Source organism: Variovorax sp. M-6 (genome assembly GCF_052114385.1).
Taxonomy (GTDB): Bacteria; Pseudomonadota; Gammaproteobacteria; order Burkholderiales; family Burkholderiaceae_C; genus Variovorax.
Genome location: NZ_JBFREQ010000022.1, coordinates 1 through 110,365, shown reverse-complemented (window position 1 = coordinate 110,365; position 110,365 = coordinate 1). Strand labels below are relative to the sequence as shown.

108 protein-coding genes and 1 tRNA gene (1 of these 109 cut by a window edge) are annotated in these 110,365 nt (G+C 68.2%); 49 read left to right on the top strand and 60 right to left on the bottom strand.

Features of this window, described 5'->3' with window-relative positions:
• The 14 genes from AB4Z46_RS22915 to AB4Z46_RS22850 form a co-directional block, all read right to left on the bottom strand.
• Positions 1-492 carry the start of a lipocalin family protein gene (locus AB4Z46_RS22915; RefSeq protein ID WP_442285842.1) on the bottom strand. Its footprint begins 690 nt before the window's first position, so 492 of the gene's 1,182 nt are visible here — the first part of the coding sequence; it begins with the start codon at positions 490-492; the stop codon falls past the left edge of the window.
• 136 nt (positions 493-628) lie between these two features.
• Entirely contained in the window at positions 629-2,866 is a 2,238-nt protein-coding gene (locus tag AB4Z46_RS22910) for an NADP-dependent isocitrate dehydrogenase (RefSeq protein ID WP_442285841.1), read from the bottom strand.
• A gap of 168 nt (positions 2,867-3,034) precedes the next feature.
• Positions 3,035-3,754: a type 1 glutamine amidotransferase gene (locus AB4Z46_RS22905; RefSeq protein WP_442285840.1), complete on the bottom strand. Its 720-nt coding sequence runs from the start codon at positions 3,752-3,754 to the stop codon at positions 3,035-3,037.
• Positions 3,751-5,115: an amidase gene (locus AB4Z46_RS22900; protein ID WP_442285863.1), complete on the bottom strand. Its 1,365-nt coding sequence runs from the start codon at positions 5,113-5,115 to the stop codon at positions 3,751-3,753. The genes AB4Z46_RS22905 and AB4Z46_RS22900 overlap by 4 nt, the downstream gene beginning before the upstream one ends.
• Positions 5,115-6,287 (bottom strand): ABC transporter substrate-binding protein, encoded by a 1,173-nt coding sequence (locus AB4Z46_RS22895; protein ID WP_442285839.1) that lies wholly within the window; start codon positions 6,285-6,287, stop codon positions 5,115-5,117. The genes AB4Z46_RS22900 and AB4Z46_RS22895 overlap by 1 nt, the downstream gene beginning before the upstream one ends.
• 55 nt (positions 6,288-6,342) lie before the next feature.
• Entirely contained in the window at positions 6,343-7,062 is a 720-nt protein-coding gene (locus tag AB4Z46_RS22890) for an ABC transporter ATP-binding protein (RefSeq protein WP_442285838.1), read from the bottom strand.
• The gene (locus AB4Z46_RS22885; protein WP_442285837.1) at positions 7,055-7,816 is read right to left on the bottom strand and encodes an ABC transporter ATP-binding protein; all 762 of its coding nucleotides are present in this window, start codon (positions 7,814-7,816) and stop codon (positions 7,055-7,057) included. The genes AB4Z46_RS22890 and AB4Z46_RS22885 overlap by 8 nt, the downstream gene beginning before the upstream one ends.
• The gene (locus AB4Z46_RS22880) at positions 7,813-8,775 is read right to left on the bottom strand and encodes a branched-chain amino acid ABC transporter permease (RefSeq protein WP_442285836.1); all 963 of its coding nucleotides are present in this window, start codon (positions 8,773-8,775) and stop codon (positions 7,813-7,815) included. The genes AB4Z46_RS22885 and AB4Z46_RS22880 overlap by 4 nt, the downstream gene beginning before the upstream one ends.
• Positions 8,772-9,632 (bottom strand): branched-chain amino acid ABC transporter permease, encoded by an 861-nt coding sequence (locus AB4Z46_RS22875; RefSeq protein ID WP_442285835.1) that lies wholly within the window; start codon positions 9,630-9,632, stop codon positions 8,772-8,774. The genes AB4Z46_RS22880 and AB4Z46_RS22875 overlap by 4 nt, the downstream gene beginning before the upstream one ends.
• Positions 9,633-9,669: 37 nt before the next feature.
• Positions 9,670-10,863, bottom strand: a complete 1,194-nt coding sequence (locus AB4Z46_RS22870; RefSeq protein ID WP_442285834.1) for an ABC transporter substrate-binding protein — start codon at positions 10,861-10,863, stop codon at positions 9,670-9,672.
• Positions 10,864-10,947: 84 nt separating this feature from the next.
• The gene (locus AB4Z46_RS22865; RefSeq protein ID WP_442285833.1) at positions 10,948-12,207 is read right to left on the bottom strand and encodes an NAD(P)/FAD-dependent oxidoreductase; all 1,260 of its coding nucleotides are present in this window, start codon (positions 12,205-12,207) and stop codon (positions 10,948-10,950) included.
• Positions 12,207-12,530: a 2Fe-2S iron-sulfur cluster-binding protein gene (locus AB4Z46_RS22860; RefSeq protein ID WP_442285832.1), complete on the bottom strand. Its 324-nt coding sequence runs from the start codon at positions 12,528-12,530 to the stop codon at positions 12,207-12,209. The genes AB4Z46_RS22865 and AB4Z46_RS22860 overlap by 1 nt, the downstream gene beginning before the upstream one ends.
• Positions 12,531-12,537: 7 nt before the next feature.
• A complete protein-coding gene (locus AB4Z46_RS22855; RefSeq protein ID WP_442285831.1) occupies positions 12,538-13,977 on the bottom strand; it encodes a glutamine synthetase family protein in 1,440 nt (479 codons plus the stop codon).
• Positions 13,978-13,990: 13 nt separating this feature from the next.
• The gene (locus AB4Z46_RS22850) at positions 13,991-15,316 is read right to left on the bottom strand and encodes an aromatic ring-hydroxylating dioxygenase subunit alpha (protein ID WP_442285830.1); all 1,326 of its coding nucleotides are present in this window, start codon (positions 15,314-15,316) and stop codon (positions 13,991-13,993) included.
• Between the two features lie 288 nt (positions 15,317-15,604).
• Here AB4Z46_RS22850 and AB4Z46_RS22845 point away from each other — a divergent pair, with 288 nt between their 5' ends.
• Positions 15,605-16,339 carry a GntR family transcriptional regulator gene (locus AB4Z46_RS22845; protein WP_442285829.1) on the top strand — a complete coding sequence of 245 codons (735 nt, stop codon included), beginning with the start codon at positions 15,605-15,607 and terminating at the stop codon, positions 16,337-16,339.
• An 18-nt stretch (positions 16,340-16,357) separates the two neighbouring features.
• Here AB4Z46_RS22845 and AB4Z46_RS22840 read toward each other — a convergent pair whose 3' ends face one another.
• The gene (locus AB4Z46_RS22840; protein WP_442285828.1) at positions 16,358-16,594 is read right to left on the bottom strand and encodes a hypothetical protein; all 237 of its coding nucleotides are present in this window, start codon (positions 16,592-16,594) and stop codon (positions 16,358-16,360) included.
• Positions 16,595-16,768: 174 nt separating this feature from the next.
• On the opposite strand from AB4Z46_RS22840, the gene AB4Z46_RS22835 reads away from it, so the two are divergent.
• Positions 16,769-17,077 (top strand): DUF4124 domain-containing protein, encoded by a 309-nt coding sequence (locus tag AB4Z46_RS22835; RefSeq protein ID WP_442285827.1) that lies wholly within the window; start codon positions 16,769-16,771, stop codon positions 17,075-17,077.
• Between the two features lie 43 nt (positions 17,078-17,120).
• On the opposite strand, the gene AB4Z46_RS22830 is transcribed toward AB4Z46_RS22835, so the two are convergent.
• The 5 genes from AB4Z46_RS22830 to AB4Z46_RS22810 form a co-directional block, all read right to left on the bottom strand.
• The gene (locus tag AB4Z46_RS22830) at positions 17,121-17,726 is read right to left on the bottom strand and encodes a PqiC family protein (RefSeq protein ID WP_442285826.1); all 606 of its coding nucleotides are present in this window, start codon (positions 17,724-17,726) and stop codon (positions 17,121-17,123) included.
• Complete coding sequence (locus tag AB4Z46_RS22825) at positions 17,723-18,709, bottom strand: MlaD family protein (protein ID WP_442285825.1); 987 nt, start codon at positions 18,707-18,709, stop codon at positions 17,723-17,725. The genes AB4Z46_RS22830 and AB4Z46_RS22825 overlap by 4 nt, the downstream gene beginning before the upstream one ends.
• The gene (locus AB4Z46_RS22820; RefSeq protein ID WP_442285824.1) at positions 18,706-19,488 is read right to left on the bottom strand and encodes an ABC transporter ATP-binding protein; all 783 of its coding nucleotides are present in this window, start codon (positions 19,486-19,488) and stop codon (positions 18,706-18,708) included. Before AB4Z46_RS22820 ends, AB4Z46_RS22825 begins: the two co-directional genes overlap by 4 nt.
• 34 nt (positions 19,489-19,522) lie before the next feature.
• The gene (locus tag AB4Z46_RS22815; protein ID WP_442285823.1) at positions 19,523-20,329 is read right to left on the bottom strand and encodes an MlaE family ABC transporter permease; all 807 of its coding nucleotides are present in this window, start codon (positions 20,327-20,329) and stop codon (positions 19,523-19,525) included.
• 179 nt (positions 20,330-20,508) lie between these two features.
• Positions 20,509-20,700, bottom strand: coding sequence for a hypothetical protein (locus AB4Z46_RS22810; RefSeq protein WP_442285822.1), 192 nt, complete (start codon positions 20,698-20,700; stop codon positions 20,509-20,511).
• 171 nt (positions 20,701-20,871) lie between these two features.
• On the opposite strand from AB4Z46_RS22810, the gene AB4Z46_RS22805 reads away from it, so the two are divergent.
• Entirely contained in the window at positions 20,872-21,405 is a 534-nt protein-coding gene (locus tag AB4Z46_RS22805) for a nucleoside deaminase (RefSeq protein ID WP_442285862.1), read from the top strand.
• Between the two features lie 25 nt (positions 21,406-21,430).
• Here the strand turns inward: AB4Z46_RS22805 and AB4Z46_RS22800 are convergent, their stop codons facing one another.
• The 3 genes from AB4Z46_RS22800 to AB4Z46_RS22790 form a co-directional block, all read right to left on the bottom strand.
• On the bottom strand, positions 21,431-22,171 hold the full coding sequence (locus tag AB4Z46_RS22800) for an SDR family oxidoreductase (protein ID WP_442285821.1): 741 nt from the start codon (positions 22,169-22,171) through the stop codon (positions 21,431-21,433).
• 62 nt (positions 22,172-22,233) lie between these two features.
• The gene (locus AB4Z46_RS22795) at positions 22,234-23,145 is read right to left on the bottom strand and encodes an SPFH domain-containing protein (protein ID WP_442285820.1); all 912 of its coding nucleotides are present in this window, start codon (positions 23,143-23,145) and stop codon (positions 22,234-22,236) included.
• Between the two features lie 44 nt (positions 23,146-23,189).
• Positions 23,190-23,606 (bottom strand): NfeD family protein, encoded by a 417-nt coding sequence (locus tag AB4Z46_RS22790; RefSeq protein ID WP_442285819.1) that lies wholly within the window; start codon positions 23,604-23,606, stop codon positions 23,190-23,192.
• Between the two features lie 158 nt (positions 23,607-23,764).
• Here AB4Z46_RS22790 and AB4Z46_RS22785 point away from each other — a divergent pair, with 158 nt between their 5' ends.
• A complete protein-coding gene (locus AB4Z46_RS22785; protein WP_442285861.1) occupies positions 23,765-24,196 on the top strand; it encodes an HU family DNA-binding protein in 432 nt (143 codons plus the stop codon).
• 79 nt (positions 24,197-24,275) lie between these two features.
• On the opposite strand, the gene serB is transcribed toward AB4Z46_RS22785, so the two are convergent.
• Positions 24,276-24,959, bottom strand: coding sequence for a phosphoserine phosphatase SerB (gene serB, locus AB4Z46_RS22780; RefSeq protein WP_442285818.1), 684 nt, complete (start codon positions 24,957-24,959; stop codon positions 24,276-24,278).
• 8 nt (positions 24,960-24,967) lie between these two features.
• Positions 24,968-25,849, bottom strand: a complete 882-nt coding sequence (locus AB4Z46_RS22775) for a LysR substrate-binding domain-containing protein (protein WP_442285817.1) — start codon at positions 25,847-25,849, stop codon at positions 24,968-24,970.
• A gap of 221 nt (positions 25,850-26,070) precedes the next feature.
• Here AB4Z46_RS22775 and AB4Z46_RS22770 point away from each other — a divergent pair, with 221 nt between their 5' ends.
• The 4 genes from AB4Z46_RS22770 to AB4Z46_RS22755 are packed head-to-tail and all read left to right on the top strand — an operon-like array spanning position 26,071 to position 31,225.
• Positions 26,071-27,141 carry an ABC transporter ATP-binding protein gene (locus AB4Z46_RS22770; protein ID WP_442285816.1) on the top strand — a complete coding sequence of 357 codons (1,071 nt, stop codon included), beginning with the start codon at positions 26,071-26,073 and terminating at the stop codon, positions 27,139-27,141.
• A gap of 13 nt (positions 27,142-27,154) precedes the next feature.
• Positions 27,155-28,801, top strand: a complete 1,647-nt coding sequence (locus AB4Z46_RS22765; RefSeq protein ID WP_442285815.1) for an ABC transporter permease — start codon at positions 27,155-27,157, stop codon at positions 28,799-28,801.
• A gap of 28 nt (positions 28,802-28,829) precedes the next feature.
• Positions 28,830-29,810: an ABC transporter substrate-binding protein gene (locus AB4Z46_RS22760; RefSeq protein ID WP_442285814.1), complete on the top strand. Its 981-nt coding sequence runs from the start codon at positions 28,830-28,832 to the stop codon at positions 29,808-29,810.
• Complete coding sequence (locus AB4Z46_RS22755; protein ID WP_442285813.1) at positions 29,783-31,225, top strand: L-serine ammonia-lyase; 1,443 nt, start codon at positions 29,783-29,785, stop codon at positions 31,223-31,225. Before AB4Z46_RS22760 ends, AB4Z46_RS22755 begins: the two co-directional genes overlap by 28 nt.
• Before the next feature lie 97 nt (positions 31,226-31,322).
• On the opposite strand, the gene AB4Z46_RS22750 is transcribed toward AB4Z46_RS22755, so the two are convergent.
• The 5 genes from AB4Z46_RS22750 to ureE all read right to left on the bottom strand — a co-directional run bounded on the left by AB4Z46_RS22750 (position 31,323) and on the right by ureE (position 36,035).
• On the bottom strand, positions 31,323-33,572 hold the full coding sequence (locus AB4Z46_RS22750) for a heavy metal translocating P-type ATPase (RefSeq protein WP_442285812.1): 2,250 nt from the start codon (positions 33,570-33,572) through the stop codon (positions 31,323-31,325).
• A gap of 79 nt (positions 33,573-33,651) precedes the next feature.
• On the bottom strand, positions 33,652-33,966 hold the full coding sequence (locus AB4Z46_RS22745) for a hypothetical protein (RefSeq protein ID WP_442285811.1): 315 nt from the start codon (positions 33,964-33,966) through the stop codon (positions 33,652-33,654).
• Positions 33,967-34,105: 139 nt separating this feature from the next.
• Positions 34,106-34,756 (bottom strand): urease accessory protein UreG, encoded by a 651-nt coding sequence (ureG, locus tag AB4Z46_RS22740; protein ID WP_442285810.1) that lies wholly within the window; start codon positions 34,754-34,756, stop codon positions 34,106-34,108.
• Between the two features lie 8 nt (positions 34,757-34,764).
• On the bottom strand, positions 34,765-35,454 hold the full coding sequence (locus AB4Z46_RS22735; RefSeq protein WP_442285809.1) for an urease accessory protein UreF: 690 nt from the start codon (positions 35,452-35,454) through the stop codon (positions 34,765-34,767).
• On the bottom strand, positions 35,451-36,035 hold the full coding sequence (gene ureE, locus AB4Z46_RS22730; RefSeq protein ID WP_442285808.1) for an urease accessory protein UreE: 585 nt from the start codon (positions 36,033-36,035) through the stop codon (positions 35,451-35,453). The genes AB4Z46_RS22735 and ureE overlap by 4 nt, the downstream gene beginning before the upstream one ends.
• A 72-nt stretch (positions 36,036-36,107) precedes the next feature.
• On the opposite strand from ureE, the gene AB4Z46_RS22725 reads away from it, so the two are divergent.
• Positions 36,108-36,335 (top strand): AbrB/MazE/SpoVT family DNA-binding domain-containing protein, encoded by a 228-nt coding sequence (locus AB4Z46_RS22725; RefSeq protein ID WP_442285807.1) that lies wholly within the window; start codon positions 36,108-36,110, stop codon positions 36,333-36,335.
• Positions 36,332-36,736 (top strand): type II toxin-antitoxin system death-on-curing family toxin, encoded by a 405-nt coding sequence (locus tag AB4Z46_RS22720; protein ID WP_442285806.1) that lies wholly within the window; start codon positions 36,332-36,334, stop codon positions 36,734-36,736. Before AB4Z46_RS22725 ends, AB4Z46_RS22720 begins: the two co-directional genes overlap by 4 nt.
• Positions 36,737-36,739: 3 nt before the next feature.
• Here AB4Z46_RS22720 and ureC read toward each other — a convergent pair whose 3' ends face one another.
• Genes ureC through AB4Z46_RS22700 form a run of 4 tightly spaced genes read right to left on the bottom strand, consistent with a single transcriptional unit; the run spans position 36,740 to position 39,714 of the window.
• Positions 36,740-38,458 carry an urease subunit alpha gene (gene ureC / locus AB4Z46_RS22715; protein ID WP_442285805.1) on the bottom strand — a complete coding sequence of 573 codons (1,719 nt, stop codon included), beginning with the start codon at positions 38,456-38,458 and terminating at the stop codon, positions 36,740-36,742.
• On the bottom strand, positions 38,459-38,764 hold the full coding sequence (locus tag AB4Z46_RS22710; RefSeq protein WP_442285804.1) for an urease subunit beta: 306 nt from the start codon (positions 38,762-38,764) through the stop codon (positions 38,459-38,461).
• Between the two features lie 10 nt (positions 38,765-38,774).
• On the bottom strand, positions 38,775-39,380 hold the full coding sequence (locus tag AB4Z46_RS22705; protein WP_442285803.1) for a HupE/UreJ family protein: 606 nt from the start codon (positions 39,378-39,380) through the stop codon (positions 38,775-38,777).
• Positions 39,381-39,411: 31 nt separating this feature from the next.
• On the bottom strand, positions 39,412-39,714 hold the full coding sequence (locus AB4Z46_RS22700; RefSeq protein WP_286369833.1) for an urease subunit gamma: 303 nt from the start codon (positions 39,712-39,714) through the stop codon (positions 39,412-39,414).
• A gap of 222 nt (positions 39,715-39,936) precedes the next feature.
• On the opposite strand from AB4Z46_RS22700, the gene AB4Z46_RS22695 reads away from it, so the two are divergent.
• The 3 genes from AB4Z46_RS22695 to AB4Z46_RS22685 are packed head-to-tail and all read left to right on the top strand — an operon-like array spanning position 39,937 to position 45,310.
• Entirely contained in the window at positions 39,937-43,602 is a 3,666-nt protein-coding gene (locus tag AB4Z46_RS22695; protein ID WP_442285860.1) for a hybrid sensor histidine kinase/response regulator, read from the top strand.
• Positions 43,599-44,615, top strand: coding sequence for a response regulator (locus AB4Z46_RS22690; protein WP_442285802.1), 1,017 nt, complete (start codon positions 43,599-43,601; stop codon positions 44,613-44,615). The genes AB4Z46_RS22695 and AB4Z46_RS22690 overlap by 4 nt, the downstream gene beginning before the upstream one ends.
• Positions 44,616-44,644: 29 nt before the next feature.
• Positions 44,645-45,310, top strand: coding sequence for a hypothetical protein (locus AB4Z46_RS22685; protein WP_442285801.1), 666 nt, complete (start codon positions 44,645-44,647; stop codon positions 45,308-45,310).
• Between the two features lie 11 nt (positions 45,311-45,321).
• Here AB4Z46_RS22685 and AB4Z46_RS22680 read toward each other — a convergent pair whose 3' ends face one another.
• The 3 genes from AB4Z46_RS22680 to AB4Z46_RS22670 all read right to left on the bottom strand — a co-directional run bounded on the left by AB4Z46_RS22680 (position 45,322) and on the right by AB4Z46_RS22670 (position 48,482).
• Entirely contained in the window at positions 45,322-45,672 is a 351-nt protein-coding gene (locus tag AB4Z46_RS22680) for an alpha/beta hydrolase (protein WP_442285800.1), read from the bottom strand.
• Positions 45,673-45,801: 129 nt separating this feature from the next.
• Positions 45,802-47,511 carry a single-stranded-DNA-specific exonuclease RecJ gene (recJ, locus tag AB4Z46_RS22675; protein ID WP_442285799.1) on the bottom strand — a complete coding sequence of 570 codons (1,710 nt, stop codon included), beginning with the start codon at positions 47,509-47,511 and terminating at the stop codon, positions 45,802-45,804.
• Between the two features lie 2 nt (positions 47,512-47,513).
• On the bottom strand, positions 47,514-48,482 hold the full coding sequence (locus AB4Z46_RS22670) for a hypothetical protein (protein WP_442285798.1): 969 nt from the start codon (positions 48,480-48,482) through the stop codon (positions 47,514-47,516).
• Positions 48,483-48,516: 34 nt separating this feature from the next.
• Here AB4Z46_RS22670 and AB4Z46_RS22665 point away from each other — a divergent pair, with 34 nt between their 5' ends.
• A complete protein-coding gene (locus tag AB4Z46_RS22665; RefSeq protein WP_442285797.1) occupies positions 48,517-49,773 on the top strand; it encodes a lipoprotein-releasing ABC transporter permease subunit in 1,257 nt (418 codons plus the stop codon).
• Entirely contained in the window at positions 49,766-50,455 is a 690-nt protein-coding gene (gene lolD / locus AB4Z46_RS22660) for a lipoprotein-releasing ABC transporter ATP-binding protein LolD (RefSeq protein WP_442285796.1), read from the top strand. Before AB4Z46_RS22665 ends, lolD begins: the two co-directional genes overlap by 8 nt.
• Before the next feature lie 110 nt (positions 50,456-50,565).
• Here the strand turns inward: lolD and AB4Z46_RS22655 are convergent, their stop codons facing one another.
• The 6 genes from AB4Z46_RS22655 to AB4Z46_RS22630 all read right to left on the bottom strand — a co-directional run bounded on the left by AB4Z46_RS22655 (position 50,566) and on the right by AB4Z46_RS22630 (position 56,146).
• Positions 50,566-51,201, bottom strand: a complete 636-nt coding sequence (locus tag AB4Z46_RS22655; protein ID WP_442285795.1) for a dioxygenase family protein — start codon at positions 51,199-51,201, stop codon at positions 50,566-50,568.
• A 73-nt stretch (positions 51,202-51,274) separates the two neighbouring features.
• A complete protein-coding gene (locus AB4Z46_RS22650) occupies positions 51,275-52,033 on the bottom strand; it encodes an SDR family NAD(P)-dependent oxidoreductase (RefSeq protein ID WP_442285794.1) in 759 nt (252 codons plus the stop codon).
• Positions 52,034-52,141: 108 nt separating this feature from the next.
• Positions 52,142-53,182, bottom strand: a complete 1,041-nt coding sequence (locus tag AB4Z46_RS22645; RefSeq protein ID WP_442285793.1) for a VWA domain-containing protein — start codon at positions 53,180-53,182, stop codon at positions 52,142-52,144.
• Entirely contained in the window at positions 53,179-54,165 is a 987-nt protein-coding gene (locus AB4Z46_RS22640) for a DUF58 domain-containing protein (protein ID WP_442285792.1), read from the bottom strand. Before AB4Z46_RS22640 ends, AB4Z46_RS22645 begins: the two co-directional genes overlap by 4 nt.
• Complete coding sequence (locus AB4Z46_RS22635; RefSeq protein ID WP_442285791.1) at positions 54,146-55,156, bottom strand: AAA family ATPase; 1,011 nt, start codon at positions 55,154-55,156, stop codon at positions 54,146-54,148. The genes AB4Z46_RS22640 and AB4Z46_RS22635 overlap by 20 nt, the downstream gene beginning before the upstream one ends.
• A gap of 21 nt (positions 55,157-55,177) precedes the next feature.
• Positions 55,178-56,146: a S1C family serine protease gene (locus tag AB4Z46_RS22630; protein ID WP_442285790.1), complete on the bottom strand. Its 969-nt coding sequence runs from the start codon at positions 56,144-56,146 to the stop codon at positions 55,178-55,180.
• A gap of 91 nt (positions 56,147-56,237) precedes the next feature.
• Between AB4Z46_RS22630 and AB4Z46_RS22625 the strand changes: the two genes are divergently transcribed.
• Together AB4Z46_RS22625 and AB4Z46_RS22620 are read left to right on the top strand one after the other, a co-directional pair.
• Positions 56,238-57,098 carry a TatD family hydrolase gene (locus AB4Z46_RS22625; RefSeq protein WP_442285789.1) on the top strand — a complete coding sequence of 287 codons (861 nt, stop codon included), beginning with the start codon at positions 56,238-56,240 and terminating at the stop codon, positions 57,096-57,098.
• A gap of 124 nt (positions 57,099-57,222) precedes the next feature.
• Complete coding sequence (locus AB4Z46_RS22620) at positions 57,223-57,570, top strand: hypothetical protein (RefSeq protein ID WP_442285788.1); 348 nt, start codon at positions 57,223-57,225, stop codon at positions 57,568-57,570.
• Positions 57,571-57,695: 125 nt separating this feature from the next.
• On the opposite strand, the gene AB4Z46_RS22615 is transcribed toward AB4Z46_RS22620, so the two are convergent.
• Positions 57,696-58,526 carry a mechanosensitive ion channel family protein gene (locus AB4Z46_RS22615; protein ID WP_442285787.1) on the bottom strand — a complete coding sequence of 277 codons (831 nt, stop codon included), beginning with the start codon at positions 58,524-58,526 and terminating at the stop codon, positions 57,696-57,698.
• Between the two features lie 53 nt (positions 58,527-58,579).
• Here AB4Z46_RS22615 and AB4Z46_RS22610 point away from each other — a divergent pair, with 53 nt between their 5' ends.
• From AB4Z46_RS22610 to AB4Z46_RS22590, 5 genes are all read left to right on the top strand, one after another.
• Positions 58,580-59,113 (top strand): DNA-deoxyinosine glycosylase, encoded by a 534-nt coding sequence (locus tag AB4Z46_RS22610; protein ID WP_442285786.1) that lies wholly within the window; start codon positions 58,580-58,582, stop codon positions 59,111-59,113.
• Positions 59,110-59,853, top strand: a complete 744-nt coding sequence (locus AB4Z46_RS22605; protein ID WP_442285785.1) for a spermidine synthase — start codon at positions 59,110-59,112, stop codon at positions 59,851-59,853. The genes AB4Z46_RS22610 and AB4Z46_RS22605 overlap by 4 nt, the downstream gene beginning before the upstream one ends.
• A gap of 7 nt (positions 59,854-59,860) precedes the next feature.
• Positions 59,861-61,648 (top strand): GspE/PulE family protein, encoded by a 1,788-nt coding sequence (locus AB4Z46_RS22600; RefSeq protein WP_442285784.1) that lies wholly within the window; start codon positions 59,861-59,863, stop codon positions 61,646-61,648.
• Positions 61,649-61,752: 104 nt separating this feature from the next.
• The gene (locus tag AB4Z46_RS22595; RefSeq protein ID WP_442285783.1) at positions 61,753-62,241 is read left to right on the top strand and encodes a tripartite tricarboxylate transporter TctB family protein; all 489 of its coding nucleotides are present in this window, start codon (positions 61,753-61,755) and stop codon (positions 62,239-62,241) included.
• A gap of 10 nt (positions 62,242-62,251) precedes the next feature.
• Positions 62,252-63,763 (top strand): tripartite tricarboxylate transporter permease, encoded by a 1,512-nt coding sequence (locus AB4Z46_RS22590; protein WP_442285782.1) that lies wholly within the window; start codon positions 62,252-62,254, stop codon positions 63,761-63,763.
• 55 nt (positions 63,764-63,818) lie between these two features.
• Here AB4Z46_RS22590 and AB4Z46_RS22585 read toward each other — a convergent pair whose 3' ends face one another.
• Positions 63,819-64,748, bottom strand: coding sequence for a LysR family transcriptional regulator (locus tag AB4Z46_RS22585; protein ID WP_442285781.1), 930 nt, complete (start codon positions 64,746-64,748; stop codon positions 63,819-63,821).
• A gap of 98 nt (positions 64,749-64,846) precedes the next feature.
• Between AB4Z46_RS22585 and AB4Z46_RS22580 the strand changes: the two genes are divergently transcribed.
• Genes AB4Z46_RS22580 through AB4Z46_RS22560 form a run of 5 tightly spaced genes read left to right on the top strand, consistent with a single transcriptional unit; the run spans position 64,847 to position 70,171 of the window.
• The gene (locus AB4Z46_RS22580; RefSeq protein WP_442285780.1) at positions 64,847-65,818 is read left to right on the top strand and encodes a tripartite tricarboxylate transporter substrate binding protein; all 972 of its coding nucleotides are present in this window, start codon (positions 64,847-64,849) and stop codon (positions 65,816-65,818) included.
• Between the two features lies 1 nt (position 65,819).
• Positions 65,820-67,433 carry a gamma-glutamyltransferase family protein gene (locus tag AB4Z46_RS22575; protein WP_442285779.1) on the top strand — a complete coding sequence of 538 codons (1,614 nt, stop codon included), beginning with the start codon at positions 65,820-65,822 and terminating at the stop codon, positions 67,431-67,433.
• A gap of 6 nt (positions 67,434-67,439) precedes the next feature.
• Complete coding sequence (locus AB4Z46_RS22570; protein ID WP_442285778.1) at positions 67,440-68,360, top strand: DMT family transporter; 921 nt, start codon at positions 67,440-67,442, stop codon at positions 68,358-68,360.
• A 16-nt stretch (positions 68,361-68,376) separates the two neighbouring features.
• Entirely contained in the window at positions 68,377-69,174 is a 798-nt protein-coding gene (locus AB4Z46_RS22565; protein WP_442285777.1) for an SDR family oxidoreductase, read from the top strand.
• Between the two features lie 13 nt (positions 69,175-69,187).
• On the top strand, positions 69,188-70,171 hold the full coding sequence (locus AB4Z46_RS22560) for a quinone oxidoreductase family protein (protein ID WP_442285776.1): 984 nt from the start codon (positions 69,188-69,190) through the stop codon (positions 70,169-70,171).
• 12 nt (positions 70,172-70,183) lie between these two features.
• Here AB4Z46_RS22560 and AB4Z46_RS22555 read toward each other — a convergent pair whose 3' ends face one another.
• From AB4Z46_RS22555 to AB4Z46_RS22540, 4 genes are all read right to left on the bottom strand, one after another.
• Positions 70,184-71,839, bottom strand: coding sequence for a Na/Pi cotransporter family protein (locus AB4Z46_RS22555; RefSeq protein WP_442285775.1), 1,656 nt, complete (start codon positions 71,837-71,839; stop codon positions 70,184-70,186).
• A gap of 59 nt (positions 71,840-71,898) precedes the next feature.
• Positions 71,899-72,396 carry a signal peptidase II gene (gene lspA, locus AB4Z46_RS22550; RefSeq protein ID WP_442285774.1) on the bottom strand — a complete coding sequence of 166 codons (498 nt, stop codon included), beginning with the start codon at positions 72,394-72,396 and terminating at the stop codon, positions 71,899-71,901.
• A complete protein-coding gene (gene ileS / locus AB4Z46_RS22545; RefSeq protein ID WP_442285773.1) occupies positions 72,396-75,239 on the bottom strand; it encodes an isoleucine--tRNA ligase in 2,844 nt (947 codons plus the stop codon). Before ileS ends, lspA begins: the two co-directional genes overlap by 1 nt.
• 108 nt (positions 75,240-75,347) lie before the next feature.
• Entirely contained in the window at positions 75,348-76,385 is a 1,038-nt protein-coding gene (locus AB4Z46_RS22540; RefSeq protein ID WP_442285772.1) for a bifunctional riboflavin kinase/FAD synthetase, read from the bottom strand.
• Positions 76,386-76,548: 163 nt separating this feature from the next.
• On the opposite strand from AB4Z46_RS22540, the gene AB4Z46_RS22535 reads away from it, so the two are divergent.
• Positions 76,549-77,106 (top strand): HNH endonuclease, encoded by a 558-nt coding sequence (locus tag AB4Z46_RS22535; protein ID WP_442285771.1) that lies wholly within the window; start codon positions 76,549-76,551, stop codon positions 77,104-77,106.
• A gap of 152 nt (positions 77,107-77,258) precedes the next feature.
• Here AB4Z46_RS22535 and AB4Z46_RS22530 read toward each other — a convergent pair whose 3' ends face one another.
• Together AB4Z46_RS22530 and AB4Z46_RS22525 are read right to left on the bottom strand one after the other, a co-directional pair.
• Positions 77,259-78,374 carry an acyl-CoA dehydrogenase family protein gene (locus AB4Z46_RS22530; RefSeq protein WP_442285770.1) on the bottom strand — a complete coding sequence of 372 codons (1,116 nt, stop codon included), beginning with the start codon at positions 78,372-78,374 and terminating at the stop codon, positions 77,259-77,261.
• Positions 78,375-78,398: 24 nt separating this feature from the next.
• Positions 78,399-79,580 (bottom strand): acyl-CoA dehydrogenase family protein, encoded by a 1,182-nt coding sequence (locus tag AB4Z46_RS22525; protein ID WP_442285769.1) that lies wholly within the window; start codon positions 79,578-79,580, stop codon positions 78,399-78,401.
• Between the two features lie 143 nt (positions 79,581-79,723).
• Between AB4Z46_RS22525 and purN the strand changes: the two genes are divergently transcribed.
• Entirely contained in the window at positions 79,724-80,308 is a 585-nt protein-coding gene (gene purN, locus AB4Z46_RS22520) for a phosphoribosylglycinamide formyltransferase (RefSeq protein ID WP_442285768.1), read from the top strand.
• Positions 80,309-80,324: 16 nt separating this feature from the next.
• Here purN and AB4Z46_RS22515 read toward each other — a convergent pair whose 3' ends face one another.
• Positions 80,325-80,570, bottom strand: a complete 246-nt coding sequence (locus AB4Z46_RS22515) for a DUF1653 domain-containing protein (RefSeq protein ID WP_442285767.1) — start codon at positions 80,568-80,570, stop codon at positions 80,325-80,327.
• A gap of 35 nt (positions 80,571-80,605) precedes the next feature.
• On the opposite strand from AB4Z46_RS22515, the gene AB4Z46_RS22510 reads away from it, so the two are divergent.
• From AB4Z46_RS22510 to AB4Z46_RS22500, 3 genes are all read left to right on the top strand, one after another.
• Positions 80,606-82,486, top strand: coding sequence for a M48 family metalloprotease (locus AB4Z46_RS22510; RefSeq protein ID WP_442285766.1), 1,881 nt, complete (start codon positions 80,606-80,608; stop codon positions 82,484-82,486).
• A 12-nt stretch (positions 82,487-82,498) separates the two neighbouring features.
• The gene (locus tag AB4Z46_RS22505) at positions 82,499-83,770 is read left to right on the top strand and encodes an RsmB/NOP family class I SAM-dependent RNA methyltransferase (RefSeq protein WP_442285765.1); all 1,272 of its coding nucleotides are present in this window, start codon (positions 82,499-82,501) and stop codon (positions 83,768-83,770) included.
• Positions 83,771-83,901: 131 nt separating this feature from the next.
• Complete coding sequence (locus AB4Z46_RS22500; RefSeq protein ID WP_442285764.1) at positions 83,902-85,116, top strand: DesA family fatty acid desaturase; 1,215 nt, start codon at positions 83,902-83,904, stop codon at positions 85,114-85,116.
• A gap of 119 nt (positions 85,117-85,235) precedes the next feature.
• Here AB4Z46_RS22500 and rpmG read toward each other — a convergent pair whose 3' ends face one another.
• From rpmG to trxB, 3 genes are all read right to left on the bottom strand, one after another.
• Positions 85,236-85,409: a 50S ribosomal protein L33 gene (rpmG, locus tag AB4Z46_RS22495; protein WP_007830291.1), complete on the bottom strand. Its 174-nt coding sequence runs from the start codon at positions 85,407-85,409 to the stop codon at positions 85,236-85,238.
• Between the two features lie 11 nt (positions 85,410-85,420).
• The gene (gene rpmB, locus AB4Z46_RS22490; protein WP_028251282.1) at positions 85,421-85,654 is read right to left on the bottom strand and encodes a 50S ribosomal protein L28; all 234 of its coding nucleotides are present in this window, start codon (positions 85,652-85,654) and stop codon (positions 85,421-85,423) included.
• A gap of 291 nt (positions 85,655-85,945) precedes the next feature.
• Positions 85,946-86,893: a thioredoxin-disulfide reductase gene (gene trxB / locus AB4Z46_RS22485; RefSeq protein ID WP_442285763.1), complete on the bottom strand. Its 948-nt coding sequence runs from the start codon at positions 86,891-86,893 to the stop codon at positions 85,946-85,948.
• A gap of 166 nt (positions 86,894-87,059) precedes the next feature.
• On the opposite strand from trxB, the gene AB4Z46_RS22480 reads away from it, so the two are divergent.
• The 8 genes from AB4Z46_RS22480 to AB4Z46_RS22445 all read left to right on the top strand — a co-directional run bounded on the left by AB4Z46_RS22480 (position 87,060) and on the right by AB4Z46_RS22445 (position 96,192).
• Positions 87,060-87,734, top strand: coding sequence for a Crp/Fnr family transcriptional regulator (locus tag AB4Z46_RS22480; RefSeq protein ID WP_442285762.1), 675 nt, complete (start codon positions 87,060-87,062; stop codon positions 87,732-87,734).
• Positions 87,735-87,861: 127 nt separating this feature from the next.
• The gene (locus AB4Z46_RS22475; RefSeq protein WP_442285761.1) at positions 87,862-90,249 is read left to right on the top strand and encodes a DNA translocase FtsK; all 2,388 of its coding nucleotides are present in this window, start codon (positions 87,862-87,864) and stop codon (positions 90,247-90,249) included.
• Positions 90,250-90,387: 138 nt separating this feature from the next.
• Positions 90,388-91,020 (top strand): outer membrane lipoprotein chaperone LolA, encoded by a 633-nt coding sequence (gene lolA, locus AB4Z46_RS22470; protein ID WP_442285760.1) that lies wholly within the window; start codon positions 90,388-90,390, stop codon positions 91,018-91,020.
• 12 nt (positions 91,021-91,032) lie between these two features.
• Positions 91,033-92,325, top strand: coding sequence for a replication-associated recombination protein A (locus AB4Z46_RS22465; protein ID WP_442285759.1), 1,293 nt, complete (start codon positions 91,033-91,035; stop codon positions 92,323-92,325).
• A gap of 240 nt (positions 92,326-92,565) precedes the next feature.
• Positions 92,566-93,495 carry a branched-chain amino acid ABC transporter permease gene (locus AB4Z46_RS22460; RefSeq protein WP_442285758.1) on the top strand — a complete coding sequence of 310 codons (930 nt, stop codon included), beginning with the start codon at positions 92,566-92,568 and terminating at the stop codon, positions 93,493-93,495.
• Positions 93,496-93,505: 10 nt separating this feature from the next.
• Complete coding sequence (locus AB4Z46_RS22455) at positions 93,506-94,690, top strand: branched-chain amino acid ABC transporter permease (protein ID WP_442285757.1); 1,185 nt, start codon at positions 93,506-93,508, stop codon at positions 94,688-94,690.
• Between the two features lie 14 nt (positions 94,691-94,704).
• Complete coding sequence (locus AB4Z46_RS22450) at positions 94,705-95,475, top strand: ABC transporter ATP-binding protein (RefSeq protein WP_442285756.1); 771 nt, start codon at positions 94,705-94,707, stop codon at positions 95,473-95,475.
• Positions 95,476-96,192: an ABC transporter ATP-binding protein gene (locus AB4Z46_RS22445; RefSeq protein ID WP_442285755.1), complete on the top strand. Its 717-nt coding sequence runs from the start codon at positions 95,476-95,478 to the stop codon at positions 96,190-96,192.
• A gap of 100 nt (positions 96,193-96,292) precedes the next feature.
• On the opposite strand, the gene AB4Z46_RS22440 is transcribed toward AB4Z46_RS22445, so the two are convergent.
• Both AB4Z46_RS22440 and AB4Z46_RS22435 read right to left on the bottom strand, forming a co-directional pair.
• Positions 96,293-97,264: a Bug family tripartite tricarboxylate transporter substrate binding protein gene (locus AB4Z46_RS22440; RefSeq protein ID WP_442285754.1), complete on the bottom strand. Its 972-nt coding sequence runs from the start codon at positions 97,262-97,264 to the stop codon at positions 96,293-96,295.
• Between the two features lie 19 nt (positions 97,265-97,283).
• Entirely contained in the window at positions 97,284-98,348 is a 1,065-nt protein-coding gene (locus AB4Z46_RS22435; RefSeq protein WP_442285753.1) for a CDP-6-deoxy-delta-3,4-glucoseen reductase, read from the bottom strand.
• Between the two features lie 38 nt (positions 98,349-98,386).
• Here AB4Z46_RS22435 and AB4Z46_RS22430 point away from each other — a divergent pair, with 38 nt between their 5' ends.
• Positions 98,387-99,334: an NAD-dependent epimerase/dehydratase family protein gene (locus AB4Z46_RS22430; protein WP_442285752.1), complete on the top strand. Its 948-nt coding sequence runs from the start codon at positions 98,387-98,389 to the stop codon at positions 99,332-99,334.
• 156 nt (positions 99,335-99,490) lie between these two features.
• Here AB4Z46_RS22430 and AB4Z46_RS22425 read toward each other — a convergent pair.
• A tRNA-Leu gene (locus tag AB4Z46_RS22425) sits at positions 99,491-99,575 on the bottom strand.
• Between the two features lie 40 nt (positions 99,576-99,615).
• On the opposite strand from AB4Z46_RS22425, the gene cysM reads away from it, so the two are divergent.
• The 4 genes from cysM to AB4Z46_RS22405 all read left to right on the top strand — a co-directional run bounded on the left by cysM (position 99,616) and on the right by AB4Z46_RS22405 (position 102,467).
• Positions 99,616-100,518 carry a cysteine synthase CysM gene (gene cysM, locus AB4Z46_RS22420; protein WP_442285751.1) on the top strand — a complete coding sequence of 301 codons (903 nt, stop codon included), beginning with the start codon at positions 99,616-99,618 and terminating at the stop codon, positions 100,516-100,518.
• A 44-nt stretch (positions 100,519-100,562) separates the two neighbouring features.
• The gene (locus AB4Z46_RS22415) at positions 100,563-101,093 is read left to right on the top strand and encodes an NUDIX domain-containing protein (RefSeq protein ID WP_442285750.1); all 531 of its coding nucleotides are present in this window, start codon (positions 100,563-100,565) and stop codon (positions 101,091-101,093) included.
• Positions 101,094-101,119: 26 nt separating this feature from the next.
• A complete protein-coding gene (locus AB4Z46_RS22410) occupies positions 101,120-101,347 on the top strand; it encodes a sulfurtransferase TusA family protein (RefSeq protein ID WP_442285749.1) in 228 nt (75 codons plus the stop codon).
• A gap of 97 nt (positions 101,348-101,444) precedes the next feature.
• A complete protein-coding gene (locus AB4Z46_RS22405; protein WP_442285748.1) occupies positions 101,445-102,467 on the top strand; it encodes an SGNH/GDSL hydrolase family protein in 1,023 nt (340 codons plus the stop codon).
• Here AB4Z46_RS22405 and galU read toward each other — a convergent pair.
• Both galU and AB4Z46_RS22395 read right to left on the bottom strand, forming a co-directional pair.
• The gene (galU, locus tag AB4Z46_RS22400; protein ID WP_442285747.1) at positions 102,448-103,338 is read right to left on the bottom strand and encodes a UTP--glucose-1-phosphate uridylyltransferase GalU; all 891 of its coding nucleotides are present in this window, start codon (positions 103,336-103,338) and stop codon (positions 102,448-102,450) included. The two genes, AB4Z46_RS22405 and galU, sit on opposite strands and share 20 nt — an antisense overlap.
• A gap of 93 nt (positions 103,339-103,431) precedes the next feature.
• Entirely contained in the window at positions 103,432-106,302 is a 2,871-nt protein-coding gene (locus AB4Z46_RS22395; RefSeq protein WP_442285746.1) for a valine--tRNA ligase, read from the bottom strand.
• A gap of 142 nt (positions 106,303-106,444) precedes the next feature.
• Here AB4Z46_RS22395 and yaaA point away from each other — a divergent pair, with 142 nt between their 5' ends.
• The 4 genes from yaaA to queF are packed head-to-tail and all read left to right on the top strand — an operon-like array spanning position 106,445 to position 109,854.
• Positions 106,445-107,254 carry a peroxide stress protein YaaA gene (gene yaaA / locus AB4Z46_RS22390; protein ID WP_442285745.1) on the top strand — a complete coding sequence of 270 codons (810 nt, stop codon included), beginning with the start codon at positions 106,445-106,447 and terminating at the stop codon, positions 107,252-107,254.
• Positions 107,251-108,096, top strand: coding sequence for a 2OG-Fe(II) oxygenase (locus AB4Z46_RS22385; protein ID WP_442285744.1), 846 nt, complete (start codon positions 107,251-107,253; stop codon positions 108,094-108,096). The genes yaaA and AB4Z46_RS22385 overlap by 4 nt, the downstream gene beginning before the upstream one ends.
• A 10-nt stretch (positions 108,097-108,106) precedes the next feature.
• A complete protein-coding gene (locus tag AB4Z46_RS22380; RefSeq protein WP_442285743.1) occupies positions 108,107-109,000 on the top strand; it encodes an alpha/beta fold hydrolase in 894 nt (297 codons plus the stop codon).
• On the top strand, positions 108,997-109,854 hold the full coding sequence (queF, locus tag AB4Z46_RS22375) for an NADPH-dependent 7-cyano-7-deazaguanine reductase QueF (protein WP_442285742.1): 858 nt from the start codon (positions 108,997-108,999) through the stop codon (positions 109,852-109,854). Before AB4Z46_RS22380 ends, queF begins: the two co-directional genes overlap by 4 nt.
• Positions 109,855-110,365: the final 511 nt, after the last annotated feature.

The following is a 110,365-nucleotide window of genomic DNA, read 5'->3' as shown; positions in this document are numbered from 1 at the left end:
CCTGAAGTCGAAGCCTTTGGCGACGCCCTTCGCGGGAATCCCGCCGGTGCGGGTCTGGCTGGAATAGCGCTTGCCGGTCTGAAGGTCGGTCAGCGCCACGTGCATGACCGTGTGCTTGATCAGGCCGTTGGCGACGAACACGGCGACGTGGAACGCATAGCGGTTGCCCGTCTTCGCGTCCAGGATCCCGTTGTAGTACCACCACTCCATGCCGGACCCATGAGGGGCATCGTCGGCCGGCAGGTTCAGGGGCGCCAGGGCGGCGGTCCGCTCGACCGGCTTCCTGCCCGTGTCGACCGACCCGGCCGAGGCCGCTGTGGCCGGCTCCGGCTCGGACGCCGACAGGTAGAACAGGCCCCAGCCGACGACCGCGATGACGACGACCAAGGCAGCCGCGAAAATCTTCAAGCCCCTGCGCCGTGCCCGCCGCTTTCGGGAGGAGCGCGACCCGCTGTGGCTGTAGTCCTGGCTGGCGTAGTCGTCGGCTGTCATCTGTGGATTCCAGGGTGAGCGATGGGACGAAGCCTACACCGCGCAACCCTGGACCGCGTCCGGGCATCCCCGGAGAGGCGCCCGCTCAGGCCGGCGCCGGGTCGCCCCACACGAAGTGGGGGAGCGTGGGGGCCCTTCAGGCTGCGGCCGCTGCCAGCGCCGCGTTGAAGGTCGCGCTCGGCCGCATCACGGCCGCGGTCTTCTTCGCATCCGGCAGGAAGTAGCCGCCGATGTCGGCCGGCTTTCCTTGCACGGCCTTCAGCTCGTCCACGATCTTCTGCTCGTTGGCGGCCAGCGACTTGGCCAGCGGCGCGAAGTGCGCCTGCAGTTCCTTGTCGTCCGTCTGGGCGGCCAGCGCCTGGGCCCAGTACAGCGCCAGGTAGAAGTGGCTGCCGCGGTTGTCGAGCTCGCCGGTGCGGGTCGACGGGCCCTTGTTGTTGTCGAGCAGCATGCCGGTGGCGGTGTCGAGCGTCTCGGCCAGGATCTTGGCCTTCTTGTTGTCGGTCTTCTGGCCCAGGTCTTCCAGCGACACGGCCAGTGCCAGGAATTCGCCCAGCGAGTCCCAGCGCAGGTGGTTTTCTTCCACCAGCTGCTTGACGTGCTTGGGGGCCGAGCCGCCGGCGCCGGTCTCGAACATCGCGCCGCCGGCCATCAGCGGCACGATCGACAGCATCTTGGCGCTGGTGCCGAGTTCCATGATCGGGAACAGGTCGGTCAGGTAGTCGCGCAGGATGTTGCCGGTGACCGAGATGGTGTCCTTGCCGCGGATCACGCGCTCCAGCGTGTAGCGCATGGCGCGCACCTGCGACATGATCTGGATGTCCAGGCCCTTGGTGTCGTGGTCCTTCAGGTAGGTGTGGACCTTCTTGATCAGCTCGGCCTCGTGCGGACGGTACTCGTCGAGCCAGAACACGGCCGGCATGCCCGACAGGCGCGCGCGGTTCACGGCCAGCTTGACCCAGTCGCGGATGGCGGCGTCCTTGACCTGGCACATGCGCCAGATGTCGCCGGTCTCGACGTTCTGCTCGAGCAGCACTTCGCCGCTCGCGATGTCGACGATGCGGGCTATGCCGTCCTCGGGGACCTCGAAGGTCTTGTCGTGCGAGCCGTATTCCTCGGCCTTCTGCGCCATCAGGCCGACGTTGGGCACGGTGCCCATGGTCACCGGGTTGAAGGCGCCGTTGGTCTTGCAGAAGTTGATCATCTCCTGGTAGATGCGGGCGAAGGTGCTCTCGGGCATCACGGCCTTGGTGTCCTTCGGACGGCCGTCGGCGCCCCACATCTTGCCGCCCAGGCGGATCATGGCGGGCATCGAGGCGTCGACGATCACGTCGTTCGGCGCATGCAGGTTGCTGATGCCCTTGGCCGAGTCGACCATCGCGAGTTCGGGGCGGTGCTCGTGGCAGGCGTGCAGGTCCTTGATGATCTGGTCGCGCTGCGACGAGGGCAGGCTCTCGATCTTGTCGTAGACGCTGCTGAGGCCGTTGTTGACGTTGACGCCCAGCTCCTCGAACAGCTTGCCGTGCTTGGCGAAGGCGTCCTTGTAGAAGACCTTGACGGCATGGCCGAAGACGATCGGGTGCGAGACCTTCATCATCGTCGCCTTGACGTGCAGCGAGAACATCACGCCGGTCTCGCGCGCGTCCTCCATCTCGTCCTCATAGAACTTGAGCAGCGCCTTCTTGCTCATGAACATGCTGTCGATGATCTCGCCCTCGAGCAGCGCCACCTTCTTCTTCAGCACGATCGTCTGGCCGCTCTTGGTGACCAGGTCCATCTGGACGTCGCGGGCCTTGGTGAGCGTCATGCTCTTCTCGCCGGCGTAGAAGTCGCCGCCGTGCATGTGCGAGACGTGGGTGCGCGAAGCCGGGCTCCACTTGCTCATCGAGTGCGGGTTCTTGCGCGCATTGCGCTTGACGGCGGCCGGTGCGCGGCGGTCCGAATTGCCTTCGCGCAGCACGGGGTTGACCGCGCTGCCGAGTGCCTTGGAATAGCGCGCGAGCGTTTCCTTGTCTTCGTCGGTCTTCGGGTCTTCCGGAAAGTCGGGGAGCTTGTAGCCGCGGGCCTGCAGCTCACGGATGGCCGCCTGCAGCTGGGGCACCGAGGCGCTGATGTTGGGCAGCTTGATGATGTTGGTGTYGGGGAACTGGGTCAGGCGCCCGAGTTCGCCCAGGTTGTCCGGAACGCGCTGCGCGTCGGTCAGGCGGTCGGGGAATTCCGCCAGGATGCGGGCCGCGACGGAGACGTCGCTGGTGACGACGTCGATGCCCGCGGGGGCGGCAAAGGCCTGGATGACGGGCAGCAGGGAGGCCGTTGCCAGCAGCGGCGCTTCGTCGGTGAGGGTGTAGATGATCTTTGATTTTCCGGCAGTCATTTGGGACCTCTTGTGCATTGAACAGGATGTGTGAGTCGCTCACGATGGATCGGCGCGGTCGCGCGCGGACGGATCCGAAAACCCGGAGAGTCTACGACTCGACGCTTGGGGCGTGCAGGCCGGGGGTCATCGGGCACGGGCGCACCGTCTTGGGGCAGCCCTCGGCCCTCACCCGCAGCCGGCCGTCCAGCGCGCGTAGAGGCGATGCAGGAGCRCATGCATTTGCCGGGTGCGCCGGGGCAGATCCCGCAGGACGTCGTCGAAATCGCTGGTGGCCGGGTTGCCCAGCGCGTTCTGCCGTGCCAGCTGGTGCCCGTTGCGCGCCATCGACAGTTCGACCAGCGCCGGGGTCATCTCGAGATGGGATTGCACCAGCAGGTGCAGCCCGCGCACGACGAAGGCCTGGTTGCTGCAGTGGGCGCCGCGCGCCAGCGGCAGCGCGGCCGCCGGCGGTTCGAAGGTGTCGCCGTGCCACTGGAAGGTCTGCAGCACCTGCCCCGCGTGCTCGCCCCACCAGTCGCGGGCCGTGCCGGACGCCTCGGCGGTGATCTCGCACCAGCCGATCTCGGGCCGGTCGTGCGGGCGGACCTCGCCGCCCAGCGCCAGCGCGGCCAGCTGGCTGCCCAGGCAATGGCCCGCGACGGGAATGCCGCGCGCATCGGCATCGCGGATCAGCGCGAGCTCCTCGGCGATCCACGGCAGCGGGTCGTGCACGCTCATGTAGCCGCCCATGAACACCAGGCCGCCGAAGGCGGACGCCTCGGCCGGCACGGCGTCGCCGTCGACGATGCGCACCAGCACCACCTCTCGGCCCAGCGCCTCGAGGATCGGCACCACCGCGCCCGGCGCCCCGACCTCGGTGTGCTGGAAGACCGCGATCGGCTTCATGCGGCGGGGCCGCGCAGGAGCGATTCGACTTCCTTGCCGAAGGCGAGCACTCGCGCGTCGTCGTACTTGCGGCCGACGATCTGCAGCCCGAAGGGCAACCGGTCGGCGTCTCGCCCCAGCGGCAGGCTCAGCGCCGGCTGCTGCGTCAGGTTGAACGGGTACGAGAAGCCGTTGCCCGCGAACCAGTTGACGAGCGCGCCCGCGGTGTCCGCGATCGGCGGCGCCACGGTCGGCGTGGCCGGCGTCAGCAGCAGATCGATGCGGCTGAACTGCTGTGCCAGGCGCGTGGTGAAGTCCCGCAGGCGGATCCGGCTGCGGGACAGCCGCCCGACGTCCAGCGCCGCGCCTTCCTGGTAGAGCTGTTGAAGGGGCGGGTCCAGCAGCGCGCGCTGCTCGGGCGTCCAGGCGAGGAAGGATTCGTGCACGCGCGACGCCCACACGGTCCACATGTCGGGCGCCATGTCCGTGCCCTCGGCGGGCAGAGGGACGAGGGTGTGGCCCGCCTGTCCGAGCCGCTCGACCAGCGCGTGGAAGGCTTCGGCGATGGTGGGCTCGACCTGCATGTCGGCGCCCAGTTGCAGGGTCCAGCCGATGGAGAGCGGCCCGCCGGCCCCGGCGCCGCTGCGCGCGAACAGCGAACTCGGGTCGCGCGCATCGGCCTGCGACAGCACCCGCATGGCGAGTTCGCAATCCTCGACGCTGCGCGTCAAGGGGCCCATGTGGGCGAATTCGGCGAAGGCGCTCTGCGGCGCGAGCGGAATGGCGCCGAAGCTCGGCTTGAAGCCCACCAGCCCGCAGTACGACGCCGGGATGCGCACCGAGCCACCCGCATCGCTGCCGAGCGCGAGCGGGCCCCAGCCCGCGGCGGCCTGCGCGGCGGCGCCGCTGCTCGAGCCGCCCGCCGAACGCAGCGGGTCGACGGGATTGCGCGTGAGGCCGGCATGCGGATTCCGGGAGCCGATGTTCCAGCCGAATTCGGTCGTGGTGGTCTTGCCGAAGAGCACGCAGCCCGCGGCGCGCAGCAGCGCCACGGCCGGCGAATCCGCTGCCGCCGGCGGTTCTCCGGCCGAGGCCAGCGAGCCGCGGCGGGTGGGCCAGCCGGCCACGTTCATCAGGTCCTTGATCGACACCGGGACGCCGTCCAGCGCTCCGATGGCGCGTCCGGCGCGCCAGCGCAGGCCGGACGCCCGCGCGGCAGCCCGGGCGCTTTCGCGGTCCAGCAGGCAGAAGGCGTTGATCTGCCGGGTGTCGGCCTCGATGGCTGCGAACAGCGCGTCCAGCACGCCTTCGGGCGTGTGCTCGCCGCTGGCGTAGGCCTTCGCCAGTTCGGCGATGTCCAGGGTCAGCGCATCGCGGGCCATCAACGCGCGGCCTTGAAGGTCTCGAACTCGACGTTGGCGATCGTGCCGTCGACCTTGCCGACGCGGCGGATGTACTCGTCCTGCACGATGTCGCGGGTCTTCGCGTCGATGCCGATCGGGCCGCGCGGGCTTTCGAACTGCAGGCCCTGGAAGGCCTGGATCAGCGCCGGGCCGTCGGCGTTGCCGTTGGTCTTCTTCAGCGCGGCATAGATCGCGGCCATGCCGTCGTAGGCCGCCACGCTCATGATGGTCGGGCGCGCCTTGGCATCGCGCTGCGCCTTGAAGTCGCGCACGTAGCGTGCGTTGAGCTCCGACTTGTGGTGCATCGAGTAGGGGTAGACGGTCGTGATGTCGAGCGCGCGGTCGCCGATCACCTCGATGATGGCTTCGTCGACGATGTCGCCGGTGCCGATCAGCTTGACCCCGGCCTCGGGCAGGCCCTTCTCGCGGAACTCCTTGATGAAGGCCGGCGCCACGTCGCCGCCGTTGACGAAGGCGAACAGGACGTCCGGCTTCGCGTCCTTCACGCGCTGCATGTAGGGCGAGAAGTCGAGCGTCATCATCGGCGTGCGCACGCTGCCGACGATCTCGCCGCCGGCCTTCTTGTAGGCGGCCAGGAAGGCGGCTTCGGCGTCATGCCCCGGCGCATAGTCGGCGACGATCACGTAGGCCTTCTTCGAACCGTTCTTGATCGCCCATTGCGCGATCGGCGGCACCACGTCGGGGTAGCTGAAGGAGGTGCGCACCATGTAGGGCGACTTGGCCGTCAGGTCGGCGGCCCCCGCGTTCATGACGATCATCGGCACCTTGGCCTGCGTCGCGATGGGCGCCACCGACAGCGCGTTGGGCGTGAAGCCGAAGCCCGCCAGCAGCTGCACCTTGTCGCGCACCACGAGCTCCTGGGCCAGCCGTTTGGCGAGTTCCGGATTCGGGCCGGCCACGTCCTTCACGATGACCTCGACCCGCTTGCCCGCGACGCTGTCGCCGAACTGCTTCTGGTAGATCCGGATGCCGGCCTCCATCTGCTTGCCGAACTCGGCGAAGGGGCCCGACATCTCGGCGATGAGGCCGACGCGGACGGTGTCCTGCGCGAAGGCGGCCGGCGCGGCCAGCGTGAAGGCGCAGGCCGCGAGGAGGCCGCGGCGGGACAGCCGGGAGACGGAAACTGACATGGTGTGGTCCTGACAGGAAAAGAGGGAAAGGAACGAAGACGGCGGCGGGCCCGTCTCAGGCCGGCACTTCGGCGATGCCCACGCCGAGCAGGCCTTCGAGCAGGGCCGCATCGGCGGCCAGCGCCGCGCTCGGACCGGCATGCACCACGGTGCCGCGCTCCAGCACGATCGCCTGGTGGGTCATCTCGAGGGCCAGCACCGGGTGCTGCTCGACCACGATCGACGCCAGGCCCTCGCTCTCGCAAAGATGGCGGATCGAGCGGGCCAGCTCCTCGACGATGATCGGCGCCAGGCCTTCCATCGGCTCGTCGAGCAGCAGCAGTTTCGGGTTGGTCATCAGCGCGCGGCCGATGGCCAGCATCTGCTGCTCGCCGCCCGACAGCTGGTTGCCGTAGTTGCCGCGCCGCTCGCGCAGCCGCGGAAAGAACTCGTAGACCCGCTGCAGGTTCCACTTGCCCGGCCGCGCGATCACGGTCAGGTTCTCCTCGACGGTGAGCGAGGGGAACACCTCGCGCTCCTGCGGCACCCAGCCCAGGCCGGCGCGCACGCGGCGATGGGCCGGCCAGCGCGTGATGTCCTCGCCGCACCAGCGCAGCGCACCGCGCATCACGCGGGTGTTGCCCATGAGCGTTTCGAGCAGCGTGGTCTTGCCCACGCCGTTGCGTCCCAGGATGGCGAGGCTCTGGCCCTGCGCCAGCGAAAAGCCCAGACGGTCGAGCACCACGGCGTTGCCGTAGCCGGCCACCACCTGGTCGAAGTTGAGCATCTCAGACATGGTTGGCTCCTGCGTGGCCCAGATAGACCTCGCGCACGCGCGGGTCGGTGCCGATTTCGGCGGGGGTTCCCTCGGTGAGGATCTGGCCGGCGACCAGCACCGAGATGCGGCGCGAAAAGCGGAAGACGAGGTTCATGTCGTGTTCGATGAACAGCACGCTGATGTCCTGCGGCAGCTCGGCGATGACTTCGAAGAGTTCGCCGCTCTCGTCCTCGGGCACGCCGGCGGCGGGCTCGTCGAGCAGCAGGATGCGGGGCCTGGCGGCCATGGCGAGCGCGATCTCCAGCAGCCGCTGCTTGCCGTAGGCCAGCTCGGCCACCGGCACGTCGGCCAGCGCGTCGAGCTTGAGGCGCCCGAGCAGCGCATGGGCCTCGTCGAACGCGGCCTTGTTGCGCTTGAGCGGACGCCACCAGACCGCGCCCAGGCCTTCGCGCTCGCTGATCGCGAGCACCACCGACAGCAGCGGCGTGAGGCTCGGGAACAGCGTGTTGATCTGGAAGGTGCGCGCCAGCCCGAGCCGGGCGCGCTTGTCGGCGGACAGCGAGGTCAGCTCGCGCTCGCCCATGTGGATCGTTCCCTGGGTCGGCCTGAAGACGCCCGTCAGCAGATTGATCAGCGTGGTCTTGCCGGCGCCGTTCGGGCCGATCAGGGCCTGCCGCGCGCCGGGTTCGAGCGTCAGGTTGACGTCGTCGACCGCGCGGAAGGCGCCGAAGGAGATCCCGAGGCCGCGGGTGCGCAGTGCTGCGGCGCTCATGACGGCCTCCCGGTCTTCACCAGGCGCGACAGCGCGCCCATGATTCCGCCGCGGCCCAGCATGACGGCGGCGATCAGGAAGATGCCGAGCCAGAACATCCAGTATTGCGGGTTGAGGTCGGCGAACCAGTCGTGCACCAGCATGTAGACGATCGCGCCGATGAGGCCGCCGTACAGCCGGCCGGTGCCGCCGAGCACGAGGATGATCAGCACTTCGGCCGAGCGGTTGAAGCCGATCGACTCGATGCCGACGAACTGCGTGGTCTGGGCCAGCAGCGCACCGGCGATGCCGGCCACGCCGGCCGACAGTGCATAGGCCATGCGCAGCCGCGCCTCCACCGGCGAGCCGATCGCGAGCATGCGCTTGCGGCTGTCGTGGATGCCGCGCAGCGTGAGCCCGAAGGGCGAGCGCAGCACCAGCCGCACGCCGAGGAACACCACCAGCACCACGCCGTAGGCGTAGACGAAGGCGGTCTTGCCGAACAGGTCGAAATCGAACAGCCCGAGCACCGGGGAAATCACCACGCCCTGCAGGCCGTCGGTGCCGCCGGTGATCGACGACAGCCGGTTGGCCAGCTCGGCCAGCAGCATGCAGACGCCGATGGTGATCATGAGCCGCGTGAGGTCGGCGCCGCGCACCACCAGGTAGCTCAGCACATAGCCCAGCGCGGCGCACACCATGAGCGCGAACAGCAGGCCGCTGAAGGGCTCGCTCCAGCCATGCTTGGCCAGCAGGCCGGCCGCATAGGCCCCGGCGCCGAAGAAGGCCGCATGGCCCACCGTGAGGATGCCCGCGTAGCCGAGCGCCATGTCCAGCGAGACCGCGAACAGCCCGAAGATCATGATCTGGCTCATCAGCGTGAGCTTGTCCGGCAGCAGGAAGAAGCTGGCGCCCAGCGCGAGCCAGAAGGCCACCTCGGCCGCGCGCAGGCGGCCTGGCGATACGGTGATCGGTCTCATGCGAGCCCCTTGCGCGGAATGATGCCGTTGGGCCGCAGCAGCAACATGATGATCATGACGACATAGATGAGAAACGCGCCGGCTTCCGGCAGGTAGTACTTGCCCGCGACATCGACGATGCCGACCAGCAGCGCGGCCACGAAGGGGCCGGTGATGGTGCCGGCGCCGCCGACGCACACCACGATCAGGAAGTACACGAGGTACTTGAGCGGGAACGAGGGCTCCAGCCCCAGCATGCCGAGGCTCAGGGCGCCGCCCAGGCCCGCCAGGCCGCAGCCCAGCGAGAAGGTCAGGAAGAACAGGCGCTGCACGTGGATGCCGGTGCCGCCGGCGACGCGCTGGTTGTCCACCGCGGCCCGCACCATCGCGCCGTAGCGCGTCTTGCCGAGCACCAGCAGCAGGCCCGCGAGCACGAGCACGCCGCACAGGATCAGGAACAGCCGATAGCGGCCCACCTCGAGCCCCCCCAGCGACACCCGGCCGTCGAGCACCGGCGGCAGCTGGAAAGGCTGCATCGTCGGGCCGAAGAACCAGGTGAAGACGGCGACCGAGACGAACACGATGCCGATCGACAGCAGCACCTGGTCGAGCGGATGCGCGCGATAGAGCCGCCGGTAGAAGAAGAACTCCAGCACCGCGCCCACCAGCGCCGCCACGACGAAGGCCACGGCCAGCGACGGGAAGAAGCCCACGCCGAAGTGGTTCATCAGAACGCTTGCGGCGTAGCCGCCCACCATCGCGAACGTGCCGTGCGCGAGGTTGACGAAGTTCATGAGGCCCATCGTGATGGACAGGCCCACCCCGATGAGGAACAGGAGCATGCCGTAGGCCACTCCGTCGAAGATCACGATTCCCATGGATATCCCGTTGCTGCTGTCGCGGCGGCCGCTCGGCTTACTTGCTTTCCTTGGCCGGGTCCTTGACGCGCTCGAACTTGTCGAACTCGACGTTCACGAGCTCGCCCTTGGCGCGTTCGGTCTTGCGGATGTAGACCGTCTGCACGATGTCGCGCGTCGCGGGGTCGATCTGGACCGGGCCGCGCGGGCTCTCGAAGCTCAGGCCCTTGAGGGCTTCCATGACCTTGTCGCCCGAGACGTCGCCCTTGGTCTTGGCGAGCGCGAGGTCGATCGCGGCCATCGTGTCGTAGGCGGTCACGGCGAAGTAGCTCGGGCGCAGCTTGCCGCCGAACTCGGCCGCGAAGTCCTTGACGAACTTCTGGTTCTTCGGCGACGGATGCGCGTAGGAATAGTGGTGGCTCGTGAGCAGGCCCAGCGCCACGTCGCCGGTGGCGTCGAGGTAGCTGTCGTCGGTCGCCTCGCCGGTGGCGTAGAGCTTGATGCCCGCTTCTTCCATGCCGCGCTCCTTCCAGACCTTGAGGAAGGCCGGCGGCATCACGCCCGAGGGAAAGAAGAAGAACACCGCCTGCGGCTTGGCATCCTTGATGCGCTGCACGTAGGCCGAGAAGTCGGGGTTGTTCATGGGCGTGCGGACTTCGCCGACCACCTTGCCGCCCTCGGCCGTGAAGGCCTTCTTGAACGCGGTCTCGGCGTCGACGCCCGAGGCGTAGTCGGCGACCACCGTGTAGGCTTCCTTCACGCCCTGCTTGACCATCCAGCGCGCCATCGGGTCGGTGACCTGCTGCACGGTGAAGGACAGCCGCGCCACGTAGGGAGAGCTGCTGGTGATGGCGGAGGACGCCGCGTTCATCACGATGGTCGGGATCTTGGCCTGCGTGGCGATGGCCGCCACGGCGTAGGCGTTGGGGCTGAAGTCCAGGCCGGTGAGGATGCCCACCTTGTCGCGCACCACCAGTTCCTGTGCGATGCGCTTGGCGGCGTCGGGCGCCGGGCCCGCCGTGTCCTTCTTGATGATCTCGACCGGCCGGCCGGCGATCTTGCCGCCGTGTTCCTTGAGGTACAGCGCCACGCCGGCGTCGAACTGGCGGCCGTAGTCGGCATAGGGGCCCGAGTAGGTCGCGATCAGGCCGATGCGAAGCGGCTCGTCGGCTGCGTGGGCCGCGCCCATGGCGCCGAAGGCACCGAGGCAGGCCAGCGTCAGGGTGGCGAGCGCGTTTCTCTTGTTCATCATCGTGGAAGCTCCGTTCAGTGAAGCCGGTGGGCCGGCGGGCAGGGTGGTTGGGAAAACGGGTGGGGCCGGGATGCGCCCCGGAACTCAGGAGGTCGCGGCCTCCAGTGCGGTCGTCGGGGCCGACTTGAGGTCGAAGGATTCGTCGGCGAGCTGCCCGGCCGTGAAGCGGGCGCGGGCGCCGATGAGCTTGCGGCTCAGCATGTGCTCGGCGGGCCTGTTCACCGAGTGCGCGGCCACCAGCGTGCCGCCGCGCAGGTAGAACACGCTGAAGCGGTCGCTTGCCATGTCGCCGCGCAGCACGACCTCGTCGCCTTGCGCGGGCAGGCCGGTCATCTGGAACTTGAGGTCGAACTGGTCGCTCCAGAACCAGGGCACGGCCGTGCAGGGCCGTTCGTGCCCGACGATCAGCGAGGCCAGCGCCCTGGCGCCGTCGTTGGCGGCCTGGATCGACTCGAGCCGCACGCGCGCCGGTGCGCCGGGTGCCGGCGGCAACGCCATGTTGGCGACGTCGCCCGCGGCCAGCACGCGCGGCGCGGAGGTGCGGCCCAGCATGTCGACCACGATGCCGTTGTCGACGGCGAGGCCGGCCTGCTGTGCCAGCTCGGCATTGGGCAGCACGCCGATGCCGAGCACGACCAGGTCGCAGTCGATGCGCCGGCCGTCGTCGAGCTCGACCGCGGCCACGCGGCCCTGGTCGCCATGCAGCGCGCGCACGCCGCGGCCGGTCAGGAGCTCGACGCCGCGGCGGCGGTGCACATTCTCGACAAAGGCCGACATCGCGGGCGGGAAGGCGCGCGCGAGCAGATGCGGCTGTGCTTCGATCACCGTCACCGCGACGCCGCGCGCGCGCAGCGCCGAAGCGACTTCGAGGCCGATGAAGCCGCCGCCGATCACGCAGGCGCGTTGCGTGCGCTCGGCGGCCTGGGCGACGCGCAGCGCATCGTCGAGCGTGCGCAGGTCGAGCACGCCGTCGAGATTCGAGCCCGGCAGCGTGAACGGCCTGCAGCGCGCGCCGGTGGCCAGCGCGAGCCAGCCGTAGTCGAGTACGGCGCCGTCGTCCAGCGTCACCGAACGCGCACCGGCATCCAGCGCTTCGGCCCGGCGGCCGAGCAGCAGCTCGATGCGGTTCTGTTCGAAGAAGTCGGGGCCGCGCAAGGGCAACTGGTCGAGGGTGGTCTTGCCGGTCAGCAGTCCCTTGGACAAGGGCGGGCGCTGGTAGGGCGCGTGCACCTCGTCGCCGACGATGAGGATGCGCTCCTCGAAGCCGAGCTCGCGCGCGCTGGCGGCGAGCTGGACGCCGGCATAGGACGCGCCGACGATCACCAGGGGGTGGGCGGCGGGCATCAGCTCTGGGTCTCGGGGACGCGAACTGTGAGGCCGTCGAGCTCGGCGGTCATCGCGAGCTGGCAGCTCAGGCGGCTGCCGGGCTGCCGCTCGGAGGCCACGCCGTCGAGCAGCTCGCCCTCCACCTCGTCCGGCGGCGGCAGGCGGTCGATGAAGGCGTCGTCGACGTAGACATGGCAGGTCGCGCAGGAGCAGGAGCCGCCGCATTCGGCGTCGATGCCTCGTATGTTGCCGCGGATGGCGTTCTCCATCACGCTGGAGCCGGCCTTGGCGTCGACGCTGCGGCGGCTGCCGTCCTTGAGGATGTAGTGGATCGTGGGCATGGCGGGGTCAGAACATGTCGAAGTACTCGCGGTGTTCCCACTCGCTGACTTCGAGGTTGAAGCGGGCGATCTCCGCTTCCTTGATGTGGCACAGGTAGTCGACGAAGGTCTTGCCCATCTGTTCGTTCAGCATCGCGTCCTGGCGCAGGCAGGCGAGCGCGTCGCCGAGCGAGCGTGGCAGGTGTTCGGCGGGCGTTTCGTAAGGGGCGTCGGCCGACGGGCCGGGGTTGGTCTTGTTGCGGATGCCGTCGAGCCCCGAGAAGAGCTGCGACGCGAGGTAGAGGTAGGGATTGGCGGTCGGCTCGCCCACGCGGTTCTCGATGCGCGTCGCATTCTGCCCGACGCCGCCCAGCACGCGCAGCATGGCTCCGCGGTTGTCGCGGGCCCAGATGGCGCGGTCCGGCGCCAGCGAGAAGGGGCGGTAGCGGCGGTAGCCGTTGATCGTCGGGCTGGCCAGTGCTGCCGAGCCGCAGGCGTGCTCCTTCAGGCCGCCGAGGTAGTGCAGGCCGAGGTCGCTCAAGTCCTGGCCGGGCTCCGAGGGCATGAAGGCGTTCACGCCGTCGCTCTTGCGGCGCAGCGACTGGTGCAGGTGCCAGCCGCTGGACATCACGTTCGGGATCCGCGGACGGCACATGAAGGTGGCGTGGTAGCCCGCGCGCTGGCAGATCTGCTTGATGGCGCTGCGCAGCAGCACCATGGTGTCGGCCGGCAGCACGCCGGCCGTGGGGCCGAAGGTCAGCTCGAACTGGCTCGGGCCGAACTCGATCTCGAGCGAGCGCAGCGGCAGGCCGAGCCCGATCAGCTGCGAGCGCAGCAGCTCCATCACGGCATCGACGCGGTCGTAGCGCAGCTCGGTCAGGTATTGGTGGCCGTGCGACAGCAGCGACACGCGCGGCGGCTCGCCGGGCTGGCCCGAATCGGCCAGGCCCATGCGCGCGTCGTCGAGCTTGAAGACGTGGAACTCGACTTCGAGGCCGGCGATGAAGTCCAGCCCCATCTCGCCGAGCTGGTGCACCGCGCGCTGCAGGATCTGGCGCGTGGCATAGGGGCAGGGCTTGCCGTCGGCCATATAGGCATCGCACAGGATCCAGCCCGTGCGCGGCGTCCACGGCAGCACCTTGAAGGTCGAGGGGTCGGCCACGATCGTGAAATCGGCGCCGCCCTGGAAGCCTTCGATGGCGAAGCCGCCGCCGGCCGCGAACACCGGGAACACGGTCTTGTGCGAGGTGTCCTTGGCGAGCAGCGTGGAGGTCAGGTTGACGCCGTCCCACAGCGCGGCGCGGGCCTCGCTGGCGACCAGGGTCTTGCCGCGCAGCAGGCCGTGCTGGTCGGGCCAGGCGAAACGCACCACATCGATTTCACCGGCATCGATGCGGCGCACCAGTTCGTGGGCCTGCTTCAGCTGGTCGTCGGACCAGAGGCCGTGGCGGTCTACAAAGGAGCTCATGGCGTGCGCGGGCTCAGGCAGCGGCCAGGCGGGCCGAGGCCCAGTCCGACTTGAGGCGGCGTTCGCGGTCGGCGCTCTGCCAGTAGCCGTCGGTGTTGCCGGACTCGCCGATGCCGTCGATCGACGGCGGTCCGGTGAGCGCGCCGGCCTGCGCGGCGTCGATGAGCATGGGGGCGCCTTCGCCGGCCTGCGTGCTTTCGATGGCCTTCACCAGCATTCGGCGGTAGGCGATGATGCCCTTGTCGGTGCTGCCCAGGTGCTCGCGCGTGCGATCCTGGATCGGGCCCTGCGACTCGACGGCCCACTGGTCGTGCACGTTGATGTCGTCGCCCATGCCGGTGTAGGTCTCGGTCAGTTGCTCGTCGATGCTGTAGCCGTAGTTGTTGCGCTTGTTCTTGCGCGAGGTGTAGTCGGGCAGCTCGTAGAGCTTGAGCCGCTGGTCGCGCATCTGCTGCTTGTCGACCGGGCCGGTGAAGCTGGTGAAGATCGCATACCAGTAGCAGTGCGTGTCGTCGACCGGCACATGCCATTGCGAGATGGTCATCTCGGCGCTCATCGGGATCACGAAGGCCTGCGGGAACACCACGTTGGTCACGCGCACGTGGGTCTGGGTTTCCGAGAGCTTGCGCAGCGCGGTCAGGCGCATGCCGTAGTCGGTCGGGTCGACGCTGATCTCCGGGCGGTCGTACTCGCGCAGCACCTTGGTGATCGGCATGTCGGAGTCGGCCGAGGCGCCGCGGAACTGCTTGCCGTAGCTTTCCGACGTGTCCGCGTCCTCGAAGAAGCGGTGCAGGTACGAGGCGTGCGCGGGGTCGATGCCGACCTCCAGCGCCTGCAGCCAGTTGCACTCGAACAGGCCCTTGAAGGCGAAGGTGTGCGAGTCGGGCGCCACGAAGCAGTCGAACTCGGGGAACGCGGGCGGCTCGCCTTCGCCGATGTAGGCGAACACGGTGCCGGCGCGCTCGACCACCGGATAGGCGGCCTGCTTGATGCGGCTGCAGAGCTTGCTGCCGGCAGGCTCGGCCGGGGTCTCCAGGCAGTTGCCCTTGGCGTCGAACAGCCAGCCGTGGAAGGGGCAGCGCAGGCCGCCGTCCTCGAGGCGGCCGAAGGCCAGGTCGGCGCCGCGGTGCGGGCAGTCGCGGTCGAGCATGCCCAGCTGGCCCTTCTCGTCGCGGAACAGGACGAAGTGCTGCCCCATCAATTGCACCGGCTTGACCGGGCGCGGTCCGGCGAGTTCGTCGGCGAGCGCCACCGGTTGCCAGTAGCGGCGCAGCAGCGCGCCCGCCGGAGTGCCGGGGCCGACCCGGGTGATGAAATCGTTTTGTTCAGCGCTGATCATGGGTGCTCCATCGAGGGGGTGACAGTTGGAAACATGCACTGCATGCAATTGCATACATTGTCTAAGCTGTCTTTGTCCAAGGTCAATTGTTTTCGGTGAGGATTGCATGGTAGCGGCCTGAATCAAAGGGTTAACACCTACTTCATGGCGCGCCAGTTCGGTGCATTCGACTCAAGTGAATGCATCATTCTTTCGATGCATGCAACAACCGGACCAGCTGGCGACGCTTGTGTGCAATGGCCAGCGTTCTCCTTAGAATCGAGCCATCCCTTCGCTTTGCCGACCCAGATGGACTCCCAACAATCCCGTGTGCTGGTTCAACTCCGCGACCTGATACTCAAGGGTGAATTCGTGCCCGGAGAACGGCTGGCGGAGATCCCGCTGGCGGAAAAACTCGGTGCCTCGCGCACGCCCGTGCGGCTGGCGCTGACCAGCCTGGAGCACGAGGGCCTGATCGAGCAGTCGCCCAGCGGCGGCTACCAGATGCGCCGCTTCACCTCGCAGGAGATCGCCGATGCGATCCGCGTGCGCGGCGTGATCGAGGGCTTTGCCGCCCGCCTGCTGGCCGAGGACGGCGCTTCGCGCCAGTTGCTGCGCGACCTGCACGAGTGCCTCGACGATGGCGACAAGGCGGTCAACAAGGCCGACATGGGCTTGGACGACTACGCGGCCTATGTCGAGATGAACGACCGCTTCCACAAGCTCATCATGCAAGGCTGCGGCAACGTCGCGCTGCAGCGCGTGATGGACATGCTCGACGGCCAGCCCTTCGCGTCGCCGAGCGCGATGCTGCCGATGCAGTCGTCGATGGAAGAAGGGCACCAGTGGATGAAGCAGGCCCATCGCACGCACCACGCGATGGTGCAGGCCATCGAGCGCGGCCAGGGTTCGCGCGCGCAGGCGCTGGGCGAGGAGCACGTGGAGATCGCGCGCATGAATCTCGAGTACGCGCTCGAGCGGCCCGAACTCGCCGCCGAGCTGATGCCGGGGATGCGGCTGGTGGCGGGCAAGGCCCGGACCTAGTCGCGGGTTCTGGCTAGGCTAGTTCTGGCAACTGTTGCGTCCGGCGCTGCAGTTCCTGAGTGCCTTGTCGAGCCGCGGGCGGCAGTTCTTCTCCGAGGCGGTCTTGCAGAACTGGTAGTCGGCCTTGGCCGTCTGCTTGCACGTGCTGTATTGGAGTTCGCACCGGGTCTGGCTGCCGCCATCGCCCTGGGCAGATGCGAAGCTCGCCACGGCAGCGAGGATCCATGCGACGGAGGTGAGCGCGATCTTTTTCATGGAGATGCTTTCCTCGGGAGCGGGACTGCATCTTAGATCCGGCGGTCGAGCGCGCACTTGCCGGTTTTCCCCCTGCGTTCGAGACCTTTTTCACGAATGGCGCGATCACTTTGATACAACTTGTTTCAAGCAGACCCTGCGCCCCTAGGATCGCCGAAACACCGAAAGCGACCCATGCCCTTCCTGGTTCAGCACGTGGCCCGAACGATCGTCGTGTTCAGCATCTGTGCGGCAAGCGCGGTGGCATCCGCCGAGATCCATCGCTGCAAGGATGAACGCGGCCAGACGGTCCTGTCCGACCGGCCGTGCGGCTCGGCGTTCTCCGGCCAGCCGCTGCAGTCGGGCGCGCACGGCAGCGGTGCCGATCGACTTGCGGTGCCGGACATGCACACCGTGCGGGTGCGGGGCGGGGGCGGGCAGTACGACTTCATACCGGCCCATCGTTCGATCGAGCGCCGCTCGGAGAAGCAGGCGCTGAGGTAGCGCGGCCAGCGTCGGATCGCGTTCGGCTGCCGCGCTTCCCGGCTCAGGGCACGGCGGCGACCGAAGTCGCGGCCTGCGCGGCCACCCGGCGTAGCAGTTCCGTCAACGCCCGCGCCTGCGATGGCGCGCTGTCGGCATCGCCCGGGATGTCGTAGCTGAACTCGCCGCCGTGCAGCAGCCGCGGCGCGCGGTCCGTGCTCCACAGCGAGATGCGCGCCGTCGCCTTGAGGCGCTGTTCGCTGCGCACGTAGTCCATGCGGCTCAGCACCACCTGCAGCGAAAGTGCGGGCGACTGCTCGCTGCAACTGGCCTCGCACAGGCGCCAGCCGGGCAGGCGCTCGCCCAACGCGGCGCTGAACTCGCGCGCGACCCCGATCTCGATGCGCTCGGCCCAGAAGGTGTCGGGCCACTCGCCCAGCGTGCTGGCCTCGGCCCGGTAGCGCACGCGGCGCGCGACCAGGTATTCCGGAATTTCGGGCCGGCCCACGGCCAGCACGCGGACGGTGGCCGGCGCGGAAGCAGCGACCGGTGCCGACACGGCCGGCGGCAGCGTCAGCAGCACCGGCGCCGGCGTCGAGGCGCAAGCCACCAGCGTCGCCGCCAGCGCGGCGCCCAGCGGCCAGGCCGCCCATCGGATCGGTGCATTCATTGGCGTGGGTTCCCGAAGATGATGGCGTTGGGCCTTTCCTCGAGCTGCTCGCTCAAGGAGCGCAGGCTGCGCGCCGCTTGTGAAAGATCCTTGATCGCGGATTCGAAATCGCCGCGCAGCGGCGCGCCGGGCGCCGCGACGTCCGCCAGCCGTTCCATCGCGAGCTTGGCGGTTTCCGAGGCCTGCCGGGCGCCGACCAGGGTGCGCTGCAATTCCGGCTGGGCCGCGAGCACCGTCTGGCGCGAGCTGTCGGCCAGCTGCGTGATCGATCGCAGCGTGGTCTCCGAGCTGCCCTGCAGCTGGCGGATGGCCTCGGTCGCGGCCGCCAGCGTCTTGCGCGAATCGGCACCGGTCAGCTGCAGTTCCTTCGCGGCGCCTGCCAGTACGCCCTGGGCGCCGTCGAGCGCGCGCTGCACCGACACCAGCGTCGTGCTCAGCTCCTGCACCGCCTGGCGCATGTCCGCCACCGTGTCGTGCAGCGGCAGGTTGGCGACCTGGTCGATCAGGGCCCCGAACCGGTCAGCCACCGCCGGGATCTCGGGCGCGCCGGGGCCGCCCACCAGGACGGCCGGCGTGTTGGGCAGGAAGTCGAGCTCGATCGCCTTCTGGCCGGTCACGATGCTCTGCGAAGCCAGCCGGGCGCGCAGCCCGCGCTGCACCAGGTCCGGCAGGTCGAGGGCCTTGCCCTCGGTGACATGGGTCAGGCGCAGCGCCGAGGGCTGCAGCCGGAGCGAGACCGGGACCGTGGTCTTCAGCGAAGCGGCGTCCATCTGGATGCCGATGTCCGTCACCTGCCCGATTGCGACGCCGCGGAAGGTCACGGGCGCGCCGACCGACAGTCCGCTCACATTGCCCTGGTAGTACACGCGGGCCTTCTGCTGGCGGGTGAACAGGTCGTTGCCGCCGAGCCAGAGGATGGCGGCGATGGCGATGGCGAAGGCGGCGACGACGAAGCCGCCGATCAGCAGGGCGTTGCGTTTCATGGGGTTGCCTTGGCGGTGGAGGCAGGTGCGGCCGCGGGCGGCACCTCCCGATGGAGAAAGGCATGCACCGTCGGATGCACATCCTGACGGGCCAGTTCGCGCGGGCAGCCGTGCGCGATCGGCTGCTTGCTGTCGGCATCGAGGAAGATGCCGTCGTCGGCGATCGCGAACAGGCTCGGCAGCTCGTGGCTCACGAAGACCACGGCCGCGCCGGTGCGGTGCCGGATGTCGAGGATCAGGTCGTCGAGCCGGCGCGAGCTGATCGGGTCCAGGCCGGCCGAGGGCTCGTCGAGGAACAGCAGCGGGGGCTCGGCGGCAATGGCGCGCGCGAGGCCGGCGCGCTTCTTCATGCCGCCGCTCAGCGACGACGGATAGAAGCCCGCGAACTCGCCCAGCTCGACCCATTCGAGCACCTCGCGCGCCTTGGCTTCGCGCTGCTTCGCATCGAGCCGGGTCTGTCGCGTGAGCGGCAGGCAGACGTTTTCGAGCACCGTCATCGACGACCACAGCGCGGCACTCTGGAACAGCATGCCGAAGCGCGAGCGCAGCGCGCTGCGCTGCGCATCGTCGCTGGCCCAGAAGTCGACGCCGTCGTAGGTCACGGTGCCGGCCGCCGGCGGCAGCAGGCCCACCAGGTGCTTGAGCAGCGTGCTCTTGCCGCAGCCGCTGCCGCCCATGACGGCGAAGATGCAGCCCTTCTCGACCGTGAGCGACACGTCTTTCTGGATCAGCCGGTCGCCGAACTGCATGACGAGGTGGTCCACCGCGAGCAGGCTCATGTCGATGGGGCGCCGCAGGCGCTTCGGGGGTGCTTCATATGTCCAGCGCATTGGCGCACAGGGCGAAGATGGCGTCGAGCACGATGATGCCGACGATGCTGGTCACCACCGCGCCGGTGGTCGCCACCCCGACGCCGGCCGCGTTGCGCTTGGCGCGCAGGCCGTAGTAGCAGCCGACCATGCCGACCAGGGCGCCGAAGGTCAGCGACTTGCCCATGCCCAGGCCCAGGTGGGTCCAGGTCAGCGCCTCGGCCGTGCGCTGCATGTAGGCGGTGCCCGACACGTCGAGCATGGCGACCGACACGATCATGCCGCCCAGCAGCCCCGCCAGGCAGGCGAACACGTAGAGCAGGGGCATCATCAGCAGCAGCGAGGCGACGCGCGGCAGCACCAGGAAGTCGACCGCGGTCAGGCCCAGCACCTCGAGCGCATCGACCTCCTCGTTGGCCTGCATGGTCGCGATCTCGGCGGCGAATGCGGCGCCGGTGCGCCCGGCGATGACCACGGCCGTGATGATGGCCGCCATCTCGCGCGCGACCGCGATGCCCACCAGGTCGGCGACGAAGATGCCGGCGCCGAACTTGGCGAGCTGCACCGCGCCCACGAACGCGAGGATCGCGCCCACCAGCAGGTTCACGACCAGGACGATCGGCACCGCCCTGGCGCTGCAGTCGGCCAGGACGCGCCCGAGGTCCTCGGGGCGGAAGGTCCAGCCGCCGCGCAGCGCGGCACCGGCGGACAGCAGCACCTCGCCGAGGAAGTGCACGGGCCGCTCGAGCGGGGCGGCGGCCGACCGCAGCAGCGCGCCGATGCCTGGCGCCGTGCCCCTGGCGTCGCTCAAGCGAACCCCAGGCCGGCGACGCGCGCGGGCATCCCGTGGTTCTTTCGCGCTGGCTGCGCAACGGGAGTCTGGCGATCGAAAGGGGTGTGCGGGATCATTCGGCAGGCAGGGATGATCCGCCGATGGTAGCGAATGGATCGCCGGGCCGCGAGAGGCGGCGGCCGCGCGGCCGGTTCAGGCTACCACTCGCCGACTTCGCGCAGGCGCTGATCGGGCTCCAGCCGCTCGAGGCGCTGGCGGGCCAGCTGTTCGCGGCGCCGATCGGTCCCGACCAGCGTGCCCAGCTTGCGCGAGAGCGCCTCGGCAATGGAACGCCGCGCCGTGGGCTTCGGCGTGCGGCCGGCGCGGATCGAGCGGATGCGGCTGTTCATGGCGAATTCCTTGGGGTGGGCCTCGATCTTCCCCAACAATGGCGTCAGGCGCGTGACGGCCGGCGGACGAAGGCACGGGATCGTGCATATCGCACACCGGACGTTGCGCTCGGATGACAACGCACCACCGCGGCCTGCGCCTCGGAACCCGGATTGACCCTGCACGCCATCATGACCCAGCCCTTTCCAGAGCCCACACCGCCATCGACGCCCGCCACGCTCTCCGCGCGCGACCTCGAACTGCTGCGCCTCGCGATCAGCCTCTCGGCCGAATCCCGCGCCCGGGGCCGCCACCCTTTCGCCGCGCTCGTGGCCGACGCCGACGGCCAGGTCGTGACGACGGCCGGCAACAACTCGATGCCCCCCGAAGGCGACCCGACCCAGCACGCCGAGCTGGTGGCCGCGGCCCAGGCGGCGCGCAAGCTCACGCCCGGGCAGCTCGCCGGCTGTACGCTGTACACCAGCGCCGAGCCCTGCTGCATGTGCGCCGGCGCGGTGTACTGGACCGGCATCGGCCGCGTGGTCTATGCGCTGTCGGAGCACGCGCTGCTCGGGCTCACGGGCGACCATCCGGAGAACCCCACCTTTTCCCTGCCGTGCCGCGAGGTGTTCGCGCGCGGGCAGCGGCGCGTCGAGGTGGTTGGCCCGCTGCTGGAGGAAGAGGCCGCGGCGCCGCATCGCGATTTCTGGCACGGCGGCGCCTGACGCGGCCGTCGCCCGGGACGAAGACCTACCAGCGCTCCATGTAGGGCCGCAGGTCGAGCTCGAAGGTCCAGGCGTCGCGCGGCTGCGTGTGCAGGTGCCAGTAGTTGTCGGCGATGTGGGCGGGGTTCAGGATGCCGTCCTGGTCCTTCAGCGCGTAGCGCTCGGGAAAGCCGGTGCGGATGAACTCGGTGTCGATCGCGCCGTCGACCACCACGTGCGCCACATGGATGTTGCGGGGCCCGAGTTCGCGCGCCATGCTTTGCGCCAGGGCGCGCAGCGCATGCTTGGCGCCGGCGAAGGCGGCGAAGTTGGCGGCGCCGCGCAGGCCCGCGGTGGCGCCCGTGAAGAGGATGGTGCCGCGGCCGCGGACGACCATGCGCTTGGCCACCTCGCGGCCGTTGAGGAAGCCGCCGAAGCAGGCCATCTCCCAGACCTTGAAGTACTTGCGCGCGGTTTCCTCGAGGATGCTGCACGGCACGTTGGCGCCGATGTTGAAGACCATCACCTCGATCGGGCCGTGCGCGTTCTCGACCTGTTCGACGAGCGCGATCACGTCCTCTTCCTTGCGAGCGTCGCTGCCGTAGCCGAAGGCCTGGCCGCCGCTCGCGCGGATGGCCTCGACCGTCGGCTGCAGTTTGTCGGCCGAGCGCCGCGTGAGGCAGGCGATGTAGCCTTCCCTGGCGAAGCGCGCCGCGATGGCGCCGCCCGTCGCGTCCCCGGCGCCGATCACCAGCGCGACTTTTCCCTGAGCTTGCGATTGCGCCATGGAGGCCCCTTTCGATGGATGGATGGCGTTCGAATGTAGATCCGCAAACCCGGAGCTGCCGCTCAGCTCGCGGGGCCCTTGACCAGCGTCATCGCCGACGTGATCAGCGTCGACACCTCGGTCATGTGGCTGGGCACGATCAGCGTCGTCTTCGACTTGTCGGCCACCTTGCCGTAGGCCTGGAGCGCTTCCTCGGCGACCTTGAGCTGCACCGCCGAATGGCCGCCGGGCTTCTCGATGGCCTCGGCGATGCGGGCGATGGCGCCCGCGGTGGCTTCGGCCACGGCGCTGATCGCGGCGGCCTCGCCCTGCGCCTTGTTCACGACCGCCTGCTTCTCGCCTTCCGAGCGGGCGATCGCGGCTTCGCGCTCGCCGGTGGCGATGTTGATCTGCTCCTGGCGGCGCCCTTCGGAGGCCGCGATCAGGGCGCGCTTCTCGCGCTCGGCCGTGATCTGCGACTGCATCGCGTGCAGGATCTCCTTCGGCGGCGTCAGGTCCTTGATCTCGTAGCGCAGCACCTTCACGCCCCAGTTGAGCGCCGCCTCGTCGATCGCGGCCACGACCTGGGCGTTGATGATGTCGCGCTCCTCGAAGGTCTTGTCGAGTTCGAGCTTGCCGATCACGCTGCGCAGCGAGGTCTGGGCCAGCTGCGTGACGGCGACGATGTAGTTCGACGAGCCGTAGCTGGCGCGCATCGGATCGGTGACCTGGAAGTACAGGATGCCGTCGACCGTGAGCTGGGTGTTGTCGCGCGTGATGCAGACCTGGCTCGGAACGTCGAGCGGCACTTCCTTGAGGCTGTGCCGGTAGGCCACGCGGTCGATGAAGGGCACCAGGAAGTTGGCACCGGGCAGCAGCGTGGCGTTGTACTTGCCCATCCGCTCGACCACCCAGGCGTGCTGCTGCGGGACGAACTTGACGGCTCTGGCGACGAACAGTATCGCGACGACGAGGAGAACGATCGAAATTTCCATGAAGACTTTCAGTTGGTAATGGGGGACGCCTTGTTCGCGGCGCTTCAGCCGATGAACTCGACGACGAGGAAGTTGCCCTGCACGTCGACGATGCGATGGAGTCCGGGCACCGTGGTCGCGCCGGCCACGGGCTTGACCTGCCAGGTGGCGCCGCGGTAGCGGACCTCGGCCGTGCGGCCTTCGGTCCAGGCCGGGACCGTGACCTGTTCGCCGACGTCGATCTGCACGTCCACCAGCCGGGCCTTCGGGCGCCGCGACGAGCGCAGGTACCAGCCGCCGACGAAGGCCACGCAGGCGACCGCGGCGCAGACGATCTGCGTCGGGGTGGCGGCGCCGAGGTGCGCGGCAATTGCACCGACCGCGAAGCCGATCGCGATCAGCAGGGCGTAGATGGTGCCGGTGACGAGCTCGAGCGCGACCAGCGCGAAGGTCATCAACCACCAAACAGAGGGGGCTGTCATGTCTGTCCTTTTCACACTCCGGCAGGGGGCCGAGGTGCTTCGAGGATAGCCGTCCCTTCGATGCCCTTCCACGGGTGCCGGGGAATCCGGCGCGATGCCGCTGCCGGGGCGGCCCCGCCGGCTGCGCTACACTGCGCGCCGCTTGCAGCTTGCGTCGCATGCTGCGCCGCCATAGGCAACATGGCGAAACCATCCATAGGAAATTTGAAGTGAACCGTATCGAACTGGTCGAGAAGATCGCCACCGCCCACAACGTCAGCAAGGCCGAAGCCGCGCGCATCCTGGAAACCGTCACCGGTTCCATCGTCGCCGCCGTGAAGAAGGGCGAGCCGGTCCAGCTGATCGGCTTCGGCACCTTCAAGCAAGTGGCACGCGCTGCCCGTACCGGCTTCAACCCCCAGGCTGGCGCCGCGATCAAGATCGCAGCCCAGAAGGTGCCGAAGTTCGTGGCGGGCGCCGCATTCAAGGCTGCCGTCGACCCCAAGGCCGCCAAGCGCAAGGCCGAGAAGGCTGCTGCGAAGCCGGTTGCCAAGAAGGCCGCCCCCGCCAAGAAGGCCGCTGCTGCTCCGGCCAAGAAGGCACGCAAGTAAGCCTGGCGTCCAGCAAGAAGAACGGCCCCTCGGGGCCGTTTTTTTTTGAGGCCGAGTACCTCGAGGCCTGAGCGGAAACTCAGTCGCCTTCGTGCAGCAGGCCGAGCAGCCGGTCGAGCCCGCCTTCGTCGATCGCCAGCATGGCAGCCTCGCGCACCTTGGGCTTCGCGTGGTAGGCCACCGACAGCCCGGCCGCGCGCATCATCGGCAGGTCGTTCGCGCCGTCGCCCACGGCGATGGCCTGGGCCGGCGAGATGTCCATCGCGCGGCAGCATTCGAGCAGCTTGTCCTTCTTGGCTTCACCGTCGCAGATGTCGCCCCAGGGCTGGCGCAGCATGCGCCCCGTCAGCCGGCCGGATTCGATCTCCAGCATGTTGGAGCGCGAGTCGTCCAGCTGCAGCCGCTCTCGCAGGCGGTCGGTGAAGAAGGTGAAGCCGCCGCTCAGCAGAACGACGCGCAGGCCGGCCTTCTTGCAGGCGTCGATCAGCGTCTCGGCGCCGGGATTCAGGTGCAGGCGCTGGTCGTACACGGCCTGCAGCGCCGACAGCGGCACGCCGCGCAGCAGGGCCACGCGCCGTCGCAGGCTGTCCTTGTAGTCGGTGATCTCGCCGCGCATCGTGGCTTCGGTGATGGCCGCGACCTCGGGGCCGAAGCCCGCGATGTCGGCGATCTCGTCGATCGTCTCGATGTCGATCAGCGTCGAGTCCATGTCGAAGGCGATCAGCTTGAAGTCCGACAGTCGCAGGGAAGGAAGAGGGGGCATGGTGTTCATCACGTGGGGCTTTCCGCGTTCCAGTGCTGCGTGCCGAGCCAGTCGACGAACTGCCGCGCCAGCGCGGCCACCGGCCCTTCGGTGCGGTACAGCGCGTAGACGCCGGAGGCCGGCAGGCGGGGGTCGGGAAACACCAGGCGCAGCCGGTCGGCGCGGATGTCTTCTTCGAGCAGGCACCAGGGTGCCAGCGTGAGCCCCAGGTCGTTCATGGCCGCCTGCATGCAAAGAAACTGGTGATCGAACACGGGGCCCGGCAGCTGGGGCGGCACGTGCACGCCGGCCAGCTCGAACCAGCGCGGCCAGTTCTCCAGCCCGCCCGTCGCCTGCAGCAGCGGGTGGCCCAGGCAGTCGGCAATGCTGGCGATGCGGTGCCGCTCGATGAAGCGCGGTGACGCCACGGCCACGAGGTGGTCGTCCAGGCAGCGCACGCAGGTGTGGTCGGGGCGTTGCATGGGAATGCGGCGGATCAGCACGTCGTTGCCGGCCTCGGCCTGATCGAAGAACTGGCGGCCCAGGGTCGACAACTGCACGTCGGTCTGCGGCGCGAGAGCCTGGAACCCGGCCAGCCGCGGAATGAGCCATTTCATCGCCAGCGACGGCGTGGTGCACACGCGCAGGCTGCTGCGCTGGTGGGGTGACTTCAGCGCCGCCGTGGCGCCGGCGATGCGGTCCAGGCTGGCCTGCACCTCGGCGAAGTAGTCGCGCGCATGCGGCAGCAGCGTCGCGCCGCGGGCCTCGCGCGCGAACAGCGGCTGGCCCAGGTAATCCTCCAGCAGGCGGATCTGCTGGCTGACGGCGCTGTGCGTGATGCTGAGTTCGTCGGCGGCCGCGGTGAAGTTGGCATGGCGCGCCGCCGCCTCGAAAGCGCGCAGCGCTTTCAAGGGGGGGAGGCGTCGGGTCACCACATCCGTACCTTGGCGAGCGGGCTTGTCTTCCTCATGTTTTTCGTGTTCGTTTGCGTGCCGCCCGGGGGTCGGAGGCCGGCGGGCATGGTAGACCGGGAAGCCTGCAGAAAAACTAACCGGTCGCCTTAAAAAATACGGCTGGTGGCGCGCAGGGGGCGCACCTAGCATCGCGTTTCCTTCCACCCTGAACAAGAGACATGGCTTCCATCACCATCGACAACGTCGTGAAGCAGTTCGCCAACCAGACGGTGCTGCAGAACCTGTCGCTGCATGTGCCGGATGGCGCCTTCTACACCCTGCTGGGCCCCAGCGGCTGCGGCAAGACGACCCTGCTGCGCTGCATCGCGGGCTTCAACGAGCCCGACGGCGGCCGCATCCTGTTCGACCAGGACGACGTGACGCGCGTGTCCACCCACCACCGCGACATCGGCATGGTGTTCCAGGACTACGCGCTGTTCCCCGACAAGACGGCCTTCGACAACGTGGCCTACGGCCTGCGCGCGCGCAAGGTGCCCAAGGCCGAGATCGCCCGGCGCGTCAACGAGGCGCTGGACAAGGTGAGCCTGCTGGCACTGGCCGACCGCTACCCGGCGCAGATGAGCGGCGGCCAGCGCCAGCGCGTCGCGCTGGCCCGCGCGCTGGTGATCCGCCCGCGCGTGCTGCTGATGGACGAGCCGCTGTCCAACCTCGACGCGAAGATGCGCCTGCAGATGCGCGACGTGATCCTGGACCTGGTGCGCGAGGCCGGCATCACCACCGTGTTCGTCACGCACGACCAGGAAGAGGCGCTGGCCATGTCGGACCGCATCGCCATCATGGACCGCGGCAGCATCGCGCAGCTGGGCACGCCCGAAGAGCTGTACGGCACGCCGGTGAACGCCTACGTGGCGGACTTCATCGGCTCGGCCAACGTGATTCCCGTGCCGGCCGAGTCCACCGGGAGAGCCTCGTCGCACGTGCGCTACCAGCTGTGCGGCCAGCAGCTCGACGGCATGCAGGGCGGCGCCTCGCTGGGCGCGCAGGGCATCCTCATCGCGCGCCCCGAGGCGCTGTCGCTGATGGCGTCCGCGCCCCATGTGCCCAACGCCATCGTGGGCGAGGTGCTGCGCCGCCAGTACCTGGGCTTCAAGACCGCCTACCGCATCCGGCTGCACGACAACTCGGAGATCCGTGTCGAGCTGCATGCCGGCAACATGGTGGCCGACTTCCAGGCGGGCGATGCGGTGCAGGTGCTCGTGCCGGCCGACAGCCGCGTCGTCGCCGCCTGAACGGACGCACGCCATGAAAATCAATTGGTGGCCCTGGGGTTTCCTGACCCTGCTGAGCCTGTTGCTGCTGCTGTTCTTTGTGTTCTTTCCACTGGGCACGCTGTTCGTCAACAGCGTGCGCGACGAGTCGGGCGCGTTCTCGCTGTCCGGCTTCGTCACGCTGCTTCAGGACAGCGAATACCTGCTCGCGTTTCGCAACACGCTGGTGCTCGGCGTGTCGGTCACGGCCTGCACCGTGGCCGTGGGCGTGCCCTTCGCCTACATGGTGGCGCGCTGCGACTTCCCGCTGAAGAACCTGGTGGCCGTGCTGCCGATCATGACCATCGTGATCCCCGAGATCATCGTCGGCCAGTCGTGGCTGCTGCTGCTCGGCAACAACGGGCTGGTGACCAACCTGCTCTCGGACGCGGGCATCACGCTGCCGACGTTCTACGGCTGGACCGGCATGGTGTTCTCCATGACCTTGGTCTACTACACCTACATCTACCTGGGCGTGCTGGCCGCGCTGCGCGGCTTCGACGGGCAGCTGGAAGAAGCCGGCCTGAGCCTGGGCACCTCGCCGCTGGTGACCAAGCTGCGCGTGCTGGTGCCGGTGATCCTGCCCGCGGTGCTGGTGAATGCGCTGGTGGTCTTCACGCTGGTGGTGGGCAACTTCGCGCTGTCCGTGGTGCTGGGCAGCAGCGTGCCGCTGCTGTCGGTCATGACGTACAACGCCTTCGTCGGCGAGATGGGCGGCAGCGCGACGCTGCAAAGCGCGATGTCGGTGGTGTCCATCGGCATCGTGGCCATCGTGTTGTTCTTCCAGAAGCGCGTGGTCGAACGCAAGATCTACACGATGACGCAGGGCCGCGCGCCGGCGGTGGTTCGCGTGCGCTCGGGCGCGGCGGTGCTCTACACGCTCAGCGTGGGCGTGATCATCGTGCTGTCGATGCTGCCGCTGCTCATCGTCTTCGTGGGCGCCTTCACCGAAACCAGCGGGCCCGTGATGCGCTGGGGCCAGTGGTCGCTGTCGAGCCTGGAGCGCGCGCTGCGCGGTGCGCCCGAGCCGATCATCAACTCGCTGAAGTTCGCATCGATGGCGACGGTGGTGGGCGTGGCCTTCGCGGTGCTCGTGAGCTACCTGACGATCAAGAAGCGCAACCCCTTCACCCAGCTGCTGGACTACATCGTGGTGCTCCCGCTGACCATCTCGGGCACGGTGCTGGGCATTGCGCTGGTGCAGACCTTCAACACCGGCTGGCTGGTGCTGGCGGGCACCTCGGGGATCATGGTGCTGTGCTACACGGTGCGCCGCCTGCCCTTCGCGGTGCGCAACGCGTCGTCGACGCTGTTCAACATCTCGGACTCCATCGAAGAGGCGTCGATCAGCCTGGGCGTGTCGCCGCTGAAGACCTTCTTCAAGGTGCTGCTGCCGGCCATGAAGGCCTCGATCATCTCGGCCGCCATCCTGATGTGGGTGACGACGATTTCGGAGCTGTCGGCCTCCATCGTGGTCTACACGGGCGGCCTGGAGACCATGCCCATCGCCATCTTCCGCCAGGTCGACGGCGGCCGGCTCGGCCTCGCCTCGGCGTACGGCGCGGCGCTGGTCAGCGTGATCCTGCTGCCCATCGTGGTGGCGATCAAGGTGTTCCGCGTCAATCTGTTTTCCAGCAAATAACCAACTCACTTCAACCTGCGAGGCTTTCATGTCCTTCAAGTCCCTGGCGAAATGCGCGATTGCGATCCTGGCCCTCACGGCGGGCGTCGCGGGTGCGCAGACGGTGGTGCTCTACTCGTCCAACAACACCGAAACCGTCGAGACCGCGCTGGCCGTGGTCAAGAAGAAGACGCCCGGGCTCACGGTGCAGCAGGTCACCGGTGGCACAGGCACGCTGATGAAACGCATCCAGGCCGAGGCCAAGAACCCGCGCGGCGACGTGCTGTGGAGCGGTGGCTTCGGCACGCTGGGCGCCTACAAGGACCAGATGGCGCCGTACAGGTCGCCCGACCTCGCGGCTGTGCCCGCGGCGTTCCGCGGCCCGAACGACCTGTGGGTCGGCACCAACGTGCACGTCATGGTGATGATGGTCAACGAGCGCCAGCTCAAGGGCATGGCCGCGCCCAAGACCTGGTCGGACCTGATGCGCCCCGAGTGGAAGGGCAAGTTCGCCATCACCGACCCGAGCAAGAGCGCCACGGCCTACATGCTGGTGTATGGCCTGCTCAAGCAGTTCGGCCGCGACGGCCTCGAAAAGCTGACGGCCAACGCGGTCATCACCGCGTCGTCGGGCAGCACCTACAAGGGCGTGGCCGCCGGCGAGTACCCGGTGGGCCTGACCATCGAGTACGCGGCGCAGGAGTATGTCGCGGGCGGCCAGAAGGAGATCAAGCTGGTCTACCCCACCGAAGGCAGCTACCTGGCGCCCGAAGGCATGTTCATCGTGAAGGGCGCGAAGAACCTGGACGCTGCCGTCGCGCTCTACAACGGACTGCTGAGCAAGGAGACGCAGCAGGAACTGCTGGTGAAGAACTTCCGCCGTCCGGTGCGCAGCGACATCGCGGTGTCCAAGCTGACCTCGTTGCCCGACCTGAGCGCCATCAAGATCTTCCCGCTCGACCAGGAGGCGGCATCGGCGGAGTACGAGCAACTCGTGGCCCTGTGGAACCTGGCGGTGAAGGCGCGGTGACGGGCGCGGCGAAGGCGCATTCGACGCCGGTCAGCGCCTTCGATCTTTTCAAGATCGGCATCGGCCCCTCGAGTTCGCACACGGTCGGGCCGATGATCGCGGCGCGGCAGTTCGCCTGCCTGCTGCAATCGCGAGGCCTGCTGCCGCAGGTGGCCGCGCTGGTGACACAGCTGTACGGCTCGCTGAGCGCCACCGGCCGCGGCCACGGCACGGACCGCGCCGTGCTGCTCGGGCTCGAAGGCCATCGGCCGGACCGGATCGACCCCGACACCATCGAGCCCGCCGTCGCGGCCATCCGGCAGGAGCGGCGGCTGCGGTTGCTCGGCAGGCACGCCGTGGCGTTCGACGAGAAGGAGCACCTGCTCTTCCTGCGCAAGAGTCTGCCGCAGCACCCGAACGGCCTGCGCTTCATCGCACTGGACGCGCAGGGGCAGGCCCTCGCCGAGGCGGATTACTTTTCGGTGGGCGGCGGCTTCGTCGTCGATGCGCAGAGCGAGAGCGTGCGCAACGAAGCCGGCGTGCAGCGTCCGGCGCCCGCCGCCTTGCCCTTTGCCTTCGATACCGGGGCGGAGCTGCTGGCGCAATGCCGGGCGCAGGGCCTGTCGATCGCCGCGCTGATGATGGCCAACGAAACGCAATGGCGGCCACAGGCCGAGGTGCGATCGCAGCTGCTGCAGGTGTGGGACGCCATGGCCGGCGCCGTGCGCCGCGGCTGCGCCAGCACCGGCACCCTGCCCGGGCGCATGCAGGTGCGGCGGCGCGCGGCCGACCTGTTCGGGCAGCTGCAGGGCAGCCGCACGGCGCAGGCCGCGCCGGACCCGCTCGCGGCGATGGACTGGGTCAACCTGTACGCCATGGCCGTCAACGAAGAGAACGCGGCCGGCGGGCGCGTGGTCACCGCGCCCACCAACGGCGCGGCGGGCGTGATCCCGGCCGTGCTGCACTACCACCAGCGCTTCTTTCCCGGCGCGGGCGACGAGGCGGTGGTCGAGTTTCTGCTCACCGCGGCCGCCATCGGCATCCTCTACAAGAAGAACGGCTCGCTCTCGGGCGCCGAGGTCGGCTGCCAGGGCGAGGTCGGCGTGGCCTGCTCGATGGCGGCGGGCGCGCTCGCCGCGGTGATGGGCGGCACGCCGGGCCAGGTCGAGAACGCCGCCGAGATCGGCATGGAGCACAACCTGGGCATGACCTGCGACCCCGTCAGCGGGCTGGTTCAGATCCCGTGCATCGAGCGCAACGCGATGGGCGCGGTGAAGGCCATCAACGCGGCGCGCATGGCCTTGCGCGGCGACGGCTCGCACTTCGTGTCGCTCGACAAGGTCATCAAGACCATGATGCAGACCGGCGCGGACATGAAAACCAAGTACAAGGAAACCTCCCGCGGCGGCCTCGCCGTCAACATCGTCGAGTGCTGACCGCCCGCGCGGTCGCTTCAACCAGGCGCCTGCCGCTGATTGATGCACCGGGAGATATTCGCCATTCCTGGTGCATCAGCTAGACAATGCCGTTTTGTCAGCCAGCGCGGCGCAGCAGCCGCAGGCCGTTGGCCACCACCAGCAGGCTCGCGCCCATGTCCGCGAACACCGCCATCCACATGGTCGCCGCGCCGAACACGGCCAGCACGAAGAAGACCAGCTTGATCGCCAGCGCCAGGCCGATGTTCTGCCACAGCACCGCGTGGGTGCGGCGCGACAGGCGGATCGTCTCGGCGATGCGGCCGAGGTTGTCGTTCATGATCACCACGTCGGCCGCCTCCATCGCGGTGTCGGTGCCCGCCGCGCCCATCGCGAAGCCGATGTCGGCCTGGGCCAGGGCCGGCGCGTCGTTGATGCCGTCGCCGGCCATCGCGGTCGGGCCGTAGCGCTGCCGCATGTCCTGGATGGCGCGCAGCTTCTCTTCCGGCAGCAGGCCGCCGCGCGCGTCGTCGATGCCGGCCTCGCGGGCCACGGCCTGCGCGGTCGCCTGGTTGTCTCCGCTCAGCATCACGGGCGCCACGCCCAGGCGCTTGAGCTGCGCGATGGCCTCGATCGAGCTGGGCTTGATCGTGTCGGCCACCGCGAACAGGGCCAGCACGCCGCGCTCGTCGGCGAGCAGCGTGACGGTGCGGCCTTGCGCCTCGAGAGCGCCGAGTTCGGCCTCGAGCGCGGGATCGGCCTGCTGGCGCTCCCTGATGAGCCGATGGTTGCCCAGCACCAGCCGCTGGCCGTCGACCACGCCCTCGACGCCGCGCCCCAGCAGCGCCCGGAAGTCGTCCGCCTCGAGGGCCGGGTCCGGCAGGCCGGCCGCGATGGCTTGCGACACCGGATGGTCGGAGCGCGCCGCCAGGCTCTTGGCCAGCCGGCCTGCCCGGGCCTGGTCGGCCTGGCCCCAAGGCTGGAACGCCACCAGTTTCGGCTTGCCCTCGGTGAGGGTGCCGGTCTTGTCGACGGCCACCGCCTTCAGCAGGCGCGCGTTCTCGAGGTAGGTGCCGCCCTTGATCAGGATGCCGCGCCGCGCGGCCGATGCCAGGCCGCTCACGACGCTGACCGGCGTCGAGATCACCAGCGCGCAGGGGCAGGCGATCACCAGCAGCACCAGCGCCTTGTAGAGCGCGGCCAGCCAGGGCCAGCCCAGCAGCAGCGGCGGCAGCAGCGCGACCGCCACGGCCAGCGCGAACACCGCCGGCGTGTAGATCGCCGCGAAGCGATCGACGAAACGCTGGGTCGGCGCCCGGGTGCCCTGGGCTTCCTCGACCGCGTGGATGATGCGCGCCAGCGTGGTGTCGCTGGCGGCCGCGGTGACGCGGAACTCGATCTCGCCGGCCTGGTTGATGGTGCCTGCGAAGACCGCGTCGCCCGGACTCTTGTCGACCGGAATGCTCTCGCCGGTGACCGGCGACTGGTCGATGCTGCTGTGGCCCCGCGTGACGATGCCGTCCAGCGCCACCCGCTCGCCGGGCTTGACGCGGGCGATCGTGCCGAGGGCGATCTCGCTCGCCTTGACGCGCAGCCACGCGCCGCCGTCCTGCCGCACCTCGGCCTCGGCCGGTGCCAGGTCGACCAGGCCCTTGATCGCGTTGCGGGCCCGGTCGACTGCCCGGGCCTCGATCAGCTCGGCGATGGCGTACAGCGCCATCACCATGGCGGCCTCCGGCCACTGGCCGATCAGGAAGGCGCCGGTCACGGCCACCGACATCAGCGCGTTGATGTTGAGCCGGGCATGCCGCAGCGCCGCCAGGCCTTTGGCATAGGTCTCGAGGCCGGCGAGCGCGATGGCCAGTGCGGCGATGGCCATCCCTGCGACCTTCCAGCCCAGGGTGTCCGGCGCGAAGTACGACACCCCTTCGGCCACGATCGCGAAGCCCAGGGCGGCCGCGAAGCGCAGGTAGCCGCTGCCGCCGTGGTGGCCGTGCGCATGGTCGTGCGGCGGCGCGCCGGCTGCGTCCGGCGAAGGGCCGGCGCCGACCGGCTCCGGCACGAAGCCGGCCTTGCGGATGGCCGCCAGCGCCTTCGTCAGCGCGTCGTCGGCGCCGTCGATCCTCAGGGTTCGCTGGCCGAGCTGGAAGTGCAGCCCGCGGATGCCCGCGATCGGCTCGACCGCGCGGCGGATCTCCGACTCCTCGGCGCTGCAGTCCATGGTCGGGATGCGGTAGGTGTTGGGCGCGCCCGGCCCGATCGGCAGGGGCGCGGCGGCCGCATGGTCGGCCGCGCAGCAGGACGCGGGGGGAGGATGGGCTGGCGCGCGGATGCCGGCGTTCGAGGTTTCAGGGGTGTTTCTTGCCATGAAGCCATTGGAAACCCTGAAGTAACTTCAAGGTCAAGCCGCGCCGGAGGAGGACGGATGTCGAGCAGGTCGGCGCGCCTCAGGCCACGTCCGCCGTGGCTCTGCGTTCCGGCAGGCCCGCCGCGCCGCCCGTCCGCAGGAAGTCGTCGCTGTGCAGGCAGACCGCCACCGCCGGATTCTCGCGGTACCGGGCCGTGGCCATCGCATCGATGGCGTCCGCGTTGCGCGCATAGGCCAGCACCAGGTCGGCGTCGCGGTCCTCGGGCGCCTGGAAGCGCGCCTGCAGCGCCTCTTCGTCGATGCGGGCAATGATGCGGGCGCCGTCGTGGCCGTCGGGGTAGATGGCGAACTGCACGCTGCCGGTCGCCGGATGAAAGATCGCTTCTGAAGCCATGATGGCGCTGTTGACTCGTAACTCGTTGTGGAAGTATCGCGCTTCGGGTGACATCGCGATACAAGCCCTATGGTCTAGCCTTACAGCAAGATGCGGACCATTTCACGGCGGCCGTCACAAATTGAGCTCTGTGCGAGCTTCAGGCCTCGCCGAGCATCCCGCGCTCTTCGATGAAGGCCACCACCTCGGCGAGGCCGGTGCGTGTCTTGAGATTGGTCATCACGAAGGGCCGCTGCTTGCGCATGCGTTTTGTGTCCGCCTCCATCACGCCGAGGTCGGCGCCGACGTAGGGCGCGAGGTCGGTCTTGTTGATCACGAACAGGTCGCTCTTGGTGATGCCGGGGCCGCCCTTGCGCGGGATCTTCTCGCCGGCCGCGACGTCGATCACGTAGATCGTCAGGTCGGAGAGCTCGGGGCTGAAGGTGGCCGCCAGGTTGTCGCCGCCCGATTCCACGAACACCACGTCGGCATCGGGAAACTGGACCAGCATGCGGTCGATTGCCTCGAGGTTGATCGAGGCGTCCTCGCGGATCGCGGTGTGCGGGCAGCCGCCGGTCTCCACGCCCATGATGCGCTCGGCCGGCAGCGCGCCGGCCACCGTCAGCAGGCGCTGGTCTTCCTTGGTGTAGATGTCGTTGGTGATCGCGATCAGGTCGTACTTGTCGCGCATGGCCTTGCACAGCATCTCGAGCAGCGTGGTCTTGCCGGAGCCGACCGGGCCGCCGATGCCGACCCGCAGCGGCGGCAGCTTCTTGGTGCGGTGCGGGATGTGGTGGAGTGCGGTGGACATGGGCGTGCTCAGCTTCTGAAAAGACGGGAATATTGGGTTTCGTGGCGGGCAGAAAGAATCGCCAGCATCGGGGCGAAGGCCTGGCGCTCATCATCCGCGAGGGCGAGCGCCCGTTCGACCGCCAGGGGGATTTCCGCCGCCAGCCGGCCGAGCATGCGCTGGCCCGCGCTCTGGCCCAGCGGCACCGCCTTGACCGCCGCGCTCACCATGTTCTCGGCCCAGCCGAAGGCGAAGGCCAGGCAGGCGTCGCGCGCCGGTGCCTCGGTGCGGGCGGCGGCGAAGGCGAAGGCGATCGGGTAGCTCGCGGGCAGCGCCTCGAACAGGCCCGCTGCGTCGGCGTGATGCAGCTTGAGCCATTCGGCGAAGGAGCGGCCCATCTGCTCGGTCTGCAGCAGGAACTCGGCCGATTCGCGGGTCTGGAACACCCAGTCGTTGAGCGCGCGCAGGCGTGCCATGTCGCCTTCGCGCCAGGCGGGAATCGCCTGTGCGACCACCGCGAGGTCGGCGCGCGCCAGGCTCAGGTGGAGCTGGTCGGCCAGCCAGCCGGCGGCCGCTTCCTCGGTGCCGAGTCCGGCCCATTCGATGCCGGCTTCGAGGCCTTCGGAATAGGAAAAGCCGCCCACGGGAAGGGCCGGCGATGCCAGCCAGATCAGCTGCAGCAGGCTGGCGGCGGACAGGGCGGCCGGCGCGTCATTCATCCGTGCGAATGGTGAGGGTCGTAGTCGTGGTCATGGCCGCCGTGCGCATGCGAACCCGCATAGGCATCCGGATGCAGCACCGGCCCGACCGGCGCGGCGCCGTGCGAATGCCCATGGCCGCCGCCGTTCGCCCCGTAGGCGCCGCCTTCGGGCTCGAAGGCGTCCTCGGCTTCGCGCACGATCAGGTGCATCGAGCGCAGCATGCCCGCCAGCACATGGTCGGGCTCGATTTTCAGGTGATCGGGCTTGAGCTCGATCGGCACGTGCCGGTTGCCCAGGTGGTAGGCCGCGCGCATCAGGTCGAAGGGCGTGCCGTGTTCGCTGCAGTGCGTGATCACCAGCACCGGCTGCGCCGCGGCGATGACCTTGACCAGCGAGCCGTCCTCGGCCACCAGCACGTCGCCGCCGCGCACGGCGGTGCCGCGCGGCAGGAACACGCCAAGCTGGCGGCCTTGCGAATCGGTGGTGTCGAAGCGGCTCTTCTGGCGCACGTCCCAGTCGAGTTCGACGGTGGCGGCGCGCTTGAGCAGGACGGCCGCGAGGCCGCCGCCCTGGGGCATGAGTTTGTTGGCGGTGAGCATCTGTGCTTGCGGTACTTGATGGGGATGCATTAATATAACGCTTGTTATAACTTCGAATCAACGGAGCATTCGATGTCCGCGCTCAAACTGACCCAGATCGGCAATTCGGTGGGAGTGATCCTGCCCAAGGAAATCTTGGCGAAGATGAATCTGGAGAAGGGTGACACGATCTACATGACGGAGGCCGCGAACGGCGGCTTCAGACTCTCGCCGTATGACGATGAGTTCGAACGCCAAATGGAAGCCGCGCGCCGAATCATGAAAAAACGGCGCAATGTTCTGCGCGAACTGGCCAAGTGACGGCCGCCAACCCGCAATGGGTCTGGCTCAGCGTCAGCATGATCCATGCGGCCCACGAGGAGCAACTGGTCGAGCACGGAGGCCCCGCTGGCGTACGTGACGAGGGGCTGCTTGCTTCTGCCATGGCCCGGCCGCAGCACCGGGCGTTGTACGAGTCGCCGGACGCCGCGACCCTCGCGGCGAGCTATGCATTCGGCATCGCCCGCAACCATCCGTTCGTCGATGGCAACAAGAGGACGGCCTTCGTTGCCCTGGAAGTCTTTCTGGACCTCAACGGGCTCGAGCTCGATGCCACGGATGAAGACTGCGTTCTTGCGACGCTCCGGCTTGCAGCGGGCCAGCTCGACGAAGCGGCGCTTGCGCAGTGGATCCGCGACCGCCTCGCGTTCCGGCGTGACTGACATTCAGAACAGAAAATACCGCTGCGTCATCGGCAGCGAAACCGCAGGATCGCACACCAGCAACTGCCCGTCGGCGCGCACCGCGTAGGTCTGCGCATCGATCTCCATCGTCGGCGTGTAGGCGTTGTGCACCATGTGCTGCTTGCGCACGCCGCGCACATGCTTCACCGCGCTGAGATTCTTGGCGAGCCCGTAGCGGCCGCCGATGCCGGCGGCCAAGCCGGCCTGCGAGACGAAGGTCAGCGAGCTTTTTGCGAGTGATCCTCCATAGGCGCCGAACATCGGCCGGTAGTGCACCGGCTGCGGCGTCGGGATCGAGGCGTTGGGGTCGCCCATCGCGGCCATGGCGATGGTGCCGCCCTTGATGATCGTGAACGGCTTGACGCCGAAGAAGGCCGGCTTCCAGACCACCAGGTCGGCCCACTTGCCGACCTCGATGCTGCCGACCTCGTGCGCGATCCCGTGCGCGAGCGCCGGGTTGATCGTGTACTTGGCGACGTAACGCTTGGCGCGGAAGTTGTCGTTGCGCCCGGCGTCCTCGGGCAGCTTGCCGCGCTGGGCCTTCATCTTGTGGGCGGTCTGCCAGCAGCGGATGACGATCTCGCCGACCCGGCCCATGGCCTGGCTGTCGGAGCTGAACATGCTGATCGCGCCGAGGTCGTGCAGGATGTCCTCGGCCGCGATGGTCTCCTTGCGGATCCGGCTCTCGGCGAAGGCCAGGTCCTCGGGGATGCCGGCGTCGAGGTGATGGCACACCATCAGCATGTCGACATGCTCGTCGAGCGTGTTCACCGTGTAGGGCATGGTCGGGTTGGTCGACGAGGGCAGGAAGTTGGCTTCGCCCACCACGCGCAGGATGTCCGGCGCATGGCCGCCGCCCGCGCCCTCGGTGTGGAAGGCGCAGATCCCGCGGCCCTTGACGGCCGCGATCGTGTTCTCGACGAAGCCCGATTCGTTGAGCGTGTCGCTGTGGATCGCGACCTGCGTGTCGGTGGCATCGGCGACGTCCAGGCAGTTGCTGATCGCCGCCGGCGTGGTGCCCCAGTCCTCGTGCAGTTTGAGGCCGATCACGCCGGCGTCGATCTGCTCGTGCAGCGCGGCCGGCAGGCTGGCGTTGCCCTTGCCCAGGAAGCCGAGGTTCATCGGGAAGGCGTCGGCCGCCTGCAGCATGCGCTCGATGTGCCAGGGGCCCGGCGTCGCGGTGGTCGCGAAGGTGCCGGTCGCGGGGCCGGTGCCGCCGCCGAGCATGGTCGTCACGCCCGAGGCCAGCGCCTCCTCGATCTGCTGCGGGCAGATGAAGTGGATGTGGCTGTCGATGCCGCCCGCGGTGACGATGTTGCCTTCGCAGCTGATGACCTCGGTGCCCGGGCCGATGACGATGTCGACGCCCGATTGCACGTCGGGATTGCCGGCCTTGCCGATGGCCACGATGCGGCCGTCCTTCAAGCCGATGTCGGCCTTCACGATGCCCCAGTGGTCGAGGATCAGCGCATTGGTCATCACCGTGTCGACCGCGCCTTCGGCGCGCGTGCGCTGGCCTTGCGCCATCCCGTCTCGGATGGTCTTGCCGCCGCCGAACTTGACCTCTTCGCCGTATCCGCCGGCGTGCAGCGTGTAGTCCTCCTCGACCTCGATCACCAGGTCGGTGTCGGCGAGGCGGACGCGGTCGCCCACGGTGGGGCCGAAGATTTCGGCGTAGGCACGCCGTCCGATGGTTGCCATTTACAGTTTTCCTTGCACCAGGCCGCGGAAGCCGTAGATCACGCGGTCACCCGAAAAATCCACCAGCTCGACCGTGCGTTGCTGCCCGGGCTCGAAGCGCACGGCGGTGCCCGATGCGATGTTCAGCCGCATGCCGCGCGCGGCCTCGCGGTCGAAACCGAGTGCACCGTTGGTCTCGGCGAAGTGGTAGTGCGAGCCGACCTGGATCGGCCGGTCGGCGGTGTTCCGCACCACCAGCGTGATGGCGCGCCGGCCGGGGTTGAGGACGTGCTCGCCCTCGTCGGTGATGAGTTCGCCCGGGATCATCGAAACCGCCTCAGGCCAGTGCGTTGCCGAGCAGCGCGACGCCGAACAGCGCCACCGCGGCGCCCGCGATGCGCGGCAGCCAGCGATGGCCGTGGCGCAGCGACCAGCCGGCTGCGATGCCGGCCGCATGCAGCAGCACGGTGGCAGCCAGCATGCCGGCCAGGGTCAGCGCGGCGCCGGACTCGCCGTGCAGTTCCTGCCCGTGCGCGACACCATGGAAGACTGCGAAGATGCCGACCAGCGCGGCCGCGGCCAGCGCCGGCAGCTGCCGACGGGTCGCGACCAGCAGGCCCAGCACCAGCAGCGAGGCCGCGATCATCGGTTCGACCGCAGGCAGCTGCACGCCCGCGAGTCCGACGAGTGCGCCGACCAGCAGCATCGAGGCGAAGCCCAGCGGCGCCCACAGCAGGTCGGGCCAGGCGCGGCGCGCCGCCAGTGCGCTCCATAGGCCGACCGCCACCATCGCGGCCAGGTGGTCGGGACCGGTGAGCGGGTGCAGGAATCCCGCCAGGAAGTCGTGGTGCGCGCCGGCGTCGGCCCCGGTGTGGGCGTTCGCGGCCAGCGGCAGCGCGGCGAGCAGCAGGGCGAGGGCGGGTACGGTGCGGTTGGATCGCATGGTGAATGTCCTGGGTGTTGTTCGAGCGGGGTCAGACGATCGGCTGGTGCACGGTCACCAGCTTGGTGCCGTCGGGAAAGGTGGCCTCGACCTGGATGTCCGGGATCATCTCGGCGATGCCGTCCATGACGTCGGCGCGGGTCAGCACGGCGCGGCCCTCGCTCATCAACGCGGCGACGCTCTTGCCGTCGCGCGCGCCCTCCATCACGGCGGCCGAGATCAGCGCCACGGCCTCGGGATAGTTGAGCTTGAGCCCGCGGGCCCGGCGCCGTTCGGCCAGCAGGGCTGCGGTGAAGATCAGCAGCTTGTCTTTTTCGCGCGGTGTGAGTTCCATGGGGGCGGAGGCGGCGTCTTGGGGCTGGCCAGTAGTGGGCGGTCGTGAACCATTGCAACAGTCGTGCCTTGCGCGTGCTGCGGCCGGCCCGCGCAGCGAGGCCCATTGGTGAAACGCCGCGGAACCGGCTTTGCCGGGCCGCTGGTGTTGCCCCCGGTCGGGGGTGGGCGGGCTACACGACGTGAGCCCAACCTGGGGGGTGAGTACAGGTGGGCACGAAAGCTGCACCGTCCCGGCGTGGACACCCCCGCCATTTCTCCCGCTCCGAGCGACGAAGCGCCGCAGCGCATCGTCAAGGTGCGGCGCGACTACAACAGCTGGGTCGCGCGCGAAACGCTGGAGGACTACGCGCTGCGCTACACGCCGCAGCGCTTCCGCCGGATGTCCGAATGGCGGGTGGCCAGCACGGCCTTCGGCGGCGCGGCCTCGTTCCTGATCCTGGAGGCGGTCGGCGCCACGCTGCTGGTGCAGTACGGCTTCGTCAATGCCTTCTGGGCGATCCTGGTCACCGGGCTGATCATCTTCCTGGCCGGGCTGCCGATCAGCGTCTACGCGGCGCGCTACGGCATCGACATGGACCTGCTCACGCGCGGCGCCGGCTTCGGCTACATCGGCTCGACCCTGACCTCGCTGATCTACGCCTCCTTCACTTTCATCTTCTTCGCGCTGGAAGCCGCGGTGATGGCCTATGCGCTCGAACTCGCGCTCGGCATCCCGCCGGTCTGGGGCTACCTGGTGTGCGCGCTGGTCGTGATCCCGCTGGTCGCCCACGGCATTTCGGCCATCAGCCGGCTGCAGGTCTGGACCCAGCCGGTCTGGCTGCTGATGCTGGTCGTGCCCTTCGGCTACGTGCTGGCGCGCGATCCTGGTGCGTTCTCGGGAATTTCGCACTACATCGGTGTCAGGTCGAAGGCGGATGGCTTCGATCTGCACCTCTTCGGTGCCGCCTTGACCGTGGGCATCGCCTTGATCACCCAGATGGGCGAGCAGGCCGACTACCTGCGCTTCATGCCGGCGCGCACGGCCGCCAACCGCGGCCGCTGGTGGGCCGGCGTGCTGGCGGGCGGACCCGGCTGGGTGGTGCTTGGCGTGCTCAAGATGCTGGGCGGCGCGCTGCTGGCCTACCTGGCGATCCGCCACATGGTGCCGCCGGAGCGCGCCGTCGACCCCAACCAGATGTACCTGGCCGCCTACGAGTACGTGTTCCCGAACTACGGCTGGGCGGTGGCGGCGACCGCGGTGTTCGTGGTCATCTCGCAGCTCAAGATCAACGTCACCAACGCCTATGCCGGCTCGCTGGCCTGGAGCAACTTCTTCTCGCGCGTCACGCACAGCCATCCGGGCCGCGTGGTGTGGGTGGTGTTCAATGCGCTGATCGCCTTCATGCTGATGGAGATGAACGTGTTCGAGGCGCTCGGCGACGTGCTGGGCCTCTACGCCAACATCGCGATCGCCTGGATGATGGCGGTGGTGGCCGACCTGGTCGTCAACAAGCCGCTGGGCCTGTCGCCGCCGGGGATCGAGTTCAAGCGCGCCCACCTGTGGGACATCAACCCGGTCGGGGTCGGCGCGATGGCGCTGGCCTCGGTGCTCTCGATCACCGCGCACCTGGGCGTCTTCGGGCCGCTGGCGCAGGCCTTCTCGGCGCTGATCGCGCTCGGCACCGCCTTCGTCGCGGCGCCGCTGATCGCCTGGGCGACCCGCGGGAAGTACTACATCGCGCGGGTCTCCGATGACGACGGTGCCGCGCCCTTCGCGCCGTCGGCGCGCCGCTCGGCGATCCGCTGGGCGCGGGTCGAGTCGGATGCCGGCAGCTATCGCCGGACTCAAGGCCCCCACGCTCCGCACTGCGTGTCGTCGCTGCCCCCCGAGGGGGCGCAGTCCGCCTTGGGGCGGCCCGGCGGCGAACTCTTCACCCAGCTCTGCGTGATCTGCGAGCGCGAATACGAAGGCCCGGACATGGCGCACTGCCCCGCCTACCAGGGCGCGATCTGTTCGCTGTGCTGCACGCTGGATGCGCGCTGCGGCGACCTCTGCAAGCCGCAGGCGAGCCTGTCTGCGCAGTGGTCCGGCGCCTTGCGCTGGCTGCTGCCGCGCCGCGTCTGGCCCTACCTCGACACCGGGCTCGGCCACTTCCTGCTGCTGATGCTGATCGTCGTGCCGCTGCTGGCGGCCGTCTTCGGTGTGCTGTACCAGCAGGAGCTGCGGGCGCTCGCCGAGGGAGCCTTCAGTGAAGCGACGATGCTCGGCATGCAGCCGGCATCGCTGCGTTCCGGCTTCCTCAAGGCCTACATGGCACTGCTCGTGATCGCCGGCATCGTCGCCTGGTGGCTGGTGCTCGCGCACCAGAGCCGCAAGGTGGCGCAGGAGGAATCGAATCGCCAGACCCACCTGCTGGTGCGCGAAATCGAACTGCACCGCAAGACCGACCATGCGCTGCAGGCGGCCAAGCAGAGCGCCGACCATGCGCGCAGCCTCGCAGAGGAAGCCAGGCGCGCGGCCGACCAGGCCAACCAGGCCAAGAGCCGCTACATCAGCGCCATCAGCCATGAGCTGCGCACGCCGCTCAACAGCATCCTGGGCTACGCGCAACTGATGGGCGAGGACGCCGCGGTGCCGCCGCATCGCCGGCAGGCGGTAGCGGTGATCAGGCGCGGCGGCGAGCACCTTCTGTCGCTGATCGAGGGCACGCTGGACATCGCCCACATCGAGGCCGGCAAACTCACGCTCAACGCCCGGCCGATGGCGTTCGCGGAGCTGATGAGCGAGCTGGCCGACATGTTCGAGCTGGAGGCCGCCGAGAAGGGGCTGGCCTTCCGCTTCGAGCCCAGCGGCGGCCTGCCCGACATGGTGCGCGCGGACGAGAAGCGGGTGCGGCAGATCCTCATCAACCTGCTGGGCAACGCCATCAAGTTCACTGCCGCCGGCCAGGTCACGCTGCGGCTGCGCTATGCGCGCGAATTCGCCGCGATCGAGATCGAGGACACCGGGCCGGGCATGTCGGCGGCGGAACTCGGCCGCATCTTCGAGCCTTTCGCGCGCGGCGCCACGGCCGGCCCGGCGGCACCCGGCGCCGGACTCGGACTGACGATTGCCAAGATGCTGGTCGACCTGATGGGCGGCGAGATGAGCGTGCAGAGCACGCCCGGCGTCGGCTCGCGGTTCAGCGTGCGGCTGTTCCTGCCGCGCGTGCACGAGGTGCCCGCCGGCGGCGGTCGGCGTGTTCGGGCGCCCGCGGCGCGGCTGCGGCACGGCTACGAAGGCCGCCGGCGGCGCCTGCTGGTGGTCGACAACGAGGAGGCCGATCGCGAGCTGCTGGTGCAGGTGCTGGCGCCGCTGGGTTTCGAGCTGCGCACCGCGGCCAGCGGCCACGACGCGCTCGACCTGGTGGCGGCGGGCTGGCATCCCGATGCGATGTTCGTCGATCTCGCGATGCCGGGCATCGATGGCTGGGAGACGATCCGCCGTTCGCGCGCCCTGGGGCTTGCGCAGGGGGCGGTTGCGATCGTCTCGGCCAATGCCTTCGACAAGCGCCTGGAGAACGATGTCGGCATCACGCCCGATGATTTCTTCGTCAAGCCGGTGCGCCACAGCGAGCTGCTCGACTGGCTCGAGCGCCGCCTCGGCATCCTGTGGACCGAGAGCGCCGTCGCGCCACCTGCCGCCGTCGAGGCCGCGGTGGTGGTGCTGCCTTCGGCCGCGCGGCTGCGCGCGCTCGAGGAAGCGGTCGGCCTGGGCTATTTTCGGGGCATCATGAACCAGCTCGACGACATCGACACGGCGCAGCCCGAGTGCGCGGCGTGGACCGCCGCCCAGCGCGCGCTGGCGCGGCAGTTCCAGTTCGAGGCCATGAGCCGTGCGCTGAGCGCGGCAGTGGGGACTTCATGAGCGGCTCGGACAATCCCCCCCTGCTGGTCGATACGCTGCGCGGCAGCGGCGGCAACAGCGACCTGGTGCTGATCGTCGACGACGTGCCCGACAACCTCGCGGTGCTGCACGATGCGCTCGACGAATCGGGCTACACCGTGCTGGTCGCCACCAGCGGCGAGCAGGCGCTGCAGCGCGCGGCCCAGGCGCGGCCCGACATCGTCCTGCTCGACGCGATGATGCCCGGCATCGACGGCTTCGAGGTCGCGCGCCGGCTCAAGGCCGATGCCGCGACCGCGCACATCCCGATCGTCTTCATGACCGGCCTGACCGAGACCGAGCACCTGGTGGCCGCGCTGGAGGCCGGCGGGGTCGACTACGTGACCAAGCCGATCAAGCCCAAGGAGGTGCTGGCGCGCATGAACGTCCACCTGCAGGGCGCGCGGCGCGCGCGGCAGGCCGCGCAGCAGGCGGGCCAGGCGCGCAATGCGCTCGATGCCTTCGGCTATGCCAGCATCACGGTGCGCATGCCCGAGGGCAAGCTGATCTGGCAGACCGCACTGGCGCGCGAGATGCTGCTGCGCTACTGCGGCACCAGCGCGCCGGTGACGCCACCCGCGGTGCTCGCGTGGCTGCGCCGCCACCTGCCGGATGCCCAGCAGCGCCAGGTCGAACCGCCCGCGCTCGCGATCGCGCACGGCGCGAACCGCCTCAGCCTGCGCCTGCACCAGCAGACCGGCCACGACGACGACGGCGACGACTGGCTGATCATCATGCGCGAGCTGTCGGACACCGCGGTGATCGAGACCATGAGCCTGAGCCTCAAGCTCACGGCGCGCGAGGCCGAGGTTCTGTACTGGGTGGTCAAGGGCAAGACCAACAAGGACATCGGCGAGATCCTCGGCAGCAGCCCCGCGACCGCCAAGAAGCACCTGGAGCGGGTCTACGTCAAGCTGGGCGTCGAGACCCGGACGGCGGCAGCGGGTGTGGCGATGAAGCGCATCCGCGAGTTGCAGCCCCAGTTCGAGTTCTGAGTCACGCGCGGCTCCTAGAATGCGCGGCCATGGCCCGACGTCTTCTTGCCCCGCTTCTTTGCGTCCTGGCGCTGCAGGTCCATGCCGCCGGCCACTTCGACATCGACGACGCCGGCACGCTGGACCCGGGCCAGTGCCAGTACGAGGTCTGGGGCGGGCGCTTCGGCACGGCGCCGGTCACCGACTACCACCTCGGGCCCGCATGCCGGGTCGGCCCGGTCGAACTCGGCTTCAACGTCGATCGTGCTTCGGTGCCGGGCGAACATGCCTACGGCGCCGGGCCGCAGCTCAAGTGGACCTTCATGGGGCAGCAGGACGATGCGCGGCTCAGCGCGGCGCTGTTCTTCAGTGCGGTCTGGGATGTCACGCACGGCGGTCGCGCCGGCGGCCAGTTCGTGGTGCCCGTGACCTGGCATCCGCTCGACAGCCTGTACGTCAACCTCAATCTCGGCTATGACTGGACGCCCGGCAGCGGCGAGCGGACCGGGCGCGGAGGGCTTCAGGGCGCCTGGTCGGTGAACGACAAGGTCTGGCTGATCTTCGAACGCTTCAAGGCCGTGGATGCCTGGACCTCGCGTGCCGGCGTGAGGTTCAACCTGACACCGACGATCAGCATCGACCTGAGCGCCGCGCGCAGCGGCCCGGACGGGGTCCGGGGCTACGCGATCGGGCTCAATCAGGTCTTTCAGCGTTAGGGCCTGGCGACTTACAGCGCGGCCTGGCGGGTGAACGAGATCTTCGGCTTGCTGTACGCGCTCGGCACCTGGTCGCGATAGAACGCGCGGCGGTCGAGGCTGGCCAGCGGGTCGTGCGCTTTCGCGACCGCTTCGGCACGCACGGTGGCGCGGCTGGCGGTGGAGCTGAAAGGCTGCGCACCCGCGCTGGCTCCGTCGGCATAGACGTTGCCCTGGCGCGCTGCGGCCACTGCCTGGCCGGCCACTTCGGAGCGGCTCGCGGACGAGGTCAGGGCATGCACGCCGTCGTAGGTTTCTGCGTTGGCGCCGGCCGCAGCCAGCAGGGACAGTGCAGCGGCGGCGATGATCTTCGAGGCTTTCATTTCACTTCCTTCACAGGGGTTTGTCGGTGAAGAGAAGTTTGGAGCCGAACGCCACCGCACAACCGCCGCAGATGGAACCGCGGCGTTAGCAGCCTGGAAACAATCGGAGCCACAGGGCCTGAACAGGCCCTAGAGTTCAGCGCCTTCGACCAGGAACCGGACCCGCCGCACGCCCTGCCATTCGTCGGCATCGAGCCGCCAGGCGAGCACCACTTTCGGCGGCAGCGGCTCGGTGTGGCCGAACCAGATGCCGTCCACCGGCTTGCCGCGGTGCTTGAGCTTGAGCGCGAGGTGCTTCTCGCCGACCAGGCGCTGAGAGACCACCTCGACCTCCTCGCTGAAGGTCGGCGGCGCGAAGCCCTGGCCCCAGACCTCGCGGTGCAGCGTGTCGACCAGATCGACCCGCAGGTACTCGGGCGCCAGCGGACCGTCGGTGTCGAGCCGGCGCGTCAGCGTGGCGGCGTCGAGCCACTCCTGGGCGACCTGGGCCAGCGCCTGCTCGAAGACCGGGAACTGCTCGCGCGCCACGGTGCAGCCGGCCGCCATCGCGTGGCCGCCGAAGCGCAGCAGCACGCCGGGGTGCCGCTTGGCGACCAGGTCGAGCGCATCGCGCAGATGGAAGCCGGGGATCGAGCGGCCCGAGCCCTTGAGCTCGTGCGCCTTGCCGTCGGCGCCGCTGGCGGCGAAGACGAAGGTCGGCCGGTGGAAGCGCTCCTTGATGCGCGAAGCCACGATGCCGACCACGCCTTCATGGAAGTCGGCGCCGAACACGCTGATCGCCGCCGGCGGCTCCAGGCTGTCGTCGAAGAGCGTCTCGGCCAGCGCCAGCGCCTTGTCGCGCATGCCGCCTTCGATGTCGCGCCGCTCGCGGTTGATGCCGTCGAGCATGCGGGCGAGTTCGTCGGCGCGACCGGCATCGTCGGTCAGCAGGCACTCGATGCCGAGCGTCATGTCGGCCAGGCGGCCGGCGGCGTTGATGCGGGGCCCCAGCGCAAAACCGAAATCGAAGGTGGTCGCCGCGGCCGCGTTGCGGCCCGCCGCCTTGAACAGCGCGGCGACGCCGGCCTGCATCGTGCCGGCGCGGATGCGGCGCAGCCCCTGGGCCACCAGGCGCCGGTTGTTGGCGTCGAGGCGGACCACGTCGGCGACCGTGCCGAGCGCCACGAGGGGCAGCAGGACATCGAGCTTCGGCTGGCCGGCGACATCGAACACGCCGCGCGTCCGCAGTTCGGTGCGCAGCGCCAGCAGCACGTAGAACATCACGCCCACGCCGGCGATGCTCTTGCTGTCGAATTCGCAGCCGGGCTGGTTGGGGTTCACCAGCACGTCCGCCTCGGGCAGCACCGGGCCCGGCAGGTGGTGGTCGGTCACGAGCACCGCGAGGCCGCGCGCCTTGGCGGCGGCGACGCCTTCGACGCTCGCGATGCCGTTGTCGACCGTGATCAGCAGGTCGGCGCCGCTCGCGGCGACGCGCTCGGCGATTGGCGGCGTGAGGCCGTAGCCGTCGATGACGCGGTCGGGCACGAGATAGCTCACGTGCCGCGCGCCCAGCAGGCGCAGGCCGCGCACCGCGACGGCGCAGGCGGTGGCGCCGTCGCAGTCGTAGTCGGCGACGATGCACAGGCGCTTGTCGTCGCGGATCGCGTCGGCCAGCAGCGACGCGGCCTCGCGCGCGCCGCGCAGCGTGTGCGGGGGCAGCAGCAGGGCGAGGCCGTCATCGAGCTCCGCCTTCGCGAGCACGCCGCGCGCGGCATAGAGTTGCGCCAGCAGCGGATGCACGCCGGCCTGTTCGAGCGCCCAGGCGCTGCGCGGGGGGATGGCCCTGGGGAGGATCTTCATGCTCACAATGCCTCGAGGACGGGGGCGGCGCCGGGACGGCCGAACAGGCCCCGGGCCCAGCGCGCGAAGCCGCGCGGCTGCACGCCGAAGCGATGGGCGCCGCGGTCGCCGCAGAGTGTCAGCGTGACCGCGTCGCCTCGCGTGCAATCGGCCAGCAGTTCGGCCACCGGCCCGGCGTCCAGCGCCTGCCAGGCCGCGGCCCAGCCGGCGCCGTCGTCGCGCAGGGCGGGCGGGCGCAGAGACTCGGCCACCGTGGGCGCGGCACCGGTCGGCACGAACGCGGCGGGCAGGCGGCCGGTGCCGCTGAGCCAGAAGGAATTGATCGGCGGTACGCCGCGCGCGGTGCGGGCGTCGTTCACGCGTTCGGTGTAGAGCAGCATCTGCATCTCGTTCTGGAGCCGGCGCAACGGCCGCCCGGCATCGGACAGCGGCGACCACTGCGAGATCGGGAAGCCGACGGCACGGTCGATCGACGCGGTCGCCAGGCCGTCGAAGATCGGGCCGCGTGCCAGCCAGCGCCCGGGCGTGGCCGTGGCGTGCAGCGCGATACCGTCCTCCTCGAAGAAGGGCCGCGCCGCGGCCAGCAGCGCGTCGGACTCGGCGGCGTCGATCTCGATGGCGCCCGGGTCGCCCAGCACGACGTCGTCGATGCCGACTTGCCAGTGGCACAGCGTGGCCACGCCCCAGGCCTGGCCGCCGTCCGTCGGGCCGAGACCCGCCTTGCTGGCCTCCAGGGCGGCCCAGGGAATGCAGCCATCGGCCGCGGCGATGCCCAGGGCCTCCGCCAGCGCGCGCTCGTGCGGCGGCGAGCGGGTGCTGTCGTCCTGGCTGTCGGCATGCAGCAGTGTGAGCCGGGCCAGCAGCGCCTCGAGTTTCGGCAGCCGGAGGCCGGCCAGCGCCTCGCGGCAGGCCGGAGAACCCCGGCCGGCGAAAGGAATGAGCAGATGGCGGGCAGTGGGAGGGGCTGGCATGGGCCTATTGTCCGGGATGCCACAATTCCTCCCCATGCGACTCCCCTATGAACTGCAACTCGGCTGGCGTTACACCCGTGCCGGCCGGGCCACGCGGCGCAACGGCTTCATCTCCTTCATCTCCGGGGTCTCGATGTTCGGCATCGCGCTGGGCGTGGCGGCACTGATCATCGTGCTGAGCGTGATGAACGGCTTTCAGAAGGAAGTCACCGACCGCATGCTCGGGGTGATCTCGCACATCGAGATCTTCTCGCGCGACGGCCAGGCGCTGGCCGACATCGACGCCATCATGGCCGAGGCGCGCAAGAATCCCGAGGTGATCGGCGTCGCGCCCTTCGTCGCCGCACAGGCGCTGCTGGCGCGCGGCGAGGACATGAAGGGCGCGCTGATCCGCGGCATCGACCCCAGGCTCGAGCCGCAGGTGACCGACATCTCGACCACCGCGCAGCAAGGCGCGCTCGACAAGCTGGTGCCGGGCGAGTTCGGCATCGTGCTGGGCATCGAGCTGGCGCGCTCGATGTTCGTGCGCGTGGGCGACCAGGTCACGCTGGTGGCGCCCGGCGGCCAGGTCACGCCGGCGGGTGTCATGCCGCGCTTCAAGCCCTTTACCGTGGTCGGCACCTTCGACTCGGGCCACTACGAATACGACTCGGCGCTGGCCATGATCCACGCCGAGGACGCCGCCCGCGTGTTCCGCCTCGAGGGCCCGACCGGCGTGCGCCTCAAGCTCAAGGACCTGCACCAGGCGCGCGAGGTGGCCGACCAGCTGGCGGCCACGCTGCCGGGCCAGTTCCTGATCCGCGACTGGACGCGCGCCAACAAGACCTGGTTCGCGGCGGTCCAGGTCGAGAAACGCATGATGTTCATCATCCTCACGCTGATCGTCGCGGTGGCGGCCTTCAACCTGGTCTCGACGCTGGTGATGACCGTGACCGACAAGCGCGCCGACATCGCGATCCTGCGCACGCTGGGTTCCAGCCCGAAAAGCATCATGGGCATCTTCGTGGTCCAGGGGGCGATGGTCGGCGTCATGGGCACGCTCGGCGGCCTGCTGCTGGGCCTGGGCATCGCCTACAACATCGACGTCATCGTGCCGGCGCTGGAGCGGCTCTTCCATGCCAGCTTCCTGCCCAAGGACATCTACCTGATCAGCAAGATGCCGAGCGACCCGCAGCGCGGCGACATCCTGCCGATCACCGTGATCTCGCTGGTCCTGGCCTTTGTCGCCACCCTCTATCCGAGCTGGCGGGCGAGCCGCGTCAATCCGGCGGAGGCGCTGCGCTATGAGTAAGACGGCGAACGACGTGGTGTTGAAAGTCCGCGGATTGACCAAGCGCTTCCACGAAGGCCGCATCGACCTCACGGTGCTGCACGGCGTCGACCTCGACGTCCACGCGGGCGAGACACTGGCGATCGTCGGCGCCTCGGGGTCGGGCAAGAGCACCCTGCTGCACCTGATGGGCGGCCTCGACGCGCCGACCGCCGGCAGTGTCGAACTGCACGGCGAGAACATCGCCCATGTCGACGCGGCCGAGCAGGGCCGGCTGCGCAACCGGCACCTCGGCTTCGTCTACCAGTTCCATCACCTGCTGCCCGAGTTCAGCGCGCTCGACAACGTGGCGATGCCGCTCAAGATCCGCCGCGCGCCACCGGCCGAGGCGAGCGAGGCGGCGGTCGCGATGCTGAGCGCCGTGGGCCTGGGCGAACGCGTGCAGCATCGGCCGGCGGAACTGTCGGGCGGCGAGCGCCAGCGGGTGGCGATCGCGCGCGCGCTGGTCACCGCGCCCGACTGCGTGCTGGCCGACGAGCCCACCGGCAACCTCGACCGCGCGACCGCCGACGGCGTGTTCGCGCTGATGCTGCGCCTCGCGCACGAGCGCAACACGGCGTTCGTGATGGTCACGCACGACGAGAGCCTGGCGGCGCGTTGCGACCGCGTGCTGCGGCTCACCGCGGGCCGGCTGGCGGACTGAGCTCAGGCCGGCGCCGGGCCGCCAGCCCGGCGAAGTCCGCGCTTCGCGCAGACGGGCGGCCTGCTGACGCCCCCTCGGTGGGCGGCGACCACACGACGCGTGGGGGCCTTTCAGGCGGCGACGACGATCGGGAAGCTGGCCTTCCAGCCGTCCGAGGCGCGCTCGAACGGAACGGTGAGCGCGGCTCGCGCCTCTTCCGAAAGGCGGCGCCAGAGACCGTCCCGTGCGTTGCCCGGCGCCCCTTCCACGTAGAGCTGGGTGGTCAGCAGTTCGCGGCCGGCCAGCTTCACCTTGACGTGGATGTGAGGCGTGCGGCCGCTGTAGGGCACCGGCCGGATGGTGTGGAAGCGGTAGCGGCCGTCGGCATCGACCGCCACCCGGCCGAAGCCCTGGAAGGCACGATCGGCGCGGTCGCCGTCGCCCGGGTGGTGATAGTGGCCCGCTTCATCGCATTGCCAGATCTCGACCAGCGCGCCTCGCAGCGGGCGGCCATCGAGGTCGGTGACCGTGCCGTCGACCCAGGCCGGCTGGGTGGCGCCGTAGTTCAGCGTGCCGTTGCGCAACAGGTCGCCGTCCGAGTCGGCCGGCAGGGCCACCGGGTAGAACGGCCCTTCGGTCTGCGAAGGCGTCGGGCGCCGGGGCGCCGCTGGCTGCGCGCGGGCGCCCAGCCAGAGTGCCGGCAATGCAAGCGCTGCCGCTGCGACCGTGCGTCGGGGCAGGTTCCGGGGCGTGGGCGAGGTGTTCATCGCTCTTTCGAGCGATGGCGGGCTCGGCGAGTTCCGTGAGGGCTGCCGGACGGCGGGACGATCGCCTCGCCGTTCAGGCCGCGATCGAATAGCCGCCATCCACAGGGATCGCCGTCCCGGTCACGAAGTCCGACGCCGCACTGGCGAGGAACACCGCGATGCCCGCCAGATCCTCGGGCTTGCCCCAGCGCCCCGCCGCCGTGCGGGCGATCACGCGCTCGTTGAGGCCCGGCACCTGGGCCCTGGCGCCGTCGGTCAGCTCGGTCTGGATCCAGCCCGGCAGCACGGCGTTGACCTGGATCCCGTCGGCCGCCCAGGAGGCGGCCATCGCCCGGCTCAGCTGCACAATGCCGCCCTTGCTGGCGCCGTAGGCCGGCGCATACGGCGCACCGAAGATCGACATCATCGAGCCGATGTTGATGATCTTGCCGCCACCGGCAGTCTTGAGGTGCGGATGCGCGGCGCGGCAGCAGAGAAAGGCGCTCGTGAGGTTGGTGTCCATCACCTGGTGCCACTCGGCCAGCGCGAGCTGGTCGACGGGCTTGCGCACCGTGGTGCCGGCGTTGTTGACCAGGATGTCGAGCCGGCCGCAGCGCGCGACGGCCTCGTCGAACAGGGCTTGCACCGAGTCCTCGTCGGTCACGTCCGCCGCCAGCGCGAAGCTGTCGCTGCCCAGCGCCTTCAGTGCCGCCACCGCGTCGGCCGACTTCTGCGGGTTGCGCGCCGCGATCACCACGCGCGCCCCGGCGCCGGCCAGCCCCTTGGCCATGCCGAGCCCGATGCCGCCGTTGCCGCCGGTCACGAGCGCGACCTTGCCCTTCAGATCAAACATGGAATCTCCTTGTGATGGCTAGCGCCACCCGTCCCGACGCATGCGTGCCGCCGAAGCCGCGGGCCGGGCAGCAGCACGATGCCGGTTCCCTGAGCCAATCTGGGGGTGCTAGAGGATGCGATTGAACCAGAGCAGCGACAGGCCGGCGGAGAGCAGCGCGAGTGCCGCGGCGCCCATCGCGAACAGCGCCGAGATCTCGGTCTCCTTCTTCTCGACCGTGAGCCTCGAGCTGAGCGTGTTGTAGACCTTCTTGAGGTCGTTCGCGGTGCCCGCATAGAAATACTCGGCCTGCGTCTTGTTGGCGATCGCCTTGAGCGTCTCCTCGTCGAGCCGCACCCGCATCGACCAGCCCTCGAAGCCGATGGTCTCGCCGTCGACCGTGCCGATGCCCACCGTGTAGACGCGTACGCCGTGGTCGGCCGCGACCTTGGCGGCATCGAGCGGATCGACGCCGGTGGTGCGCTGGCCGTCGGTCAGCATGATGATCGCGGCCGAGGTGTAGGAGCCCGGCGCGACCGGCGTGAACTCCTTCGGCGGCGGCTTGCCGGCGCGCTCGATGGGGACGCCGGTCTGGCGGCTCTTCGGCGCGAAGTCGGAGATGTCGATGCCCGCGTCGGGGAACAGCGTGGCCAGAGACACCACGATCGCGTTGCCGGTGGCGGTGGCGCGCTGCAGCTGGAAGGAGTCGATCGCGGTGACCAGGTCCTCGCGATTGGTGGTCGGCAACTGCGCCACCTGCGCGCTGCCCGCGAACGCGACGATACCGACCTTCACGGTGCGCGGCAGCTCCTTCAGGAAGCTCTTGGCCGCCTCCTGCGCGGCGACCAGCCGGTTGGGTTGCACATCGGCCGCACGCATGCTGCCGGAGACGTCCATCGCGAGGATGATGGTCTGCTGGTTCGACGGCAGCACCACCACCGCCATCGGCCGCGCGGCCGCGATCAGCATCGCGCCCAGTGCCAGCAGGAACAGCAGCGGCGGGATGTGGCGCCGCACGGTCTGGCCGGCGCTCATGGCCTCGCGCACGATCGACAGGCTGGCATAGCGCAGCGCCAGCTTCTTCTTGCGCCGGATCAGCCAGAGGTACAGCAGCACCAGCAAGGGCATCGCGAGCAGCAGCCAGAGGAATTGAGGCCAGAGGAAAGTCATGAAGCCACCATCCGGGACTGTCCGCCGCGCACGCGGCGCTTGCGCATGTCGGCGAAGCGCACGATGGCCTCCACCAGATCGTCGGCGGTCGAGAGTTCGAGTGCGTCGACGCCGATCCTGGCCAGCGCCTGGCGCAAGGTGGCTTCGCGTTCCGCGGCGATGCGGGCGAAGCGCTTGCGAAAACTCGCGTCGTGGGTGTCGACCCAGAGCTGTTCGCCGGTCTCGGCGTCGCGCAGCGGCACCAGGCCGAGGTCGGGCAGTTCGAGCTCGAGCGGATCGAACAGGCGCACCGCCACCACGTCGTGGCGCTGCACGAGGTGGGCGAGCGGCCGTTCCCAGCCGGGCTCGGTGACGAAATCGGAGACCACGAACACGGTCGAACGGCGCGGCATCAGCACCGCGGCCGACTTGAGCAGGTCGGCCAGGCGGGTCATGCCTTTCTGGTCGGGGGCGATCTTTGCTGCGCGGCGCTCCATGGCATACAGCAGGTGCAGCACATGGCGCCGGCCGGTGCGCGGCGGGATCACGGCTTCGATGTCGTTGCCGTAGACCATTGCGCCGACGCGGTTGCCGTGCCGGGTCAGCAGCCGGGCGACGACGCCGACGAAGCCGGCCGAGATCTCGCGCTTGGCCCTGGCGCCCGAGCCGAAGTCGACCGAGCGGCTGAGGTCGAGCACGAACCAGGCCGCCATCTCGCGGTCCTCCGTGAACACGCGCACGTGCGGAGTCTGCAGCCGTGCCGTGACGTTCCAGTCGATGTGGCGCACGTCGTCGTGGTGCTGGTACTCGCGCAGGTCGGCCAGGTCCAGGCCGGTGCCGCGCATCAGCGTGCGGTAGTCGCCCTGCAGCAGGCCGTCGAGCCGGCGGATCACGGTCCATTCGAGCCGGCGCAGCGCGCGCTCCACGCCGCCGGCCGCAGCGTCGATGGTTGCGAGCTGCTCGTCGTTGGCGGCTTTCGCGCGCTTAGGCCACCAGCTTTTCATGTTCGAGCGGCTTGGGCGGTGCGGGCACCGCCCGCATGATCCTGTCGATCAGGCTGTCGGGCGTGAGGCCCTCCGAGAGTCCCTCGTACGACAGCGTGACGCGGTGGCGCAGCACGTCGGGCACCAGCGCGGTCATGTCCTCGGGCAGCGCATAGTCGCGGCCGCGCAGCAGGGCCAGGGCGCGCGCGCCCTGGGTCAGGTTGATGCTGGCGCGCGGGCTGGCACCGAAGGTGATGAAGCGCCGCATGTCCTTCAGGCCGTGCTTCTCGGGCGTGCGCGTGGCCGACACCAGCCTGACCGCGTACTGGATCAGCGAGGGGTCGACATAGACGCGCTGGGCCTCGGCCTGCAGGGTCGCAAGCTGGTCGGTGGTGGCAACCGGAAGGGCTTCCACCGGCGGGCCGATCACGCGTTCGACGATCACGAACTCTTCCTCGTCGCTGGGATAGTCGACCAGCACCTTCATCATGAAGCGGTCGACCTGCGCCTCGGGCAGCGGGTAGGTGCCTTCGGTCTCGATCGGGTTCTGCGTCGCCATCACGAGAAAGGGGCGCGGCACCTTGTGCGTCTCGCCCGCGATCGTGACCTGGCGCTCCTGCATCACTTCGAGCAGCGCGCTCTGTACCTTGGCCGGCGCCCGGTTGATCTCGTCGGCGAGCAGCAGGTTGGCGAACACCGGGCCCAGCGAGGTGCTGAAGTCCCCGGTCTTCTGGTTGTAGATGCGGGTGCCGACCAGGTCGGCCGGCACCAGGTCGGGGGTGAACTGGATGCGCTTGAACCGGCCGCGCACGGTATCGGCCAGCGTCTTCACCGTCAGCGTCTTGGCCAGCCCGGGCACACCCTCGACCAGCAGGTGCCCGCCGGCCAGCATCGCCACCATCACCCGTTCGAGAAAGCGGTCCTGGCCGACGACGACGCGCTTGACCTGATAGAGGATCTGCTCCATCAGCTCGGCCGTGACCGGGGCGGGCGATTCGGACTCTGTGCTCATGCTGGGTGCTTTCGTCGGTGGTCAGAAGGGCGGCGAGCCGGCCGCGGATGCCGCGTTCTCGATCGGCACGGCGAAGCCGATGCCGATGAAGGTGCGCTGCTGGGTCGGGTTCAGGATGGCGGTCACGATGCCGAGCACCTCGCCGTTCATGTTGATCAGCGGGCCGCCCGAGTTGCCGGGATTGGCGGCGGCGTCGAACTGGATCAGGTTGCTGAGTTCCTGCTTGCCTTCGGGCGAGCGGAAGGAACGATTGAGACCGGACACCACGCCGGCCGACACCGAGGGCCCGATGCCGAACGGGAAGCCGACTGCCACCACCTGGTCGCCCGGCATCAGGTCGGCGGTCGACCGCATGGTGGCCGGGATCAGGTCGTCGGGCAGCTTCTGGGCCTGCAGCACCGCCAGGTCGTTCTCGGGCTGCAGCGCGGTGATGGTGGCCGGCGCCTCGAGGCCGTCGGCGAAGGTCACCTTGATGGTCTCGGCACCGGCGACCACATGCAGGTTGGTCAGGATCACGCCCTTGTCGACGATCACCACGCCGGTGCCGACGCCGCGCTCGACCTGCTTGCCCGGCACTTCGTCGGTGGCCTCGGGCGGCTTGACCTTGGCGAGATTGCGGCCGCGCTTCTCGGTCTTGGCTTCGGGCGTCGTCTTCTCGGTGCCGTAGCCCACCACGCGGACCACGGAGGGGCGGATGATGTCGGCGGCCCTGGCGGCAGGCGAGGGCAGCGTGGCGGTCTGCAGCGTGCGCAGCACCGCCGCGTCGATGTCCTTCTGGGTCAGCGCCTGCGTGCCCTGGCGCGGCCAGAGGTAGGCGCCGGTGGCGCCCATGCCGACCACCAATGCCAGCAGCAGGCCGAAGCTGCGACGCCCGGGCTGCCAGCCAGCGGCAGGGGCTGGCGCGACAGTCTGGGCGGCCTCGGGCGCAACGGCCAGGGCCGCATCCTGCGGCCCTCGGGGCGAGCGGCTGTAGAAAGCAGGCCTGCGCATCGGGGCACCTCCGCACAAAAGAGAGAGTCGCTGTAGGAGGCACGGTAGCACGCTTTCCGCGGCCGTGCATCCCTTCGGGCATCATCGCGCGATGTCCCGCTTCGTCGACACCCATTGCCACCTCGATGCGCCCGAGTTCGGCTCGGAAATGCCCCGGATCCGGGCCCGCGCGAGGGACGCCGGCGTCACGCTCTGCGTCATCCCCGCGGTGGCGGTCTTCAACTTCGCGGCCGTGCGCGAACTGGCGCACTTGCAGGACGATGCCTATGCACTCGGCATCCATCCGCTGTGCACCGGCGAGGCGCGCGACGAGGATCTCGCGCTGCTCGACGAGGAACTGGGCCGCCGGCGCGACGACCCGCGGCTGGTGGCCGTGGGCGAGATCGGCCTCGACTATTTCGTCGCCGGCCTGGACCCCGTGAAGCAGGAACGCTTCTTTCACACTCAGTTGCAACTGGCGCGCAAGCACGGGCTGCCGGTCATCATCCATGTGCGCCGCTCGGTGGACAAGGTGCTGATGCACTTGCGCAAGGTGGCACCGGGCCAGGGCTGGCAGGGCATCGCGCATGCCTTCAACGGCAGCGAGCAGCAGGCGCAGGCCTGCATCGACCTGGGCCTGAAGCTGGGCTTCGGCGGCGCCGTGACCTTCGAGCGCGCGCTGCAGCTGCGCCGGCTCGCTGCCACGCTGCCGCTGGACGCGATCGTCATGGAGACCGACGCGCCCGACATCCAGCCGCACTGGCTCTACCGCACGCAGGCGCAGCGGGAGGCGGGCGAGCCGCAGGGACGCAACGAGCCCGGCGAGCTGCCGCGCATCGCCGAGGTCGTGGCGGGCCTGCGCGGGATCGACGGGGCGGCGCTGGCCGAAGCGACCACGCGCAACGCCGCGGCGGCCCTGCCGCGTCTGGCCTCGCTGATCGGCCTGTCGGCCGACCGCCCGCGCCCGGCGTAGGCGAAGCACCCGACTTGCGTCCGTTGCGGTGAGGCACGGGCTTTTGGTGTCATCCTTTGGCCTCGTGCAGTCGTTGCATCACAGTGGCATGCCCGTCACTCCAACTCATACAAGGAGCTTTTCCATGAGCAAATCCATCGTTCGCACCCTTCCCGCCGCAGTGGCCCTGGCCTTCGCTTGCATCGGCGTGTCGGCGGTTGCGCAAACCGCGGCGCCCAGCACCACCGAGAAGGTGGAGAACGCCGGCGAGAAGGCCTGGGATGCCACCAAGAGCGGCACCGAGAAGGCCTGGGACGCGACCAAGAGTGGCACCAAGAAGGCCGTGAAGGCGACCGAGAAGGGCGCCAAGGCGACCGGCAAGGCGGTCGACAACGTCGCCAGCGACGCCGCCGCCGGCACCCGCAAGGTCGGCAACAAGATCGGCGAGAAGATCCCGGGCACCGAGCAGAACGAAGCCGCCAAGAAGCCTTGACTGGCCCCCACGCTCCCTCACTTCGCGAGGGGGCGCAGGCCCGGCTTGGGACGGCCCGGCGCCGGCCTGAGCGCGATTGAGCCGGCGCGCGGCCCATTGAAAAACCCGCCATCGGCGGGTTTTTTTCATGCGGCGGGCAGTGGCGTGACGGCGCGGTGCACCAGCGGTGTCTCGGGCGTCGGGTAGCCCGCGGCGCCGAAGGTGCGCACGATCGCCTTGTGGGTGTCGAAGTAGACCTGCCAGTAGTGGTCGGTGTGGGTGTACGGCCGCACCGCGAGCAGGGGCCCTTCGGGCGTGAACTGCAGGATCTCGACGTCCGGCGGCTGCTCGGCCGAGACGTTGGGGATCTGGCTCACCGCGGCCTTGAGCAGCTCGATGGCCTGGTTCACGTCGACCCCGTTGGCGATCTTCGCGGTGACGTCGACCCGGCGAAAGGCCAACTGGCTGAAGTTCTGGATCGGATCCGACAGCACCTTGTTGTTGCCCACCGTCGTGACCACGTTGTCGGGCGTGACGATGGTGGTGCCGAACAGGCCCAGCTCCTTGACGGTGCCGTTGATGCCGCCGCCGACCGTGACGTAGTCGCCGACCTTGTACGGACGCAGCACCTGAAGGAACACCCCGGCCGCGAAATGCGTGAGCAGGCCGCCCCAGGCGGTGCCGATCGCCAGTCCGGCGCCGGCCAGCAGCACCGCGAAGGAGGTGGTGCGGACGCCGAACATGTCGAGGATCGCGAGGATCAGGACGATGTTCAGCAGCACGCCGAGGATCGAGACCAGGTAGTGGCTCAAGGTCGGGTCCATGCGCTTGCCGCGCTCGAGGGCCTTGGCCACCAGGCGCTGCGCCAGGCCGATCAGCCAGCGGCCGACCGCCCAGGCGATCAGGGCACCGATCACTTTCAGGCCAAAATCCACGCCTTGCGTCGTCAGGAAAATCCAGATCGCTTCCGTATTCATTTCTTCTCCTCGCAGGTGCCGATGCTTCAGCAAACCGTGCAGCGTTCGTCGTCATGAATAAGCCGGTCTCGCGCCCAGGCGACGTCAAGGCCGTGCTCACGGGGCTCGCGCCAATCGTTTCCGAGAACACCGCCTTGTTGATTCTCGGCAGCTTTCCTGGGGCCCGGTCGATCGCGCAGCAGCAGTATTATGCGCACCCGCAAAATGGTTTTTGGAAGATTTTGCAGGCGCTGTGGCCCGCAAACCCGCTGCCAGTGGGTGAAGACAGCTATAAAAAGCGTAGCGCCTGGCTGCTCGACCGGGGGCTCGGCGTGTGGGATGTCTATGCCAGTTGCGAGCGCGAAGGCAGCCTCGACTCGGCGATCCGCGAGCCCGTGGCGAACGACATCGCGAGCCTCCGGCTGCCCCGGCTCGCGGCCATTGCACACAACGGCGGCGAAAGCTTCCGGCATGCGCGGCACACGCGGGCGCTGGGCGTCCCGGTCCATCGGCTGCCCTCGTCGAGTCCTGCCAACGCATCCTGGAGCCTCGAGCGCAAGGTCCAGGCGTGGCGCGAGGTGTTTGAAAGGTATTTGGTCATTCCATGAAAGTCTCCCTTCCCGAGGTCAATTTCTCCGATTGGGGCGATGTGCGCTATCTGCACCTCGGCACCGAATGGGTGCAGGGGTCGATGAAGCTCGATGCGCCCTTCGAGATCGAGCTCGAATACGTCCAGCGCATGATGGCGTGGCTCCTGTTCGTCGATCCCGCAGGCGTCGGCAAGCGACACGCGATGCAACTCGGCCTGGGCGCGGCCAGCCTGACCAAGTTCTGCCGCAAGACCCTGCGCATGCGCACCACGGCGATCGAGCTCAATCCGCAGGTCGTGGCCGCCTGCCGCGGCTGGTTCAAGCTGCCGGCCGACGACACCAAGCTCGAGATCGTGGTCGCCGATGCCGCGGTCGAGATCCGCAAGCCGCGCTGGCTGGGGACGGTCGATGCGCTGCAGGTCGACCTGTACGACCACGAGGCGGCCGCGCCAGTGCTCGACAGCGAAGCCTTCTACGCCGACTGCCGCGCCTTGCTGACCGAGGACGGCGCCATGACGGTCAACCTGTTCGGCCGCTCGTCGAGCTACGAGCGCAGCCTCGAGAAGATCACCGCGGCCTTCGGCGCCGAGGCGGTCTGGGCCTTCAAGCCGACGCGCGAGGGCAACACCGTGGTGCTGGCCCAGCGCGAAGCCACCCGCCCCAAGCGGCCCCTTCTTGCCGAGCGCGCCCAAAGCATCCAGACTCGCTGGGGCCTGCCCGCGCCGAAGTGGCTGCGGGTCTTCAAACCCCAGAGCTGAACTCCCCATGAGCGCCGTCACCCCCGCCGCCACCGCCGCCTCGCGTCACGAGGGCCCGCTGGTCCTGCGCCACCTGATCGAATGGCTGGCCCAGGACGGCGTGATCTCGCCGGTCGAAGCCAAGCGCACGCAGGCGCGCTGCGCCCAGGCCGAGAGCCGCCAGGCGCCGCTGGTTCGCCTGGCCAATGTCGCGATGACCCGCGAGAGCGACGGCAAGCCGCTCGATCTCGAGATGCTGGCCCAGTGGCTGGCCGGCCGCGCCGGGCTCTCGTACCTGCGCATCGACCCGCTCAAGGTCGATGTGGGCAAGGTCGCCGACACCATGAGCGCGGCCTATGCCGAGCGGCACAAGGTGCTGCCGGTGCAGGTGACGCCGAGCGAGGTGGTGGTGGCCACGGCCGAACCCTTCCTGACCGACTGGATCGCCGAAGTCGAGCGCCAGTCGCGCCGCACGGTGCGCCGGGTGGTCGCCAACCCGGCCGACATCCAGCGCTACACGGCCGAGTTCTTTGCGCTCGCGAAGTCGGTGCGGGCGGCGCAGAAGGCCGGCGGCAACGCCGGCGGCGCCAGCTTCGAGCAGCTGGTCGAACTCGGCAAGAGCAACAAGCAGCTCGACGCCAACGACCAGAGCGTGGTGCAGGTGGTCGACTGGTTGTGGCAGTACGCCTTCGACCAGCGCGCCAGCGACATCCACCTGGAACCGCGGCGCGACCAGGGCATGATCCGCTTCCGCATCGACGGCGTGCTGCATCCGGCCTACCAGATGCCGATGGGCGTGATGAACGCGATGGTCGCGCGCATCAAGCTGCTGGGCCGGATGGACGTGGTCGAGAAGCGGCGTCCGCTCGACGGCCGCATCAAGACGCGCAACCTGCGCGGCGACGAGGTCGAGATGCGCCTGTCGACGCTGCCGACCGCCTTCGGCGAGAAGATGGTGATGCGGATCTTCGACCCCGACACGGCGGTCAAGGACCTCGACGCGCTCGGCTTCGCCCCGCACGACGCGCAGCGCTGGGAGAAGCTCGTGACCCGGCCGCACGGCATCATCCTGGTGACCGGCCCGACCGGCTCGGGCAAGACCACCACGCTGTACTCGACGCTCAAGCGCGTCGCGACCGAGCAGGTCAACGTCAGCACGGTGGAGGACCCGATCGAGATGATCGAGCCCTCCTTCAACCAGACGCAGGTGCAGGCGCAACTCGATTTCGGCTTCACCGAAGGCCTGCGCGCCCTGATGCGGCAGGACCCGGACATCATCATGGTCGGCGAGATCCGCGACCTCGCGACCGCCGAGATGGCGGTGCAGGCGGCGCTCACCGGCCACCTGGTCTTCAGCACCCTGCACACCAACGACGCGCCGAGCGCGATCACCCGGTTGATGGAGCTGGGCGTGCCGTCCTATCTGATCAACGCGGTGATGCTCGGCGTGCTGGCCCAGCGCCTGGTGCGCACGCTGTGCCCTCATTGCAAGCAGCCGGACGAATCGGTGACGCGCGAGAGGCTGGCCGAGTTCGTCAAGCCGTGGCAGATCAACGGCTCGGTGCGGGCCTACAAGCCGGTCGGCTGCGTCGACTGCCGCATGACCGGCTACATGGGGCGCATGGGGCTGTACGAACTGCTGAGCATCAGCGAGGAATTCAAGGCCCTGGTCACGAAGGAGCCGAACACGGTCGGGCTGCGGCGCCAGGCGGTGGTCGACGGCATGCGGCCGTTGCGCCTGGCCGGCGCGCTGCGGGTCGCGGAGGGCGTCACCACCATCGAGGAAGTGCTCAGCGCCACCCCTCCGCTGGAATGAGGCAAGCAGGGATAACCCTGAAGAGTCGGTAGGTGGAATCCACATCGGGCTGACTTCCACCTGACCACACAATCTCCGATCGAGTTTTTTCGTGGAGACTGTTCGTGAAAATCAAGAGTCAGAAAGACTTCTTCTCGGGGGTGATGTTCGCCGTCGTGGGAGTCGCGTTCGCCTGGGGGGCGACGACCTACAACGTCGGCAACGGCGCCCGCATGGGCCCGGGCTACTTCCCGCTGATGCTCGGCATCCTGATGGCCGTCATCGGGCTGGTGATCATGTTCACCGGCCTCACGGTCGAGACCGAGGACGGCGAGAAGATCGGCAAGTGGGCCTGGAAGCAGGTGGTCTACATCCTCGGCGCCAACCTGGCCTTCGGCGTGCTGCTGGGCGGCCTGCCGAGCCTCGGCGTACCCGCCATGGGAATGATCATCGCGATCTACGCGCTGGTCCTCATCTCGAGTCTCGCGGGCAGCGAATTCAACCTGCCCAAGGTGCTGATCCTCGCCACGGCGCTGGCCGTCGGCAGCTACATCGCCTTCATCTGGGCGCTCAAGCTGCAAATCCAGGTGTGGCCCACCTTCATCACGGGCTGAGGACTGGCAAATGGAACTTCTCAACAACCTTTCCCTTGGCTTTGGTGTCGCGTTCACCTTCACCAACCTGCTGTACTGCCTGGTCGGCTGCATCCTGGGCACCCTGATCGGCGTGCTGCCGGGCATCGGCCCGGTCGCCACCATCGCGATGCTGCTGCCGGCGACCTACGCGCTGCCGCCGGTGTCGGCCCTCATCATGCTGGCCGGTATCTACTATGGCGCCCAGTACGGTGGCTCCACCACCGCCATCCTGGTCAACCTGCCGGGCGAATCGTCCTCGGTGGTGACCGTCATCGACGGCTACCAGATGGCGCGCAAGGGGCGGGCGGGGCCTGCGCTGGCCGCGGCCGGCCTGGGTTCGTTCTTCGCCGGCTGCGTCGGCACGCTGATCCTGGCGGCGTTCGCGCCGCCGCTGACCGAACTGGCCTTCAAGTTCGGCCCGGCCGAGTACTTCTCGCTGATGATCCTGGGCCTGATCGGCGCCGTGGTGCTGGCCTCGGGCTCGCTGCTCAAGGCGATCGCGATGATCGTGCTGGGCCTGTTGCTGGGCCTGGTCGGCACCGACGTGAATTCCGGCGTGGCGCGCTTCAGCTTCGACATTCCCGAACTCACCGACGGCATCGGCTTCGTCGCCATCGCGATGGGCGTGTTCGGCTACGGCGAAATCATCGCCAACCTGTCGCGGCCGGAGGAAGACCGCGAGGTGTTCACCGCCAAGGTGTCCGGCCTGTTCCCGACCAAGGACGACTTCAAGCGCATGGTGCCCGCGGTGCTGCGCGGCACGGCGCTCGGCGCGGCGCTCGGCATCCTGCCCGGCGGCGGCGCGCTGCTGGCGGCCTTCGCGGCCTACACCATCGAGAAGAAGACCAAGCTGCATCCGGGCGAAGTGCCCTTCGGCAAGGGCAACATCCGCGGCGTGGCGGCTCCCGAGTCGGCCAACAACGCCGGCGCGCAGACCTCCTTCATCCCGCTGCTGACGCTGGGCATCCCGCCCAACGCCGTGATGGCGCTGATGGTCGGCGCGATGACGATCCACAACATCCAGCCCGGTCCGCAGGTCATGACCAGCAACCCGGAACTGTTCTGGGGCCTGATCGCCTCGATGTGGCTCGGCAACGCGATGCTGATCATCCTGAACCTGCCGCTCATCGGCATGTGGATCAAGCTGCTGTCGGTGCCCTACAAGTACCTGTTCCCGGCCATCGTGCTGTTCTGCGCCATCGGCGTGTACTCGACCAACAACAACACCTTCGACATCTGGATGGTGGCGATCTTCGGTTTCGTCGGCTACACCTTCTTCAAGCTCGGCTGCGAGCCCGCGCCGCTGCTGCTGGGCTTCATCCTGGGGCCGATGATGGAAGAGAACCTGCGCCGCGCCCTGCTGCTGTCGCGTGGCGACTGGATCGTCTTCGTCACGCGGCCGATCTCGGCCGGCCTGCTGGCGGCGGCGCTGCTGCTGCTGATCATCGTCCTGCTGCCGGCGGTGAAGTCCAAGCGCGAAGAAGCCTTCGTCGAGGATTGATCCCCCTGCGCCCTCGCGGCAAGCAAGAGAACGGCACCTTCGGGTGCCGTTTTTTTTATGGCGACTTGTGCGCGCGCGGAGGCTTCATGTGCTGCCGCGCCATGGCCAGGAAGGCCAGGGCGGCGGGGTTGAGCGGATGCTTGGCCAACCGCACCGCGACCACCGGATACTCCAGCGTCGGGCGCGTGACCGTCACCGCGCGCAGGTTGCCCGGCATCAGGACCTCGACGTAGCGCGGCAGCAGCGCGACGCCGGCACCGGCCTGGATCAGTCCGAAGGCCGTCGACAGCATCGACACGTGATGGACCACCCGCGGGTAGACGTTGGCCACGCTCGACAGCTGCCGGCTGACCGCACGCCAGACGTTGGCGTCCGGATTGACATGGATGAACGGCAGCGACTCCAGGTGGCGGGCATCGATCACCACGCGCTGCGCCAGCGGATGGTCGTCGCGAACGAACAGGGCCATGCGCTCGACGAAGAGCGGCTCGGTCGCCAGTTCCGAATGCCGCTGGCCGATGTCCGAGCCGAAGCCCAGGTCGGCCTCCTGCGACAGGATCCGCGAGATCATCTGTTCCGCCGTGCTGTCCATCAGCGTGGTCGCGAGCGCCGGGTACTGCTGCGAGAAGCGGCCCAGCAGGGGCGGCAGCAGGGCGCCCGCCGTGAGGTGGCCCACCGCCAGCACCACGCGCCCCTCGCGCAGCTGGGACTGCGAGAGGCAGGCGCCGACCGACTCGTCGATCAGCCGCAGCGCGCGCACTGCGGTGTCGACCATCATCTGGCCCGCGTTGGTGATGCGGATGCGGCGACCGCGTACGACCAGAGGCTGCCCGAGCTCGTGTTCCATGCGCTTGATCAGGTGGCTGATCGCGGGCTGGGTGAGTTGGAGGGCCTCCGCCGCCAGCGTGAAGCTGCCGGTGTCGGCGACCGCTGCCAGCGCCCGCAGCTGCTGCAGGGAGATCTCTTCGCCGGCGATCCGGGTCATAAGTTCAATTCATAGTTCGATAAACTAGATTATCTGGCTTGATGCCCCTGCCTTGCATAGCATCCGGATTCCTTCTACAGGGAACAAAATCGAAGACCATGAAACGAATCCAGTTCATCCAAGCCTGTGCCGCAGCGTTGTGCCTGGCGGCGTCCTCCGCCAGCCTCGCGCAGGGCTACCCGACCAAGCCGATCCGCCTGATCGTGCCGTTTCCGGCCGGCGGCGCCACCGACCTCTTCGCGCGCACGCTGTCGCAGAAGATGGGCGAGAAGCTCGGCACCACGGTGGTGATCGACAACAAGCCCGGCGCCGGCGGCGCGATCGGCTCCGACATGGCCGCCAAGGCGCCGGCCGACGGCTACACGCTGCTGCTGGCCACCACCAGCACCCATTCGATCGGCCCGGCGATCAACGCCAAGCTGCCCTATGACACGGTGCGCGACTTCACGCCGATCGCCCACGTGGGCGATGCGCCGAGCATCATGCTGGTGCCCAACAACTCGCCCGCCAAGACGGTGCGCGAGTGGATCGACTACGCAAAGAAGAATCCCGGCAAGCTCAACTACGCGTCGAGCGGCAACGGCACCATCGTGCAGCTCACGGCCGAGCTCTTCAAGTCGCAGGCCGGCGTCTTCGTCACTCACATCCCGTACAAGGGCACCGCGCTCGCGATTCCCGACCTGATCACGGGCAAGGTCGACGTGCTGTTCGACTCGTTGCCGACCGGCATGCCGCACGTGCGCGACGGCCGGCTGCGTGCGCTGGGCGTGACCACGCTCAAGCCCAGCCCGCTGGCGCCCGAACTGCCGCCGATCGCCGACGTGCTGCCGGGCTTCGAATCCAACACCTGGTTCGGCCTCTACGGCCCGAAGGGCCTGCCGGCCGACATGGTGAGCCGCATCAACACGGCCGCCAACCAGTCACTGAGCGACCCGGAGGTGCGCGACAAGCTGGCGCGCCTGGGCATCGAGCCCACCACCAGCACGCCGGCGCAGCTCGCGAGCATGGTGGCGGCCGACGCGGCCAAATGGAAGCAGATCATCATCGACAGGAAGATCACGGGCGATTGAAATGAAATTCGACTACGCAAACCCCTATACCTCCACCCGCATTCCGGTCTTCGCCCGCAACGTCGTCTCGACCTCGCACCCGCTGGCGGCCCAGGCCGGGCTGCGCATCCTGCAGCAAGGCGGCAATGCGGTCGATGCCGCGGTCGCGACCGCGGCGGTCATGACGCTGGTCGAGCCGGTCAGCAACGGCCTCGGCAGCGATGCCTTCTGCATCCTGTGGGACTGCAAGAAGCTGCACGGCCTCAACGCCTCGGGCTGCGCGCCCGCTGCGTGGACGCCCGACTACTTCCGCAAGAAGCACGGCGCCGATGCCGCGACGCCGCCGATGCGCGGCATGGATTCGGTCACGGTGCCGGGCGCGGTCGGCGGCTGGGTGGCGTTGTCCGAGCGTTTCGGCAAGCTGCCTTTCGCCGACCTCATGGCGCCGGCAATCGAGATCGCCGAGCGCGGCTACCTGATGCCGCCCGTGGTGCAGCAGAAGTGGGCCGCGGCCACGCCCATCCTGCAATCCCAGCCGGGCTTCGCGCAGAGCTTCCTGCCGTGGGGCCGGGCGCCCGAAGTGGGCGAGCTGTTCCGTTTCCCGGCGGCCGCGCGCGCCCTGAAGGCCATCGCGGCGACCCGCGGCGATGCCTTCTACAGCGGCGAGATCGCCGAGGCGCTGGAGAAATTCTCGAACGAGAACGGCGGCAGCCTCAAGGTGCGCGACCTCGCGAACTGGAAGCCCGAATGGGTCGAACCCATCGCCCAGAACTACCGCGGCCACACGCTGCACGAGATTCCGCCGAACGGACAGGGCATCGCCGCCCTGATCGCGCTCGGCATCCTGGAGCATTTCGACATCGGCTCGATCCCGGTCGACTCGGTTCGCTCGCAGCACCTGCAGATCGAAGCCATGAAGCTCGCGTTCGCGGACACCTACCGCTACGTGTCGGAGCCATCGTCGATGGAGCTGACCCCGCTGCAAATGCTCGATGGGGCCTACCTCGCCTCGCGTGCCAAACTCATCGATGTGAACAAGGCGCAGGACTTCAAGGCAGGCAACCCGGTCAAGGGCGGCACCATCTACCTCACGGCGGCCGACGAGAGCGGCATGATGGTGAGCTTCATCCAGAGCAACTACATGGGCTTCGGCTCGGGCTGCGTGGAGCCGGGTTTCGGCATCAGCCTGCAGAACCGCGGCCACGGCTTCAGCCTGAAGGACGCGAGCCCGAACCTGGTGGCGCCCGGCAAACGCCCGTTCCACACCATCATTCCGGCCTTCCTCACGAAGGACGGCGCGCCGGTGATGAGCTTCGGCGTCATGGGCGGCAACATGCAGCCGCAGGGCCACATGCAGACCCTGGTGCGCATGCTGGACTACGGCCAGAGTCCGCAGTCGGCCTGCGATGCGCCGCGCTGGCGCTTCAATTCGGGACTCGAGATCAATGTCGAGGCCACGATGGACCCGGCCACCGTGCAGGGCCTGTCCGCGCTCGGCCACAAGGTCGACGTCATCAACGACTCCTACCAGGACTTCGGCGCCGGCCAGTTCATCTGGCGCGCGGGCGACCCGGCGGTGGAAGGCTACGTGGCGGCCAGCGACGCGCGCCGCGACGGCTTGGCCGCGGGGTTCTAGGGTTCGATGCAGCTTCAGGCGTCCGCGCAGCAAACCACCCGCAAGAGCCTTGCGCCGGGCCTGGCCCTCGCCACCTTCGGTGCGATCGCCTTCAGCGGCAAGGCGATCATCGTCAAGCTCGCCTACCGGCACGGCGTCGATGCGGTGACGCTGATCATGCTGCGCATGCTGTTCGCGCTGCCGCTGTTCGCGCTCATGGCGTGGTGGGCCGGGCGGGGCAAGCCGGCGCTCACGCGGCGCGACTGGGTCGGTGTCGTCGGGCTCGGCTTCTCGGGCTACTACCTGTCGAGCTTCCTGGACTTCGCGGGGCTGGCCTACATCACGGCCAGCCTCGAGCGGTTGATCCTGTACCTCAACCCGACGCTGGTGCTGCTGTTCGGCTGGATCGTCTACCGGCGGCGTATCACGCGCTGGCAGTTCGCCGGCATGGCCATCAGCTATTCGGGCGTGCTGCTGGTGTTTGGCCATGAGCTGAGCCTGGGCCACAGCGCCTCGGCCGCGTGGGGTGCGTTCCTGGTGTTCCTGAGCGCGGTGAGCTACGCAGCCTACCTGGTCGCCAGCGGCGAGTTCGTCAAGCGGCTCGGGTCGCTGCGCCTGGTGGGACTGGCGACCAGCGTGGCCTGCCTGCTGTGCATCGCCCAGTTCCTGCTCTTGCGGCCGATGAGCGCGGCCTTCGAGGTGGCGCCCGAGGTGATCTGGCTGTCGGTGCTCAACGCCACGCTGTGCACCGCCATCCCTGTCCTTGCGGTGATGATGGCGATCGAGCGTATCGGCCCCGCGATGGCGGCGCAAACGGGTATGGTCGGGCCGATGTCGACCATCCTGATGGGCGTGGTGCTGCTCGGCGAGCCCTTCACCGCCTGGATTGCGGCCGGCACCGTGCTGGTGATCGCCGGCATCTTTGTCTTCACACGAACGGGGCGCTGAGCCCGGAGGAATCAACATGGATCTGGGAATCGCGGGCAGGACTGCACTGGTGTGCGGCGCCAGCAAGGGATTGGGCTACGGCTGCGCGGAAGCGCTGGTGCGCGAGGGCGTGAACCTGGTGATCGTGGCGCGCGGCGCCGAGGCGCTGGAAGCCGCCGCCAAGACCCTGCAAGCCAGCGCGGCGGGCGGCGCGGCCAGGCCCTTCGTGAAGCACGTGGCGGCCGACATCACGACGCCCGAGGGCCGCTCCGCGGTTTTCGCCGTGCATGCCGACTACGACATCGTGGTCACCAATGCAGGCGGCCCGCCGCCCGGCGACTTCCGCGACTGGGACCGCGAGGCATGGGTGAAGGCGATCGACGCCAACATGCTGACGCCGATCGAGCTGATCAAGACCACGGTCGACGGCATGGCGGCGCGCGGCTTCGGGCGCATCGTCAACATCACCTCGAGCTCCGTGAAGGCGCCGATCGACATCCTGGGCCTGAGCAACGGTGCGCGCAGCGGACTCACGGGCTTCGTCGCCGGTGTCGCGCGCACGGGCGTCGCGGCCAAGGGCGTGACGATCAACAACCTGCTGCCGGGATCGTTCGACACCGATCGGCTGAAGGGCACCTTGGCCGGCGCGGCGAAGAAGTCCGGGCAGGACATCGACGCGATCCGTGCCAGCCGTCAGAAGAACATTCCCGCAGGCCGCTTCGGCACGCCGGCGGAGTTCGGTGCCATCTGCGCCTTCCTGTGCAGCGTGCATGCCGCCTACGTCACGGGCCAGAACGTGCTGGCCGATGGCGGCGCATACCCCGGTACCTATTGACCAGGAGACGCCAATGAAGAGCAAGGCAGTGCGCATCGACCGCCACGGCGGTCCCGAGGAGCTCAAATTCGTCGAAGTCGAGGTCGGCGACCCCGGTCCCGGCGAGATCCGGATCCGCCACAAGGCGGTGGGCCTCAACTTCATCGACACCTACCAGCGCAGCGGCCTCTACCCGTTCGCGATGCCGCTTCAGCTCGGCATGGAAGCCTCCGGCGTGGTCGAGGCGGTGGGCGAGGGCGTCACGCACCTGAAGCCCGGCGATCGCGCCGCCTACGCCAGCCAGCCTCCCGGCTCCTATTGCGAGCTGCGCGTGATGCCGGCCAAGCACGTCTGCAAGCTGCCCGACGCGATCTCCTTCGAGACCGGCGCCGCGATGATGCTGAAGGGCCTGACGACGCAGTATCTGCTGCGCAGGACGCTGCCGGCCGAGGGCCTGCAGCCCGGCGACTTCATCGTGTTCCATGCGGCGGCCGGCGGCGTCGGCCTGATCGCCTGCCAGTGGGCCAAGGCGCTCGGGCTGCAGCTGATCGGCACGGCCGGCACCGACGCCAAGTGCCAGCTCGCGCTGGCCCACGGCGCCGCGCACGCGATCAACTACAGCAAGGAGAACTTCGCCGAGCGCGTGAAGGAGATCACCGGCGGCAAGGGGGTCAAGGTGGTCTACGACTCGGTCGGCAAGGACACCTTCGAGGGCTCGCTGGCCTGCCTGCGGCCCTTCGGCCTGCTGGCGGTCTTCGGCAACGGCTCGGGGCCCGTGGCGGCCTTCAACCTCGGCATTCTGGCCAAGGGCTCCTGCTACGTCACGCGTCCGACCCTGTTCACGCACATCGCCACGCGCGAGAGCACGCAGGCAATGGCCGACGAGCTGTTCGCGGTGGTCGAGAGCGGCGCGGTGAAGATCCCGATCGACCAGCGCTACGCCCTGGCCGACGTGCAGCAGGCGCACCGCGACCTCGAAGCCCGCAAGACCACCGGCTGCACCATCCTCACGCTGTAGCCCGCTGGCGGGCTACAGCGTGTTGAGCCGCGATTCCCGCATCCGGGTGGGCGCCAGCGCGCCGGCCGATTCGAGGATCGGGTAGGCGATCGAGCAGATGTGCGAGTTGATGCGCTTCAGGTCGCTGATCAGGTCGATGTGCAGCGAACTGGTCTCGATGCTCAGCGCGGTCTGGTCCGACAGGCGCCCGAGGTGGGTGGTGGCGTAGGCGCGCTCCAGGTCGCGGAAGCGCGCCTTCTCCTCGAGCAGCTTCTGGGCATCGCGCACGCTGCCGTTCAGGAACACGCTCATGCTGAGCCGGAGGTTGGCCACCAGCCGCTCGTGCAGCTCGACGATCTCGCGCATGCCGGCGTCGGAGAAGTTGCGCTGCGGCTTGATCTTCTTGTCCTCGATGTCGATGATCACGCGCTCGATGATGTCGCCGATCTGCTCCATGTTGATCGTGAAGCTGATGATGTCGGTCCAGCGCCGGCTTTCCTCCTCGCCCAGGGCCTCGCGCGAAATCTTGGTCATGTAGTACTTGATGGCGGAGTACAGCTCGTCGACCGTGTCGTCGAGCTTGCGCAGCTCCTGGGCCAGCCGCAGGTCGTTGTTGCGGATCACGTTGAGCACGCCGATCAGCATGGTCTCGACCACGTCGGCCTGGTGCAGCGCCTCGCGCGCGGCATTCGAGATGGCCAGCGTCGGCGTCGACAGGGCCGAGGGGTCCAGGTGCTGGGGCCGCCGCGTGGCCGCGGGCTCCTCCGGCACCGGCAGCAGGCGTGTCACCAGCGCCGCCACCCAATCGGTGAGGCCGATGAAGCCGATGCTCACGAGCACGTTGAAGGCCAGGTGGTACAGCACGACGAACTGCGTCGCGTCCGAGATGTAGGGCCTGACCTCGCGCAGCCAGAGGCCGACGAAGGGGGCCGCGATCGCCACGCCGAGCAGCTTGAAGACCAGGTTGCCCACCGTGACCTGCCGGACCGAGACCGCCGACTTGGCGGTGGTCAGCACCGCCAGCAGCCCGCTGCCGAGATTGGCGCCGAGCACCAGTCCGAGCGCGACGTCGAGCGGCACCACGTTCGAACTCGCCATTGCCGCGACCAGCAGCACGACCGCCAGGCTCGAGTAGGCGACGATCGCGAGCGCGGCGCCGATGGTGATCTCCAGCAGCACGTCGCTGCCCAGCGTGCCCAGCAATTCACGCATCGCCTGGCCGGCGAACAGGGGTCCGGTGGCCGCCACCACCAGTTGCAGCGCGAGCAGCATCAGGCCGAGCCCGATCAGCACTCGCCCGACGCGGCCGGCCACGCTCGACGGGCGGGTGATGAACAGCACCACGCCGACGAAGATGAAGAGCGGCGACAGCCATGACAGGTCGGCCGAGAACAGCACCGACATCAGGGCGGTGCCGATGTCGGCCCCGCGCATCACCGCCAGCGCGGCCGGCAGCGTCACCAGGCCCTGGCCGACGAAGGAGGAGGTCATCAGCGAGGTCGCGGTGCTCGACTGGACCAGCGCCGTCACGCCGATGCCCGAGAGGGCCGCCGTGAAGCGGTTGCGCATGCTGTGGACCAGGATCTTGCGCAGGTTGGCGCCGAAGACGCGCAGCACGCCCGTGCGAACGAGATGGGTGCCCCATACCAGCAGCGCGACCGCCGCGAGTAAATTCAACAGATGCTTCATGGAAGCAGGGGACTATAGACCAAGCCCCAAGCTGGCCCGGCTTCCATGGCGCGGCCGGGCTACTTGCGCCGCACGCGCCTCAGTTCATCCAGGATCAGGCAGATCGCGCCGAGGGTGATGGCGCTGTCGGCCACGTTGAAGGCCGGGAAGTGCCGGCCGGCCATGTGGAAGTCCAGGAAGTCGACCACGTAGCCGTGCATCATGCGGTCGATCACGTTGCCGATGGCACCGCCCAGGATGGCGGCCATCGAGAACGAGAACAGCTTCTGGCCGGCATGCGACTTCAGCATCCAGACGATGAAGACCGCCGCCGCGATGCCGATGGCGGTGAAGAACCAGCGCTGCCAGCCGGCCGCATCGGCCAGGAAGGAAAACGCCGCGCCGGTGTTGTGGGCCCGGACCACGTTGAAGAAGCTGGTGACGTAGGTCACGTCGCCGTACTTGTAGTAGCCCAGGATCAGCGTCTTGGTGAACTGGTCGACGATCACGATCACCAGCGCGAGGCCAAGCCAGGGCCAGATGCCGAGGCCCGACGAGCCCGAGGATTTGCGGGCCATCAGGCGACGTTCCTTTTCTCTCCGGCGCCGTACAGGTTGCTGGTGCAGCGACCGCAGATACCCGGGTGGGCCGGGTCGTGGCCGACGTCGTCGCGCCAGTGCCAGCAGCGCTCGCACTTGGTCGCGGCACTCGCCATCACCTGGGCCGACAGCGCGTCCCCGGCCGCCAGCTCGACCGCCGAGGTGATCAGCACGAACTTCAGGTCGTCGCCCAGGGAGGCCAGCAGCGCATGGTCGTCGGCCGGCGCCGTGATCGCCACGTTGGCCTGCAGCGAGGAGCCGACCTGGCCGGCGGTGCGCACGGTCTCGATCTCCTTGTTGACCGCATCGCGGATCTCGCGGATGCGGGTCCACTTGGCCAGCAGCGCTTCGTCGGGCGTGCCGAGGTCGCAATAGGTCTGGACGAAGATCGACTGGCCGTCGCCGCAGAACTTCCACGCCTCTTCGGCCGTGAAGCTCAGGAACGGCGCCATCCAGCGCAGCATCGCCTGCGTGATGTGCCACAGCGCGGTCTGGGCGCTGCGGCGCGCGTGCGAACCGGGCGCGGTCGTGTAGAGCCGGTCCTTCAGCACGTCGAGGTAGAAGGCGCCGAGGTCTTCGGAGCAGTACACCTGCAGCTTGGCCACCACCGGATGGAACTCGTACACCTTGTAGTGCGCGAGGATCTCGGCCTGGAACTGGGCGGCGCGGCTCAGCGCGTAGCGGTCGATCTCGAGCAACTCGCCGAGCGGCACCGCATCCTTCTTGATGTCGAAGTCGCTGGTGTTGGCCAACAGGAAGCGCAGCGTGTTGCGGATGCGCCGGTAGGCGTCCACCACGCGCGCCAGGATCTTGTCGTCGCCCGCGATGTCGCCCGAGTAGTCGCTCGCGGCCACCCACAGGCGCGTGATCTCGGCGCCCAGCTTCTTGTTGACTTCCTGCGGGTCGATGCCGTTGCCGAGCGACTTGCTCATCTTGCGGCCCTGGCTGTCGACCGTGAAGCCGTGCGTCAGCAGGCCGCGGTAGGGCGCGCGGCCCTCGAGCGCGCTGGCGATCAAGAGCGACGAATGGAACCAGCCGCGATGCTGGTCATGGCCTTCGAGGTAGAGGTCGGCCTCGGGGCCGGTTTCATGGTGCACGTTCGGGTGGGTGCCCCGCAGCACGTGATAGAAGGTCGAGCCCGAGTCGAACCAGACCTCGAGGATGTCGGTGCTCTTGGTATAGGACGCAGCGTCCTCGGCGCCGAGGATCTCCTCGGTCGTCACGCGGCTCCAGGCCTCGATGCCGCCCTGCTCGACGATGGCCGCGGCCTGGTCGAGGATCTCCATCGTGCGCGGATGCAGCTCGCCCGAATCCTTGTGCAGGAAGAACGGGATCGGCACGCCCCAGCTGCGCTGGCGGCTGATGCACCAGTCGGGCCGGTTGGCGATCATGTCGTGCAGGCGCGCCTTGCCGTTCTCCGGATAGAAGGTGGTCTGCTCGATCGCCGCCAGTGCGGTCTGGCGCAGCGTCTGCGGCGCCTTGTCCTTGGTGAACACGCCTTCGCCCTCGTCCATGCGGATGAACCACTGGGCGGCCGCGCGGTAGATCACCGGCGTCTTGTGGCGCCAGCAGTGCGGGTAGCTGTGGGTGATGACCTCGGTCGTCAGCAGGCGGCCGGCATCGCGCAGCGCCTGGATGATGACCGGCACCGCCTTCCAGATGTTCTGCCCGCCGAACAGGGGGAAGTCGGGCGCGTACGAGCCGTTGCCCTGCACCGGGTTCAGGATGTCGTCGTACGCCACGCCGTGCGCGATGCAGGAGTTGAAGTCGTCCACCCCATAGGCTGGCGAGGAGTGGACCAGGCCGGTGCCGTCGTCGGCAGTCGCGTAGTCGGCCAGGTAAACCGGCGACAGGCGCCGAAAGCCGGCATCGACGTCGTACAGCGGATGCTCGAACTCGAGCCCGCCGAGCTTCTCGCCCTTGACCGTGGCCAGCACGGTGCCGTCGAGCGCATAGCGGTTCATGCACATCTCGACCAGGGACGCGGCGAGAACCAGCAGGCCGCGCTCGGTGTCGACCAGGGCGTAGTCGAGCTCGGGGTTCAGGTTGATGGCCTGGTTGGCCGGGATGGTCCAGGCGGTGGTGGTCCAGATGACGGCGAAGGCATCCTTCGCGAGCGCAGGCAGGCCGAAGGCGGCGGCCAGCCTGGCCGGGTCGTGCGCCTTGAAGGCGACGTCGAGGGTCTGCGACTTCTTGTCCGCGTATTCGATCTCGAACTCGGCCAGCGAGGAGCCGCAGTCGAAGCACCAGTACACCGGCTTCAGGCCGCGGTAGACGAAGCCGCGCTCGATCACGCGCTTGAAGGCGCGGATCTCGCCCGCCTCGTTGGCGAAATCCATCGTCTTGTACGGATGGTCCCACTCGCCCAGCACGCCCAGGCGCTGGAAGTCGCCCATCTGCTGGGCGATCTGCTCGGTTGCGTAGGCGCGGCTCTTGGCCTGCATCTCGTCGCGGCTCAGGTTGCGGCCGTACTTCTTCTCGATCGCGTTCTCGATCGGCAGGCCGTGGCAGTCCCAGCCCGGCACGTAGAGCGCGTCGAAGCCCTCGAGCTGGCGCGCCTTGGTGATCATGTCCTTCAGGATCTTGTTGACCGCGTGGCCCATGTGGATCTGGCCATTGGCGTACGGCGGGCCGTCGTGCAGGATGAACTTGGGCGCGCCATGGCGGGCGTCGCGCAGGCGCTGGTAGAGGCCTTCCTCGTTCCACTCCTTGACCCAGCCCGGCTCGCGCTTGGGCAGGTCGCCGCGCATCGGGAAGGGGGTGTCGGGCAGGTTCAGCGTGGCGCGGTAGTCGGTGGCGCCGTCGGTCTTGGTGTCAGCCATGGGAGTTCCAGAATTCTGCGCTGCCTTGCAACGCTCGGGGATCGAGGGGGGCATGCGGCCCCTTGCATCCCAAGGCGGCCGAACGCGGCGGAAAGCGAGGGTTCCGCTCTAAATTCGGTCGCGCGTGGTCTGGCGATGGGTCTCGGCGTGCGTGGAGGCAAAGAAGGCACGCGCATCGCGGCCATCCTTCGCGATGCCCGCAGTCAGGGCCTCGAGGCTGGTGTAGCGCAATTCGTCGTGCAGTTTGTGCAGCAGTTCCACGCGCACGATTTTACCGTAGGCCCCTTCGCTGCCCAGATGGGCCGGCCAATCGAGGCAATGGGTCTCCAGCAGCACCCGCCCGGCGTTGACGTCGTTGGCGTCGAGCGAAGGCCTGACGCCGAGGTTGGCCACACCGGGCAGCGGCGCCTCGGACAGCCCGTGCACCAAGACCGCGAAGATGCCGCTGGCGGCCGGCTTCCAGTGCTTGAAGCGCAGGTTGAGGGTGCGGAAGCCGTCGTCGCGGCCCGGCGCCGAGGCGCCCAGCGCGCGGCCGAGCTTGCGTCCATGGACCACGTGGCCGGAAATCGCGTAGGGCCGTCCCAGCAGCGCCTGGACATCGGCCATCCGTCCGTCGGCCAGCGCCTCGCGCACGGCCGAACTCGAGACCCGCAGGCCATGCACCTCGTAGCTGTTCATGCGCGCGACGTCGAAACCGTGCTGGTCGCCGGCACGGTCGAGCATCGCGTAGTCGCCGGCGCGCCTGGCGCCGAAGCGGAAATCGTCGCCGACCAGCACGTAGCGCGCGCCCAGGCCCTCGATCAGCACGTGCTGGATGAACTCCTCCGGCGTCTGCGAGGCCAGCCGGGCGTCGAAGGGCAGCACGATGGTCTGCGCCACGCCGCCCGCGGCCAGTTCGGTGAGCTTGTCGCGCAGGGTGCCGATGCGCGCCGGCGCCAGTTCGGGGCGCCTGTTGAGCGCGGCGAAGTAGTCGCGCGGATGCGGCTCGAAACTCAGCACGCAGCTGGGCAGCCCGCGCAGGCGCGCCTCGGTATTCAGCAGCCCCAGCATCGCCTGGTGACCACGGTGCACACCGTCGAAATTGCCAATGGTCAGGGCGCAGGCCGGAGCCACGCCCGGATGCCGAAATCCCCGGAAGACCTGCATCGTTTGGTATCTTTTTGATAGCACTTCGCGCCCATGGAATGGGCACATCAGGGCCTTTTGTCACAAAACCGGTATATTGTGACGCAGTGCGCTGCACGCAAGTGCGTGTGGCAAGCGCCGGTGATCGGTCTTTCCGTGGTTTCTCTGGTCAGAGGAGACGTGTGTGAAGGTCTTGAAGCTGTCGGCCCAAGGGCTGCCCCAATCGTGGATTTCGCTCGAGCAGGCGGTGATCCACTATGCCTCCGACGAGGTCCGCTGGGAGGTAGGCGCGCAGGTGGCGGTGTTCCGGGGCGGCCACAACGCGGTCACCGGCCAGCAATCGCAGATCGCGATCAACAGCATCATCGGCACCAAGGGCGTGCCGCGCATCAATCCCTTCACGCAGCGCCCCGGCCTGACCAACAGCAAGCTGTTCGCGCGCGACCGCAACGTCTGCGCCTACTGCGGCGGCCACTTCGGCGAGGAAGAACTCACGCGCGAGCACATCATCCCGTTCGCTCAAAAGGGAATCGACACCTGGATGAACGTGGTCACGGCCTGCCGGCCCTGCAATCACCGCAAGAGCAGCCGCACGCCCGAGCAGGCCGGGATGGCGCTGCTCTACGCGCCCTACGTGCCCAGCCTGTGGGAAGACTTCATCCTGCGCAACCGCCGGATCCTGGCCGACCAGATGGAATTCCTGATGGCGCACCTGCCCCAAAGCTCGAGGCTGCACGGCTGATGCAGCCATAGCAAGACTGCAGTCCGCGGCCGGCGAAGCCAGGCCCCTTCGTGAAACACCGCGGAACCGGCTTTGCCGGGCCGCTGGTGTTGCCCCCGGCAGGGGGTGGGCGGGCTACACGAAGTGAGCCCAACCTGGGGGCGAGCAACAGTTCAGGCGAAGACGCCTGCCGTGTCCTGCATGCGGGCCGACACTTCGCCCAGGTGGTGCAGGCTGTCGCCGAAGGTCATCTCGAGCTGCGTGAGCTTGCGGAAGTAGTGGCTGCCGATGTATTCGTCGGTCACGCCGATGCCGCCGTGCAGCTGCACGGACTGCTGGCCCACGAAACGCATCGAGGCACCGAGCTGGTACTTGGCGCGGGCCATCGCCTGGCGGCGTTCGGCGGCCGGGGCATTGAGCTTCAGGCTCGCGTAGTAGCTCATCGAGCGGGCCAGCTCGAGCTGCATCTTCATGTCGGCGACGCGGTGGCGCAGCGCCTGGAAGGTGGCGATCGCGACGCCGAACTGCTTGCGCGTGTTCATGTAGTCGACCGTGACCGCGAGCGCCTGGTCCATCACGCCCACGGCTTCGGCGCAGGTCGAGGCGATGCCGATGTCGACTCCGTGCTCGAGTGCGGCCAGGCCGTCGCGGGTGACCAGCGTGGCGGCCGCGCCGTCGAACACGACTTCGGCCGCGCGGCTGCCGTCCTGGGTGCCGTAGCCGCGTGCCGCGACGCCGTCGGCAGCGCGCTCGACCAGGAAGAGGGCCATCTTGCCGTCGAGCTGGGCCGGCACCAGAAAGGCATCGGCTTCGTCGCCGGCCGGCACCAGGCTCTTGGTGCCGTGCACGGTGAAGCCGTTGCCGGCCTTCTGCGCCTTGGCCTCGCAGACGTCGAGCCGGTAGCGCGCCTTGCGCTCCTGGTAGGCCAGCACCACCAGCGCCTGCCCGCCTGCGATGCGCGGCAGCCAGTTGTCCTTGGTGTCGGCGTCGGCATGGCCGGCGAGCAGGGCGCCGGCGATGAACGATTGCGCCAGCGGCTCGAGCACGATGCCGCGGCCCAGCTCTTCCATCACGACCATGCCTTCGACCGGGCCCATGCCCAGGCCGCCCTCGTCCTCGGGGATATAGAGGCCGCCCAGGCCCAGTTCCGCCAGTTCGTCCCAGGCCTCGCGCGAGAAGCCGCCCGCGGCCTCGATGGCGCGGCGGCGCTCGAAACCGTAGCCTTTTTCGACCCACTTGGCGACCGCGTCGCGAAGCTGCTGCTGGTCATCGGAAAAATTGAAGTCCATTGCCTGATCCTTGTGAGTTCGCGTTCAACCCAAGACCGTCTGCGCGACGATGTTGCGCTGCACTTCGTTGCTGCCGCCGTAGATGGTGGTCTTGCGCATGTTGAAGTAGGTCGACGAAAGCGGTGCCAGTTGCGGATGGCCGCCCGGGAAGTCGCCTTGCCAGCCGGCTTCCATCGCTTCGCGGATCAGCGGCAGCGCGTAGGGGCCGCCGGCCAGCATCATCAACTCGGAATAGCGCTGCTGGATCTCGCTGCCCTTGATCTTCAGCAGGCCCGCGATGTCGAGCGAGTTCTTGCCCGAGGTGGCGGCCGACAGCACGCGCAGCACCAGCATCTCGAGCGCGACCACGTCGACCTCGAGCTTGGCGATCTCGTCGCGGAAGCGGGCGTCTTCCCAGACGCCTTCGCTCTTGGCCAGGCGCTTGACGCGTTCGAGCTCGCGCTTGGCGCGGTTGACGTCGGCGATGTTGGTGCGCTCGTGCGACAGCAGGTGCTTGGCGTAGGTCCAGCCCTTGTTCTCCTCGCCGATCAGGTTCTCGGCCGGCACCTCGACGTTGTCGAAGAAGACCTCGTTGACCTCGTGGCCGCCGTCGAGCAGCTTGATCGGGCGGACCGTGACGCCCGGCGACTTCATGTCGATCAGCAGGAAGCTGATGCCGGTCTGCGGCTTGCCCTCGTTGCTGGTGCGCACCAGGCAGAAGATCCATTCGCCGTACTGGCCCAGCGTGGTCCAGGTCTTCTGGCCGTTGACGATGTACTTGTCGCCCTTGCGCTCGGCCTTGGTCTTGACCGAGGCCAGGTCCGAGCCGGAACCCGGTTCGCTGTAACCCTGGCTCCACCAGACCTCGCCGCTGGCGATGCCCGGCAGGAAGCGCTTGTGCTGCTCGGCGTTGCCGTAGGCCATGATGACCGGCGCCACCATCACCGGACCGAAGGGAATGATGCGCGGCGCGCCGGCCAGCGCGGCTTCTTCCTCGAACAGGTGCTTCTCGACCGCGGTCCAGCCGGGGCCGCCGAATTCCTTCGGCCAGCCGTAGCCCAGCCAGCCCTTCTTGCCGAGGATCTTGGCCCATCGCTGCAGGTCGTCACGCGTCAGTTCGAGCGCGTTGTGCACCTTGTGCGAGATGTCTTGGGGAAGGTTTTCTTTGACCCAGGCGCGAATATCTTCGCGGAACTTCTGTTCTTCGGGCGTGAAGCTCAAATCCATGCGTGCCTCGCTGTGTTGATCGAACCGCCGCGGGCGCGGCGTGTCTCCGGAACCGCCGGTTTTAGCACGGTCGTGCGCTTTCGGGGTGTCCGCGTCGCGACAACACGGAGCGCGAAAAGGCAGCACGGATAATCCCGCGTCCCATGAAGAACATTGTGATCCTTATCTCCGGCGGCGGGTCGAACATGGCGGCCATCGTGCGGGCCGCCGAGCAGGAGCGCTGGGCGGCCCGATTCGATGCCCGCGTCGCCGCCGTCATCAGCAACAAGGCGGACGCGCCGGGGCTGGCGCTCGCCCGTGCCAGGGGCATTTCAACCGCGGTGGTCTCGCACAAGGATTTCACCAGCCGGGAGGACTTCGATGCCGCCCTCGCCGAGGCCATCGACGTGCACGCGCCGGCGCTGGTCGTGTTGGCGGGATTCATGCGCATCCTGACACCCGGCTTCGTGACCCGCTACGCGCGCCGGCTGCTGAACATCCATCCGTCTCTGCTGCCGGCGTTCCCCGGCCTCCATACCCACCAACGCGCCATCGAGGCCGGCTGCAAGGTGGCAGGGCTCACGGTGCACGAAGTGACGGTCGAACTCGACCATGGGCCGATCCTGGCGCAGGCGGTGGTGCCGGTGCTGCCCGACGACACCCCAGCGACGCTGGCGGAACGTGTTCTGGTTCACGAACACCGGGTTTACCCGCAAGCGATTGCGGCCTGGCTTGTGGAAACAAAATGACACAATCCGGCAGGTCTCATTTTTCCTGTTCGAGCTTCGCGAAGCGCAACTGTGACGAGCCGTCGATCTCCACGCAGCCGCCGAACATGGCGGCCGGGCGTACCCACAGTCCGCGTTCGCCGTAGAGCGCGCGGTAAAGCGTCATCGGCTCCAGCGTCTCGCTGTGGCGCACCGTGCCGAGTACTTCGTACTCGCCGCCCTTGTAGTGGCGGTAGCGGCCGGGAGGCGTCTCGATCAGGGGTGGCAGGTCGTCGTCGTTCATGCGGGTTGTTTCCTTCGAGGAACTGAAAGGTCGGGATGGATAGGGCGGATTTTGTTCATCTCGTGCGCCTGAGCGAGCATGCCAGCGCGGACGACAGCAGCGGCTACCGGCGCGGGGTCGCGGTTTTCGCCGCCCTGGGCTATCTCTGGGTCATCGCCTGCCTGGCCCTCGCGATCGGCATCATCGCCTGGGTGGTCGGCGGCCTCGGCCAGGGAGGAAGATTCAACTTCACGCGCGGTTGGCTGCTCCTGTTCGCGCTCGGGTTGCTGTGGGCCACGCTGCGTGCGCTGTGGGTGCGTTTCGACGAGCCCGAGGGCGTGCCGCTGGAGCGCGAGGATGCGCCGGCACTGTTCGAGGCGCTGGACCGGATCCGCAAGCGCATCGACGGCCCGCCGGTGCACCGGGTCTTCCTCGACAGCGAATTCAACGCCAGCATTCGCCAGCTGCCGCGCTTCGGGCTCTTCGGCGGCGCGGTCAACCACCTCAGCATCGGCCTGCCGCTGCTGATGGCGCTGGATCGCCGCCGCCTGTTGTCGGTGCTGGCGCACGAGTACGGGCACCTGCGCGGCAACCACGGCAAGCTCAGCGCGTGGATCTATCGCACGCGGATGTCGTGGCTCAAGCTGGACGCCAGTTTCCAGCGCGACGACGGCGTGATGGCCTTCGCCTCGCAGGCCTTCTTCCGCTGGTATTTCCCGCGCTTCGCCGCCAAGACCTTCGCACTGGCGCGCCAGGACGAATACGAGGCCGACCGCGTCGCGGCCCGGCTGCTGGGCACGCGGGTGGTGGCTGGCGCGCTCACCGAGATCGTGGTCAAGAGCGCCTGGTATGCCGAGCAATTCTGGCCCGCGCACTGGTCGCTGGCGGTCGACGAGCCGATCCCGGTCGGCCCGTTCTCGGCGCTGGCGCCGCAGTTGTGCGAACCGGTCGTCCCGGACTTCGCGCGCTCCGCGCTGCGTGCCGCGCTGCGCAGCGTCAGCGATGTCGACGATACGCACCCGGTGCTGCGGGACCGTCTGGAAGCGCTCGACGAAAGGCCCGGCCTGCCGGCCTGGTCGGCCAAATCGGCGTTGGGCCTGCTCGCCGATGCGCCCAGGTGGATTGCGCATTTCGACAACGACTGGCGCCGCGCGCACGCCAATGACTGGAAGCAGCATCACGCCTATCTGGTGCGGGTGCGCGAGCGCGTTGCCATCCTCGCGGCCAGCGCCGGCCGCAACAACGCCGACGAGATGGTCGAGTGGGCTGACTGCGCGCGCCGGATCGATGCCGCGGCCGACGTGCGTGGGCACTACGAGCGTGCCCTGCAGCTCACCGAGAACCATCCGGGGGCCTTGCGTGGCCTGGCGCAACTGCTGCCGGCCCGCGAGCGTGGCGCCCGGCTCGCGGTGCTCGAGCGACTGCACGAATCGAGCATGGCCAGCCGCTGGTGGGCCGCGAAGACGGCGGTCGCGCTGCTCGAGGATCCGGATGCGGGCGGCCACGACGAACGTGCGCTCAAGCTCTGGCGCGAACGGGCCAAGACGGCGGAGGAGGCCGAGCAGCGTGCCTGGGAAGAGATCACTGCCACGCCTTGCTTCAGCCAGATCACCCGCCATGACCTGAGCGAATTCGAACTCGGCGAGCTGCGGGCCGACCTGGTGCGCTGCAGCCCGGTCTCGCGGGCCTGGCTGGTGCGCAAGAACCTGCGCGAATTCCCATGGCGGCGCGCCTACGTGGTTTTTCTCGAGCTGCCGCTCCTGGGCGACGACGAGCGCTGGCAGCTGTGCCGGCAGCTCGAACAGACCCTGAGCCTGCCGGGCGCCGCTCTGGTGCTGTGGGCCGGTCATTCGCCGACGCTCGAGCAAATCGAGCGGCAGGCGTTCGGCGCGATCTGGACTCGAACCGCCCATGGAGGCCGGAGCGGCCACGACTGAGACAATGGGGGCATGCACCCCAAAGCCCTGCTTGACGCCACCGCCGACCTGGTCGGCCTGGTTCTGAAATTCGATCACCCGGCCGACCAGGTCGTTTCGCGCTTCTTCCGCGACCACCGCGAGTTCGGCCCGCGCGAGCGCGCCACCCTGGCGGAGACCGTCTATACGGTGCTGCGCAAGAAGCTCCTGTTCGATCATCTGTCGCCCTCCGGCAGCGGGCCGAAGGAGCGCCGGATGGCGATCCTGGGCTTTTACGGCCCGCGCGACTTCCTCAAGAGCGCGCTCAACGAGACTGAAAAGCGCTGGCTCGACAATTGCGACGCGGTCAAGCAGGACGACCTGCTCGAACGCCACCGGCACAACTTGCCCGAATGGCTCGTGGCGCCGCTCAAGGCGCAGCTCGGCGACCAGTTCTGGCCCCTGGTGGAAAGCCTGCAGCAGCCGGCGCCGCTCGATCTGCGGGTCAACGCGCTGACCGACAAGCGGCCCGAGGTGCAGAAGGAACTGGCCAAGGCGGCGATCAAGGCGGTCGCCACGCCGTTCTCTCCCTGGGGCCTGCGCATCGACGGCAAGCCGGCGCTCAACAAGCTCGACGCGTTCACGCGCGGCGCGGTCGAGGTGCAGGACGAGGGCTCGCAGTTGCTGGCGCTGCTGCTGGATGCCAAGCGCGGCGAAATGGTGGTCGATTTCTGCGCCGGTGCCGGCGGCAAGACGCTGGCCATCGGCGCCACCATGCGCAACACCGGCCGGCTCTATGCCTTCGACACCTCGGCGCACCGGCTCGACGCCCTGAAGCCGCGGCTGGCGCGCAGCGGTCTGTCGAACGTGCATCCGGCCGCAATCGCCCATGAACGCGACGACCGCATCAAGCGGCTGGCCGGCAAGATCGACCGGGTGCTGGTCGATGCGCCCTGTTCGGGGCTCGGCACCTTGCGGCGCAACCCGGACCTGAAATGGCGCCAGTCGCCGCAGTCGGTGCAGGAACTGACGGCCAAGCAGGCCGCGATCCTGCAGAGCGCGGCGCGGCTGGTCAAATCGGGTGGCCGGCTGGTCTACGCCACCTGCAGCGTGCTGCCGGAGGAAAACGAGGCCATCGCCGAGGCGTTCGGCGCCGCCAATCCGGATTTCGAAGCCCAGGACGCCGCGGAACTGCTGGCCGGACTCAAGGTGGCGGGCGCCGAGGCCCTGTGCGCCGGCGGCGAGCGCGGGACGCGCTACCTGCGGCTCTGGCCCCATCGCCATGCCACCGACGGTTTTTTTGCCGCCGTGTGGAACCGGAAATAGGCAGCAGGCTCCAAAGAAAGGGTAAAACTTGCGACGTATCAAGGATTTAAGCCCCTTTTCAGGCTCGAACCTTTAAAATCGCTGGTTACCTGAAGGCTGCACCTTCGTGCGGCCATGGAGTACTGAATTCAATGTTGCCCCCTGACTCTGCCGTTCTGAACGCGGCCATCGACTGGCTCGGAAACGGCTTGTGGGACCTCACATGGTGGCAAGTCGTGCTGTACACGCTCGTCACCACGCACATCACGATCGCCGCGGTCACGATCTTCCTGCACCGTACGCAGACGCACCGGGCCATGGACCTGGGGCCGATCCCCTCGCATTTCTTCCGCTTCTGGCTCTGGCTGGGCACCGGCATGGTGACCAAGGAGTGGGTGGCCATCCACCGCAAGCACCACGCCAAGTGCGAAACCGTGGATGACCCGCACAGCCCGCAGGTCAAGGGCATCGACGAAGTCATGTGGCGCGGCGCCGAGCTGTACCGCAAGGAATCGAAGAACAAGGAAACGATGGAGCGTTTCGGCCACGGCACGCCCGACGACTGGATCGAGCGCAACCTGTACACGCGCTACAGCTGGCAGGGTGTCGGCCTGATGCTGATCATCAACGTCGCCCTGTTCGGCATGCTCGGATTGACGGTCTGGGCTGTCCAGATGCTCTGGATCCCGTTCTGGGCCGCCGGCGTCGTCAATGGCATCGGCCACTACTGGGGCTATCGCAACTTCGAAGCGACGGATGCCAGCACCAACCTGATCCCGTGGGGCATCATCATCGGCGGTGAAGAACTGCACAACAACCACCACACCTACCCGACCTCGGCCAAGTTCTCCGTCAAGAAGTACGAGTTCGACATCGGCTGGGTCTACATCAGCCTGATGCAGAAGATCGGCTGGGCCAAGGTCAAGAAGCTGCCGCCGAAGCTGCAGATGGGCGACGTGGTGCCGGTGGCCAACGAGAAGACCCTCGAGGCCGTCATTGCCAACCGCTACGAAGTGATGGCCGGCTATGCCCGCGAAATGCGCCGCGCCACCCGCGACGAACTCGCTCAGCTCAAGGCCAAGGGGGCCGACCTGTCGGTGCTGAAGGCGGCCAAGAACTGGCTGCACCGCGACGACGACAAGGTGCCGGCTGCCTTGCGCTCGAACCTGGTTCAGGCGCGTGCCGCCCACCCGGTGCTCGACAAGATGGTGACGATGCGCGAAGAGCTGCGCCAGCTGTGGCTCAACACCTCGCAATCGCGCGAGCAGCTGGCCGCCGACCTGGCGGCCTGGTGCCACCGCGCGGAGGCCAGTGGCATTGCCGGACTGCGCGACTTCTCCACCCGCCTGCGTGCCGCCCGCGCCTGACGCTGCTGCGCTCTCACTAAAAAGCCGGCTTTCGAGCCGGCTTTTTCTCGCCTGCAAGAATTGACGGGCAACAAAAAACCCGCTGGATCGCAGCGGGTTCTCTGTTGGAAAGCGCTGAATTACTTCAGCTTGATTTCCTTGTACTCGACGTGCTTGCGCGCCTTCGGGTCGAACTTCATGATCGACATCTTTTCAGGCATCGTCTTCTTGTTCTTGCTGGTCGTGTAGAAGTGGCCGGTACCCGCGGTGGATTCCAGCTTGATCTTTTCGCGTCCGCCTTTGCTCGTTGCCATGATTCAGCTCCTTAAGCTTGGCCGCGTGCGCGCAGGTCTGCGAGCACGGCGTCGATGCCGTTCTTGTCGATCAGGCGCAGGGCAGCGCTCGAAACCCGCAGGCGAACCCAGCGGTTTTCCGTTTCGACCCAGAAACGACGGTATTGCAGGTTCGGCAGGAACCGGCGCTTGGTTTTGTTGTTGGCGTGGGAAACATTGTTTCCGACCATCGGGCCTTTGCCCGTGACTTCGCAGACGCGTGCCATGTTGGACACTCTTTCTTGAACAGCTGGCACCAAAGCAACGCAGCAGGGTTGCGTGGGTGGTTTGCAGCTTGACCTCGCCAGAAACGGGTGGCGGTACCCCGATATCACCGACCGACGCAGGGCGTCAAATTCGGCAAAGCCTTGGATTATAGCCCAAACCCTCCGAAAAGGGCCTGCGCAGCCAGGCCCCGCGGTGAAGCACCGAGGAACCGGCTTTGCCGGGCCTCTGGTGTTGCCCCCGGTAGGGGGTGGGCGCCCGGACACGAAGTGCCGGGCAACCTGGGGGCGAGCTTACTGCTCCAAGAAGCGCTGGGCGTCCAGCGCTGCCATGCACCCCGTGCCGGCACTGGTGATCGCCTGGCGGTAGACATGGTCCTGGACGTCGCCGGCGGCGAAAACGCCGGGCACGCTGGTCATGGTCGCGAAGCCCTGCAGGCCGGAGCGGGTGAGGATGTAGCCGTCCTTCATCTCGAGCTGGCCCTGGAAGATGTCGGTGTTGGGATGGTGCCCGATCGCGATGAAGCAGCCCTTGAGCTGAAGGTCCTCGGTGGTGCCGGTCTGGGTGTTCTTCAGGCGGACACCGGTCACGCCGGAGTCGTCGCCGAGCACCTGGTCCAGCGTGTTGTGCACCTTGAGCTCGATCTTGCCTTCGGCCACCTTGGCATGCAGCTTGTCGATCAGGATCGGTTCGGCGCGGAACTTGTCGCGGCGGTGCACCAGCGTGACCTTGCTCGCGATGTTCGACAGGTAGAGCGCCTCCTCGACCGCGGTGTTGCCGCCGCCGATCACGCAGACTTCCTGCTCGCGGTAGAAGAAACCGTCGCAGGTGGCGCAGCCCGAGACGCCGCGGCCCATGAAGTGCTGCTCGGAGTCGAGCCCGAGGTACTTGGCCGAGGCGCCGGTGGCGATGATCAGCGCGTCGCAGGTGTAGGTGCCGCTGTCGCCCGTCAGGGTGAAGGGGCGCTTGCTGAAGTCGACCTTGTTGATGTGGTCGAAGACGATCTGGGTCTTGAAGCGCTCGGCGTGCTCCAGGAAGCGCTGCATCAGGTCGGGACCTTGCACGCCATGGACATCGGCCGGCCAGTTGTCGACGTCGGTCGTCGTCATGAGTTGGCCGCCTTGCGCCATGCCGGTGATCAGCATGGGTTCGAGGTTGGCGCGGGCCGCGTAGACTGCGGCGGTGTAACCGGCCGGGCCGGAGCCGAGAATGAGAACCTTAGCGTGCAGTGGGGATGACATGAGTAGAAAACCTAGGATTGACGCTGCAGCAGCGTGTACATTTTCAGGGTGGTTTATAGATATGGAGTATCACCGTTCGGTTCAAGCCCGTCCGGCGACTCCTTTCAATGCGCGCGATTGTATTTATCCATCGGTTTTTGAGTCGCGCCGAATCGGGGATTGATGAATGTCGATGTTGTCCAATCTTGAATTGCTCCGTCGCGTGCCGTTGTTCGCAGCGCTGACGCCCGCCCAGTCCGCGAGCATCGCCGATGCGATCGTCAAGAAGCGCTTCAAGCGCGCCGAGGTCGTCGTCGAACAAGGCAAGAAGTCGGATGCCCTGTACATCATTCTGACCGGCCGGGCCCGTGTCATGAGCACCGACAGCCGTGGGCRGGAGGTCATTCTCGCGACGCTGCATCCGGGCGACTACGTCGGCGAGATGAGCATGATCGACGACGAGCCGCATTCGGCCACGGTGCGCACCGAGATCCAGACCGATGTGCTGATGCTCGATCGCGACGCCTTCGCGCGCTGCCTGCCCGAGAACTCCTCGATGTCCTACAACATCATGCGCGGCCTGGTGGCGCGCCTGCGTCACGCCGATCGCAAGATCGAGTCGCTGGCGCTGATGGACGTCTACGGCCGCGTGGCGCGCTCGCTGCTCGAATTCGCGGTCGACGACGGAGAGGGCAACCTCAAGGTGCGCGACAAGATCTCGCGCCAGGACCTGGCGAAGATGGTCGGCGCCTCGCGCGAGATGGTGAGCCGCGTCATGAAGGATCTGGAGGAGCGCGGCTTCGTCCAGACCCAGCCCGATGGCTCGATGATCGTCAAGGAACGACTCTCATCGCTCACCTGACCGTCAGGCCGGCGGCGCCGCAACGCGCCGGCCACAACGTCGCCGGCCCTGACAACGCGGCCGCGGGCGTTTTCGTTGTAGTTTTGCCGGACCTGCCCGCCATCGCGGGCCGGACGGCGTGCCTTTCATGACTTATTCGCTCAATACCCTTCAGAACTCCTCGCCCGGCGAGGCGCAGCCGGTGCGGCTGCGCGCGATGCGATTCGCGCACGAAATCACCCTCATCGCGGGTTTCGTGGTGCTCTTGTTCTGGCTGCTCGCGATGCTGAGCTTCACGCCCTCGGATGCCGCCTGGTCGACCTCCGGCACCGGTGGCGAGGTCAAGAACTGGGGTGGCCGCATCGGCGCCTGGCTGGCCGACGCGAGCTACTTCCTGGCCGGCTATTCGGTCTGGTGGTGCCTGGCGGCCGGGCTGCGCGTCTGGCTGTCATCGCTGGCCGGCTGGATGCGCGGTGGCGAGGAGCCCTCGGGCGAGCAGCCGCCGCGCGGCCCCTTCAATCGCAGCCGTCTCGCCTTCTGGTTCGGTTTGATCCTGCTGCTGTGCGCCAGCGCGATGCTCGAATGGTCGCGCCTCTACCGGCTCGAGTTCCGCTTGCCGGGGCACGGCGGTGGCGTGCTCGGCTACCTGGTCGGGCCGGCCAGCGTCAAGTGGATGGGCTTCACCGGCTCGGCGCTGATCGCGATCGCCGGTGGCGTGATCGGCTCGGCACTGGTGTTTCGCTTCTCTTGGGGCCAGATCGCCGAGCGCATCGGAACGCGCCTGTATTCGCTGTTCGAGTCGCGGCGCGAGAAGCGCGAGATCGCCCAGGACATCGCGCTGGGCAAGCAGGCGGTGCGCGAGCGCGAGGAACTGTCCGCCGCCGACCCGGGCCCCGAGCCCGAGGCGCCCGACGAAGAACTGCGCATCATTCCGCGGCTCAAGCGCCGCGCGCCCTCGCCGCCGGTGCAGATCGAGCCGGCGCTGGCCGAAGTGCCCAAGAGCGACCGGGTGGCCAAGGAGCGCCAGAAGCCGCTGTTCCGCGAACTGCCCGACAGCAAGCTGCCGCAGGTCGACCTGCTCGATGCCGCGCAGATGCGCCAGGAAACCGTGTCGCCGGACACGCTCGAGATGACCTCTCGCATGATCGAGAAGAAGCTCAAGGACTTCGGCGTCGAGGTGCGGGTGGTGCTGGCCTCGCCCGGTCCGGTGATCACGCGCTACGAGATCGAGCCCGCCACCGGCGTCAAGGGCTCGCAGATCGTCGGCCTCGCCAAGGACCTGGCGCGCTCGCTGTCGCTGGTGTCGATCCGCGTGGTCGAGACCATTCCCGGCAAGAACTACATGGCGCTCGAGTTGCCGAACGCCAAGCGGCAGTCGATCAGGCTCAGCGAGATCCTGGGCTCCCAGGTCTACAACGAGGGCAAGTCGATGCTCACGATGGGCCTGGGCAAGGACATCATCGGCAACCCGGTGGTGGCCGACTTGGCCAAGATGCCGCACGTGCTGGTGGCCGGTACCACCGGTTCGGGCAAGTCGGTGGGCATCAACGCGATGATCCTGAGCCTCTTGTACAAGGCCGAGGCGCGCGATGTGCGCCTGCTGATGATCGACCCGAAGATGCTCGAGATGTCGGTCTACGAAGGGATCCCGCACCTGCTGGCGCCGGTCGTGACCGACATGCGCCAGGCGGCCCACGGCCTCAATTGGTGCGTGGCCGAGATGGAGCGCCGCTACAAGCTGATGAGCAAGCTGGGGGTGCGCAACCTGGCCGGCTACAACGTCAAGATCGACGAGGCGAAGGCGCGCGAGGAGTTCATCTACAACCCCTTCAGCCTGACCCCCGACAGCCCCGAGCCCCTCGCGCGCGAACCGCACATCGTGGTCGTGATCGACGAACTGGCCGACCTGATGATGGTGGTCGGCAAGAAGATCGAGGAGCTGATCGCGCGCCTGGCGCAGAAGGCGCGCGCGGCCGGCATCCACCTGATCCTGGCGACGCAGCGGCCCAGCGTGGACGTGATCACCGGCCTGATCAAGGCCAACATCCCGACCCGCATCGCCTTCCAGGTCTCGAGCAAGATCGACTCGCGCACCATCCTCGACCAGATGGGCGCCGAGGCGCTGCTGGGCATGGGCGACATGCTCTACATGCCGAGCGGCACCGGCCTGCCGGTGCGCGTGCACGGCGCCTTCGTGAGCGATGAAGAGGTCCACCGTGTCGTGGCGTATCTGAAGTCGCAGGGCGAGCCGGACTACATCGAGGGCGTGCTCGAAGGCGGCACGGTCGACGGTGACGGCGATGTGCTGGGCGAAGGCGGTGGCGATGGCGGCGGCGAGAAGGACCCGATGTACGACCAGGCGGTCGAGGTCGTGCTCAAGCACCGCAAGGCCAGCATCTCGCTGGTGCAGCGCCATCTGAAGATCGGCTACAACCGCGCCGCCCGGCTGGTCGAGGACATGGAGAATGCCGGCCTCGTGAGCGCGATGAGCGGCAGCGGCCAGCGCGAGATCCTGGTGCCCGCAAGAACGGAATAAGCTCGCCCCCAGGTTGTCCGCACTTCGTGTCGGACGCCCACCCCCTACCGGGGGCAACACCAGCGGCCCGGCGAAGCCGGTTCCGCGGTGTTTCACCAACGCGCCTGGCCTTGCAGGCCGTCGAGGAACGGAATGTTGATGAAGAAATTGATTGCAGGCGCATTGCTGGCGGCGGTGGCGGGCGGTGCCTGGGCCGGCGGCCTGGAAAGCCTCGAGGCCTTCGTGAAGACCGTCAAGTCGGGGCGCGCCGAGTTCACCCAGACCGTGACCGCACCGCCCAAGGAAGGCCTGGAGCCGCGGGCCAAGGTCTCGACCGGCAGTTTCGAGTTCCAGCGGCCGGGCAAGTTCAGGTTCGACTACAAGAAGCCCTTTGTCCAGAGCATCGTCGCCGACGGGGAGACGCTCTGGCTCTACGACGCCGACCTGAACCAGGTCACGCAGCGCAAGCAGGCGCAGGCCCTCGGATCGACGCCCGCCGCGCTGATCGCCGCCGCGCCCGACCTGCGGGCGCTGCAGGCCGACTTCGCGCTCGAGGCCGCACCCGAGCGCGACGGGCTGCAGTGGGTCAAGGCGACGCCCAAGAGCAAGGACGGCCAGTTGCAGAGCGTGCAGATCGGCTTCCAGGGCGATGCGCTGTCCGCGCTCGAGATCCTGGACAGCTTCGGCCAGCGCTCGGCGCTGAAGTTCGGCAAGGTCGAGGTCAACCCGCCGCTGCCGGCCGCGACCTTCCAGTTCAAGGTGCCGAGCGGCGCCGACGTGATCCGCCAGTAGGGCGGGCCGCGGATGGCCACCTCCACCCACCAACCTCTCGCTGAACGACTTCGCCCGCGCACCCTGGGCGAGGTGATCGGCCAGCAGCATCTGCTGGGCCCCGGCATGCCGCTGCGCATCGCCTTCGAGTCCGGCCAGCCGCATTCGTGCATCCTCTGGGGCCCACCCGGCACCGGCAAGACGACCATCGCGCGGCTGATGGCCGATGCCTTCGATGCCCAGTTCCTGAGCATCAGCGCGGTGCTCGGCGGCGTGAAGGACATCCGCGACGCGGTCGAACGCGCCACCGCGGCGCGCGACGGGCTCGAGCAGCGCCGCACCATCGTCTTCGTCGACGAGGTGCATCGCTTCAACAAGAGCCAGCAGGATGCCTTCCTGCCGCATGTGGAGTCGGGCCTGTTCACCTTCATCGGCGCGACCACCGAGAACCCGTCCTTCGAGGTCAACTCGGCGCTGCTGTCCCGGGCCGCGGTGTACGTGCTGCAGCCGCTCGGCGAGGCCGATCTCAAGAAGATCGTGGAACGGGCGCAAGGCATCCAGGCGGTGCCGGCGATCGATGCCGAGGCGGTCGATCGCCTGGTCGCCTATGCCGATGGCGACGCCAGGCGCCTGCTCAATACGCTCGAAACCCTGGCGGTGGCGGCCCGCGCCGAGAAGCTCGACACCCTCGCGGACGAATGGCTGCTGCGTGTGCTCGGCGAGCGGCTGCGGCGCTACGACAAGGGTGGCGAGCAGTTCTACGACACCATCTCCGCGCTCCACAAGTCGGTGCGCGGCAGCGATCCGGATGCGGCCCTCTACTGGTTCGTCCGCATGCTCGACGGCGGCGCCGATCCGCGCTACATGGCACGCCGGCTGGTGCGCATGGCGAGCGAGGACATCGGCCTGGCCGACCCGCGTGCGCTGCGCATGGCGCTCGATGCGGCCGAGGTCTACGAGCGGCTCGGCACGCCGGAAGGCGAACTGGCGCTGGCCCAGTGCGTGGTCTATCTCGCGGTGGCGCCGAAGTCCAACGCGGTCTACAAGGCCTACAACGAGGTCAAGGCCTTCATCCAGTCGGACGGCACGCGGCCGGTGCCGATGCACCTGCGCAATGCGCCGACCAAGCTCATGAAGCAGCTCGACTACGGCAAGGGCTACCGCTACGCGCACGACGAGGAGGGTGGCTTCGCGGCCGGCGAGAGTTACCTGCCCGAAGGCGTCGCGCCGTCTGCGTTCTACCGTCCGGTGGAGCGCGGACTCGAAATCCGCATTGCGGAAAAGCTGCGCGAATTGCGAAAACGCAACCAGGACGCCAGCCGCTGATACGCAGCTGCAGCCGCATCAGTACTCCCTTGCGCGGCCAACCTGCGTGGCAATCCGCCAGCGGGAAAACCCCGTCGAATCCGCACTGGAACGGCGATCTGGCGTCACTACAATCCCGCCACAAACCCGCCGTCGTCACATGTTGGCGGGTTTTTTGCTAAGAGAAGCCCTAGCGCTTGATCAGTGCGCAGGGCCAGCCAGGCGCCTCTCGAGGGCGTCGATACAAAAAGGGATTCTCGTATGGACATCTTGCTGCAGCAGATCATCAACGGTCTGGTTCTAGGCAGCATGTACGCCTTGATAGCCTTGGGCTACACCATGGTGTACGGCATCATCAACCTCATCAATTTCGCGCACGGGGAAGTGCTGATGGTCGGCGCGCTGACCAGCTGGAGCATCATCGGGCTCATGCAGGAGTCGATGCCCGGCACGCCGGGCTGGCTGATCCTGCTGATCGCCCTGCTCATTGCCTGCGTGGTCGCCGCCACCCTCAATTTCGTGATCGAGAAAGTGGCCTACCGGCCGCTGCGCAACAGCCCCAAGCTGGCGCCGCTGATCACCGCGATCGGCATGTCGATCCTGCTGCAGACGCTGGCGATGATCATCTGGAAGCCGACCAACAAGGCGTATCCGAACCTGCTGTCCACCACCCCGATCCACATCGGCGGCGCGGTGATCTCGCCGACCCAGGTGATGATCCTCAGCGTGACGGCGATCTGCCTCGCGATCCTCACCTGGCTGGTCAACTACACCAAGCTGGGCCGCGCGATGCGCGCCACCGCCGAGAACCCGCGGGTCGCCGCGCTGATGGGCATCCGCCCGGACATGGTGATCTCGGCCACCTTCATCATCGGCGCCGTGCTGGCGGCGGTGGCCGGCGTGATGTACGCCTCCAACTACGGCATCGCGCAGCATGCGATGGGCTTCATTCCCGGCCTCAAGGCCTTCACGGCGGCGGTGTTCGGCGGCATCGGCAACCTCGCCGGGGCGGTGGTCGGCGGCATCCTGCTCGGGCTGATCGAGGCCATCGGCTCGGGCTACATCGGTGCACTCACCGGCGATGTGCTGGGCAGCCACTACAGCGACATCTTTGCCTTCATCGTGCTGATCGTCATGCTCACGCTGCGGCCCTCCGGCCTGCTCGGCGAGCGCGTGGCGGACCGGGCCTGAGGAGGACGCCATGAAGAACAGCAAGAACCTCTTCCTGTACGTGGTGGGCGCGGTGCTGGTGCTCGCGCTGCCGCTGCTGCTGCAGTCCCAGGGCAATGCCTGGGTGCGGATCGCCGACATCGCGCTGCTGTACGTGATGCTGGCGCTCGGCCTCAACATCGTGGTGGGCTATGCCGGCCTGCTCGACCTCGGCTACGTGGCTTTCTTCGCCATCGGCGCCTACCTGTTCGCACTGCTGAGCTCGCCGCACCTGACCGACACCTTCCCGGCCATCAAGGCGATGTTCCCGAACGGGCTGCACGTGTCGCTGGTGGTGGTGGTGCCGCTGGCGCTGCTGGTGGCCGGCCTGTTCGGCGCGCTGCTGGGCGCGCCAACGCTCAAGCTTCGCGGCGACTATCTTGCGATCGTGACGCTCGGCTTCGGCGAGATCATCCGCGTGTTCCTGAACAACCTGGACCATCCGGTCAACATCACCAACGGGCCCAAGGGCATCACGGCCATCGATCCGGTGCACTTCTGGGGCCTCAACCTGGGCAAGGCGCTGAAGATCGGGGACTACACGATCTCGTCGGTGACGCTCTACTACTACCTGTTCCTGATGTTCGTGGTCTTCACGATCCTGGTTTCGCACCGCCTGCAGCTCTCGCGCATCGGTCGCGCCTGGATGGCGATCCGCGAGGACGAGATCGCCGCCAAGGCGATGGGCATCAACACCCGCAACATGAAGCTGCTGGCCTTCGCCATGGGAGCCAGTTTCGGCGGTGTTTCCGGCGCGATGTTCGCGTCCTTCCAGGGCTTCGTGTCGCCCGAGTCCTTCAGCCTCATGGAGTCGGTGATGATCGTCTCGATGGTGGTGCTGGGCGGCATCGGCCATCTGCCGGGCGTGATCCTGGGGGCGATCCTGCTGTCCGCGCTGCCCGAAGTGCTGCGCTACGTCGCCGCGCCGCTGCAGTCGATGACCGGCGGCCGGCTCGATGCCTCGATCCTGCGCCAGCTCTTCATCGCGCTGGCGATGATCATCATCATGCTGGTGCGCCCGCGCGGCCTCTGGCCCTCGCCGGAACACGGCAAGTCGCTGGCGCGCCGGGGCGCCACGCTGCCGGCGTCGGGCATGCCGGCGGCAGCGCCCGGCATCGAGACGCCGGCCGACGAAGTGCCCGGTGCCGCCTCGCGCCCGATGTCGATCAATCCGTGAGTCAGGGGCGCAACATGACAGAAACCATCCTCGACGTCCGCGGCATTTCCAAGCGCTTCGGCGGCCTGCAGGCCCTCTCCGACGTCGGCATCAAGATCCTGCGCGGCCAGGTCTATGGGCTGATCGGCCCCAACGGCGCCGGCAAGACCACTTTCTTCAACGTCATCACCGGGCTCTACTCGCCCGACAGCGGCAGCTTCGAACTGGCCGGCAAGCCCTATCAGCCGACCGCGGTGCACGAAGTCGCCAAGGCGGGCATCGCGCGCACCTTCCAGAACATCCGCCTCTTCGCCGAAATGACCGCGCTCGAGAACGTGATGGTCGGCCGGCATGTGCGCACGCGCTCGGGCGTCTTCGGCGCGATCTTCCGCTCCGGCGGGTTCAAGGCCGAGGAGGCCGCGATCGCCGAGCGCGCGCACGAGCTGCTCGAGTACGTTGGCATCGGCAAGTTCGCCGACTACAAGGCCCGCACGCTGTCGTACGGCGACCAGCGGCGGCTGGAGATCGCGCGCGCGCTCGCGACCGATCCGCAGCTGATCGCGCTCGACGAGCCGGCCGCCGGCATGAACGCGACCGAGAAGGTGATGCTGCGCGAGCTGATCGACCGCATCCGCAAGGACAACCGCACCATCCTCCTGATCGAGCACGACGTGAAGCTGGTGATGGGCCTGTGCGATCGCGTGACCGTGCTCGACTACGGCAAGCAGATCGCCGAGGGCACGCCGGCGGACGTGCAGAGAAATGAAAAAGTGATCGAGGCCTACCTCGGCACGGGAGGACACTAGATGGCACAGACTCTACTCAAAGTCAGCGGCGTGAAGGTCGCGTACGGCGGCATCCAGGCCGTCAAGGGCATCGACTTCGAGGTCCGGGAGGGCGAGCTGGTGTCGCTGATCGGCTCCAACGGCGCGGGCAAGACGACCACGATGAAGGCCATCACGGGGACGCTGCCTTTCCTCGGCGGCGACATCGAGTTCCTCGGCAAGAGCATCAAGGGCCGCGGCGCCTGGGACCTGGTAGGCGAAGGCCTGGTGATGGTGCCCGAGGGCCGCGGCGTGTTCACCCGCATGACGATCACCGAGAACCTGCAGATCGGCGCCTATATCCGCAAGGACAAGGCCGAGATCGCGAAGGACATCGACCGCGTCTTCGCGACCTTTCCGCGGCTGAAGGAGCGGGCCACGCAGCTGGCAGGGACCATGTCGGGCGGCGAGCAGCAGATGCTCGCGATGGGCCGCGCGCTGATGGCGCGCCCCAAGGTGCTGCTGCTGGACGAGCCGTCGATGGGCCTGTCGCCGATCATGGTCGACAAGATCTTCGAGGTGGTGAAGCAGGTCTACGACCAGGGCGTCACCGTGCTGCTGGTCGAGCAGAACGCCAGCCGTGCGCTGCAGCTGGCCGACCGTGGCTACGTGATGGAGTCGGGCCTGATCACCATGAGCGGCGACGCCAAGGTCATGCTCAGCGACCCCAAGGTCCGAGCCGCTTACTTGGGAGAGTGACTGTCTGTTCCAGGAATACCGCGGAACCGGCTTTGCCGGGCCGCTGGTATGGCCCCCTGCAAGGGGGTGGGCGGCTACACGAGGTGAGCCAACCTGGGGGTCAGTCCACTTTCGCGCCGGTCGCTTTCACGACCTTCTCGTACTTCGCCAGCTCGCTCTTCATGAAGGCGCCGAACTGCTCGGGCGTGCTGGCGACCGGTTCAGCCAGCAGCGATGCGAAGCGGGTCTTGGTGTCGGGCGAATCGAGCGCGGCGACGAAGGCGTGGTTGAGCTTGGCGACCACCTCGGGCGGCGTGCCCGCCGGCGCCACCAGGCCCCACCAGGTGTCGATCGAGAAGCCCTTCAGCGTGGCGGCCACCGTCGGCACTTCCGGCAGCGCGCTGCTGCGTTGCGCGGTCGTGACCGCGATCGCCTTCAGCTTCCCGGAGCGGATGTTCGGCGCTGCAGTCGCCAGGTTGTCGAAGTTGAAGTCGACCTGGCCCGACAGCAGCGCGAGCTGCGCCGGATTGCCGCCGTTGTAAGGGATGTGCACCGCGAAGATGCCCGCTTCCTTCTTGAACAATTCGCCCGCCAGGTGGCCGGCGCTGCCGTTGCCCCCGCTGCCGTAGTTGAGCTTGGCCGGATGGGCCTTGGCGTAGGCGATCAGGTCGGCCAGCGTGTCGATCTTCAGGCGCTGGGCGGTCTCGGCATTCATGACCAGCACGTTGGGCACCCGCACCATCTGCGTCACCGGCGCGAAGTCGGTGGCGGCGTTGAAGGGCATCTTGGCGTAGAGCCAGGGGTTGACTGCGTTGGTGGCGGTGGCCGCGATGCCGATCGTCAGGCCATCGGGAGCGGCCTTGGCCACCGCGTCGGCACCGATGTTGCCGCCGGCGCCGGGCTTGTTGTCGATGATGACGGTGCCCAGCGAGTCCTTGACGCGCTCGGCAAGGACGCGCGCCGTGACGTCGATCGGACCGCCCGCGGCGTAGGGGACGATGAGCCGGATGGGACGCTGCTGCGCGGCCGCATGGCTGGCGGCCAGCAAGGTGGCGGTCGACAGCAGGGTCAGGAGGAAAGTTCTGGCGTTCATGGATTCCATCGGGTTTGTCTCAGGGCAGGGCCTTGTCCGCCTCGGTCGTGAAGGCGTCGGCAAAGAACTCTTCTTCCGGCAGGCCGCGCTGGGCGACATAGTCGTGCTTCGCGGCATCGACCACCACCGGCGCGCCGCAGGCATAGACCTGGTGGCCCGACAGGTCGTCGAAGTCCTCCAGCACCGCACGGTGCACGAATCCGGTCCGGCCGCGCCAGTCGTCCTCGGGCACCGCGTTGGAGATCACGGGCACGTAGCGCAGGTTGGGCATCTGCTGCAGCTGCGTGCGCACCCAGTCGTCCATGTACAGGTCCTCCGGCCGCCGGCCGCCCCAGTACAGGGTCGCCGGACGCTCGATGCCCTTGAATTTCATGTGCTCCAGCAGCGCCTTGATCGGGGCGAAACCGGTGCCTGACGCCAGCAGCACCAGCGGCTTGCCGGAATCCTCGCGCAGGAAGAAGCTGCCGTAGGGGCCTTCGATGCGCAGGATTTCCTTTTCCTTCATGGCGCCGAAGACGTGGTCGGTGAACTTGCCACCCGGCAGGTGCCGGATGTGCAGCTCGAGCCCGGTGCCCGCCTGCTGCAGCGTGTGCGGCGCATTGGCCATCGAGTAGCTGCGCCGCGTGCCGTCGCGCAGGATGAACTCCACGTACTGCCCGGCATGGAACTGCAGTGGCTCCCCGGCTGGCAGCTGCAGGCGCAGCAGGACCACGTCGTGCGACTGTTTCGCGAGCGCCAGCACCCGCACCGGCATCTTGCGGATCGGGAAGGCGCCGGCCTCGGTGACCTGGCGCGATTCGAGCACCACGTCGCTTTCCGCCCGCGCGCAGCAGGTCAGCACGTAGCCGGCCAGCTGTTCCTCCGCGCTCAGCGCCTTGCTCTGGTGCGGGCCCAGGGTGACCGTGCCCGACAGCTTCTTGCACTTGCAGGAGCCGCAGGCGCCGTCCTTGCAGCCATAGGGAAGGCCGATGCCCTGGCGGATGCCGGCGGCGAGGATGGTTTCGTCGGCCAAGGCCGCGAAATGGCGCCCGCTGGGTTCGACCGTGATCTGAAAGCCCGCTTCGCTCGGCGCTGCGCTGGTCATGGGTATTCTTCGTTCTCTGCTCAAAGGGAGAACGGATTTTGCCCTCAATCAACAGCCCCCTCGGTGCGATGCCCTCGCGCTTCCGGCGCGAACGCGTGCTCGTGGTCGGTTGCGGCGACGTCGGGCTGCGTGCGGCCAGGCTGCTGCGCGGCCGCGTGCGGCTGATCGCGCTGACCTCTTCGCTCGCCCGGGTGCCCCTGCTGCGGCAGGCCGGCATCACGCCGATCGTGGCGGATCTGGACCGGCCGGCGTCGCTGCGGCGGCTTTCGGGGCTCGCCACCCGGGTGCTGCATCTGGCCCCGCCGGCCCGCGTGGAGGAAGGCGCACGATGGTGGCGCGATGCGCGCAGCCTGGCGCTGGCGCGTGCCTTGCGGCTGCGCTCGCTGCCCTCGGCCCTCGTCTACGGCTCGACCAGCGGGGTCTACGGCGATTGCGGCGGCGCCCTGGTCGCCGAGACGCGTGCGGTGCGTCCCGATACGCCGCGCGCGCACCGCCGCGTCGATGCCGAGCGCACGATGCGCTGGCTCGGTCGAGCCGGCGTCGCCACGCGCATCCTGCGCATTCCCGGCATCTATGCGCCTGACCGCGAGGGTGGCACGCCGCGCGAGCGCTTGCGCCGGGGAACGCCGGTGCTGCGCGCCGAGGACGACGTCTACTCCAACCACATCCACGCCGACGACCTGGCCCGTGCCTGCGTGGCGGCGCTGTGGCGCGGCGGCTCGCAGCGCGTGTTCCACGCCAGCGACGACAGCGAGATCAAGATGGGCGACTACATCGAGCTCGCGGCCAGGCTGTACGGCCTGCCGCTGCCGCCGCGCATCGCGCGCCATGAGGCGCAGGCGCAACTGCCCTTGTCGCTCCTGAGCTTCATGGGCGAATCGCGGCGGCTCGACAACACGCGATTGAAGCGCGAGCTGCGCGTGCGGCTGCGCTATCCGACGGTGGCCGCGGGGCTGCAATCGGATCTGGTTGAGGTGTCGGCCTGATGCCTCCCGCCTTCAGGCCGGGTCGCGATTCGAATGAAGCCGTAAGTGTTCTTCATGCCGAGGGCATGGCCCGTCTTCCAGGATCACAGGGCTTGAGCGGTCACGTCAGCGCCTGAACTTTGCCTGCGCGGATGCAGGATGCATGGCTTTGAGCCATGGTGCCCGGGGCCGGAATCGAACCGGCACGCCTTGCGGCGGGGGATTTTGAGTCCCCTGCGTCTACCAATTTCACCACCCGGGCACGGAAGGAAGGAAGCTCAAAATTATGGCACAGTGCCCCCATGCAATATCCGACGATTGAAGACGCGATTGGGAAAACGCCGCTGGTCGCGCTGCAGCGCATCGATGCGGCAGCCAACGCGCAGCGCGGCAATGTGATCCTTGGCAAGCTCGAAGGCAACAATCCCGCCGGCTCTGTCAAGGACCGGCCCGCCCTGTCGATGATCAAGCGCGCCGAGGAGCGCGGCGAGATCAAGCCCGGCGACACCCTGATCGAGGCGACCTCCGGCAACACCGGCATCGCCCTCGCCATGGCCGCGGCCATCAAGGGCTACCGCATGGTGCTGATCATGCCCGAGGACCTGTCGGTCGAGCGGGCCCAGACCATGAAGGCCTTCGGCGCCGAATTGATGCTGACGCCCAAGAGCGGCGGCATGGAGTACGCGCGTGATCTGGCCGAGCAGATGGTGCAGCAGGGCAAGGGGCGGGTGCTCGATCAGTTCGCCAACCCGGACAATCCACGCATCCACTACGAGACCACCGGCCCCGAGATCTGGGCCGACACGGGCGGGCGCATCACCCACTTCGTGAGCGCGATGGGCACCACCGGCACCATCACCGGCGTCTCGCGGTTCCTGAAGGAAAAGAACCCGGCGGTGCGCATCATCGGTGCGCAACCCGACGAAGGATCGCGCATCCCGGGCATCCGCAAGTGGCCGCAGGAATACCTGCCCAAGATCTACGAGCCGAGCCGGGTCGACCAGGTGGTCAATGTGAGCCAGGACAACGCCGAGGAGCTGTGCCGCCGGCTGGCTCGTGAGGAGGGCATCTTCGGCGGCATCTCGGCCGCCGGGGCGCTGTGGGTGGCCCTCGAGATCGCCAAGACGGTCGAGAACGCGACCATCGTCTTCGTGGTGTGCGACCGCGGCGACCGCTACCTGTCGACCGGCGTTTTCCCGGCGTGACATGAAACACCCCCGCAGCGCGTGGTGAAAAACTGAAAAGAAACATGCCCGAACCCAAGTTCTGTCCCGACTGCGCCACGCCGCTGGCCCACATCGAACTCGCCGAGGATGGAGGCCCGAAGTCGCGCCTGCGTTGTCCGGCATGCGGCTGGACGCACTGGAACAACCCGACGCCGGTGCTGGCCGCCATCATCGAGTACCGCGGGCAGGTGCTGCTGGCACGCAATGCCGCCTGGCCGCACAAGATGTATGCGCTGATCACCGGTTTCATGGAGGCCGGCGAGACGCCGCAAGAGGGCATCGCGCGCGAGATCAAGGAAGAGACCAACCTCGACGCGAGCGAGCTGAATCTGGTCGGGGCCTATGACTTCAAGCGCATGAACCAGGTCATCATCGCCTATCACGCGGTCGCCGATGGCGAGGTCCGGCTCTCGCCCGAACTGGTGGACTATCGTCTCTACGACCTGCCCGCGCTCAGATGCTGGCCCGCGGGGACCGGCTACGCGCTCGCCGACTGGCTGCGCACGCGGGGGCACGAGCCCGAATTCATCGAGTGGCCGAGGCCAGCCTCCTAAAATCCTCGCAGTTTCAAGGAACGGCCATGCATATCCACAAAGAGCTCGACACCCGCGGCCTCAATTGCCCCTTGCCCATCCTGAAGGCCAAGAAGTCGCTCAACGAAATGCACAGCGGCGAGCTGCTGCAGGTGGTGTCCACGGATCCGGGTTCGGTGCGCGACTTCCAGGCGTTCGCCCGCCAGACGGGCAACGACCTGGTCGATCAGCAGACGGTCGGCAGCGATTTCATTCACGTGCTGCGCCGCCGCTGACGCGCCCCCCGTGCAGAGAGGCCTCCCGACCATCGCCGCGACCGCCGCGCTGGCGGGACTGGCCGCGGCGATGATCCTGGCCCCGTGGAGCGATGGAATGGATTTGAGCATTGACAGTCCCGCCGCGCCTGCAGGCGCCATTTCGCTCGCGGTCCTCGGGGACTCCAACAGCCACTCCTACCAGGATCGCATTGCCTTTCCGCCCGGCTCTGCCGAGCGGGGCGGCACGCGGCGTTCGAATACCTTCCAGTGGACTGAAGTCCTGGAGCGCCTGCGCGGGCGAGAAGTCGACTTGGGCCTCTGGGGTCGCTGGGGCCGGCGCCCTGTCGTGGCCTGGGCGCGCGGATGGCTGGGTCTGGAGGGAGGGCGTACGCCGAAAAAGGAGGACTACCTCTTCAACTTTGCCAAGTCCGGCGCGACCTGCTTCGACCTCCTGTCCGGCCGCGTCCGCCAGGCGCAGCACCTCGTGGAATTGATGGACCGGGAGCCGGAGCGCTGGACGCGCGGCGTGGTCGTGATCCGGATCGGGCTCAACAACTGGAGCGGCCTGCTCGATCTGCAGGCGCGCGACCCCAATGCCCCCGAGTTGCGTGACGCGACCGCCTACTGCGCCGGAGAGATTGACCGGACCGTGGCGCTGATCCATGCCGCGCATCCGCTCACGCGCATCCTGGTCGTGGGCATAGGGAACGAGGCGGACGACCCGCTCCAGGCGGACAAATGGCAGTCGGCGACCGAAAGCGCGAACATCAATGCCGCCCTCGATGCATTCAACGCCGCCCTCAGGCAGGTCGCGACCGGCCGGACGAATGTCGCTTTCTTCGATGACCTGGCATGGTTCAGGGCGCTCTGGGGCGGGCGCGGCGAATCCGGAATGCCGGACTTCAAGACGGTCGCGATCGGGCCGAAGCTGCGCGTGACCCACACGCTGGGCGACGATCCCGGCAACGCCTTGCTCGCGGACGATCATCCCGGCGTGGTCTGGAGCACCCTGTGGGCGCAATCGCTGGTGGCTCGCCTCAACGAGGCGTTCGGCCTGGCGCTGACCCCGATCAGCGACGCGGAGGTCGTCCGCTTCCTGGAGCCGCTGACCGGTCCGCCTAAAGCGCCAGGCTCTTGAGGTAGTCGCGGAACGCCCCGCCGACTTCGGGGTGCGCCAGGGCCAGTTCGACCGTTGCCTGCAGGAATCCCTCCTTGCTGCCGCAGTCGTAGCGTGTGCCCTTGTAGGAATAGGCGTAGACCGACTCCTTCTTCAGCAGCGCGGCGATGCCGTCGGTCAGCTGGATCTCGCCGCCGGCGCCCTTGGGCTGGTTGCGGATCTCGGCGAACACGCCCGGCGTGAGGATGTAGCGGCCGGCGACGCCCAGGCGCGAAGGCGCCTCCTCGGGCTTCGGCTTCTCGACCATGCGACTGACCTTGACCAGGCCGTTCTCGACCGTCTCGCCGGCGACGACGCCGTAGCGCCTGACGTGTTCCAGGGGCACTTCCTGAACGGCCAGCAGGGAGCCGCCCAGTTGGCCGAAGACCCGCGTCATTTGCGCCAGCACCGGCTCGCCGTCGGCCGGGCCGACCATCAGGTCATCGGCCAGCAGCACCGCGAAGGGTTCGTTGCCCACCAGATGCTCGGCGCACAGCACGGCATGGCCCAGGCCCAGCATGCGAGGCTGGCGCACATAGGAGCAGGTCATGTCCTCTGGCATCACCGAGCGCGCGATGTTGAGCAATTCCGCCTTGCCGCTGGCCTCGAGTTGCGATTCGAGCTCGTAGGCGGTGTCGTAGTGATCCTCGATCGCACGCTTGTTGCGCCCGGTGACGAAGATCATGTCGCGGATGCCCGCGGCATAGGCTTCCTCGACCGCGTACTGGATCAGGGGCTTGTCCACCACGGGCAGCATTTCCTTGGGCTGCGCCTTGGTGGCCGGCAGGAATCGGGTGCCAAAGCCTGCTACGGGAAACACGGCCTTGCGAATGCGGGTCGAAGTTTGGGACATGGGCTTTCGTCGGATCAGGAGGAAGAAAGGGGAGACGGTCGGCACCGCGAGGCACCGACCTGAATACTAAAGGCCGTTGCAGGCGCCAGTCTGTCAGCCGAGGCGCACAAGCTGGTCGCGCAGCCGATCGAGCGTGGCACTGAAGTCCGCGAGCCGCTTGCGCTCCTGCTCGATCACCGCGGGGGGCGCCTTGGCGACGAAGGCCTCGTTGCCGAGTTTGGCATTCACCTTGGCGATTTCGCCCTCGATGCGCGCGAGCTCCTTGCCGATCCGGACCTTTTCCGCAGCCTTGTCGATTTCCATGTGCAGGCAGATGCGCACGTCGCCGACCACCGCCACCGGCGCTGCCTCGGCCGCGGCCGACCAGGCCGCCGCGTCGTCGAACACCTTCACTTCCTTGAGCTTGGCCAGGGCCTGCAGCACCGGCGCGGCGTCGCGCAGGAAGGCGCTGCTGGCGGCGTCGTCCGCGACCGCATAGAGCGGCATGCGGGTGGCGGGCGAGACGTTCATCTCGCCGCGCAGCGTGCGGCAGGCATCGACCAGCGACTTGAGCCGGGCCACGTGGGCCTCGGCCGCCTCGTCGATCTTCTCGGGCTGGCTCTTCGGGTAGGCGGCGATCATCACCGACTCGCCCTCGCGGCCGGCGACCGGCGCGACCTTCTGCCAGAGTTCCTCGGTGATGAAGGGGATCACGGGGTGCGCCAGGCGCAGCAGGGTCTCCAGCGTGCGGATCAGCGTGCGGCGCGTGGCGCGTTGCTGGGCGGCATCGCCCTGCTGGATCTGGACCTTGGCGATCTCCAGGTACCAGTCGCAGAACTCGTCCCAGGCGAACTGGTAGATCGCAGTCGCGACGTTGTCGAGCCGGTACTCCTCGAAGCCCTTGCTCACCTCGGCCTCGACGCGCTGCAGCTTCGAGCTGATCCAGCGGTCGGCCTGGCTGAACCTCAGGTAGCCGTGCGCCGGGCCGCCGACCGCGCATTCTTCCTTGGTGTGCTCGCGCAGGCCGCAGTCCTGGCCTTCGCAGTTCATGAGCACGAAGCGGGTGGCATTCCAGAGCTTGTTGCAGAAGTTGCGGTAGCCCTCGCAGCGCTTGGCGTCGAAGTTGATGCTGCGGCCCAGCGATGCCAGCGAGGCGAAGGTGAAGCGCAGCGCGTCGGCGCCGAAGGCCGGGATGCCGTCCGGGAATTCCTTTTGCGTGTTCTTGCGCACGGCCGGCGCCGTTTCGGGCTTGCGCAGGCCCTGGGTGCGCTTGTCGAGCAGCTCGGGCAGCGCGATGCCGTCGATCAGGTCGACCGGGTCGAGCACATTGCCTTCCGACTTGCTCATCTTCTTGCCGTGCGAATCGCGCACCAGGCCGTGGATGTAGACGTGCTTGAACGGCACCTTGCCCGTGAAGTGCTTGGTCATCATGATCATCCGGGCGACCCAGAAGAAGATGATGTCGTAGCCCGTGACCAGCACGCTCGAGGGCAGGTAGAGGTCGAGGTCCTCGGTCTTCTCGGGCCAGCCCAGCGACGAGAATGGGATCAGGGCCGACGAGTACCAGGTGTCGAGCACGTCCTCGTCGCGCGTGAGCGTCTTGCCCGGCGCCTGGGCCTGGGCTTCTTCCTCGCTGCGCGCCACGTAGACCTTGCCGTCGGCGTCGTACCAGGCGGGGATCTGGTGGCCCCACCAGAGCTGGCGCGAAATCGTCCAGTCCTGGATGTTCTCCATCCAGTGGTTGTAGGTGTTGACCCAGTTCTCGGGCACGAAGCTCACCTCGCCCGAGCGCACCGCGTCGATCGCCTTCTGCGCGATCGACTGGCCGTGGGCGTCGGGCTTGGTCATGGCGACGAACCACTGGTCGGTCAGCATCGGCTCGACCACCGCGCCGGTGCGCGCGCAACGCGGCACCATGAGCTTGTGCTTCTTCGTCTCGACCAGGAGGCCCAGCGCCTCGAGATCGGCCACCACGGCCTTGCGGGCGACGAAGCGATCGAGCCCGCGGTACTTCTCGGGCGCGTTGTCGTTGATCGTGGCGTCGAGGGTCAAGACGCAGAGGCTCGGCAGGCTGTGGCGCTGACCGACCGCATAGTCGTTGGGGTCGTGCGCCGGCGTGACCTTGACCACGCCGGTGCCGAATTCGCGGTCGACGTAGTCGTCGGCGATCACCGGGATCAGCCGATCGACCAGCGGCAGCTTCACGTGCTGGCCGATCAGGTGCTTGTAGCGCTCGTCCTCGGGGTGGACCATCACGGCCGTGTCGCCCAGCATGGTCTCGGGCCGCGTGGTCGCGACCGTGAGGGTGCCCGAGCCGTCCTCCAGCGGATAGGCGATGAGCCAGAGGAAGCCGTCTTCCTCCTCGCTCTCGACTTCGAGGTCGCTCACCGCGGTCTTGAGCACCGGGTCCCAGTTGACCAGCCGCTTGCCGCGGTAGATCAGCCCTTCTTCATACAGTTGCACGAAGGTCTGGGTCACGACCTTGGACAGGTCCTCGTCCATCGTGAAGTACTCGCGGCTCCAGTCCACCGTGTCGCCCATGCGGCGCATCTGGTTGGTGATGGTATTGCCCGACTTCTGCTTCCATTCCCAGACCCGGGCCACGAAGTTCTTGCGCCCCAGGTCGTGGCGGCTGATCTTCTGCTCCTGCAGCTGGCGTTCGACCACGATCTGGGTCGCGATGCCCGCGTGGTCGGTGCCCGGCACCCACAGCGTGTTGTCGCCCGCCATGCGGTGATAGCGCGCCAGGCTGTCCATGATGGTCTGGTTGAAGGCGTGGCCCATGTGCAGCGTGCCGGTGACGTTCGGCGGCGGCAGCTGGATCGCGAACGAGGCGGCGCCTTCCTTGGCCTTCTGCGTGCCGCGGAAGCCGGCGGCCGCATAGCCGCGCCGCTCCCATTCGGGCCCCCAGTGCGCCTCGATGGCAACGGGTTCGAAGGATTTGGAAAGGCTCTCGAGGCCGGGTTGGGGCAGGGTGTCGCTCATGGCGTTGCAAAGACGAGCGGCATCCCGCAGGATGCCGCTTGTGGGGGTGAAGGTGAGGGGATTTTATTCGACTGCGCGCGCACTGTGCTCAAGGGGGCGGCGCGCAGTTCGGACCTTTGCCCCGGCGGCCGATAATTCGGCGATGCTGTTCCTGCTTTCCCCTGCCAAATCGCTCGACTACGAGACACCGGTGCCCGATGCGGTGCCCGCCACCCAGGCCCGTTTCGAAGGGCCGAGGAGCCCCGCGGCCGAACTCATCGGGATCCTGCGCGAGAAATCGCCGCAACAGATCGCCGAACTCATGCACCTGTCGGACAAACTGTCGGCGCTCAACGTCGCGCGCTATGCGGCGTGGGTCTCCAAGGGCAGCGTGAAGAATGCGAAGCAGGCCGCGCTGGCCTTCGATGGCGACGTCTACGGCGGCCTCGACGCCAAGTCCCTCAGCGAGAAACAGCTCGCCTGGGCGCAGGAGCACATCTGCATCCTGAGCGGGCTCTACGGCGTACTGCGCCCGCTCGACCTGCTGCAGCCCTACCGGCTCGAGATGGGAACGCAGCTCGCCAATCGCCATGGCAAGGACCTCTACGCGTTCTGGGGCCCGCGCATCGCGCCGCATCTCAACGAGCGGCTGGCGGCCGACCGCACGCCGGTGGTCATCAACCTGGCTTCCCAGGAATACTTCAAGTCGGTCGATCAAGGCGCACTCAAGGCCCGCGTGGTCGAATGCGTGTTCGAGGAATGGAAGGCCGGCAGCGGCGCCAAGGGCGATCCGGGGCGCTACAAGATCATCAGCTTCTTCGCCAAGCGGGCCCGTGGCCTGATGGCGCGCTGGGCCGTGCTGCACAAGGCGGCCACGCCCGGGGCGCTGGAGAAATTCGATCTCGAGGGCTATGCCTTCGACGCCGTGGCGTCGAAGCCGGATCGGATGGTGTTCCGCAGGAGATCCACATGAAATCTGGTCAGGCGATCAGCCCCGAGTTGCGCGAGTGGGTCGCGGCCCAACTCGCGGCCGGGCATTCGGTGCCGAGCCTGCGCGCTTCGATGCGCGCCGCAGGATGGCACGACGACGCGGCCGATGCCGCGCTGCAGGGCATCGAGATGCAAGCCGCGGCGGGCGTCGCCGTCGAGCCTCCGTCCGCCCGCATGCCCGGCCCGGATCTGTCGGTCTCGCCGCTCTATGTCGACGCCGGCGACCGCCGCGTCCAGGTGCTGCAGACGATGCAGCTGCCCCGGGTGATCGTTTTCGGCGACCTGCTGTCCGACGATGAATGCGAGGGCCTGATCGCTGCGGCGCGCCAGCGCCTCGCGCGTTCGCTCACCGTCGAGACGCAAACCGGCGGCGAAGCCCTCAACGTCGACCGGACCAGCGACGGCATGTTCTTCGAGCGGGGCGAGAACGCCATCGTCGCGCAGCTCGAGCGGCGCATCGCGGCGCTGCTGCGATGGCCGGTCGAGTTCGGCGAGGGCTTGCAGGTCCTGCGCTATGCGCCGGGCGCCCAGTACCGCCCTCACTACGATTACTTCGACCCGGGCGAGCCCGGCACGCCGACCATCCTGCGGCGCGGCGGCCAGCGCGTGGCCACCCTCGTGATGTATTTGCACGAGCCCGAGCAGGGCGGCGCCACCAGCTTCCCGGACGTCGGCCTCGAAGTCGCGCCAAAGCGCGGCACCGGCGTCTTCTTCAGCTACGACCGGCCGGATCCGGCCACCCGAACCCTGCACGGCGGCGCGCCTGTGCTGGCCGGCGAGAAGTGGGTCGCGACCAAGTGGCTGCGCGAACGCGAATTCACCTGACACACAAGCCATGAAGATCACAGCCAACGGCATCCGGATCGAGGTCGAGGACAGCGGCGGGGAAGGGCGGCCGGTGGCGCTGCTCGTCATGGGACTCGGCATGCAGCTGATCGGCTGGCCCGACGAGTTCGTGCAGGCGCTGGTCGACGCCGGCTACCGGGTCGTGCGCCACGACAACCGCGACATCGGCCTGAGCCAGGGCTTCGACGAAGCCGGCGCCGGCAACCTGCTCTGGCAGAGCGTGCGCCAGCGCATCGGCTTGCCGGTGCGTTCGGCGTACAGCCTGCAGGACATGGCCAACGATTCGCTCGGCGTGCTCGACGCGCTCGGCATAGCGCGCGCCCACGTGGTCGGCGCGTCGATGGGCGGCATGATCGCCCAGCGGCTCGCGGCCGGCGCGCCGCATCGTACCGCCAGCCTGGTGAGCATCATGAGCTCGAGCGGCGCCCGCAAGCTGCCGGGCCCGCGCCCCGATGTCGCAGCGGCCCTGCTGCGGCGTCCACCGAGCCGCACCGAGGCGGCGCTGGTGGCGCACAGCCTCGGCATGGTGCGCCTGATCCAGAGCCCGGCCTATCCGCAGGACGACCAGGTCGTGGCCGAACGGATCCGGCGCGCCATGCATCGCGCCTATAGGCCGGCCGGCGTGGTGAGGCAAATGCTTGCGGTCGTCGCCGACAGCGGCCGCGCCGAACTGCTGTCGCGCATCGCCAGTCCGGCGCTGGTGCTGCATGGCGAAGCCGATCCGCTGGTGCCGATCGCCTGCGGCCGGGACTCGGCGCAACGCATTCCGGGCGCGCGCTTCGTCGCGATTCCGGGCATGGGCCACGACCTGCCGCCGCCGGTGACCGAGATCCTCATGCAACACATCCTTCCATTCCTCGAGAACGCCGAGAGCCGCATATGAGCCTTGACAACACCCCGGAGCAGTCGCAACTGGGCCGCGCGTCGGCCTATGTCGACCAGTACGACGCCAGCCTGCTGTTCCCGATCGCGCGCGCCACCCAACGCGAAGCGATGGGGATCGCGAGGGACAAGCTGCCCTTCTTCGGCGCCGATCTCTGGACCGCGTTCGAACTGAGCTGGCTCAATGCGCGCGGCAAGCCGCAACTGGCGATCGCGCATTTCACGATTCCCTGCGAAACGCCCAACATCGTCGAGAGCAAGTCCTTCAAGCTCTATCTGAACAGCTTCAACAGCACCGTGTTCGCGGACGCCCAGGCGGTCCGGGAGCGCCTGCGCACCGACCTCAGCGAGGCCGTATGGCGCGGCAGCGACCGCTCGGCCAGCATCGGCGTGAAGCTGCTGGCGCCCGATGTCTTCGACCAGGAGCCTGTGCATGAACTCGACGGCCTCGATCTGGACCGCCTCGACATCGAATGCACGCGGTACCAGCCGGCGCCCGAGCTGCTGTCCAGCGACCTGACACAACCGCCCGTGACCGAGACCCTCACCAGCCGGCTGCTCAAGAGCAATTGCCTGGTGACCGGCCAGCCCGACTGGGGAAGCGTGCAGATCCGCTACAACGGCCCCGCGATCGACCAGGCGGGCCTGCTCGCCTATATAGTGAGCTTCCGCAACCACAACGAATTCCACGAGCCGTGCGCGGAGCGCATCTTCACGGACATCTGGAGTCGCTGCCAGCCGACCCAGTTGGCGGTCTATGCGCGCTACACGCGGCGCGGTGGGCTGGACATCAACCCCTTCCGCACCAGCTGGCCCCAGGCATTGCCTGCCAACACTCGCACGGCGCGCCAGTAGGCCGTTCTGCAAAAAGTGGGGGGAGGGCAGGGAAAGCCCTGAATACCGTGTCATAATCGACGGCTCTGCTGAGGTGACTCGGTGGTTGCGGCTCCCCCGGGAGGCGCGGTCATCGAAGCAAACGGTGGAGAAGAAAAAAGCCGAAGACGGTTGACGAAGTTGTAAAAAACGAGTCATAATCGAAGGCTCCGCTGAACGAAGRCAGTGCGGCATCTCTCCTGGAGGGTGTTGCGMARGYCGAAGGGAAGCGGGAAGAAAAAAGATCTTTCGGTCTTGACGAAGTTGAAAAAACYGTGTCATAATCGAAGGCTCCGCAGAAAACGCAGACKGCAGCRRCTTYCAAGTGAAGYGRWTGCRGAAARCGAAAGAAAGCGAAAAAAGTTTGCCGGTTCTTAAAAAACCGTGTCATAATCGAAGGCTCCGCTGATCGCAGCGAAGCAAGCAAAACAAGAGATTGTTTTGACGGATCGTTAAAAATATACAGCCGATAAGCGTGGGCGTTTGAGGCGAA

Coding starts and splice junctions, on each gene's coding strand:
- AB4Z46_RS22900 (WP_442285863.1), bottom strand. CDS start 5,115: ATGGCCCGCGATGCGCTGACCCTGGACATCGCCGAACTGGCGAAGGCC.
- AB4Z46_RS22895 (WP_442285839.1), bottom strand. CDS start 6,287: ATGTCAGTTTCCGTCTCCCGGCTGTCCCGCCGCGGCCTCCTCGCGGCC.
- AB4Z46_RS22890 (WP_442285838.1), bottom strand. CDS start 7,062: ATGTCTGAGATGCTCAACTTCGACCAGGTGGTGGCCGGCTACGGCAAC.
- AB4Z46_RS22885 (WP_442285837.1), bottom strand. CDS start 7,816: ATGAGCGCCGCAGCACTGCGCACCCGCGGCCTCGGGATCTCCTTCGGC.
- AB4Z46_RS22880 (WP_442285836.1), bottom strand. CDS start 8,775: ATGAGACCGATCACCGTATCGCCAGGCCGCCTGCGCGCGGCCGAGGTG.
- AB4Z46_RS22875 (WP_442285835.1), bottom strand. CDS start 9,632: ATGGGAATCGTGATCTTCGACGGAGTGGCCTACGGCATGCTCCTGTTC.
- AB4Z46_RS22870 (WP_442285834.1), bottom strand. CDS start 10,863: ATGATGAACAAGAGAAACGCGCTCGCCACCCTGACGCTGGCCTGCCTC.
- AB4Z46_RS22865 (WP_442285833.1), bottom strand. CDS start 12,207: ATGCCCGCCGCCCACCCCCTGGTGATCGTCGGCGCGTCCTATGCCGGC.
- AB4Z46_RS22860 (WP_442285832.1), bottom strand. CDS start 12,530: ATGCCCACGATCCACTACATCCTCAAGGACGGCAGCCGCCGCAGCGTC.
- AB4Z46_RS22855 (WP_442285831.1), bottom strand. CDS start 13,977: ATGAGCTCCTTTGTAGACCGCCACGGCCTCTGGTCCGACGACCAGCTG.
- AB4Z46_RS22850 (WP_442285830.1), bottom strand. CDS start 15,316: ATGATCAGCGCTGAACAAAACGATTTCATCACCCGGGTCGGCCCCGGC.
- AB4Z46_RS22845 (WP_442285829.1), top strand. CDS start 15,605: ATGGACTCCCAACAATCCCGTGTGCTGGTTCAACTCCGCGACCTGATA.
- AB4Z46_RS22840 (WP_442285828.1), bottom strand. CDS start 16,594: ATGAAAAAGATCGCGCTCACCTCCGTCGCATGGATCCTCGCTGCCGTG.
- AB4Z46_RS22835 (WP_442285827.1), top strand. CDS start 16,769: ATGCCCTTCCTGGTTCAGCACGTGGCCCGAACGATCGTCGTGTTCAGC.
- AB4Z46_RS22830 (WP_442285826.1), bottom strand. CDS start 17,726: ATGAATGCACCGATCCGATGGGCGGCCTGGCCGCTGGGCGCCGCGCTG.
- AB4Z46_RS22825 (WP_442285825.1), bottom strand. CDS start 18,709: ATGAAACGCAACGCCCTGCTGATCGGCGGCTTCGTCGTCGCCGCCTTC.
- AB4Z46_RS22820 (WP_442285824.1), bottom strand. CDS start 19,488: ATGAGCCTGCTCGCGGTGGACCACCTCGTCATGCAGTTCGGCGACCGG.
- AB4Z46_RS22810 (WP_442285822.1), bottom strand. CDS start 20,700: ATGAACAGCCGCATCCGCTCGATCCGCGCCGGCCGCACGCCGAAGCCC.
- AB4Z46_RS22805 (WP_442285862.1), top strand. CDS start 20,872: ATGACCCAGCCCTTTCCAGAGCCCACACCGCCATCGACGCCCGCCACG.
- AB4Z46_RS22800 (WP_442285821.1), bottom strand. CDS start 22,171: ATGGCGCAATCGCAAGCTCAGGGAAAAGTCGCGCTGGTGATCGGCGCC.
- AB4Z46_RS22795 (WP_442285820.1), bottom strand. CDS start 23,145: ATGGAAATTTCGATCGTTCTCCTCGTCGTCGCGATACTGTTCGTCGCC.
- AB4Z46_RS22790 (WP_442285819.1), bottom strand. CDS start 23,606: ATGACAGCCCCCTCTGTTTGGTGGTTGATGACCTTCGCGCTGGTCGCG.
- AB4Z46_RS22785 (WP_442285861.1), top strand. CDS start 23,765: ATGCTGCGCCGCCATAGGCAACATGGCGAAACCATCCATAGGAAATTT.
- serB (WP_442285818.1), bottom strand. CDS start 24,959: ATGCCCCCTCTTCCTTCCCTGCGACTGTCGGACTTCAAGCTGATCGCC.
- AB4Z46_RS22770 (WP_442285816.1), top strand. CDS start 26,071: ATGGCTTCCATCACCATCGACAACGTCGTGAAGCAGTTCGCCAACCAG.
- AB4Z46_RS22765 (WP_442285815.1), top strand. CDS start 27,155: ATGAAAATCAATTGGTGGCCCTGGGGTTTCCTGACCCTGCTGAGCCTG.
- AB4Z46_RS22760 (WP_442285814.1), top strand. CDS start 28,830: ATGTCCTTCAAGTCCCTGGCGAAATGCGCGATTGCGATCCTGGCCCTC.
- AB4Z46_RS22750 (WP_442285812.1), bottom strand. CDS start 33,572: ATGGCAAGAAACACCCCTGAAACCTCGAACGCCGGCATCCGCGCGCCA.
- AB4Z46_RS22745 (WP_442285811.1), bottom strand. CDS start 33,966: ATGGCTTCAGAAGCGATCTTTCATCCGGCGACCGGCAGCGTGCAGTTC.
- ureG (WP_442285810.1), bottom strand. CDS start 34,756: ATGTCCACCGCACTCCACCACATCCCGCACCGCACCAAGAAGCTGCCG.
- AB4Z46_RS22735 (WP_442285809.1), bottom strand. CDS start 35,454: ATGAATGACGCGCCGGCCGCCCTGTCCGCCGCCAGCCTGCTGCAGCTG.
- ureE (WP_442285808.1), bottom strand. CDS start 36,035: ATGCTCACCGCCAACAAACTCATGCCCCAGGGCGGCGGCCTCGCGGCC.
- AB4Z46_RS22725 (WP_442285807.1), top strand. CDS start 36,108: ATGTCCGCGCTCAAACTGACCCAGATCGGCAATTCGGTGGGAGTGATC.
- ureC (WP_442285805.1), bottom strand. CDS start 38,458: ATGGCAACCATCGGACGGCGTGCCTACGCCGAAATCTTCGGCCCCACC.
- AB4Z46_RS22710 (WP_442285804.1), bottom strand. CDS start 38,764: ATGATCCCGGGCGAACTCATCACCGACGAGGGCGAGCACGTCCTCAAC.
- AB4Z46_RS22705 (WP_442285803.1), bottom strand. CDS start 39,380: ATGCGATCCAACCGCACCGTACCCGCCCTCGCCCTGCTGCTCGCCGCG.
- AB4Z46_RS22700 (WP_286369833.1), bottom strand. CDS start 39,714: ATGGAACTCACACCGCGCGAAAAAGACAAGCTGCTGATCTTCACCGCA.
- AB4Z46_RS22690 (WP_442285802.1), top strand. CDS start 43,599: ATGAGCGGCTCGGACAATCCCCCCCTGCTGGTCGATACGCTGCGCGGC.
- AB4Z46_RS22685 (WP_442285801.1), top strand. CDS start 44,645: ATGGCCCGACGTCTTCTTGCCCCGCTTCTTTGCGTCCTGGCGCTGCAG.
- AB4Z46_RS22680 (WP_442285800.1), bottom strand. CDS start 45,672: ATGAAAGCCTCGAAGATCATCGCCGCCGCTGCACTGTCCCTGCTGGCT.
- recJ (WP_442285799.1), bottom strand. CDS start 47,511: ATGAAGATCCTCCCCAGGGCCATCCCCCCGCGCAGCGCCTGGGCGCTC.
- AB4Z46_RS22670 (WP_442285798.1), bottom strand. CDS start 48,482: ATGCCAGCCCCTCCCACTGCCCGCCATCTGCTCATTCCTTTCGCCGGC.
- AB4Z46_RS22665 (WP_442285797.1), top strand. CDS start 48,517: ATGCGACTCCCCTATGAACTGCAACTCGGCTGGCGTTACACCCGTGCC.
- lolD (WP_442285796.1), top strand. CDS start 49,766: ATGAGTAAGACGGCGAACGACGTGGTGTTGAAAGTCCGCGGATTGACC.
- AB4Z46_RS22655 (WP_442285795.1), bottom strand. CDS start 51,201: ATGAACACCTCGCCCACGCCCCGGAACCTGCCCCGACGCACGGTCGCA.
- AB4Z46_RS22650 (WP_442285794.1), bottom strand. CDS start 52,033: ATGTTTGATCTGAAGGGCAAGGTCGCGCTCGTGACCGGCGGCAACGGC.
- AB4Z46_RS22645 (WP_442285793.1), bottom strand. CDS start 53,182: ATGACTTTCCTCTGGCCTCAATTCCTCTGGCTGCTGCTCGCGATGCCC.
- AB4Z46_RS22640 (WP_442285792.1), bottom strand. CDS start 54,165: ATGAAAAGCTGGTGGCCTAAGCGCGCGAAAGCCGCCAACGACGAGCAG.
- AB4Z46_RS22635 (WP_442285791.1), bottom strand. CDS start 55,156: ATGAGCACAGAGTCCGAATCGCCCGCCCCGGTCACGGCCGAGCTGATG.
- AB4Z46_RS22630 (WP_442285790.1), bottom strand. CDS start 56,146: ATGCGCAGGCCTGCTTTCTACAGCCGCTCGCCCCGAGGGCCGCAGGAT.
- AB4Z46_RS22625 (WP_442285789.1), top strand. CDS start 56,238: ATGTCCCGCTTCGTCGACACCCATTGCCACCTCGATGCGCCCGAGTTC.
- AB4Z46_RS22620 (WP_442285788.1), top strand. CDS start 57,223: ATGAGCAAATCCATCGTTCGCACCCTTCCCGCCGCAGTGGCCCTGGCC.
- AB4Z46_RS22615 (WP_442285787.1), bottom strand. CDS start 58,526: ATGAATACGGAAGCGATCTGGATTTTCCTGACGACGCAAGGCGTGGAT.
- AB4Z46_RS22610 (WP_442285786.1), top strand. CDS start 58,580: ATGAATAAGCCGGTCTCGCGCCCAGGCGACGTCAAGGCCGTGCTCACG.
- AB4Z46_RS22605 (WP_442285785.1), top strand. CDS start 59,110: ATGAAAGTCTCCCTTCCCGAGGTCAATTTCTCCGATTGGGGCGATGTG.
- AB4Z46_RS22600 (WP_442285784.1), top strand. CDS start 59,861: ATGAGCGCCGTCACCCCCGCCGCCACCGCCGCCTCGCGTCACGAGGGC.
- AB4Z46_RS22590 (WP_442285782.1), top strand. CDS start 62,252: ATGGAACTTCTCAACAACCTTTCCCTTGGCTTTGGTGTCGCGTTCACC.
- AB4Z46_RS22585 (WP_442285781.1), bottom strand. CDS start 64,748: ATGACCCGGATCGCCGGCGAAGAGATCTCCCTGCAGCAGCTGCGGGCG.
- AB4Z46_RS22580 (WP_442285780.1), top strand. CDS start 64,847: ATGAAACGAATCCAGTTCATCCAAGCCTGTGCCGCAGCGTTGTGCCTG.
- AB4Z46_RS22575 (WP_442285779.1), top strand. CDS start 65,820: ATGAAATTCGACTACGCAAACCCCTATACCTCCACCCGCATTCCGGTC.
- AB4Z46_RS22570 (WP_442285778.1), top strand. CDS start 67,440: ATGCAGCTTCAGGCGTCCGCGCAGCAAACCACCCGCAAGAGCCTTGCG.
- AB4Z46_RS22565 (WP_442285777.1), top strand. CDS start 68,377: ATGGATCTGGGAATCGCGGGCAGGACTGCACTGGTGTGCGGCGCCAGC.
- AB4Z46_RS22560 (WP_442285776.1), top strand. CDS start 69,188: ATGAAGAGCAAGGCAGTGCGCATCGACCGCCACGGCGGTCCCGAGGAG.
- AB4Z46_RS22555 (WP_442285775.1), bottom strand. CDS start 71,839: ATGAAGCATCTGTTGAATTTACTCGCGGCGGTCGCGCTGCTGGTATGG.
- lspA (WP_442285774.1), bottom strand. CDS start 72,396: ATGGCCCGCAAATCCTCGGGCTCGTCGGGCCTCGGCATCTGGCCCTGG.
- ileS (WP_442285773.1), bottom strand. CDS start 75,239: ATGGCTGACACCAAGACCGACGGCGCCACCGACTACCGCGCCACGCTG.
- AB4Z46_RS22540 (WP_442285772.1), bottom strand. CDS start 76,385: ATGCAGGTCTTCCGGGGATTTCGGCATCCGGGCGTGGCTCCGGCCTGC.
- AB4Z46_RS22530 (WP_442285770.1), bottom strand. CDS start 78,374: ATGGACTTCAATTTTTCCGATGACCAGCAGCAGCTTCGCGACGCGGTC.
- AB4Z46_RS22525 (WP_442285769.1), bottom strand. CDS start 79,580: ATGGATTTGAGCTTCACGCCCGAAGAACAGAAGTTCCGCGAAGATATT.
- purN (WP_442285768.1), top strand. CDS start 79,724: ATGAAGAACATTGTGATCCTTATCTCCGGCGGCGGGTCGAACATGGCG.
- AB4Z46_RS22515 (WP_442285767.1), bottom strand. CDS start 80,570: ATGAACGACGACGACCTGCCACCCCTGATCGAGACGCCTCCCGGCCGC.
- AB4Z46_RS22510 (WP_442285766.1), top strand. CDS start 80,606: ATGGATAGGGCGGATTTTGTTCATCTCGTGCGCCTGAGCGAGCATGCC.
- AB4Z46_RS22505 (WP_442285765.1), top strand. CDS start 82,499: ATGCACCCCAAAGCCCTGCTTGACGCCACCGCCGACCTGGTCGGCCTG.
- AB4Z46_RS22500 (WP_442285764.1), top strand. CDS start 83,902: ATGTTGCCCCCTGACTCTGCCGTTCTGAACGCGGCCATCGACTGGCTC.
- rpmG (WP_007830291.1), bottom strand. CDS start 85,409: ATGGCAACGAGCAAAGGCGGACGCGAAAAGATCAAGCTGGAATCCACC.
- rpmB (WP_028251282.1), bottom strand. CDS start 85,654: ATGGCACGCGTCTGCGAAGTCACGGGCAAAGGCCCGATGGTCGGAAAC.
- trxB (WP_442285763.1), bottom strand. CDS start 86,893: ATGTCATCCCCACTGCACGCTAAGGTTCTCATTCTCGGCTCCGGCCCG.
- AB4Z46_RS22475 (WP_442285761.1), top strand. CDS start 87,862: ATGACTTATTCGCTCAATACCCTTCAGAACTCCTCGCCCGGCGAGGCG.
- lolA (WP_442285760.1), top strand. CDS start 90,388: ATGAAGAAATTGATTGCAGGCGCATTGCTGGCGGCGGTGGCGGGCGGT.
- AB4Z46_RS22465 (WP_442285759.1), top strand. CDS start 91,033: ATGGCCACCTCCACCCACCAACCTCTCGCTGAACGACTTCGCCCGCGC.
- AB4Z46_RS22460 (WP_442285758.1), top strand. CDS start 92,566: ATGGACATCTTGCTGCAGCAGATCATCAACGGTCTGGTTCTAGGCAGC.
- AB4Z46_RS22455 (WP_442285757.1), top strand. CDS start 93,506: ATGAAGAACAGCAAGAACCTCTTCCTGTACGTGGTGGGCGCGGTGCTG.
- AB4Z46_RS22450 (WP_442285756.1), top strand. CDS start 94,705: ATGACAGAAACCATCCTCGACGTCCGCGGCATTTCCAAGCGCTTCGGC.
- AB4Z46_RS22445 (WP_442285755.1), top strand. CDS start 95,476: ATGGCACAGACTCTACTCAAAGTCAGCGGCGTGAAGGTCGCGTACGGC.
- AB4Z46_RS22440 (WP_442285754.1), bottom strand. CDS start 97,264: ATGAACGCCAGAACTTTCCTCCTGACCCTGCTGTCGACCGCCACCTTG.
- AB4Z46_RS22435 (WP_442285753.1), bottom strand. CDS start 98,348: ATGACCAGCGCAGCGCCGAGCGAAGCGGGCTTTCAGATCACGGTCGAA.
- cysM (WP_442285751.1), top strand. CDS start 99,616: ATGCAATATCCGACGATTGAAGACGCGATTGGGAAAACGCCGCTGGTC.
- AB4Z46_RS22415 (WP_442285750.1), top strand. CDS start 100,563: ATGCCCGAACCCAAGTTCTGTCCCGACTGCGCCACGCCGCTGGCCCAC.
- AB4Z46_RS22410 (WP_442285749.1), top strand. CDS start 101,120: ATGCATATCCACAAAGAGCTCGACACCCGCGGCCTCAATTGCCCCTTG.
- AB4Z46_RS22405 (WP_442285748.1), top strand. CDS start 101,445: ATGGATTTGAGCATTGACAGTCCCGCCGCGCCTGCAGGCGCCATTTCG.
- galU (WP_442285747.1), bottom strand. CDS start 103,338: ATGTCCCAAACTTCGACCCGCATTCGCAAGGCCGTGTTTCCCGTAGCA.
- AB4Z46_RS22395 (WP_442285746.1), bottom strand. CDS start 106,302: ATGAGCGACACCCTGCCCCAACCCGGCCTCGAGAGCCTTTCCAAATCC.
- yaaA (WP_442285745.1), top strand. CDS start 106,445: ATGCTGTTCCTGCTTTCCCCTGCCAAATCGCTCGACTACGAGACACCG.
- AB4Z46_RS22385 (WP_442285744.1), top strand. CDS start 107,251: ATGAAATCTGGTCAGGCGATCAGCCCCGAGTTGCGCGAGTGGGTCGCG.
- AB4Z46_RS22380 (WP_442285743.1), top strand. CDS start 108,107: ATGAAGATCACAGCCAACGGCATCCGGATCGAGGTCGAGGACAGCGGC.
- queF (WP_442285742.1), top strand. CDS start 108,997: ATGAGCCTTGACAACACCCCGGAGCAGTCGCAACTGGGCCGCGCGTCG.